The organism is Nostoc sp. CALU 546 (assembly GCF_048836525.1).
The window spans coordinates 1-87,471 of sequence record NZ_JAWJTF010000028.1 but is presented as its reverse complement, the minus strand read 5'-3'; the positions used below and the strand labels follow the sequence as shown (position 1 = coordinate 87,471).

General features: G+C 41.9%; 73 protein-coding genes, 2 rRNA genes, 2 pseudogenes, 1 CRISPR repeat array and 1 riboswitch. Of the genes and pseudogenes, 42 read left to right on the top strand and 35 right to left on the bottom strand.

Annotation, left to right across the window (positions count from 1 at the left end; translation table 11 throughout):
* Positions 1–301 precede the first annotated feature (301 nt).
* The gene (locus RRG12_RS16320; protein ID WP_420760011.1) at positions 302–1,438 is read left to right on the top strand and encodes an AIR synthase related protein; all 1,137 of its coding nucleotides are present in this window, start codon (positions 302–304) and stop codon (positions 1,436–1,438) included.
* Positions 1,439–2,101: 663 nt separating this feature from the next.
* Positions 2,102–2,788 (top strand): PHP domain-containing protein, encoded by a 687-nt coding sequence (locus RRG12_RS16315; RefSeq protein WP_069070574.1) that lies wholly within the window; start codon positions 2,102–2,104, stop codon positions 2,786–2,788.
* Positions 2,789–2,998: 210 nt separating this feature from the next.
* On the opposite strand, the gene RRG12_RS16310 is transcribed toward RRG12_RS16315, so the two are convergent.
* The 4 genes from RRG12_RS16310 to RRG12_RS16295 all read right to left on the bottom strand — a co-directional run bounded on the left by RRG12_RS16310 (position 2,999) and on the right by RRG12_RS16295 (position 8,045).
* Positions 2,999–3,703 carry a precorrin-2 C(20)-methyltransferase gene (locus tag RRG12_RS16310; RefSeq protein ID WP_420760014.1) on the bottom strand — a complete coding sequence of 235 codons (705 nt, stop codon included), beginning with the start codon at positions 3,701–3,703 and terminating at the stop codon, positions 2,999–3,001.
* A 2-nt stretch (positions 3,704–3,705) separates the two neighbouring features.
* Entirely contained in the window at positions 3,706–4,332 is a 627-nt protein-coding gene (locus RRG12_RS16305) for a precorrin-8X methylmutase (protein ID WP_420760010.1), read from the bottom strand.
* A gap of 55 nt (positions 4,333–4,387) precedes the next feature.
* Positions 4,388–6,181 (bottom strand): precorrin-3B synthase, encoded by a 1,794-nt coding sequence (cobG, locus tag RRG12_RS16300; protein WP_420760009.1) that lies wholly within the window; start codon positions 6,179–6,181, stop codon positions 4,388–4,390.
* A riboswitch (cobalamin riboswitch) is annotated at positions 6,155–6,271 on the bottom strand. It overlaps the preceding gene by 27 nt.
* A gap of 215 nt (positions 6,272–6,486) precedes the next feature.
* A CRISPR array of direct repeats spans positions 6,487–7,241; the repeat unit is 36 nt; unit sequence GTTTCCATCCCCTTTCGGGGCGATGTGATCGTAAAG.
* A gap of 318 nt (positions 7,242–7,559) precedes the next feature.
* The gene (locus tag RRG12_RS16295; RefSeq protein WP_069069579.1) at positions 7,560–8,045 is read right to left on the bottom strand and encodes a molybdenum cofactor biosynthesis protein MoaE; all 486 of its coding nucleotides are present in this window, start codon (positions 8,043–8,045) and stop codon (positions 7,560–7,562) included.
* 961 nt (positions 8,046–9,006) lie between these two features.
* Here RRG12_RS16295 and RRG12_RS16290 point away from each other — a divergent pair.
* Positions 9,007–11,046: an ATP-binding protein gene (locus RRG12_RS16290; protein WP_420760008.1), complete on the top strand. Its 2,040-nt coding sequence runs from the start codon at positions 9,007–9,009 to the stop codon at positions 11,044–11,046.
* Here the strand turns inward: RRG12_RS16290 and RRG12_RS16285 are convergent.
* On the bottom strand, positions 11,043–11,459 hold the full coding sequence (locus RRG12_RS16285; RefSeq protein ID WP_069069581.1) for a KTSC domain-containing protein: 417 nt from the start codon (positions 11,457–11,459) through the stop codon (positions 11,043–11,045). The two genes, RRG12_RS16290 and RRG12_RS16285, sit on opposite strands and share 4 nt — an antisense overlap.
* 468 nt (positions 11,460–11,927) lie before the next feature.
* Between RRG12_RS16285 and RRG12_RS16280 the strand changes: the two genes are divergently transcribed.
* Complete coding sequence (locus tag RRG12_RS16280) at positions 11,928–12,320, top strand: hypothetical protein (protein WP_420760007.1); 393 nt, start codon at positions 11,928–11,930, stop codon at positions 12,318–12,320.
* A gap of 306 nt (positions 12,321–12,626) precedes the next feature.
* On the opposite strand, the gene RRG12_RS16275 is transcribed toward RRG12_RS16280, so the two are convergent.
* On the bottom strand, positions 12,627–18,293 hold the full coding sequence (locus tag RRG12_RS16275; protein WP_420760006.1) for an alpha-2-macroglobulin family protein: 5,667 nt from the start codon (positions 18,291–18,293) through the stop codon (positions 12,627–12,629).
* Between the two features lie 494 nt (positions 18,294–18,787).
* Between RRG12_RS16275 and pbpC the strand changes: the two genes are divergently transcribed.
* Complete coding sequence (gene pbpC / locus RRG12_RS16270) at positions 18,788–21,127, top strand: penicillin-binding protein 1C (protein ID WP_420760005.1); 2,340 nt, start codon at positions 18,788–18,790, stop codon at positions 21,125–21,127.
* 194 nt (positions 21,128–21,321) lie between these two features.
* Here pbpC and RRG12_RS16265 read toward each other — a convergent pair whose 3' ends face one another.
* Positions 21,322–22,926, bottom strand: coding sequence for a sensor histidine kinase (locus RRG12_RS16265; protein ID WP_420760004.1), 1,605 nt, complete (start codon positions 22,924–22,926; stop codon positions 21,322–21,324).
* A gap of 390 nt (positions 22,927–23,316) precedes the next feature.
* Between RRG12_RS16265 and RRG12_RS16260 the strand changes: the two genes are divergently transcribed.
* The 13 genes and pseudogenes from RRG12_RS16260 (at position 23,317) to RRG12_RS16200 (ending at position 34,035) form a co-directional block, all read left to right on the top strand.
* Positions 23,317–24,090, top strand: coding sequence for a red chlorophyll catabolite reductase (locus RRG12_RS16260; RefSeq protein WP_420760003.1), 774 nt, complete (start codon positions 23,317–23,319; stop codon positions 24,088–24,090).
* A 52-nt stretch (positions 24,091–24,142) separates the two neighbouring features.
* Positions 24,143–25,177 carry a nitrilase-related carbon-nitrogen hydrolase gene (locus RRG12_RS16255; RefSeq protein WP_420760002.1) on the top strand — a complete coding sequence of 345 codons (1,035 nt, stop codon included), beginning with the start codon at positions 24,143–24,145 and terminating at the stop codon, positions 25,175–25,177.
* A gap of 171 nt (positions 25,178–25,348) precedes the next feature.
* Positions 25,349–26,767, top strand: coding sequence for an aldehyde dehydrogenase family protein (locus RRG12_RS16250; protein ID WP_420760001.1), 1,419 nt, complete (start codon positions 25,349–25,351; stop codon positions 26,765–26,767).
* On the top strand, positions 26,757–27,230 hold the full coding sequence (locus RRG12_RS16245; protein WP_420760000.1) for a hypothetical protein: 474 nt from the start codon (positions 26,757–26,759) through the stop codon (positions 27,228–27,230). Before RRG12_RS16250 ends, RRG12_RS16245 begins: the two co-directional genes overlap by 11 nt.
* Before the next feature lie 98 nt (positions 27,231–27,328).
* Positions 27,329–27,601 carry a hypothetical protein gene (locus RRG12_RS16240; protein WP_420759999.1) on the top strand — a complete coding sequence of 91 codons (273 nt, stop codon included), beginning with the start codon at positions 27,329–27,331 and terminating at the stop codon, positions 27,599–27,601.
* A gap of 41 nt (positions 27,602–27,642) precedes the next feature.
* Entirely contained in the window at positions 27,643–29,181 is a 1,539-nt protein-coding gene (locus tag RRG12_RS16235) for a clan AA aspartic protease (protein WP_420759998.1), read from the top strand.
* Positions 29,182–29,238: 57 nt separating this feature from the next.
* Positions 29,239–29,406, top strand: a complete 168-nt coding sequence (locus RRG12_RS16230) for a hypothetical protein (RefSeq protein WP_420759997.1) — start codon at positions 29,239–29,241, stop codon at positions 29,404–29,406.
* Between the two features lie 177 nt (positions 29,407–29,583).
* Entirely contained in the window at positions 29,584–29,820 is a 237-nt protein-coding gene (locus RRG12_RS16225; protein ID WP_069069592.1) for a hypothetical protein, read from the top strand.
* A pseudogene (locus tag RRG12_RS16220) lies at positions 29,817–30,092 on the top strand (hypothetical protein). Before RRG12_RS16225 ends, RRG12_RS16220 begins: the two are co-directional and overlap by 4 nt.
* A gap of 424 nt (positions 30,093–30,516) precedes the next feature.
* On the top strand, positions 30,517–30,963 hold the full coding sequence (locus tag RRG12_RS16215) for a DUF3598 family protein (RefSeq protein ID WP_069069595.1): 447 nt from the start codon (positions 30,517–30,519) through the stop codon (positions 30,961–30,963).
* Positions 30,964–31,111: 148 nt separating this feature from the next.
* The gene (gene hisS / locus RRG12_RS16210) at positions 31,112–32,500 is read left to right on the top strand and encodes a histidine--tRNA ligase (RefSeq protein ID WP_420759996.1); all 1,389 of its coding nucleotides are present in this window, start codon (positions 31,112–31,114) and stop codon (positions 32,498–32,500) included.
* A 296-nt stretch (positions 32,501–32,796) separates the two neighbouring features.
* Complete coding sequence (locus RRG12_RS16205) at positions 32,797–33,435, top strand: Uma2 family endonuclease (RefSeq protein ID WP_420759995.1); 639 nt, start codon at positions 32,797–32,799, stop codon at positions 33,433–33,435.
* A gap of 24 nt (positions 33,436–33,459) precedes the next feature.
* A complete protein-coding gene (locus tag RRG12_RS16200; RefSeq protein WP_069069598.1) occupies positions 33,460–34,035 on the top strand; it encodes a TMEM175 family protein in 576 nt (191 codons plus the stop codon).
* Between the two features lie 213 nt (positions 34,036–34,248).
* On the opposite strand, the gene RRG12_RS16195 is transcribed toward RRG12_RS16200, so the two are convergent.
* From RRG12_RS16195 to RRG12_RS16150, 10 genes are all read right to left on the bottom strand, one after another.
* On the bottom strand, positions 34,249–34,962 hold the full coding sequence (locus RRG12_RS16195) for a rubrerythrin family protein (protein ID WP_420759994.1): 714 nt from the start codon (positions 34,960–34,962) through the stop codon (positions 34,249–34,251).
* Positions 34,963–35,215: 253 nt separating this feature from the next.
* A complete protein-coding gene (locus RRG12_RS16190) occupies positions 35,216–36,295 on the bottom strand; it encodes an alkene reductase (protein ID WP_420759993.1) in 1,080 nt (359 codons plus the stop codon).
* Positions 36,296–36,370: 75 nt separating this feature from the next.
* A complete protein-coding gene (locus RRG12_RS16185) occupies positions 36,371–37,111 on the bottom strand; it encodes an SDR family oxidoreductase (protein ID WP_420759992.1) in 741 nt (246 codons plus the stop codon).
* Positions 37,112–37,274: 163 nt separating this feature from the next.
* Positions 37,275–38,585, bottom strand: coding sequence for an efflux RND transporter periplasmic adaptor subunit (locus RRG12_RS16180; RefSeq protein WP_420759991.1), 1,311 nt, complete (start codon positions 38,583–38,585; stop codon positions 37,275–37,277).
* Between the two features lie 337 nt (positions 38,586–38,922).
* Entirely contained in the window at positions 38,923–40,002 is a 1,080-nt protein-coding gene (dcm, locus tag RRG12_RS16175; protein WP_256090904.1) for a DNA (cytosine-5-)-methyltransferase, read from the bottom strand.
* Positions 40,003–40,015: 13 nt separating this feature from the next.
* A complete protein-coding gene (locus tag RRG12_RS16170; RefSeq protein ID WP_420759990.1) occupies positions 40,016–41,290 on the bottom strand; it encodes a hypothetical protein in 1,275 nt (424 codons plus the stop codon).
* Positions 41,291–41,475: 185 nt separating this feature from the next.
* Entirely contained in the window at positions 41,476–43,572 is a 2,097-nt protein-coding gene (locus RRG12_RS16165; RefSeq protein ID WP_420759989.1) for a glycoside hydrolase family 10 protein, read from the bottom strand.
* Between the two features lie 149 nt (positions 43,573–43,721).
* Positions 43,722–44,294 carry an HdeD family acid-resistance protein gene (locus tag RRG12_RS16160; RefSeq protein ID WP_069069606.1) on the bottom strand — a complete coding sequence of 191 codons (573 nt, stop codon included), beginning with the start codon at positions 44,292–44,294 and terminating at the stop codon, positions 43,722–43,724.
* Between the two features lie 203 nt (positions 44,295–44,497).
* Entirely contained in the window at positions 44,498–45,049 is a 552-nt protein-coding gene (locus RRG12_RS16155) for an alpha/beta hydrolase (protein ID WP_069069607.1), read from the bottom strand.
* A 183-nt stretch (positions 45,050–45,232) separates the two neighbouring features.
* Positions 45,233–45,424, bottom strand: coding sequence for a bromodomain-containing protein (locus tag RRG12_RS16150; RefSeq protein ID WP_069069608.1), 192 nt, complete (start codon positions 45,422–45,424; stop codon positions 45,233–45,235).
* A gap of 442 nt (positions 45,425–45,866) precedes the next feature.
* Here RRG12_RS16150 and RRG12_RS16145 point away from each other — a divergent pair, with 442 nt between their 5' ends.
* Together RRG12_RS16145 and RRG12_RS16140 are read left to right on the top strand one after the other, a co-directional pair.
* Positions 45,867–46,310 (top strand): pyridoxamine 5'-phosphate oxidase family protein, encoded by a 444-nt coding sequence (locus tag RRG12_RS16145; protein ID WP_069069609.1) that lies wholly within the window; start codon positions 45,867–45,869, stop codon positions 46,308–46,310.
* 279 nt (positions 46,311–46,589) lie between these two features.
* Complete coding sequence (locus tag RRG12_RS16140; RefSeq protein ID WP_420759988.1) at positions 46,590–47,165, top strand: DUF411 domain-containing protein; 576 nt, start codon at positions 46,590–46,592, stop codon at positions 47,163–47,165.
* Between the two features lie 59 nt (positions 47,166–47,224).
* Here the strand turns inward: RRG12_RS16140 and RRG12_RS16135 are convergent, their stop codons facing one another.
* The 3 genes from RRG12_RS16135 to cbiE form a co-directional block, all read right to left on the bottom strand.
* The gene (locus RRG12_RS16135; protein WP_420759987.1) at positions 47,225–48,193 is read right to left on the bottom strand and encodes a tetratricopeptide repeat protein; all 969 of its coding nucleotides are present in this window, start codon (positions 48,191–48,193) and stop codon (positions 47,225–47,227) included.
* Between the two features lie 339 nt (positions 48,194–48,532).
* Positions 48,533–48,667, bottom strand: coding sequence for a hypothetical protein (locus tag RRG12_RS16130; RefSeq protein WP_256090905.1), 135 nt, complete (start codon positions 48,665–48,667; stop codon positions 48,533–48,535).
* A 174-nt stretch (positions 48,668–48,841) separates the two neighbouring features.
* Complete coding sequence (cbiE, locus tag RRG12_RS16125) at positions 48,842–50,059, bottom strand: precorrin-6y C5,15-methyltransferase (decarboxylating) subunit CbiE (protein ID WP_420759986.1); 1,218 nt, start codon at positions 50,057–50,059, stop codon at positions 48,842–48,844.
* Between the two features lie 105 nt (positions 50,060–50,164).
* Between cbiE and RRG12_RS16120 the strand changes: the two genes are divergently transcribed.
* Both RRG12_RS16120 and RRG12_RS16115 read left to right on the top strand, forming a co-directional pair.
* Positions 50,165–50,386 (top strand): hypothetical protein, encoded by a 222-nt coding sequence (locus tag RRG12_RS16120; protein WP_420759985.1) that lies wholly within the window; start codon positions 50,165–50,167, stop codon positions 50,384–50,386.
* Positions 50,364–50,621, top strand: a complete 258-nt coding sequence (locus tag RRG12_RS16115; protein ID WP_420759984.1) for a hypothetical protein — start codon at positions 50,364–50,366, stop codon at positions 50,619–50,621. Before RRG12_RS16120 ends, RRG12_RS16115 begins: the two co-directional genes overlap by 23 nt.
* Before the next feature lie 154 nt (positions 50,622–50,775).
* Here RRG12_RS16115 and RRG12_RS16110 read toward each other — a convergent pair whose 3' ends face one another.
* Entirely contained in the window at positions 50,776–51,984 is a 1,209-nt protein-coding gene (locus tag RRG12_RS16110) for a 4-hydroxy-3-methylbut-2-enyl diphosphate reductase (RefSeq protein WP_069069614.1), read from the bottom strand.
* Positions 51,985–52,100: 116 nt separating this feature from the next.
* Positions 52,101–52,967, bottom strand: a complete 867-nt coding sequence (locus RRG12_RS16105) for an SGNH/GDSL hydrolase family protein (RefSeq protein ID WP_420759983.1) — start codon at positions 52,965–52,967, stop codon at positions 52,101–52,103.
* A gap of 23 nt (positions 52,968–52,990) precedes the next feature.
* Here RRG12_RS16105 and RRG12_RS16100 point away from each other — a divergent pair, with 23 nt between their 5' ends.
* A complete protein-coding gene (locus RRG12_RS16100) occupies positions 52,991–53,158 on the top strand; it encodes a hypothetical protein (protein WP_420759982.1) in 168 nt (55 codons plus the stop codon).
* Here the strand turns inward: RRG12_RS16100 and RRG12_RS16095 are convergent.
* Entirely contained in the window at positions 53,155–54,507 is a 1,353-nt protein-coding gene (locus tag RRG12_RS16095) for an ammonium transporter (protein ID WP_420760013.1), read from the bottom strand. The genes RRG12_RS16100 and RRG12_RS16095 overlap by 4 nt on opposite strands.
* 1,168 nt (positions 54,508–55,675) lie before the next feature.
* Between RRG12_RS16095 and RRG12_RS16090 the strand changes: the two genes are divergently transcribed.
* Complete coding sequence (locus RRG12_RS16090) at positions 55,676–60,319, top strand: GAF domain-containing protein (RefSeq protein WP_420759981.1); 4,644 nt, start codon at positions 55,676–55,678, stop codon at positions 60,317–60,319.
* Between the two features lie 126 nt (positions 60,320–60,445).
* On the opposite strand, the gene RRG12_RS16085 is transcribed toward RRG12_RS16090, so the two are convergent.
* Positions 60,446–61,978, bottom strand: coding sequence for an acyl--CoA ligase (locus tag RRG12_RS16085; protein ID WP_420759980.1), 1,533 nt, complete (start codon positions 61,976–61,978; stop codon positions 60,446–60,448).
* Between the two features lie 264 nt (positions 61,979–62,242).
* Between RRG12_RS16085 and RRG12_RS16080 the strand changes: the two genes are divergently transcribed.
* The 3 genes from RRG12_RS16080 (at position 62,243) to RRG12_RS16070 (ending at position 63,147) form a co-directional block, all read left to right on the top strand.
* Positions 62,243–62,476: a hypothetical protein gene (locus tag RRG12_RS16080; RefSeq protein ID WP_420759979.1), complete on the top strand. Its 234-nt coding sequence runs from the start codon at positions 62,243–62,245 to the stop codon at positions 62,474–62,476.
* Between the two features lie 78 nt (positions 62,477–62,554).
* Positions 62,555–62,824: a type II toxin-antitoxin system ParD family antitoxin gene (locus RRG12_RS16075; RefSeq protein ID WP_420759978.1), complete on the top strand. Its 270-nt coding sequence runs from the start codon at positions 62,555–62,557 to the stop codon at positions 62,822–62,824.
* The gene (locus tag RRG12_RS16070) at positions 62,824–63,147 is read left to right on the top strand and encodes a type II toxin-antitoxin system RelE/ParE family toxin (RefSeq protein ID WP_420759977.1); all 324 of its coding nucleotides are present in this window, start codon (positions 62,824–62,826) and stop codon (positions 63,145–63,147) included. The genes RRG12_RS16075 and RRG12_RS16070 overlap by 1 nt, the downstream gene beginning before the upstream one ends.
* 78 nt (positions 63,148–63,225) lie before the next feature.
* On the opposite strand, the gene RRG12_RS16065 is transcribed toward RRG12_RS16070, so the two are convergent.
* Together RRG12_RS16065 and mnmA are read right to left on the bottom strand one after the other, a co-directional pair.
* Positions 63,226–65,031, bottom strand: a complete 1,806-nt coding sequence (locus tag RRG12_RS16065; RefSeq protein ID WP_420759976.1) for a hypothetical protein — start codon at positions 65,029–65,031, stop codon at positions 63,226–63,228.
* Positions 65,032–65,215: 184 nt separating this feature from the next.
* Positions 65,216–66,271 (bottom strand): tRNA 2-thiouridine(34) synthase MnmA, encoded by a 1,056-nt coding sequence (gene mnmA / locus RRG12_RS16060; RefSeq protein ID WP_420760012.1) that lies wholly within the window; start codon positions 66,269–66,271, stop codon positions 65,216–65,218.
* Positions 66,272–66,775: 504 nt separating this feature from the next.
* On the opposite strand from mnmA, the gene RRG12_RS16055 reads away from it, so the two are divergent.
* The 4 genes from RRG12_RS16055 (at position 66,776) to RRG12_RS16040 (ending at position 69,898) form a co-directional block, all read left to right on the top strand.
* Positions 66,776–67,639: a hypothetical protein gene (locus RRG12_RS16055; RefSeq protein WP_420759975.1), complete on the top strand. Its 864-nt coding sequence runs from the start codon at positions 66,776–66,778 to the stop codon at positions 67,637–67,639.
* 88 nt (positions 67,640–67,727) lie between these two features.
* A complete protein-coding gene (locus RRG12_RS16050; protein WP_420759974.1) occupies positions 67,728–69,293 on the top strand; it encodes an NAD(P)H-hydrate dehydratase in 1,566 nt (521 codons plus the stop codon).
* 71 nt (positions 69,294–69,364) lie between these two features.
* Positions 69,365–69,700, top strand: coding sequence for a transposase (locus tag RRG12_RS16045; protein WP_420759973.1), 336 nt, complete (start codon positions 69,365–69,367; stop codon positions 69,698–69,700).
* A 54-nt stretch (positions 69,701–69,754) separates the two neighbouring features.
* On the top strand, positions 69,755–69,898 hold the full coding sequence (locus RRG12_RS16040) for a hypothetical protein (RefSeq protein WP_420759972.1): 144 nt from the start codon (positions 69,755–69,757) through the stop codon (positions 69,896–69,898).
* Between the two features lie 76 nt (positions 69,899–69,974).
* Here RRG12_RS16040 and larC read toward each other — a convergent pair whose 3' ends face one another.
* Positions 69,975–71,258 (bottom strand): nickel pincer cofactor biosynthesis protein LarC, encoded by a 1,284-nt coding sequence (gene larC / locus RRG12_RS16035; RefSeq protein ID WP_420759971.1) that lies wholly within the window; start codon positions 71,256–71,258, stop codon positions 69,975–69,977.
* An 87-nt stretch (positions 71,259–71,345) separates the two neighbouring features.
* Between larC and RRG12_RS16030 the strand changes: the two genes are divergently transcribed.
* The 5 genes from RRG12_RS16030 to RRG12_RS16010 all read left to right on the top strand — a co-directional run bounded on the left by RRG12_RS16030 (position 71,346) and on the right by RRG12_RS16010 (position 74,959).
* Positions 71,346–72,005 carry an L-threonylcarbamoyladenylate synthase gene (locus RRG12_RS16030; RefSeq protein ID WP_420759970.1) on the top strand — a complete coding sequence of 220 codons (660 nt, stop codon included), beginning with the start codon at positions 71,346–71,348 and terminating at the stop codon, positions 72,003–72,005.
* A 466-nt stretch (positions 72,006–72,471) separates the two neighbouring features.
* Entirely contained in the window at positions 72,472–73,692 is a 1,221-nt protein-coding gene (locus RRG12_RS16025; RefSeq protein ID WP_069069624.1) for a HetZ-related protein, read from the top strand.
* A gap of 30 nt (positions 73,693–73,722) precedes the next feature.
* Positions 73,723–73,944 carry an addiction module protein gene (locus tag RRG12_RS16020; RefSeq protein ID WP_334979614.1) on the top strand — a complete coding sequence of 74 codons (222 nt, stop codon included), beginning with the start codon at positions 73,723–73,725 and terminating at the stop codon, positions 73,942–73,944.
* The gene (locus RRG12_RS16015) at positions 73,937–74,236 is read left to right on the top strand and encodes a type II toxin-antitoxin system RelE/ParE family toxin (RefSeq protein WP_420759969.1); all 300 of its coding nucleotides are present in this window, start codon (positions 73,937–73,939) and stop codon (positions 74,234–74,236) included. Before RRG12_RS16020 ends, RRG12_RS16015 begins: the two co-directional genes overlap by 8 nt.
* 246 nt (positions 74,237–74,482) lie before the next feature.
* Positions 74,483–74,959, top strand: a complete 477-nt coding sequence (locus RRG12_RS16010; protein WP_420759968.1) for a PD-(D/E)XK nuclease superfamily protein — start codon at positions 74,483–74,485, stop codon at positions 74,957–74,959.
* On the opposite strand, the gene RRG12_RS16005 is transcribed toward RRG12_RS16010, so the two are convergent.
* On the bottom strand, positions 74,931–75,788 hold the full coding sequence (locus RRG12_RS16005) for a DNA adenine methylase (RefSeq protein WP_420759967.1): 858 nt from the start codon (positions 75,786–75,788) through the stop codon (positions 74,931–74,933). The genes RRG12_RS16010 and RRG12_RS16005 overlap by 29 nt on opposite strands.
* 165 nt (positions 75,789–75,953) lie before the next feature.
* On the opposite strand from RRG12_RS16005, the gene RRG12_RS16000 reads away from it, so the two are divergent.
* From RRG12_RS16000 to RRG12_RS15985, 4 genes and pseudogenes are all read left to right on the top strand, one after another.
* Positions 75,954–76,160, top strand: coding sequence for a DUF751 family protein (locus RRG12_RS16000; RefSeq protein WP_084227060.1), 207 nt, complete (start codon positions 75,954–75,956; stop codon positions 76,158–76,160).
* A gap of 123 nt (positions 76,161–76,283) precedes the next feature.
* Positions 76,284–76,703, top strand: a complete 420-nt coding sequence (gene rbfA, locus RRG12_RS15995) for a 30S ribosome-binding factor RbfA (RefSeq protein ID WP_420759966.1) — start codon at positions 76,284–76,286, stop codon at positions 76,701–76,703.
* Positions 76,704–77,092: 389 nt separating this feature from the next.
* Positions 77,093–77,242, top strand: a pseudogene (locus RRG12_RS15990) (hypothetical protein); the annotation flags it as partial.
* Positions 77,243–77,657: 415 nt separating this feature from the next.
* The gene (locus RRG12_RS15985; protein WP_069073690.1) at positions 77,658–77,894 is read left to right on the top strand and encodes a DUF4327 family protein; all 237 of its coding nucleotides are present in this window, start codon (positions 77,658–77,660) and stop codon (positions 77,892–77,894) included.
* A gap of 513 nt (positions 77,895–78,407) precedes the next feature.
* On the opposite strand, the gene RRG12_RS15980 is transcribed toward RRG12_RS15985, so the two are convergent.
* Together RRG12_RS15980 and RRG12_RS15975 are read right to left on the bottom strand one after the other, a co-directional pair.
* A complete protein-coding gene (locus RRG12_RS15980) occupies positions 78,408–78,761 on the bottom strand; it encodes a hypothetical protein (RefSeq protein WP_069073691.1) in 354 nt (117 codons plus the stop codon).
* 460 nt (positions 78,762–79,221) lie between these two features.
* Positions 79,222–79,968, bottom strand: a complete 747-nt coding sequence (locus RRG12_RS15975; RefSeq protein ID WP_420759965.1) for a 3-oxoacyl-ACP reductase family protein — start codon at positions 79,966–79,968, stop codon at positions 79,222–79,224.
* Between the two features lie 90 nt (positions 79,969–80,058).
* Between RRG12_RS15975 and RRG12_RS15970 the strand changes: the two genes are divergently transcribed.
* Together RRG12_RS15970 and RRG12_RS15965 are read left to right on the top strand one after the other, a co-directional pair.
* Positions 80,059–80,667 carry a TetR/AcrR family transcriptional regulator gene (locus RRG12_RS15970; protein WP_420759964.1) on the top strand — a complete coding sequence of 203 codons (609 nt, stop codon included), beginning with the start codon at positions 80,059–80,061 and terminating at the stop codon, positions 80,665–80,667.
* A 445-nt stretch (positions 80,668–81,112) separates the two neighbouring features.
* Complete coding sequence (locus RRG12_RS15965) at positions 81,113–82,018, top strand: cation diffusion facilitator family transporter (RefSeq protein ID WP_420759963.1); 906 nt, start codon at positions 81,113–81,115, stop codon at positions 82,016–82,018.
* A 311-nt stretch (positions 82,019–82,329) separates the two neighbouring features.
* Here the strand turns inward: RRG12_RS15965 and RRG12_RS15960 are convergent, their stop codons facing one another.
* From RRG12_RS15960 to RRG12_RS15940, 5 genes are all read right to left on the bottom strand, one after another.
* Positions 82,330–82,731, bottom strand: a complete 402-nt coding sequence (locus tag RRG12_RS15960) for a response regulator (protein ID WP_069073696.1) — start codon at positions 82,729–82,731, stop codon at positions 82,330–82,332.
* A 741-nt stretch (positions 82,732–83,472) separates the two neighbouring features.
* Positions 83,473–85,095 carry a glutamine-hydrolyzing GMP synthase gene (gene guaA, locus RRG12_RS15955; protein WP_069073694.1) on the bottom strand — a complete coding sequence of 541 codons (1,623 nt, stop codon included), beginning with the start codon at positions 85,093–85,095 and terminating at the stop codon, positions 83,473–83,475.
* A gap of 224 nt (positions 85,096–85,319) precedes the next feature.
* Positions 85,320–86,435, bottom strand: coding sequence for a cobalt-precorrin-5B (C(1))-methyltransferase CbiD (gene cbiD / locus RRG12_RS15950; RefSeq protein WP_420759962.1), 1,116 nt, complete (start codon positions 86,433–86,435; stop codon positions 85,320–85,322).
* A gap of 376 nt (positions 86,436–86,811) precedes the next feature.
* Positions 86,812–86,929: ribosomal RNA gene (gene rrf, locus RRG12_RS15945) — 5S ribosomal RNA — on the bottom strand.
* Positions 86,930–87,048: 119 nt separating this feature from the next.
* Positions 87,049–87,471: ribosomal RNA gene (locus RRG12_RS15940) — 23S ribosomal RNA — on the bottom strand; the annotation flags it as partial.

The following is an 87,471-nucleotide window of genomic DNA, read 5'->3' as shown; positions in this document are numbered from 1 at the left end:
TACAACAACAGTGGTAATATCGAACTTTGTGGAGGCAACATCTAGTTGACGAATTACTGAGTTGTTAGTTTTCACAACTGATTTTCCGTAATCTTCCTCACTTTTAACTCCTAATACCAATTTTGTATGAAGCTGCATAGAATTAGATCCCCCCTAGCCCCCCTTAAAAAGGGGGGAACTGGAAAAACATCTATCAAAGTCCCCCTTTTTAAGGGGGATTTAGGGGGATCGAGATATGTGCAACTTTACATTAAATTGGTATAACTTATAACTCCTAACTCCTAACTTAAAACGCAACCTGATGGCTCAAGCTCTCGATCAAGTCGATTACGATACTCTCGATGCCGCAAAACGACGCTTCATCGATGCTGCAAAACGCACACTTGGCTTTGCAAGCAATTACGGCATTGTCCCCGCGTCGGGTCTGGGAGCAAGCGCTAATGCTTTCAGCTTCAACCTCGCTCCGTTTCTGGAGGCGGGGGCTAGAGAACTTTCTATGACACTTGTCCCCGAAGGTCTGGGCACCGCAGACGATACCCGCCCTGATGACCTCTCCGAAGAAGAACTTCGACGATTCTGGTGGAATATTGGGATCAAGATTATCTCGTGTTTGACGAACGACGCTGCAACTTCTGGTATGCAGACTATACTTCTCGGTCTTTATCTGCCGTCGAGTACTCCTGAAACGATCTTTACCCCCGCTTTCCTTGATGGGTTTCTGGATGGAGTGGTTGAGGGGTGCAAACGAGTGGGGTGTGTTTATCTCTCTGGGGAAACTCCTCAACTAAAAACTAAGATGATTCCAGGGCGGCTCGACATCGCCGGCTCGGTTTTTGGGGTTATGCCGGCTGGTGTCGCTCCCATTGATAGCTCACGTCTGGATGCCGGAAATACCATTGTTCTCGTCGAGAGTTCGGGCCCCCATGAGAACGGCTTTACCCCACTGCGAAAGCTCGCCGAATCGCTCCCTGATGGCTATAGAACAAAACTTCCAAGTGGGAAGGAGTTCTGGGAAGCGATGAATGCTGCGTCGTATCTCTACACGCCCCTTGTACAAGCAGTACTTGGTGAGGGAATTCGTCCCACGGCGATGGAAAATATTACTGGTCATGGCTGGCAAAAACTGATGCGGTCGGTGAAGCCGCTTCGGTACGTCATTGAAACAATGCTCCCAGTGCCAGAGATATTTACGTTTGTCGAGGGTCATCTTGAAGGCGGGGCTGAGACGATGCTTTCTGTGTTCAATTACGGTGCAGGATTTGCATTCTATACAGAGTCGGAGCAGGATGCCGAAAGGATCGTTTTGCTTGCAAAAGAACATCAACTCTCGGCTGTGATTGCCGGAAGGGTTGAAGCATCTCTTGCCCGCGAGGTGGTAATAGAACCTCTTGGAATCACCTTGAAGGGAGATTCTTTTGGGATTGCGCGAGGGGTATAATCAACCGCAAGCGTAGGCATAGCCCGTCGTAGACATCGCTAGTTTTTCCAAGCTTTGTAGACTTACAAAGAAAGGCAGGGGGCAGTAGGCAAGAGGAACCCATGTTTATAAAACATGGGATTGTAGCAAGGACGCTTTGTATATCGGGCTACGCGTCTCGATCCAATTCTTTTTTTTGACTGGGCAATGACCCAGAACTAAATAAAGTTTTCTTCTTTCTACCTTCTACCTTCTGCCTCCTGCCTCCTACGGCGGGCTACGCCTACGCTAAAGTCATTACTGGTTAAATAAAAGCAGTGTAATCACTGTTATCAATAACATTTTTACACACAACATAGGATTGCATTTTAGGCTTGTTAGAGATCAAAACTCTACCAAGACTCTAGTATCTAAGACATTTACCACAGATGCTAGAGAGATGCTATAGGCATACTTATGAAATTTTGGATGCATTATTTATTACTACTTAAAGTTAAAGTAGTCCAAAACACCCATGACCACTGAGGTTAAGATTTGCTAACGTAGTCTTAACATATTGAAAAATTTGCTGAAAAAGCTGAGAAAGTAGCAGCCGACACTAAATTTTTAGTGCTGGATATTTCTCATCTGTAGATGTGGCGTTTTAGTGTGTTGAGAATTTATATATTTTATTCAGAGGGGGTTATGGCTGTAAATTTGGCCCGGACTACTGCTTCCACAGAACTTTTGAAGCAAATATTCCATAACATTGATGCACACAGTTGTCCAAGGTTATTCAACTTTCACATGCACACTGTCTACTCGGATGGGAGGTTGCAGCCGAGTGGATTGATGGAACAAGCGATCGCTATTGGTCTAAAAGGGTTAGCCATCACCGATCATCATGGTATTATCGGCTATCAAGCTGCACTTGCTTGGTTAGAAGACTGGAAGTGGAATAATCCTGGTGAAAGCACTCCTCATCTGTGGAGTGGCGTGGAAATCAATGCCAACCTTTTGGATATAGAAGTTCATATTTTGGCTTACGCTTTCGGGACAGAACACCCTAGTATGAAACCCTATCTGCAAAGAAGGGCGACTACAGGCCAAGAATATCAGGCAAGTAACGTGATTGCCGCTATTCATGAAGCCGGGGGGTTGGCAGTTCTGGCTCATCCAGCCCGTTACAAGCGATCGCATTTTGACTTAATTCCAGCTGCGGCCGATAAGGGGATCGATGGCGTGGAAAGTTTCTACGCCTACAATAACCCTAGTCCCTGGCAACCCAGCATAGTGGAATCAGAACAAGTGCAAAAGTTAGCTGATGAATACTTTCTTTTCAATACCTGTGGTACTGATACCCACGGCTTGAGCCTGCTACAACGTTTGTAAAGATGAATCCATTTTTTTTCAACTCTCCTGGTTCAATCTGCCAGGAGGTTATTCTATTTTGGATTTTGGATTTTGGATTTTGGATTATTCAACAAGGGACTATAGCAATAGGCTTGGGTTAAGGGCGGTTGGCAAAAATTTTGGGTTTTCGAGACGCGGTAAATCGCCGTCTCTACAAGTGTTTTGGTCTTATCTGAACTGTATTGAGGACTATAGTCGATTCTTGGTAGGAATCACAATCATTGAGAAATAGGGTACTTCATCTGGATTAACTTCATCCAGGGGTATGATTCGTTGCTGTGATGTTGATGCCCGCTCAATATATCTTGCTCGTGATGCTAGCCCTAATTTATGCAGGATATCTCGTACTTTGGTAAAGTGGCGACCTAGCTTCATAATTGCCGCTGCGTCGGTCATTAGCAGATGTGTAGTCAGTTCTTCTGCTGGCAATGGGGCGGGTAAGACGGTGAGAATATCGCTGTAGTAAGTGAAAGGTACACCCAAGGCTACCGGACAAGCCATCAGCGAGGAAACTCCGGGGACAACTTCTGTTTCGTACTGGTCACATAACCGCGTGAACAGGTACATGAAGGAACCATAGAAAAATGGATCGCCCTCACATAGCACTACGACATCTCGACCTGCCGCTAAATGGTCGGCGATTGGTTCAATTTCTTTGTCATAAATAGACTTTGCTTTTTCTGGTTCCAAAGCGCGGGGGAGATGAAATAGCACCTCGATTTGATTGCCAGGAAGATATTGCGCCACGATCGCTCTGGCAATACTTTCTTTATCTGTGGCTGATTGATAAGCTACCACAGGAGCCGCACGTAATAACCGCAGTGCCTTCAAAGTTAATAGTTCTGGATCGCCTGGGCCGACACCAATTCCATAGAGACGACCTTTGGGTTGTATATTCATTCTTCCTCCGTTGCCAGGGCGTTAACTGCTGCTGCCGCGATCGCACTTCCACCGCGCCGACCGTGTAAGGTTAAAAATGGTACATTTCTGCTATCTGCTGCCAGTGCGGCTTTTGATTCTGCTGCACCGACAAACCCCACTGGAAAGCCTAAGATAATCGCAGGTTTTGCCGCTCCTGCATCAAGCATTTCTAATAGTCGGAAAAGTGCTGTGGGCGCATTACCAATTGCGATTACTGATCCTTCCAGGTGCGATCGCCATAATTCTAGAGCTGCTGCCGACCTTGTAGTACCCATACGCTGGGCAAGTTCTGGCACTTCTGGCTCGTTGAGGGTACAGATAACTTGATTGTTTGCAGACAACCGCCGCCTGGTAACGCCATCGGCAACCATCCGGCAATCGCACAGAATTGGCGCTCCATTTGCTAGTGCTGCCCTTGCGGATTGTACTGCTGTTGGTGAATATCCCAAGTCAGTGACAATATCCGTCATTCCACAGGCATGGATGAGACGTACAGCAACTTTTGCTACATCTGGTGGCAACACATCTAGGTTCGCTTCTGACCGGATGATTGCAAAGGAATTACGGTAAATTTCGTTGGCATCTCGAATATAGTCGGGCATTAAATTTTGGATTTTAAATTTTGGATTTTGGATTGACGTATAAAAAGCGAAAGGCTTAGATTGCCAACTTCTCTAAATTGAAGAAGAATTCTGTTTTGTTAAATAATTGCTGTAATTGTGTCAGTGCATATCGATTAGCAAATTCTCCAAAAGACTCATCAGAATTTAAGCGTTGAATTTTATATACATATAGCATCCGCTCTATCAATGCAGGTAGTTCGGCAAAAGTTACATATTGATATAGTTCACGTCCGAATTTATGTTTGCTGTCACCAACATAAACGTGATAGCCCTCTACGGTTTCATTGTCAACTTCAATGCTGACGCCGAGGAGAGTAATATCACTCTTGCTATGCTGGGCACAGGATTTTTCGCAGCCAGTGAAGTGGATATTAACTGGACAATCGAGAGGAACGCGAGTTTTAAGATACTCCGCTAATGCCAACGCATGACTTTTGGTATCCGTAGCCGAAGAGGCGCAACCTTTTTTACCAGAACAAGCAACTAATGCACTCTGGATGTTGGTTACAGAGGAATCTAATCCTAAGAAAGCAATTTCGCTTTGGACATCAGCCACCCATTGCTGAGGAATATCTGTAAGAAGCAAATTTTGCCAAGGGGTTAGCCTGAGAGTTCCACTGCCATATTTTGCTGCTAAATCCGCTAAACCCCCCATCTGTCTACTCTCCAATCGCCCAAGGGGCAAGACAACACCAATGTAAAATAAGCCTTGCTGACGTTGGGGATGGATACCAATATGCTGATATTTCGCATTTGACCTCTTCCCCAACCCCTCTCCTACAAGGCTACCGTGTACACACGAATCGGAGTTACTTTGAGATCCGGGTTTTACCCCCCTTAATCCCCCCTTGGAAAGGGGGGAAACAAGAAAATCTAGTTCCCTCCCCTTTCCAAGGGGAGGGTTAGGGTGGGGTAATTTGAGAACTTGTAGTGATTCGATAACTTGTGTGTACACCGTAGCTCCTACAAGGAGAGGGGAGAATTTCTCCCCCGGTTGGGGGGTTAGGTCTTTTCTTATTTCACTACAGAAAAGCGGGAAAGGTAAACACTGTTCAACTTCCTGGAGATAATTTTCACAACCCAAAGTATTGAGTAACTCTCTCAGACGTAGACGCCGCTTACTTGTAGTATTACTATGAGCTAGATACACATCCGCCAAAGCTGCCAAGACTGGCAAACATTCCTCTGGTGGTAACAAAATTCCCGTATCGCTGGGCGGTTGACCCTTCTCGCCGACACTGAGATAGAGACGAAAGTAAACATTATCGTCAACTAAGACAGCAACAAAGGCGATATCATTCAAGCGATCGCACACCCGAATTATCCCACCACCATCAAAGCAAACGCTAAACTTTGCCGACAGTCCCGAAAGCGCCGGATGTGCAGCAATATAATCATCCCAACTTTGGACAAAAGGGCGAGTGTCGATTAATTCTTGGGGATCGATACCAGCAGTTGGACTGGTCATAATATTGCGGATTTGGTCTACAACAGTATTGCCAGAACCCAATCCCATATCTTGTAGGTACTTCAGAACCTCAGCATTTATCCCGGTGCGGATTTCACGGACTTGCAGATTAGCTCGATTAGTCACATCTATATAGCCGCCACCGTGTTGTTCTGCTATATCTGCGATCGCACGGCACTGCTGACTACTAATAATTCCACCCGGTATTCTTATGCGAGATAATATACCATCTGCGGCGGGAGTAGGATAAAACAGGCCAGGACAAGTGGCAAATCCAGAAAGCAAATTTAGAACTCCTTCCCCGTGCAACGCAGGGAGTAGACGGTGAGTGTGTCTTGAGGACATCCTGAGAGTTGGCATTCTGACTTGGGTGATCCCATCACAGCTGCGGCACAGTCCCGGAATTTCACCGGAGTTTCCCAAATCTCAGCTTTAGTAATTTAGATTTTGTTTTGGTTATGGATATTAACCAGACATCATCCAGATAATTATTTTACATTACCATAGCCATAAATTTTACCTTAGCTTATCTACTGCCGTTTTAAGTGGTTGATGGCTACGTTGGTGCGATCGCATGGTGAGTTTTTGTTTTTATCCCCTTGCGGGGTAGTGCGATCGGAAAGTTGCATAGAAAAAAACAAAGACCTACCGCACGTCAGAGAATGGTTTCCATCCCCTTTCGGGGCGATGCGATCGTAAAGTAATCATTTAAATTCAAAGAACTACAATACTTTGAATCCGTTTCCATCCCCTTTCGGGGCGATGCGATCGTAAAGCCAAAAGTGCGAGCAGTAATGCTGTAGCCATCGCGTTTTCATCCCCTTTCGGGGCGATGCGATCGTAAAGTTGGAGACGATGTTTTTTCTGCTGGAGCCACCTATACGTTTCCATCCCCTTTCGGGGCTATGCGATCGTAAAGGCAACCTACAGCTGTTACGAATGTCGTTGCACCTACTAACAGTTTCCATCCCCTTTCGGGGCGATGCGATCGTAAAGTTTTTTATGTAGTTTCGTTTGGAGCTTTTTCTCGTTTCCATCCCCTTTCGGGGCGATGTGATCGTAAAGCAAACTCAGGCATTAATGCCTATTACATGATTGGTTTCCATCCCCTTTCGGGGCGATGTGATCGTAAAGACCACAGGAAAATTTGACAAAAGAACAAGATAACGTGTTTCCATCCCCTTTCGGGGCGATGTGATCGTAAAGCTTACATTCAGCGGTTTTTTGGTTTTGTGATTCTGAGGTTTCCATCCCCTTTCGGGGCGATGTGATCGTAAAGCAGTGGTTTAAAACCTTGGAGGCGTTTGCTCCCAAGTTTCCATCCCCTTTCGGGGCGATGTGATCGTAAAGTCTGTGAAAAGCGAAATGCCTACACTACTGTACAGTTTCCATCCCCTTTCGGGGCGATGTGATCGTAAAGAGTTCACTTCTGGAAGCCTTACAGGGAGAGGGTTTGAGATACCCAAATCGACACCACTTTTTTGAATGTCAATAACTCCCAATAAATTCTCAATAACTCTTCACCTTCACAGGCTGGAAAGCTTGCTGTGTAAATAATCGACACCACTCAACGAAATTATGCGGTTTTCAAGGTTCTGGCGAGTGGTGTCGATGAGTTCAACACATTTGGAAAAAGGGTATAGCATTTTACCTGTGGTTGTCAAGATTTTGTCAATCTGACTCCTGTTAGCGATAGCGGGGCGTTTAGCCCATTCTGAATTCTGAATTCTTCTTCAAATCAACAATTTTCTCCTGATGTTTCACAAGCGCCAATACTCACCCAACGGCTAGAACCATCTTCCCAATGTTCTTTCTTCCATATTGGTGCATTGTGTTTGAGCGTATCAATAGCATATTGGCAAGCTTCAAACGCCTCACTCCGATGAGGACAACCCACTGCTACTAAAACGCTGATTTCCCCAACTCGCAAACGTCCAACGCGATGATAAATCGCTACTCGATTCACATCAGAGGTAGATAAACGAATATCAGCAGCAATTTGATAAAATATCCGCATTGCCATCGGTTCGTAAGCTTGATACTCTAAAGCAACCACAGGTTTTCCATCGGTTTGATTGCGAACCATACCACTCATCACAACCACAGCACCGTTGGCTGGATCATCAGACTTGGTGTAGATTTCTTCGAGAGATAATGGTGCAAAGGTAATGGCAAAACTATCTTCGGATCTTGGTTTAACAGCAGAGGCTAGTGTAGTTGTCATAACTGCATTGATACTATGTGGGCTTTTTCTATTCTCTCTGAACTGAGCATTACTGGTCTATGTTTTATAAGAAGAATTCAGAACTCAGGAGTCAGAAAACAGGTATGAATTTTGAACTTCATAGTGGATGAATCCAGAGGTTTAAGACCCCCACTAAATCTGCATATTTAGTGGTGCAACAATTCAGTAGCGGGTCGTAATCCCGCACTGATTCATTCTGACTCCTGAATTCTGACTCCTGAATTCTGACTTCTGAATTCTGACTCCTGAATTCTGACTCCTGAATTCTTCATCAAGGCTTAAAAATTCTCTTCTCAGAGTAAAAATGTTTTTTTATGTTAGCGGAAAATAATAATGCCGCAAATCTTCTAAAATTTACTTAAAATAACCAAATTACACTGTTATCCTCTTCAATGCATATTATTATAATTAAAGCGGTCAAGTTATCTGCTTGTTCGCGTCTTGAAATAATTGGATAGTCATGGACACTTAAGAGGTTGTTTGAAAAGTGTTTCGCTGTGATTTTAGGCACTTTATATCCCCCCTAAACCCCCTTAAAAAGCTACGGTTGTCAAATTACCCCCCTTAATCCCCCCTTGTAAAGGGGGGAAACCGGAAAATCTTATCTTGTTCCCTCCCCTTTGCAAGGGGGGAAACCGGAAAATCTTATCTTGTTCCCTCCCCTTTGCAAGGGGAGGGCTAGGGTGGGGTAAAACCTTGGTTAATCAGCTATTTCAGACTTGTGTGTACACCGTAGCCTAAAAAAGGGGAACCAAAATCAAAGTCCCCCAATTTATCGGGGGATTTAGGGGGATCTAAAATTTTTGATCCCGAAAAGAGGACTTTTCAAACATTCTCTAAGATATTGATGGCAATCCCCACCTACAAAAAGGTCGATAAATACGCGTTTCTTAGTAACACGAGGACAAGTTGTCACTCAGCAATAGTTAGGAACAATTTCATGAAATCTTTCGTGTGTAACAATGAATCAGCGAGACTTGAGGCTTTGCGTCGATACCACATTCTCGACACTCCACCAGAAGAAGCATTCGACGATTTAGCATTCTTAGCCGCACAGATTTGTAACACACCGATCGCCTTGATTAATCTAATTGACGCTAACCGTCAGTGGTTCAAAGCCAAGGTGGGGTTGAATTTACCGGAAATGCCACGAAATAACGGGTTCGACTCGATTTGTATGGAAAGTGGCGAAGTTTTGATTATTCCCGACACCTTAGCCGATAAACGATTTGCGACAAATCTCCTAGTTACTTCTGCTGAGTTTGCTGTGAGATTTTATGCTGGTGTACCTTTGTTAGCACCGGGAGGAGAAGCGATCGGGACTCTGTGTATAGTTGATCGCGTACCACACCAAATCAGTCTCCAACAGGTGGAAGCGCTGCAAACTCTGAGCCGTGTGGTAGTTAGACAACTAGAAATCCGACGGAACTCAGTTGAACTAGCAAGCGTGCAACAGGAGTATAATCAGGCACGGGAAGCATTGCTGGATATTGTCAGTGATGCGATCGCTGTGCAAGATTTGTCTAACAAAATTTTATTATGGAATAAAAGTGCTGAAAAACTTTATGGCTGGAAGCCAGAAGAAGCTATAGGTAAGCAGTCCGATGAACTTTTATCTATTGAATCTTTGACGCAACACCTAGAAATTTGTCAGACTGTTGTAAGAAATGGTTTTTGGCAAGGTGAGTTACACAAAACCAGCAAATCTGGCAAAAAACTGATTGTTGAAAGTCGCTGGACGCTGATCAAGGATGAGCATTTTCAAGCTAAATCAATTCTTGTCGTTGATACTGATATTACCCAGATAAAACAACTGGAAAAGCAATTTTTTCATGTTCAACGCATGGAAAGTATCGGTACTCTTGCTAGTGGTATTTCTCACGATTTAAATAATTTGTTGTCACCAATTTTGATGTCAGTGCATCTGATCAAAGCTAAAAGCCGCGATCAACAAATTAATCAGATGCTATCAATAATAGAAAGCAATGCCAAACGTGGTGCTGATTTGGTTAAGCAAGTGCTGTCATTTGCTAGGGGAATTGAAGGCGATGTCCAAGGACAAACGGCTACCCGTCAACATAGCGTGCTTCAAGTCAAGCACCTGATTTTAGAAATGCGGCAAATTATCTCACAAACATTTCCTAAATCAATTGCAGTGTACACCGAAATTCAGGAGGAATTGTTACCCATTTGTGCCGATAGTACCCAACTGCATCAGGTACTCATTAATTTGTGTCTCAATGCGCGGGATGCCATGCTTACAGGTGGAACTTTAACAATATCTGCCGAGAATATTTGGATTGATGAAACTTATGCGAGTATGCATATAGAAGCTACAGTTGGTGCTTACATTATCGTGAAAGTTGCTGATACAGGATTTGGAATTAGCAAAGAAATATTAGATAGAATATTTGAACCATTTTTTACAACAAAAGAGTTGGGAAAAGGTACGGGACTTGGACTATCAACAGTCATGGCAATTATTAAAGAACATGGTGGTTTTATCACTGTATCAAGTTATGTCGGCAAGGGAACAGAATTTAAGGTGTACTTGCCAGCAGTTAATCAAGCTCCAATGCAGTCGTTAGAAGACATAGAAATACCGATTGGTTCTGGAGAATGCATTTTAGTTGTAGATGATGAAGCTGCCATTCAGGAGATTACTAAAACATCCTTAGAAAACTATAATTACACTGCAATTACTGCTAGTGATGGGATGGAAGCATTAGCAATTTATGTCCAATATAAAGAGAAAATTAGTGCTGCAATTATTGATATGATGATGTCCAAAATGGATGGAGCAACTACCATTCGCACATTGCAAAGTATCAATCCGCTATTGCCGATTATTGCTGTTAGTGGACTGGTAACAAGTGAGCAAGTACCAATCGAGAAAACAGCCGAATATACCGCCTTTTTACCTAAACCTTATACAACGCAAGAATTATTGAAAACCCTAAATGCAGTTATTAGTCATTAATCTGCACCATCTAGCCGATCGCAGTCATATCTACCTTTAATCTCTTGATTAAAAAAGCTGCCAATTGAGTTAGAGGAATGTAAATCTTCCCAAGTATCCTCGTCTATGCCTAAGTATTGATAAACAGCCCCGCTTTGAAACTCAACTTGCAAAATCTGTTCGTTGCGATCGTAGCCTACAGCCATAGCCATTGATGAGACAACTGGTAGCATGACAATTGGTTCTTCCTCAAATGGCAATGCAGGCGTTTCAGCAATTGCTTCGTTAAGTTCTTGCAATCCTTCATAAGCTTCTATTGGCGCCGGAATTTCCAAAAACTCTAGTTCATTGCCTCGGTCGAGCAACAACTGCAAATATCCGTCAGAGTGAGCGATCGCAACTAAACTGCTCAAGTCTACCTTAGATAGCTTCATTTATATGCTCTCCTGTTGGCATAGTCGGGAGTGTTAAAGTTTTATGCAACACTTACGTGCTCTTGTAGTACAAATATACTATAAAAGCATTTAGCTGTCAAGCTTGCTAAAACACTGAGTAAAGAATATGTCAGAACAGACCTTCATTCAAACTGACTTTGAGCGATCGCAGGACATTAACTCATCTCACAGCTTTTCGAATCATTAGTCATTAGCACCAATGACAAATGACAACGCTCACTAGTACAACACGGCGGAAATAAACCAATCATTCCAAATCAACGAAACCCTTATGCTGTATTCATTTTTAATTTTTAATTTTTAATTCCGCCTTGCGGTACTAGTTCACCCTTTTGGGTGAGTCATATATCAACCGATCAGGTGACCTGACTGAAGGAAGCTGAGATTAATAATAAAGAGGAATCTATTACTAAGGAACACCGATCGCATTTTACCTAAGAATAACTTATGAAACTTGCTACCTTAATAAATTCTGCACTTATTTTCGCTTCTATTACTCTTGTACCTGGAATCGCAAGCGCTCAAACAGCTACTACAAACACCAGTGAAACAATAGTTATTAACTCTAACAATTTATCCAGTAACTCTACTGCTGTTAGTTACCTCCAGCCTTTCAACCTAGTTACTTTTGCTTATCAAGGAGGTCTGCAACAGCACGGCATTCCTAGCGGCGGAGAGCTAGTATTTAAAACTTTGAACAGAAATATTATTGCGAAAGATGTGGTTAAGGCTGCTGTTAATGCAGATAAATTACCATCACAAGTTTTAAACGACCAAAGTTATCTCAGTGCTGTTAATTTAGAACTCAACGCATTGCCTGATTATGCTGCTGCTGACTGATTTTGTTTTTCTTATAGAACTGATTTGGCATCTAACATTTTCTAGCCTTTTTCCACAATAAAAACTAAAGGTCTGCTAAATTTAACGCCCAAATCCTTCTGATGCATATATAGGAATACGCTTTGATTTCTGAAATTATTTGCGTAGGTAGGCAAGAGGCAAGAGGCAATAGGCAATAGGAAACAAGCCTCTTCAAGTTGTACTGAATTTTTTCAAAAATCAAATAGGAGTCCTATAGCAGGCGAATTTCCGCACCAGTCCAAGAAAATATACTTGGATTTGTTGTAGCCAAAGATGGCACAAATATTACTTCCCATCCTCCAATATTAATGTAGACTCAGCAGTACGCCCAAATTCTTCTGGTGCATATTGCAGGTGAACTTGAGCACCAGGCCAAGAGAATGTCCCAGGTGTTACAGAACGGACTAAGTAGTGCAAGCTATAAACTCCTGGTTCGAGGTGGTCGGCGTAGGCGATAATGCGATCGCGGTAGATATTTCTAAAACCAAGTTCCCAGCTATCGGCTTTTGCTTGTAATGCAGCTGTAGTAGTTTGAAAACTCGCATCCACCGCCTCAAAGCCTGATGGTAACGGATCTTTAATTACTATATGATCCACAGGATGATCGGCGATAATTTCTAAACCAATATCAAACACTTGTCCAGAGGCTAAATTTAAAGGTTTATCAAAAGCGTAAAGACCTGTTTTTTGTAGAACTTTCTCTTCATTTAATTTGCTAATTTCTCGTGTTACGCGTAAACCATTAAATCTGCCTGGTTGATTTCCCTGCAAGCGATAATTATAAGCAACTAGATAGTGCAAAGTGCCATTACCTGATTTTTGCAGCGTTAAATCTTGACGCCCGCGAGGTAATAGATTCATCGGCACAATTAGTTGTAAGCTAGGATTTTTGTAGCCATTAAACTTATTTTCTCCTAACTTATTACCAGCTAATTGCACTGTGGCAACAAAATTAGGTGGTGTGGGTTGCAGTTGACTATATTCTACCAAAGCTGTTAATACTTGGGCATTATTATAGTTAGTTTGCCATGTGCCATTCCGTCGTAATGCAAGAAGACTTTGGAATAACTTATTGATAACTTCGGGTTTACTCTGCTTGACAATAAATAATCGTAAAGCTTGTGCTTGCGCCGTGGTAGATGAACTCATCCATCCCCAACTGCTGGGTAAACTCACAACTGCTGTGCGACCAGTTTCATAGATATTCTGTTGCAGCTTGTTCACTAATTGTTGAGATTCGTCTTGCCATTCTGGGAATTGAGATAAGTATCGCGCTAGTTTAATTTGAGTTACTACATCAAAGTTATTGCGCTGTTCATAAATATCTGCAAGAAAAGTATTGCGTTTTTCACCCACTTCTGCTAGGGCAATTAAAGCATTAAGTTGCAGTTGTCTTTTACAGAGTAGTTGTTTGCAAAACTCATATTCTCCAGGATTCGCCAGAACTTTTTGCAGATAAACTTTCAGGCGAGACAGCATTGCAGAATCGACTAAATTAGGGAACACCTGACTGGCTTTAGCCAAAGATTCAGCCGTGTATGAAGAAACCCAAGGGTCTGATTTTTCTTGTCCGGGGAAAGCAGCAAAACCACCATCGGCTATTTGGAGTTTTTGTAATTTTTCAATTGCCTGATTTGCCTTTTGGCTAGGATTAAATTCTGCAAATGTTTGACCATATTTTTGGGCAATAGTTTGCAGATTAGCCGCAATTATTAACTGACTTGCAGCCGGTTCTGTGAAAGGCAAATCATCATCTTCTAAAACTTGTTTTGCTGGTGCTTGAATCTCCGGTATCAAAGTACTCGCCAACTGAATATCTAAACCTCCTGCATCGGGGAATGTATTTTTATCAATATTCAGGGGAATCTTCACCTGTTTTTCAGTGACACCAGTTTCAACGACTTGTTCTGTAATTTCAATTGGCTTAATTTCCAAAGGTACTTCAAAAGCATCTGCGGCTGTACCATTTAGCTGAGTGGTGAAGCGAACTTTAGCAACTCCCACACTATCCGCCAGCATGGGAAAGCGATAAGCCTGAGTTGCAGATTCAGCTTTGGTTTGCAAAGCAGTAGTTGTGGGGTTTTTATCAGCAAACTTCACAGTACCGCTAAGTTCGCCATTTATTGAGAGATTTCCTGTATTCCCGGTGTTGTTAGTTACGGATAAACCAGCGAGAATGCGATCGCCTGGACGGGCAAATTGTGGCAAGATGGCATTAGTTAGCAGTGGCTTGGTGCTGATAAACGTCGCTTCCCCATTCCCGAAACGCAGATTTCCATCAGTGGCCACAGCCATCACTCGCCATGTAGTTAAGTCATCCGGGAGTTTAAAGGTTATCTGTGCATTACCATTTGCATCGGTGAGGACAGAACCGTTGTAGTAAGCTAAGGCTTTAAAATCGGTGCGAGTGCGAGTATTTGCTGCACCAGTTGAGAAACCACCGCCATAACCCCAACCTTTGGGTTTAGCTACATCTTGCGCTTGTAATATGACATCGGGTCGATTATCGCTAAAGCGGGTAGATATTGGCTGTTCTGCATAAACTGTATCTACCAAATCTGGCGGACGATAACCAGAAAGTTGTAACACCGCCTCATTTACCACCATGACTGTGAACTGTCCTTTGGTGGGGTTTCCTTGATTGTCCTTCAGTTCTAGTTGTACTGTTTCTTCTGCACCAGGTTCTAATGATGCTTGCACTGGCTTAACTTGCAGTTTTAAATACTTATCTTCTAAGTTAACTTTAAAAGGTGTAAAACCAATCTTCACCAAGTTATCTAAACTTCCCGCTTCCACTTGATTGATAGGTTTACCTTGTCTTACTAACACAGCTTCAATAGCTGCATTAGGCAGCATTTCTGGCGTAACTTGAAACTGAATTTGTGGTGCGCCTCCCTGAACTTTGATAATCTGCTGATAAAGGGGTTTATCTTTTATCACAGCAAAGTACAATTCTGCATCTGGATAGGGAGATTGAATTAGTGCAGTAGCGGTTTCACCAGGTTTAAACTCTTTTTTATCTAATTTAACTTCTAAGACATCTTCTTCTCTAGAACCCCAAAATACTGAATTTTCTCCAGTTGCCCAAATTTGTAAATCTGTGGCACTTAATTCGCCTTTGGCATCGCTAAAATTAACTCTAATCCGATACGAACCAGATTCCGGTGCTGTTAAGTTTACCGATTGCGGATTACTAGCAGACGTAATTTCTGCTTGTCCCACTGTTTTATATTCAATTTGATTTTTTGCTGTCCGGCTACCTTCTACCAACTGCGTGACGCTGCTGTATTTTATCTGTTGTAATTCTAGCCGCACCCGTTGACCTGTTATCGGTTTTCCTGTCGGGTCAGTAACTATCACTTCAGTGGAAAAAGCCTTACCAGCATCCGCGATAAAATTGCTTTTTAACCCGATAAGGCGATTACTCGGTAAAGCGGTAAAAGTTTTGGAATTCGCTACAGATAAATTAGAAACATCTGCAACTTCCACATCTACCCGGTAAGTCATCGGATATGGTAAATCATTAGCCACATTTACAGTTTGACTACTTTTACCATTAGCATCTAGCTGGGCATTATTTTGCAATACATCACTAGATATAGTAGGGGTTTCTTCTGGCCATAACCATTGCCTACCAAAAGTAAATTCTTCCCAACCTTTAGGAATAAAATTAGTCTGTTGGCGAGTGATAAAATATTTTGCTTCACCACCTTCTACAGGTGGGCCAAACAAATAATTGCTTGTAGCATTAATATCAACTTTCTCGTCAATAAAAGCAAATTCTTTATCTAAGTTGAGTTCGACTTTAAAGTTAGGTGGCTTAAACTCAGCTACCCGAAATTCTCCAGAAATTTCTTGTCCATTCTTCCCCTTCGCCTGGATGGTATGGTAGCCTAAGCGCTCAGTAGTCTTGATTGGCAGTTCCAGAGAAAATGTGCCAAATTCATTTGTAGTTTGCATACCTAGATTGGTCTTTTGTCCATCAGGATTTACCAAGGTTAATTGGTAAACAGCATTTTTATCTTGCTGAATCGCCCCATTTTGTAAGTAGTCAGTAAAACCAGTTAACCAAGCTTTTTCGCCTGGTTGATATAACTGTCTATCTGAGAAAATTACCCCGCGTGATTCGGGCTTACTATTTTGCCAACCCGCATCAATACCATATCCATAAACGCCACTGTATTCTTCTGTTCTAGCAAATGCCCAATCTTGATTTTCACGAGCAATTACTAATAATTGTGGTGATTTACTAGAGCTTTCATTCCCAGAATAACATTGCTGTAATCCTTCACCAACAACTCTAAAAATTCCATTTTCATCAGTTTTACCCGTTGCACAAGGTGCTGGTTCTGGGCGAGATTTTGCTTGTAATTTTGATTGATAAATTTCAATAGCGCTATTTTTAACTGGTGAACCATCTGTAAGATGATTGACGCGAATTAACCCAGACTCAGGAAACCACTGAGTAAATACGCCCAAATTCGTCAATTCAACCATTCCATAAGTCGTAGGTTCTCGCCACAGTTCCTTGCCATTCTCCTGGTATTTATTAGTGCGGGCTTGCACTCCATAAGCTAACATTCCCGTAGCCGCACTTATTTTTTCCCGGAGAGGAACAGCAATATCAACTAATTGATTTTTCTTACCTGATACGTTAAAGCTTTGCCATTCAGAAGGTTGTGGTAAGAAATCGTTACTATAATTAAAATAAACTAAATCTGTCGGTTGAACTACTCGATAAGCTGCTTTGTATTTTGACTCTGGTAGATTTCCCGTACTAATATTTAACTGTAAATCTTTACCTGTGGGGAAAATATTCAAATCTGATGGTACCCAGATATCCCCAGCTAAATCTCCAGTATCATATTTCAGTGTTAGAGGTTTACCTAAAGTTTGTCCAAACTTATCTTTGAGATTTCCGCCAATAGTAATTGTATAAGTCTTGGCAGGTTCTAGCGCATAAGGATTGATGCCAACAATTTTATCCTCATCATTAACTTGCAGAATTCTCGAAATATCTTTTGGTGCTGGATTAATAGTAATATTTTCTTTAGCTGAATCTGCCAACAAGATATTATTAAATTCTAGCTGTGGACTGCCTTTAATAAATCGTCCAAATGTTCCTCCCGAATCTGGCTGTCCGTAAAAGTTAATTTTCTGAAATGCTAAAGGCGAATAAGTTGCTAACTTACTGACAAATTCTTTCTCTGTCGATAAATTACCATAAGCAGGACGTATTCCAGGAGAAAATACCAGGCGATAACTGGTTGCTTTTTCCAGATTTTGTTGTGGGACGAGGTTATAAATCCAATTGCGTGCTGAAGGGTCAAATTTTTCTAAAGGTTCTTGATTTTCTAATGGTTTTTCTTCTTTGTTTAATTCGACTTTGAAGCCTACACCCTTGTCTTTTCCTTCAGGAATTAACTTTAAATGTTCTTGTACAGAACCTAAATCCAATTCGACATTGGAAGTAAACTGTAACTTTTGTTTTAAATCAATTGGTTCAATATCAGCCTTTTCAATGGGATTAACGCCTGGTAAATTAGTCAGGTTGATAGATTCGGTATTGAAAGTCCAAGGCAAATCTTTGTCTAGGCGATGATTTTTTAAATCGGCTAAACCTGCTTTGAGAGTGACTTGAAATCTTGTCGCAATTGGCAATGCTTTATCAGCTTGAAAACCCACCATGCGCGGTGTTAAAAAGCGAAATTGACCGGGTAAAGGCGGCCAAAGGGCAAATTTTTCTAATATTTTCTGCTGTTCGGGGCTATCAAGACTTTCAACTGGGATTAAAGCTTCTTTAAAACGGATACGGATTTGGTTGAGAGGTTTGGCATCCCCAATGGGACTTATTTGTTCAATCCAATCTGGTAATTTTGGTGGTGTAAGCGAGGAAACTGCTGGTAGTTGTTCTTTACTGGAGTTGATACCAAAAAAATTACACCCTGCCATCCCTAATATAAATGTAAAGATGAGAAGAAACTGGATTGTTTTTTTCCGGCTTGAAGAACGTCCAACTTTTTTTAACGAGCTGCTAATAAGACTGAGAACGCGATAGGTTATTTTATGGTAGAAACGCAGCAAAACTCTGATAATCATCTTTTTAGTAATTCAAAATAAAAAAATCACAAACGATAGCAAATAAAAATTTGCATTGCTTCATGACTGGGCAATGCCAAGACTAATAAAGGACGCAAGATAACTAGTTATTTATACCCCACCTTGAATGTAATATATGTTTATTTACATAGATAACTAATCTACTGTAATTGTTCCAAAAATGACTACAATTCTTAACCATAAAGAAATATTTAATTTTCGCAAACATTGATTTAATTCTGCTAATTTATGACAAATAAATTATTAAGTATTTGACATATTACCTGATGTAGATGTAATAGTTGCGTCAAGATTAAGGTAGGTTTTTTTGGGCACTGGATTTCCTGATGAGACTAATTTCACGATCGCTACTCAAAATTAAGCACAGTAGTAAAATTATCCTGGCTGTGCTGCTAATCTGTCTGGTTGTCCGCCTCCTCCCCTATTTTGCGCCCATTCGTGCCGCAGATATTGCCCAAAATCAGTTGGCAATGCAATTTAGCGATCGCAATGGTTTACCATTAGGAACACTACTCACCCGTGACCAAGAGCATACATCAGTAGTACCACTAAATCAGGTTTCGCCCCAGTTTATCCATGCCATTTTAGCCGCCGAAGATAGCAGCTTTTACCATCACGGGGCGTTGGATATGAAAGCTGTTATCCGCGCCAGCAAAGAAGCCATCCACGCGAAACGAATTGTTTCCGGCGCTTCCACTATTACTATGCAGTTAGCGCGGATGTTAAATCCTGTGCCGCGTACTCTGTCAGGTAAAATGCAAGAGATTTGGCTATCTTGGCGGTTAGTAGCAGGGATGAGTAAAGATGAAATTCTCTCTGCATATATCAATCGGCTGCCAATGGGAGGGAATATATATGGTGTGGAAGCAGCCGCGCAGACTTATTTTTCCATCCCAGCTAGTGAATTGAATCTTGCTCAAGCTAGTTTGTTGGCTGCTATTCCCAATAATCCCACATACTTTAACCCTTATGAACATTGGGAACGGTTAAAGCAGCGGCAAAAATACGTCCTTAATCGGATGGTACTAGAAAAACATATTAGTGGTGCGATCGCAGATCGAACATCCACCGAAAAGGTTGTATTTCAGTCTAGCCAACGAGGAATTATCGCCGCACCACACTTTTTATTTTGGTTAGCAAATCAAATCCCCCCAACCCCCCTTGAAAATAAAGGCTTAACTCCCCCCTTTTTAAGGGGGGTTAGGGGGGAGCAATCCGTGATTCGCACGACTATAAATCGCCCTTTACAGCAGTTTGTCGAAGCACAGGTGCAGCAGGTAATTTCTTCCCTAGCCGCTAACAATGTCCATGATGCAGCCGCGTTGGTGATTGACAACCGCACTGGTGAAGTTTTGGCTTATGTCGGTTCACCTGATTACTTTAATGAAGCCAAACTGGGACGCAATGATGGAGTGCAAGCCCTACGTCAACCAGGTTCTACCCTCAAACCTTTTGTCTATGAATTAGCTTTAGAAAAAGGTTTAATTCGCCCAAATACCATTTTGGCAGATGTACCCGCCCATTATGCAATTCCCGGCGCGAAACTTTATAGCCCAACCGATTACACCGAAAGTTTTCTTGGCCCTGTGCGGGTGAGAATCGCTTTAGCAAATTCTCTGAATGTTCCCGCAGTGCGCGTGTTAGAAAAAGTAGGCGTAGAAACTTTCTTAGAACGATTGCATCAACTGGGCTTTGAACACCTTAATCAAACCCCAGAACATTACGGTTTAGGGTTAACTCTCGGTAGTGGCGAAGTCAGTTTATGGGAATTAGCTAGAGCTTACGTTACTATGGCACGACTTGGAGAAGCTACACCGCTAGTAAGCACATTTTCCAATTCCCCAATCCAAAATCCAAAATCTAAAATCCAAAATTCGCCGACAATATGGCAATTAATCACGAATATGCTCAGTGACAGCTATGCTCGTGCAACAGCTTTTGGTGTAGACTCTGTGTTAAATTTACCTTTCCCTGCTGCTGTTAAAACTGGCACTTCTTCCAATTTTCGCGATACTTGGACTGTTGGTTTCACTACAGATTACACCGTCGCTACTTGGGTAGGCAATTTCAACGGTGAACCAATGCGACAAGTTTCAGGTGTGACAGGTGCAGCACCCCTGTGGAATCGGATTATGTTACATCTGCACGAAAATCAAGAACCAGCAGGTTTTCCGCCTCCAAAAGGTTTAGTGCAATTACCTGTTTGTGCAATTTCAGGATTACGACCAACACCAGATTGTACATCAGTGGTGCAGGAATATTTCTATCCTGAAGATAAAAGTAATTACGAACGTGAAAATCAATTCAATTTACCATCAGAGTATAACGAATGGTTGGCAAAACAACAGCAATCGAATTTTACTTCTACTAATTTGAGAATTTTATCTCCACATCATGGCGATTTATTTCTACTGTATCCAGGTGAAGAGGCGAAGCAAAAACTAGAATTCAAACTAGCAGGAAATAAATCTGCACCTGTGGAGTGGTGGTTAAATGGTGAAAACTTAGATACAAATGCAACTAATTCTTTATTTTGGAATTTGCGTCCTGGTAAATGGACTTTGGAAGCTAGAAGTGGAGAAATGAGCGACAAAGTAAGTTTTAAAGTGGAGTTAGCAAATATTAAACCTACACGTCGAGGTTTTTCTATTATTAACAAAATGTAGGGGTTTAAATCCCCGCCTTCTATCAAGCCGCAAGTGTTGATATCTGATCTAAATCCCCGTTACAACACGTAATTGCTCTCTTCTCTACGAGACGTTAAAAGCGTAGCTTGCAACTCTTACAGAGTACGCGGACTTGCTACCGCTACGTTAGCGCAGCGTCTCGTAGAGAGCGTCATTGCGAATTGCGAATTGGTTTAATCTGTCTGCTTGATAGGAATCTCAATCACAAACTCTGTACCTTTTCCTGGTGCAGAAATACACTTAATTCTTCCTTTATGTTTATCTACTATAATCTGATAACTAATAGATAATCCTAAGCCAGTACCTTTCCCTATAGGTTTAGTAGTAAAGAAAGGGTCAAATAATCTAGTTTGAACTTCCTCAGTTATTCCTGAGCCATTATCTTTAATGCTAATCATTATCCAATTTTCATTTTTAACTTGAGTATGGATAATAATAGAACTAAGCTGTTTTTCAATCTCTCCTTCTAAACAGTCTGTTTCTGGTTGATGTAAAGCATCAATAGCATTACTCAAGATATTCATAAAGACCTGATTCAATCCCCCTGGATAACATTCCACAAGAGGTAAGTTACCATAGTTTTTGATAATTGTAATTTCCTGCTTTTTATGATTTTCTTTTAACCGATACTGTAAAATCAATAGGGTGCTATTAATTCCTTCATGAATATCAACCAGTTTCATTTCGGCTTCATCAAGACGCGAGAAGTTCCGCAAAGTTAATACAATTTCGCGAATACGTTCAGCACCAACTTCCATTGATGATAATATTTTCGGCATGTCATCAATAATAAACTCTAAATCTATCTCATCAATTAGAAGATTTATTTCTGGATTTTCACTACAATATTGTTGCTGATACAGATTAATTAAACTTAGTAATTGCTGGCTATATTCTCTAACATGAAGTAGGTTGCCATAAATGAAATTAACTGGATTATTGATTTCATGAGCAACACCAGCAACTAACTGACCTAATGAAGACATTTTTTCAGTTTGAACAAGTTGTACTTGAGTGTGTTGCAATTCTTGGAGTGTCTGTTGTAGTTGAAAATTTTTGTATTTTAACTTTGTTGTTCTCTCTGCAACTTGTATTTCCAACCTACAATTAGTTTCTTCTAAAGCAGCTTGAGCAATTTTTTTATCTTTTAAGTATTGCTGCAATAAATGCAATACTAAAAGCCATGCTGGAATTAACATTGCTAAACTTATAATAGATTCTGAAATTGCCCATAATATTCTTTGATAATATTCATCAACTTTCTGCTTTAGCTGAAGCGAAATATTCTGCTGCCTTTTAGCAACGCCATTAGCATAAATCTGTTTATTGGTTTCATATTCGCTGCTAGAAAGTAGTAGCATTGCTTGATCTTTTTTGTTTTTATTAACTAAATCAAAAGATTGATATTCTATTGCAACCAAACGTTGATTAGCAGCATCAATTTTTTTGGCATCCTCATTTTTATATGCTTTGGGAGCCAGTTTAATAGATTCTTTAATAGCATTATCAAGTTTAGGTTCAAATTGGCGATACCGTTGTTCCCAAAACACGTTACCTGTAGCAGCATTCATGCGGGCTGACATCGTTAATACTTCATCGAGATAGGTAATTTCATTACTCAGTGTTTGCAGCTTAAATTCATATTTAGTAATACTATTAAAACTATGATATGCTTGCCAGTTAAGCCAAATTTGAGGGGTAAATAAGAGCAACGTCAACAGCACTGTTACAGTTACAAGTTGAGAGGAAACAAATCTAAGTTTATAAGATAGGTGCATTTTGATAATATTTTTAGATAGATTATAGTTGAGGATTAACCAAATTTAATCCTCTCCTAAAACTTTATTCCAACAGTATTAATACTTAATAAAAAGGTTAAAATTTTTGTAGTTGATTTTGATAAAATTTAAAAATAATCTCATTTCTTTAATTCACTTAAATTCTTTTGCCAGAGACAAAACATAAATTATCAAGTTTTTTCAACCTCGAAACTCGAAAGTTGCACTCCAGAATCCGAAACTTGCATTAAAGATGTTGCTGCAATAGCTTTATCATGGTTTAGTTGATAGGCTGTTTCCCACAGTACTGAATTCAATCTAAGCAAAGAATTAGATGCCAGAAAGTGTCAAACTAAATATTAAGTCTATAGAAAAGCCGCAACTCAAACCATGACTCAGCAACCAACGAATCTAGACAATAAAACTGTATTTGAGCAGTTGTGGGGAATTACAAAGGAACTCCACCAAAAACTAGAGGTTCGTTTTCAGTTACATCCAGACCCTTCTGTAGAAGATTTACAGCAATACAGCAGTCTCGATGGCAATATGAAGGGTTCACTCACTGCTTTTTCTGGGAAAGAAATTGATTGGCTAGTGCATTCGTGGTTGGGAAACCCGGAAAAATCAAACTTTACCACCATGCGTCTCACCACTTGGTTAGCGCCGCATATCCAGGTTCCGCATTTGGCGTTTGAGTTTGGCACACTTCCAAATGCAGATATTTTCTTTTATATAGATTACATTCCCCGGACTGAGCTTTTAACCGATTTAGCATATCTCGATCGCTATTATGAGCCAGTTAATCAAACATTCTTAAAGTTGCAGTCAGACTCGCGGCTCAAATTATTTACTAGTAAAAGTGCGTATATTCGACTATTTCAATCACCTGCCAGCTTATGTTACACCAGCGCACCTACTTTTGAAACCCTTGAACTAATTCGCACACTTGCACACGAAACCCTCGATCGCTGGTTAACTTGGGTAGATGCAGCTGAACCTGTGCCAGAAGATGCACAGGAAGCTTTGGCTGCTCGTGATTTGGCGCTACGCCGAATCAGTGCTGAACGCGATCCAGGTAATAAATTTGCCGCACAACTATTTGGATCGGAATTGACAGATAAACTTGTGCGATCGCTCTGGGGTGGTGATCGAATTAGTCATTAGTCATTGGTCATTGGTCATTGGTCATTAGTCATTAGCAAAAGACAACTGCTTCATGCCCACTAATCCAGACTTCTACCGGGCTTTGGCACTGCAAGTTACCTGTCATGCAGTCAACCAAGCAAGCGATCGCCAACTAGCGCGATCGCTCATGCAAAATTCCATCAACCGCCTAGCCCAACAAATTGCTGCCAGTATCGCTTTCATCGGCTTCGATTGTCGTTTAATTGTACTGCCAGAATATTTCCTCACCGGTTTTCCGATGGGAGATTCTTTAGCCGGATGGGCAGAAAAAGCTTGTATAGAAATGGCTGGTGCTGAGTATGAAGCCCTTGGTAAAATTGCCCAAAAGCATCAAATCTTTTTGGCTGGTAACGCCTACGAAATTGACCCCAACTTTCCCGGCTTATACTTCCAAACCTGCTTTATACTTGACCCCTCTGGCTCAATCGTCTTGCGGTATCGGCGGCTAAATTCCTTATTTGCTCCCACACCCCATGATGTTTGGGATAAATATCTTGACTGCTATGGTTTAGAAGGAGTTTTCCCCGTAGCCAAAACTGCGATCGGTAATTTAGCTGCTTTAGCCTCAGAAGAAATTTTGTATCCAGAAGTGGCGCGGTGTCTGGCGATGCGAGGAGCGGAGATTTTTGTCCATTCCACCTCGGAAGTATACAACAAAAACCTCACCCCCAAAGACGCAGCAAAAATCACTCGCGCCGTCGAAAATATGGCATACATAGTTTCAGCTAATACCGCAGGCATCGCTAATATTGCCATCCCCATCGCTTCGGCTGATGGTGGTTCTAAAATCATTGACCATCGCGGAATCGTATTATCAGAGACAGGTGCAGGTGAGAGCATGGCAGCATTCGCAGAGATTGATTTAGGAGCATTACGCCGCGATCGCCGCCGACCGGGGTTAAATAATTTACTTAGCCGCCAGCGGTTTGAACTATACGCCGAAAGTTATCAGCAGTCACACTTTTACCCCGCTAATACTATGCTGGAGGGAGAAGTAGACCGCAAACACTTCTTGCAAACACAGCAAGCCACCATTGAGCGGTTAGCCAAACTGGGGATAATTTGAATTTGAATTTGAATTTGGGAATGGGGCATTGGGCATTGGGCATTGGGCATAGGAATACAAATAAAATAACTCCTACCCTACCTACCCCCTGCCTCCTGCCCCCTGCCTCCTGCCACCCCCTGCCTCCTGCCCCCTACCCCCTGCCTCCTGCCTCCTGCCTCCTGCCTCCTAATGACAGAACCAATAGAAGTCCGTAATCCCCGAACTGGCAAATTTGACTACGTAATTATCCCGCCGCCTCCAAGGTTGGTGGTGCAGCAATGTAAGCGCACGCGCAGGGCACAAATTCGCTGGCAGCAGTTGGGTTTAGAGGGGAGAATTGAAGCTTTACAGCAGTGGAAAGAAGCGATATTATCAGGACGCGATCGCCTCACGGAAGCTTTGGTAAATGATACCGGAAGATTATCAACCTCAGTATTAGAAATAGACTCCTTCCTCTCTAGCATTGATCGCTGGTGTAGATTAGCACCGGAATTGTTGCAAGAATCTGCAAAAAATACAGCAATTCCCTTTATTGCCTTGCAACAAACATCCGTTCCTTATCCCCTAGTTGGGGTAATTAGCCCGTGGAATTTTCCGCTGTTACTATCTACCATTGATACCATTCCGGCATTATTGGCGGGTTGTGCTGTCATTGTCAAACCCAGTGAAATTGCTCCCCGCTTCGTAGCACCATTGACAACAGCACTCAACGCCGTCCCCAAATTGCGCGATGTTTTAACTTTTGTTGAAGGAGCAGGTGCAACCGGATCAATTTTGATTGACAATGTAGATTTAGTGTGCTTTACGGGCAGTGTAGCCACAGGGAGAAAAGTGGCAGAAGCAGCTGCTAAACGGTTTATTCCAGCTTTTTTGGAATTAGGGGGAAAAGATCCTGCGATCGTTTTAGAATCAGCCAACTTAGAATTAGCAACTTCAGCAATATTGTGGGGTTCCGTCGTCAACACCGGACAGTCATGCCTCTCAATTGAGCGAATTTACGTTGCAGACTCCATATTTGAAAAGTTTTATCATCAACTAGTAACTAAAGCACATCGCCTCGAACTAGCCTACCCTACAGTCGAAAGTGGAGAAATCGGCCCCATCATCGCCGAAAAACAAGCAGCTATTATTAGCGATCATCTCCTAGATGCAGTGGAAAAAGGAGCAGTAATTCACTGCGGTGGTGTAATTGAAGACTTAGGTGGGGGTTGGTGGTGCCGTCCCACAGTTCTCACCCAGGTTAATCATTCCATGAAAGTGATGACCGAAGAGACTTTCGGCCCGATTATGCCAGTAATGCCTTTTGGCACAGTAGAGGAAGCAGTATCTTTAGCCAATGACTCAATTTATGGATTGAGTGCTGCTGTATTTGCCTCAGAAGCCGAAGCCTTAGAAATTGCCCAGCAGATAGATGCAGGTGCTATCAGTATCAACGATGCTGCACTCACCGCAATTATGCACGAGGGAGAAAAAAACGCTTTCAAATTCTCCGGTTTGGGAGGGTCACGCATGGGTGCAGCGGCGCTGAAACGGTTCATGCGAAAAAAAGCTATTTTAATTAAAACTAACGCTACTAATGACCCTTGGTGGTTTGATAATGGGGAGTAACCAATGGCGTAGCTTGCTGCCGTACTCCTTTAGAAAAGCAAGCTACGTAAAGCGTCTCCAAGAATTGGCATCGCATTCTCGTTCTGTTCAAAATATTTGTTTTACCAGAAGCGATCGCTTCTGCCACAGTTTTGTCTACGATAACCAAAGCACCTGGAAGAATTTTGATAGTTTTGGTTCAGAACGCGAGTCCATTCGTTCAGAACGCGAGTCCATTCGTTCAGAACATGAGTCCATTCGTTCAGAACATGAGTCCATTCGTTTAGAACATGAGTCCATTCATTCAGAACACGAGTCCATTCGTTTAGAACACGAGTCCATTCGTTCAGAACACGAGTCCATTCGTTCAGAACACGAGTCCATTCATTCAGAACACGAGTCCATTCATTCAGAACACGAGTCCATTTGTTCACTTGGTCAGTGGTGCAGTGTTGAAGTATGGCAAAGACAGCCGGGAATATGAGATGACAGGCATCGCTGTTCGTTTCCTTGTCGTTTAACAATTAGTTGCACACTATAATAAATAGGGCGATCAAATGCTTTACTTGAAAGCTTGCCTGTATGTCTTATCCGAAACTAAATGACGAAGAAATTATCCAACGTGGTAAAGAATTCTACGAAAAACATATCCGTTCCCAAGTTGAGACAGTAGAGAATATTGGCAAATTAATTTCCATCAATGTTGAAACAGGTGAATATGAAATTGGTGATGATTTGTTGGTAACAAGCCGTCGTTTGCAAGCCAAACAGCCTGATGCAGCAATTTGGGCAGAAAGGATTGGTTATGATGCCGTGTATGCTGTTGGTGGTTCATTAGTCAGGACGATACAGTGATACATGGGACGGTGGTTGGGCTTCAAGCACGAATAAGTGTTTTGGTTCGTTTGGAAGACAAGTCAGATGTAGAAATTGAGTTTGTTATTGATACGGGGTTTGAAGGTTTTCTTACCTTGCCACCTGATCTGGTTGCAAAACTTAGCTTGCCATATATTGCTAAAATTCAAGCAAATATTGCCGACAACTCCAAAACTACAACAAATGCTCATGCAATAAAGATTCTTTGGAACGGTACGGAGCGAGAAGTCATCGTGTTGGCGATGGGTCGTCGTCCTCTCCTGGGAACTGCACTACTTGCAGATTATCATCTCAGCATTGATTTTTATGAAGGTGGTATACAGGCAACTGATATTACAACACCATTTATCGAAACAGGTAATCTATTCTATGTAGATGAAGCAGACTGGATTAGATATCCTCAAGGCAGGATTAAAAAAGGTGAATTATTAATTGAGGTAAAGGGAAAAGCTGAAAAAATTTCAATAGTGCCTGATGATTTTCCAGAAAAAGTTTTAGTTACTGGAAGTCTTTATAAGTTGACTGTGAATAATGATATCAATAGATATTATCTACTCATTTATTTGATTACAAAATACGGAATTGCATTCCGCAACAGATATAAATCAAATCTTCTAATATCTTTTATTAGCAAGCAAGAACTCTACAGTATTCCGATACCATCTTTCTCTACAAGATTTCAGGTAGTTATAGAAAGTATATTTATAGAACTTTCTAGACTCAGAAATTTATCAAATGAAATTTATCAACAAGCTGAGAATTTGCTGTTGTCGGAGCTTGGTTTGAAGGACTGGCAACCTACGGAAGAAACGGTTGCCGTTAAGAGTTTTGCTGAGTCGTTCCTGTCCTGCGATCGCCTCGACGCTGAGTATTACCAGCCAAAGTATGATCAAGTAGAAGAAGTTATTAAAGGTTGTGGTTTCCCATCTCAAAATTTAGGCTCATTAATAAATCCGATTCAAAATGGGTTTGACTATCGAGAATATACCGAAGAGGGAACACCTTACATTCGTGTTGGTGATGTTAAAAACGGACAAATTAATTTTGAAAGTGCTGTCAAAATACCGATTACAATGGCTGATGTTAACAAGCCTGTAGGTTTGCAGGTAGGAGATATTCTTTTCACTCGTAAAGGTAGTTTTGGCAACTCCGCAGTTGTTACAGAACTAGAAGTTAACGGGATTATTAGCAGTGAAATCATGCTTGTACGTTTGACTTCAGCTTTTAAAAAAGAAATTCTACCGGAATATGTCAGTCTATTTTTGAATTCAAAATTTGGTTATTTACAGGTTGAGCGCAGGGTTCATGGCGTGGCTTACTACAGTATTTCTCAGCCGGATCTAGCCAATTTACTAATTCCAATCTTGCCGAAACCCCAACAGCAAAAAATTGTTGAGAAGATAAAGTCATCATTTTTATTAAAACTAAAATCCAAGCAACTGTTAGAAATTGCTAAAACAGGAGTAGAACGAGCGATCGAAACCGATGAAGCGACAGCAACGGCTTGGATAAATCAGCAGCTTGAAGCGTTAGGAATCAATCTATCAAACTCAAACTAACCTAATGGAGGCAGAATGTCTGAGATTACTATAAACCCAGATCAACTTAAGTAAATCTTGAAAAGTGCGATCATTGAATTAATTCGTGACAATCGAAAAGAAGTTTCTGAATTTCTGGCAGAAATTATTGAAGACGTGGCAATGGAGCAAGCGATCGCTGAAGGTGAAACAACTAAACTGGTTAGCCGTGAGTCCATCTTTCAACTTTTGGAGCCGAAAGCGTGAAAGTCGAGTTTAGGAAAAGCTTTGAGAAGGATCTTGAAATGATGAAGCGACAGCAACGGCTTGGATCAATCAGCAACTTGAAGCCTTGGAGGTAAAGCTACTATGACTGAAGTTAGTAAAGAAGGCAGTTTAGTAAGCCATAATGAGTAGTATCTCTTTGAAGGAAGTACTTTGGTGATGACCGGATTACTTGAACAGGCGATCGCCCAATTGAAAACTTTACCTGCTGACGAGCAGGATGCGATCGCATCTCGTCTTCTTGCTGAAATGGAGGATGAGCGGACATGGAAAGCTCAGTTTGAAGCTACGACAAACGATCAGTGGGATCGGATGGCTGAGATGGTACGACAGGAAATTGCTGCTGGTGATATCACACCTCTAGCTGAAGTTTTCCCCTTTCAGCCTGAGTTATGAAATCAAGCGTTACAAAAGCATTTCGCAAAAAGCTTGACGGGCTTCCTGCATCAGTTCAAGAGCAACTTTCCCCCCATGATGCCGAAGTTATTTTAGGATGCTTACCTGAAAGAATTCGCGCCACTCTAATTGCTCGCGCTACTGAAATTGAATATCCAATCGAAGCAGTTATTGAGATGGCGTTCACGTAGTGTCTCTGAAAGAGAATCGCAAGTTTTCTCGACACAGAGGCATTAGGTTTTGCAGATTGCAAGCCAGGGCGTGGACAATAAAAGCGTCAACTGGCGATCGCAAGCGGCGGGACTGGCGAAAGATATTGCTGTGGATACAGAAGAACATTAGAAGCCAACGATAAACGCGTAGGCGTAGCCCGCCGCATTTATCACTTGGAAGAAAAACGGAATTCGTTATACTTCGCGTCAAATTATGCCAGCGATGATTAAAACCATCTTTGACAACCTTCCCCACTGCCCACTCATAATATGCGAACATAATTAAGTTGTAGCTGGCTACCTGCACAGAAGTTAAAAGTGCATATCATTGCAATCCCTGTTCTGAATCGCCCAGTAGATACCACGGTCACTGGCTTAAAGGTTCCAGGCATTGTAATAAAACATCCTGGTTGTACAGCGAAAACTTTTCCCGATTACTTTACTCGATTTTTCCAAATGTTAGAACAATAAAAGGTGAATTGCAATGTCTAATATTCGAGAAGGTATGCCCGTACTCGCCCGTCATGAAGGAGATTGGGTAGGAACTTATACATTAATTGATACAACAGGAAAAATCCTCGACAAGTATGAATCTCACTTAACTTGTCAATTTCCAGAAAATGGCCCTCATCCCTATTACCAAATAAATCGCTACACATGGTCTGATGGGAAACGAGAAGAATATGAATTTCCAGGAATTTATAAAGATAATAAGCTTTGGTTTGACACCGATCGCATTGAAGGAAAAGCCTGGGAAGCCGATGATTCCATTGTTATTTTGTGGTTTACTTATAAAACAAACCCAGATATGAGCTTATATGAAATGATCTACATTAGTCCTGACAATAACAATCGCGCCCGCACTTGGCATTGGTTTAAAAACAATCAAATCTTTCAACGCACTCTAATTCAAGAAGAACGGCTAAGATAGTAATTTCTCCTTTCAGAGATAATCCGTCATTATTCTCCAGTCCGCGCAGGTGGTCACTGAGCCTGTCGAAGTGCGGACTTTGTTTGTGTAGCCACGACTTCCAGTCGTTAGGCTTTGATCTCAAATTTAAACTTAGTAAGGTACACACATGGCCAAAGGTGACAAAATAAACTTTTCTACTCCTAGCGGTTTCCCAGAATTTCTGCCTAGTGAAAAGCGTCTAGAATTATATTTGTTAGATATCATCCGTAGAGTTTTTGAAAGCTATGGATTTACGCCTATCGAGACACCTGCTGTAGAACGTTTAGAAGTGCTGCAAGCTAAAGGGAATCAAGGCGACAATATCATTTATGGAATTGATCCTATATTGCCACCAAATCGACAAGCCGAGAGAGATAGATCGGGCGAAACAGGTTCGGAAGCAAGAGCTTTAAAGTTCGATCAAACAGTTCCTTTAGCGGCATATATTGCTCGTCACCTAAATGAATTAACCTTTCCCTTTGCTCGATACCAAACCGATGTGGTTTTTCGGGGAGAACGGGCGAAAGATGGGCGTTTTCGTCAGTTTCGTCAGTGCGATATTGATGTAGTTGCTCGTCGTGAACTCAGCTTGCTTTATGATGCTCAAATGCCTGCAATTATCACTGAGATATTTGAAGCAATTAATATTGGCGATTTTCTGATTCGCATCAACAACCGAAAAGTTCTGACTGGTTTCTTTAAATCACTGGGAATTGCCGAAAATCAAATTAAATCGTGTATTGGTATTGTTGACACACTAGAAAAAATTGGTGAAAGTAAAGTAAAACAAGATTTAGAAAAAGAAGGAATATCAGCAGAACAGGCGCAAAAAATTATTGAGTTTATTAAAATAGACGGTTCGATTGATGACGTATTAGATAAGCTCAAGCATCTCGCCCAAAATCTGCTAGAAACTGAGCAATTAAGCTTAGGAATTACCGAATTAGAAACGGTAATTGCAGGGGTGCGTAATCTCGGAGTTGCCGAAAACCGTTTCTGTATAGATTTATCTATTGCCCGTGGCCTTGATTACTATACTGGCACAGTTTACGAAACAACCCTATTAGGACATGAAGCTTTAGGTAGTATTTGTTCTGGTGGTAGGTATGAAGAATTAGTCGGGGTATTTTTGGGCGAAAAAATGCCTGGTGTAGGCATTTCTATTGGCTTAACTCGCTTAATTAGTCGCTTGTTAAAAGCTGGTATTCTAAATACCTTAGCTGCTACACCAGCCCAAGTGATGGTAGTGAATATGCAAGAAGATTTAATGCCCACTTATTTAAAAGTTTCTCAATATCTGCGTCAGGCGGGAATTAATGTAATAACTAACTTTGATAAGCGTCCTTTGGGGAAACAATTTCAATTAGCAGACAAGCAAGGAATTCAATTTTGCGTAATTATTGGTTCTGAAGAAGCAGCAGCGCAAAAATCCTCACTCAAAGATTTGAAAACAGGTGAGCAAGTAGAAGTGCTACTAGAAAACTTGGCTGAGGAAGTTAAAAAAAGGCTTACTTAAAAGTTGATTTATAAAGTAGCGACTGTCTATTGCAATCTGCTTCATATACCCTACTTATTTAGAAGTCATTTATGAGTTTGTCTGATCTCCCTAATCTCTGGGTTCCTTTAGCACTTTTAGGTTTAATTGTGATAGCTGCTGTATTTTTCAGCCGCAGCAATTGAGATTTAAAGCATTACAGAAATTAAGTAAGGTAAAGTAGGACAGCCTTGTGCTGCCTGACAGTGCTTTGGTAATAATCAAAGTCTAGCTACAGTTTATCTAAAGCATTACAGTTGAGGTGGAGGTTCAGTTGTATGTTTGCTGTTGTCACACCCGATACAATCCATTTGCCCCCAGGTGCGGTAGTACGCCTACCTGGAAGTTGGCAAGATTATCAAGCACTGAATGAACAACTAGGCGATCGCTCCTCTCCTCGCATTAAATATCGAGATGGAGAAATTCTCTTGATGGCACCACTACCAGAACATGGGCGTAAAGTAAGTGTAATTGCAGATGTAGTCAAAGTTTTGCTCGATCATCTGGGACGAGAATACGAGGCATTTACCCCAATCACAATGGAACTACCACAAGAAAGTGGTATAGAACCAGACTACTGTTTTTATATTGAAAACTGGGAGACAATCGCAGGTAAAGATCGCATTAATTGGGGCGTCGATCCATCACCTGATTTAGTGGTGGAGATAGACATCACCAGTTACACCGATGTAAATGACTACCTACCTTATCGAGTACCAGAAGTTTGGTTGTTTAGGAAGAACCAGCTGGTAATTTACAGATTGCAGGGCGATCGCTACACTGTTGAAACCAGTAGCCGTTATTTCCCTAACATCAATGTGTCAGAAGTAATTACAGAGTGTTTTAAAATTGCCTACGAGCGCAATACTAGCGCTGCTATTCGAGAATTACGGCGGAAATTGGCAAGTGAGAATTAAAGATTATAAAAAAGGAATACGTACATGGGAAAAGGGAGATTAGAAGCATTCAGCGATGGAGTGATTGCCATCATCATCACCATCATGGTGCTAGAAATCAAAGTGCCGCATGGATTAGATTTAGCTGCGCTACATCCGCTAATCCCGGTATTTCTGAGCTACGTGCTGAGTTTTATTTATATCGGCATCTACTGGAATAATCACCATCACCTACTACAAGCAGTCCGACAGGTAAATGGGCGTATACTTTGGGCTAATCTGCATCTGCTGTTTTGGTTGTCGCTAATCCCCTTCGTCACTGGTTGGATGGGCGAGAATCACTTTGCCGCCATGCCAGTTGCCCTTTATGGTACGGTGTTGTTGTTGAATGCAATCGCTTACTTCATCCTTACCCGTGTCCTCATTTCTCACCACGGTAGGGACTCAACTTTAGCGATCGCAGTTGGTGAAGACTTAAAAGGAAAAATATCGGTGGTATTCTATGCTGTGGCAATTCCACTTGCCTTTGTGAACTCATGGTTTGCCTGTGCATTGTACGTTTTAGTCGCAATCATCTGGCTGATTCCAGATCGTCGCATTGAGAAGACTCTCACTTCCTGAACGAATTACGAATTACCTAAGTTGTTACGCATTTAATTTGTACATTTACCTGATGACAGTTAACGACTCATTTCACCAAAACAAAAGGCATAGCCGTTATCTTCTGGTGAACACATGATCAAAACCTCTGTATAAAAAATCAAGAACGCGAAGTATCTTTTAAGACGCTTCGCGTTTATATGCTAAAAAAAGATTGCCTAATTGATTGTTGTCTTAAGCTGCAACTTTTTCCTCAAATGGTTTAAAGGTTTTTTTGCTAGCGCCACAAATCGGACATTCCCAGTCTTCAGGAATTTCTTCAAAAGGTGTACCAGGTGCAATCCCCGAATCAGGATCGCCAGCAACGGGATCGTAAATCATACTGCATTGTCTACAAATCCATTTCCGAGTTTTAGGATCTTCACCAGCAACTCTGGTTGCTGTTTGTCCACCATTTAATACTTCTAAGGCTTCAGTATAGCGATCGGCGTGGTAATTTTCGATGAATTTTAACAAGCCAAAACGGTGTGCAGCTTCCCGAAATGTGTTGGCATGATCGGTAGATTCTTGAACTTGTTTGAGAAATTCTTCAGCTGCGGGATTGTCGCGATCGCGTTGGGCATCTGCGGCAAACTCAGGATACATTGTGGTATATTCATAAGTCTCGCCTTCAATTGCCAAAGATAAACAGCGAGATACAATTTCCCGCTTTTGTTCATCAGTTAAAGCCGCTGCATCTTCTACCACAAGTTCTGGATGTAGTAATTTAAAATGTGCAAAAGCGTGTTCAGTTTCTTGATCTGCTGTTTCTTTAAAAAGTTTCGCCAAGTCTGTAAACCCAAGTTGACGCGCTACATCTGCAAAAAACAGATACTTACGATTTGCCATCGATTCACCACCGAAGGCAGCTTCTAAGTTTTGGAGTGTAGTAAAGTTGGACAAATCCATAATTTTTTAATGCCTGATAAGTGATATTTAGTGCAAAAGCACAGACTCTACAACCGGATAATCAGCCGTTATTTGTATAAGTTATAAATGCTTTATACAAACTTTGTCATCCCATCTTTAGCAATCCGTTTTAATCGAAAGCCAGCACGGCTGTGTTCTCCTACTTGGACAATTATAAAACCGAAAAATTGTGCAACTGACAAATTATATTTTTGATTTAGAGATGGCTGTGATTGCTTTAATTTGTCTGAAGTTATAAAAAGGGATAGTCGGTGTATCCTGTAGCATCAGGTGCATAAAATGTTTTTGGATCTGGAGCGTTCAAATGTGCATTAAATTCTAAACGTTTTGGTAAGTCAGGATTAGCAAGATATAACTTGCCAAAAGAAACTAAATCTGCATTGCCACTAGTAAGAATGCTATCTCCTGTTTGGCGATCGTAGCCACCATTGGTAATCAAAGTACCTTGGAATATTTGTCGAAAGTAGGGTGTAACTGGGTTCATGACTTCGCGGGTTGCTAAATCAACTTCGTTCGGTTCCATCAGGTGAAGATAGGCAAGTCCAAAGGGGTTAAGAGCATTGATTGCATAACCAAAAGTTTCTTGAGGGTTAGAGTCATGCATTCCATAAAAAGTGTTACTTGGCGAAAGTTTTATACCAACCCGGTTCCCACCCCAAACGCTAGCGACTGCTTCCACAACTTCTAAAAGGAATCGGCTACGCTTTTCTATTGAACCGCCATACTCATCTGTGCGCTGGTTAGAGCCATCTTGGAGAAATTGGTCGATTAAATAACCAAATGCACCGTGAAGTTCAATCCCATCAAAACCAGCCGCCAAGGCATTTTTGGCACCTCTGCGGAATTGCTCGACAATCTCGGAAATTTCTGGGGTTTCTAAAGCGCGGGGAGTTTCCAACGATACTTTACCTATGGGTGTATGGAGTGAGCCAATCCCTGCGATCGCACTGGGAGCAACTGGCAATTCTCCATCAAGTAAAGCCGAGTGAGAAACTCTCCCAGAATGCCAAAGTTGCAAAAAAATTCTGCCCCCTTGTTCGTGTACTGCATTAGTTACCAACCGCCATCCTGCCACTTGTTCTTCTGAGTAAATTCCCGGACAGTTAATGTATCCTAAACTCAGAGGTGAAACCATCGTACATTCGGTAACGATCAGCCCAGCACTAGCGCGTTGGGTGTAGTAAGTTGCCATTAGCGAGTTGGGGATGCTTGCAATTGCCCGCAAACGCGTCATCGGTGCCATTACAATCCGGTTTGGTAAGGTGTAAGGGCCAAGCTGAACTGGTGTGAAAAGATTGATATTGGAATTCATAGCTTAAATTTCTATTACGGCATTGCACATTACTGGCTGAGGTTTTGAAACGGGGATCGTTAGGAGAGCTTTTCCTCACGCGATTCCACCGTTGACACGAATATTTTGCCCAGTGATCCACCTAGCTTCGTCGCTAGCAAGAAACGCTACTACATCGGCGATTTCTTGCACATCTCCCAGTTTACCAAAAGCCGCCATTTGGGCTAAACGATCTATCTGTTCTTGGGTTTTGCCTTCTCGGAATAGTTCTGTATCCGTGGGGCCAGGAGAAATAACATTAACTGCGATCGCTTTTGCACCTAATTCTTTAGCTACTACCCGCGTGATTTGTTCAACAGCACCCTTGGTTCCTACATAAGCGCTGTAAGTTGGCAGCATCATCGCCGTAGTAGATGAGGAAAAGTTGATAATCCGTCCCCCCTCTGCCATGTGTTGCGCGGCTTTTTGACAAGCAAAAAAAGTACCTTTGACGTTAATAGCAAAAATCTTGTCGAAATCTTCTTCACTCACCTGAGTAATTGGTTTATAGAAGGCAATTCCGGCATTGTTGACCAAAATATTGACTTTACCAAAGCGTTCGAGTGTTTGCTCAAATAACCGTTTGATGTCGGGTACTTTGCTAATATCAGCTTGGATAGCGATCGCACCTACCCCCAACTTTTCAATTTCTGCAACAACTTCCTGTGCTTTGACTGCATTACCTGCATAGTTAACGACAATAGATGCACCATTACCAGCTAACTTGAGAGCGATCGCTCGTCCAATTCCCCGCGATGAACCAGTGATAATTGCAACCTTCCCTGTCAAAGACGCCATAGATTAATCGAGTTTTATTTTGGTTAATCAAAATAATTATCTGCTGTTAACGTACTGTATCAAGGTTAAATTTAGGGAATTGGGCATGGGGCATGGTGGGGCATTGGTTATTCTCCTTCATCTCCCCCTACCTCCCCTACTCCCCACTCCCCACTCCTCTTAATTAAGATTCTGGAACGATCGCAACACCATCCCTAAGATTGAGCAAACCTGAGATAATAACTTTATCTTCTGGCTGTAATCCTTCAATAACTTGGTAATTATTATCTTTGATCTCGCCTAGCTTTACTCGCTTTTGCCGAGCTACTTGTTGAGATACGCCTTGGGGAGATGTTTCTGTTTCAACTACATAAACAAAAGTGTCCCCACCTACACGAGTCATTGCTGTTGTGGGAATTAAAACTCCGGGGCGTTGATTCCAGAACACTCTAGCCCTCACCAATTGATCTGCACGTAGTTGACCTGTAGGGTTATCAAAAAGTGCTTTGATCAGTATTGTTTGTGTTTCAGTACTAGGATTAGGTGCAATGTAAAATACCCTACTTCTACCCAGCTTTTGACCTTGTGTGTTCATGACCTCCACTGGCATTCCCTTACGCAATTGAGGCCCTTGCTGTAGTGGCACAGAGATATTCACTTCTAAAGGTCGATTTTGGGTGATATTAACTAATGGTGTAGAAGTATTAACTAAATTACCAACTTTCACAGCGAGGTTGCCAACAGTGCCACTAAAGGGAGCGGTAATTTTGTCAGACTGGGGCTGTTGTGTTTGAGTATTTACATTAGCTTGCTGCAAGGTTTTTTCAGCCTGCAATATATTGGCTCGTTGTGCTTGAATCCTGGAATCAATTGCATTAAGACTAGTTTTAGCATTAGCGAGCCTATTAGCAAACTGATTGCTAGTTTGTCGAGATACGGCTCCTTGTTCAGCTAGAGCAAGAAACTTTTCGTAATTTTGCTCATACAATTGCACATTTGCAATATATGATGGTCGTTCTGCTTCCAGAGATTGGAGTGTAGCGCGGGCATTTGCCAGTTGCATTAAAAATGCTGGAGGTACAGAATTTTTCAGAGCGATCGCTGCTTGTGGTGTACGATCTACTTGGAGAATCGCCGTTCCTTCGGCTACTGAATCTCCCGATTTTACAAGTACCTGGGTAACTTGGCCCTGAATCCTCGGCTGGAGCGTAACTGAGCGCTGGGATTTTAGGCTAGCAATAAAATCTGAACTTTCCTCAACGATGCCGCTTTGTACGGTGGATATTTTGACTCTTACACCTTGAGGTTGAGGGTTAGCAGTTGAAGGTGCTGAATTTGGCGGAGTAAGTAAACGCCAAACTATAGGTACTCCGCCCCCTAACAATAGTAGTGCTGCTAAAAATAACCAAAGCCACCGCCGTTTTCCAGAAGGTGGCTCAAATGAGCTTTGTGGAGCTTTTTCTCCAAAATCAGTTTGAGGCTCAGGGGATGTCATGGCTTTTGAGGAACTTAAGGAACAAATTGACTAGAATTCAATCAAAATTTCATCTGTTTATCTTGAAATTACTGATTTAGCATGAGGTTTTGTGGCAAATTATGTGTTACCCCATTCAAATATACAGTTTTGATGATTCTGTCTAAATCTACCGAAAGGTTAATCCCTAATTTCCCATCCAGTTATCATGGACAAGGGTTGATGATACTGGCATACTCATAATTCCACCGCAGAAAGTCGATGATCTGCCTGAGCCAATATGTAAGTTAATCATACGCCTAGTTGACCGTAGCTCAATCCCTTTAAAGTCTTTCTGGTCAATCTTCCGATTAGAAAATTAACGGCTGAACTCTGCTTCTGCCAAGTCAACAAAAGCCTTACCAACAGTTACGTAGGGTAGTAGCCCAAATAATTCAAGTTCAGGACTATGAGTAGATAAAGGTAAGCGTATACTACCAATGTCCTTTCGGCAACCAAGAAAAAATAATCGCCGCCTTAACTGGGGAGTACCAAAATCAGCAGCTAAAAGTACACCGACTGAGATGTTGTAACCTAAATTCGCCATCTTATCCCAAGTTTGCTGGTATACTGTGCCACCTGCAATACCTTTGAGATTAGATACATTCTCCATAACAAAAAAAGGTGGGTACAAGTGCTCGACAAAACGTAAAAATTCATAAATCATACCACCTCGATCATCCTGAAAGCCTTTTTGTTTACCTGCCTGACTAAAAGATTGGCAGGGTGGGCCTCCAAAGACAATATCTGGTTTCTCAACTTCACCAGAAAACTTTTGCCATAGACTTAACGGGTTTTCTACAGTGGAAATATCATTTTCCAAAACGCAAATATGGCCACCAAAAAAACCACGCAGTGTTGAACAAGCATCTGACCAATTATCGAGAGCTACCTTAGTTTCTATACTGCCCGTAAGATAAGCACCAATATCCATACCTCCTGCGCCACTAAATAAGCTGAAAGCTTTGAGGGAACGATTTTCAAATCCTAACAACTTTGCTTGCTGAACTAAAGATTTAAACACAGCTTCTGCAAGCGGTACAGGTACAGCATTACCTACCTGAAGCTGAGTACTTGTTAGGGTTCCCTCAAACTTTATATCGTCAGGAAACCCTTGTAAACGAGCTGCTTCTCGCACAGTAATAAATCGATTTTTATAGGGATGGACGAACTTATTGAAAATGTACCCCGTCACTGTTAGAGAGGGTTTATCTGGATCAAGACGAATTATTCTTAAATTTGGTCCACCCTGACGATTTGGATCGTGCTTGAGATAAAATTTAAAGCTATCGTGCCAAAGTTCTTCAGGCAAATCCTGCATTTTTTGCCCAATTTTTAAGGCATCGATACGCTTTTGTACATCTGAACCAACCCGTCTAGCAATGTGATTTGCAACCAATTTGCACGGACTATTAAAATTGGAAGTTTTCTGAAATCCAGTCATCTCTCACATGGCTTTGGGTGAAGGTGATTATACCATCAAAAAGATTGTAAATCTCTTTTTCCGGTGGCAAATCTGCAATTTTTTTCGCTTTTCCTGTTTCATCTAGCGTCCATATAACATCCTGAAGTTCGAGCAGGTAATCATTATAGTGACGCACAGCATGAATATTAGACAGCAAAGCAGTTTTTACTGCTATTTGACTATGTTTTGGCTTTCCTGTAGCAGCAATTTTTAAGACTTGATAAATTCCTTTTTTAATATCATCAGTTCTGTCCATTCCTACGCTAGATTTACCATCAGAGACGGATTCGTACCCATCACCACTCTTTCTAACTGGCCAAGTCAAAGGTCTAGGAGTAGGTTGTCCACAAGCATTTGTTAACCAATAAACAGCTTCAGGTATAGTTCCCCTACCGCGTGCTGCTTTATTATACGCAGAATAGGCAATATTCCAAAACTGAAAATATCGATAAAACAGTTGATTATCCCGGACAAAACTTCTGCCAATTTGTTCGTATGCCCATGTTGGAGAACTATGGCTTCCTTTTACTCCTAGATCCACAAGTTCATAGTTCCAGCAATCTCCTTCTAACTTGGGCAAAATTATGTGCAAGTTAGATGATGCCAGAAATGAATTATCTGTAGGAGAATGCGAACAAGGTATTGGTTCTCCATGTTCTCCCATCTCGGTTTGTACCTCAACCTTCGCTGCTAAAGGAAGTGTTGTCAATGGTGCGGCTTTTACTTCTGCAAGCAAGACTACACTCTCTTTCTCATCATGAATTATGACGTCAACGGGTTCAGCACCATGATAAATTTTTAAATTCCTCGAATTAATTTTAAATAAATGTTTTAGAAATACACAGAGCAAACGACTTGTGGTTTTGCCAATAGTTCCAGATGGTAATTTATTTGCCTGATGATAGTAAAAATTACCTTGTAAAACACATCTTGGACAAGTGTTAGTATATGGGTAAATTAACAGAGGAATATTATTTACTGGACAATAAAGCCATCCTTTATTAGTTAGTTTTGTATAGTACTCAGCAGCTACAATCAGGTCAAAAGCTGCTGCCAGTGATATACCAGGATTGGTAGCAGTACGTATGGCATTTTCCAAAGCTTGCTCAACCAAAATGGAGGTTAATGCTTCTTCATGGGGATTTACTTCCAGAGCTTTAACTCTTCCTAAAAGGCTAACTATCCAATCGGATTTAACTGGTTCAGGTTGATTACTTTGCACTAGTATTTTAAAGATGCGATGTCTTATCTGCGAGACGCTACGCGTAGCTTGCTTCCCTGTAGTGGTAAGACGTACTATTCGGAGTCGCACTCATATTACACAACAGCATAACAGCAATCACTTTGCCCGTCGCAAGCGATGTCTACGACGGGCTTTGCCTACGCACTTATCGGCAGCACTTTTCTTCAACTCACTGTAATAACTGTTCCTGCACTCTCATTTGCCAATCTATCCACTGCACATACGGCATAGCTTCCTGCTTGTTGGACGGTAGCGAAGGTTGTACCAGCAGACAAAATTCGCTGAATTGTCCAAGTATCGCCACTCAGCCGATAAAGTGTCCAAGAACGAACTGGCTGATTATCACCAGGCTGCCAACTCAGTTTGCGGTTATTGACTTGTAGTCCAGTCGGTGGTGGGGGTGGTGTTGTATCTTGCCAAGGCAAAGTTGGCGGTAGCGCAGGTTTGTTATAAAGCAGACTTTGGAATTTATCAGCAATGCCCTGACTATTTTCCGTCAAAACACCAAGATTAAAGAAGATATTCCCTAATGACAACTGTGCAGCTTGGCTGCGACTAATTATCACCTGCTTTTCAATCTCACCACTCTCTCGACTCTTGTTGCTTGGTTCTGTCAAATTGTTCCCAGCGTAAACGTGTCTTTGCTTTGTGTTTATCTGTGTCCACCACTTTAGCAACGCCGAATAACTTTGTTGTGGTTGGTCTGTGCGCCAATATAATTGAGGAGCAATATAATCAATCCAGCCTTCTTCTAACCATTTCTTAGAGTCGGCATACAGCACGTTGTAAGCATCCAACCCAGTAATACCAGCGGGTTGTCCGGGGCGATAAATTCCAAAGGGACTAATACCAAATTTTACGTCGGGTTTGGTTGCTTTAATTCCCTGCCAGAGGCGCTGTACCATTTTGTTAACATTGTCCCGTCGCCAGTCGCCAAGGCTGAGTGTACCACCGGCTGCTTTATATGCAGCGTAGGTTTTGTCGTCGGGAAAAGACTGTCCTTCGATGGGATATGGATAGAAATAATCATCTAAGTGAATGCCATCAACATCGTAGCGCTTCACTACATCGAGAATTACGTTGTACGCCCTATCCTGAACTATTTTCAGTCCTGGGTCCATCCAGCGTTGAGTTTTCCACAAATAAACGCTTTCTGGATTGGTAGCTGCTAGGTGGGGACGGACTGTTTTAGCTGGGTCGGTGGAAGTGCTAGCGCGGTAAGGGTTGAACCAAGCATGAACTTCAATATTGCGCTTGTGACATTCTGCGATCGCAAACGCTAAAGGATCATAAAATGGTTCTGGTGCTTTCCCCTGAGTTCCGGTAAGCCAAGCACTCCAAGGCTCTAATTGAGATTCATATAAAGCGTCTCCTTCCGGTCGCACCTGGAAAATCAGGGCATTGAAGTTCAGCGCTTGTAATTTAATCGCAATTTCGGTGAGTTCAGCTTTTTGTTGGGCAACAGAGAGTCCGGCTTTGGAAGGCCAATCACCATTCCACACAGATACTAACCATGCCCCCCGGAACTCCCGGCTATGATTTACTCTAACGCTACCGATAGGTGTGGGGGTTGGCGTTGGTGTTGGGGTTGGTGTTGGTGTTGGCGTTGGTGTTGGCGTTGGAGTCGGTATTGGTGTAGGTGTGATTATTGGCGGCTGCACTAAGTAACTAGAGGCAATTTTTTCAGCCTGACCTAAATACACCAAAGCTTGATAAATAATTACTGCCACATCTGCACGGGTGGCTGCAATATTAGGACTGAGTAATTTTAGATTAGGGAAACTAACCACCAATCCGGCACTAGTGGCAATAGCTACGTGATTTCGGCCATACTCAGGAATCTGAACAGAATCTTGATAAATTTGTGGAAGTGCTGAGAGGAGGTCAGGTTTTACTTTGGTGGCAATTTCTAGACCAGCTACCAAGGAAACTAATACTTCTACTTTAGTAATTCGGTTAGCGGGACGGTAACTTTTATCAGGAAACCCACTAATAAATGCTTTTTCGTAAGCTGTTTGAATGGCGGCTGCTGCCCAATAACTAGTGGGTACATCAACAAAGGGGACATACTGCCGCTTCTTGGCAACGGTGGGAAATGCCTTGGCGATGATGGCGGCAAATTCAGCGCGGGTGAGTGAGTTATCGGGGCGATAAGTGCCATTAGGCGACCCACTGACAATACCACGTTGGGCTAAGGCTGTAATAAATAAGCGTGCCCAATGGTTTTGAATATCCGAGAAGGGAGTAGCAATAGATACCATTGTTGAAAAGCAGCTAGCTGGCCTGGATTTTGATTTCCTTAGTTAATTTAGCAATATGAAGGCGATCGCTGCTGCAATCTCGTTGTAAACTTTGACTATTGAAGTTTGGGATAAGGCATTGGTAATTAGTTTTCCCCATTCCCCATCTACTAAGTAGCATTTGTGGCTTCGTTAGTAGGATTCGAGGTAGAACGCGCATTCAATGCCAACATCACGCGTGAAATGCCAGTAAAAAGAATACTGACACCAACTAGTGTGCCAAGAAGCCAAGGCGCATTGAAGGGCCACTGGAACCAAATCATTCCACCTAATACCAGTGTGATGATGCCATCAGCTAGTATCCACGTCCAGTTATCTTGCGGACGTAACTGGAATGCCAGAATTAACTCGAATGTGCCTTCAGTCAGCAAAAAGCTGCCAAGCAACAGAGTGAGTGTAAGCACGCCTGTATAAGGATAAACAAATAGCATTATGCCCGTTGCAATATAGAGTGCGCTCAACAAAATTTTCCAAATGAAACCTCCGCGATCGCGGGTTTGAGTGGCGTACACTAGTTTTGTAAATCCTGCGAAAATCAAAATCACTGCAATCCAAGTCTCGGCGAATATCGTTGAGATATTTGGCACTGCGATCGCAATAGCCCCGACAATACTCAGAAGAACACCAGTGATCAGCGCTCCATTAACATTCTTGTTAATATCTCTAGAAACGTTGGTTGTCATATAAATTTTTCCCTAACTCTACAATTACGTTAGGGAATTTCTCAGCCACAGAATAGAGCCTTAAGATAGACTCATCGGTATTAAATTTCAGCAGTAACTAGTACAGCACGGCGTAAATAAACCACCCATTCCCAATCAACAAAACCCTTACGCTGTCTTCATTTTTAATTTTTAATTTTTAATTCCGCCTTGCGGTACTAGCCTCAGAAAAGTTTTGCAAGATTGCTTAGGCGTTCATAAACGGGGATGAGACGATCTCCTTCAAGTTCAACAGAAGTACTTGGATAATTCTGAATGGCTCCAAGCAGTGTAACTTCACCATTTTGTTTAATAGATTCACTTAAAGCGTTTCGCAGCGCTTCCTGATCTAGTTCTCCTTCGGTAGGACGAATTACCTCACCAATTTGGTTAACTAAAACTGGCCCCGCCCAGCTAGACAGTAAGCTATTTAAAAAGGAAGGATCGGCTTTTATCGAAGCTTTAAGTGCCTTACGAGCTACAGCTGGATCTTGTTGCGCTGCTTGTAAATAGGCTTTTAATGTCGGGGTAGTTTTGCCGGTTTCTGTAAACTGAGTTAACTCTTGAACAGATATTTGCCCCTGAAAAGTACCATATTTTAAAATAACTTGCTCCGCAGCATTCGCATTAGTACTTGAGAGGAGAACAATAGCACCTAGACCTAAAGCTACTGTTTGAGTGAGCAACTTAGCGAATTTCCGGTTTTTTAATCGATTGAAAAATTGATTAATCTGCATTTTATCGAAGTTTCTAATAGTGCGGGGTGTACATAGGCATAAAATGCCCAAAGGTCGTATTTCTCACAAAAATTTTACTACAGATACATGATTAGGGGCGTACAAATGTAAGCCCCTATAGCCAATTTATTTGTTGCAAAAATTTTGGAAAATAGTCTTATTAAGCCTTGTCATTAGGCGAAATTAATGAGGTAGTATTGATTTATCTTCATCTAAAGTTGGTGCAGGTATGCCTAAATGCTTCCTTGCAGATTCTTCAGCTAGCTTTCGGTCTTGCTCATTATCGAACTGACTTTCATCTAACAAATGAGGGTTTTTTACCGCTTCATCTCGGCTTGGTTTATAGCCATTTTTCCACCTGTATTTCCAATCCATAATTTGAAAGGCAGATATACTGCGATTTGATTGTCTAGGTTCTTTATTATCTTAGGTGCTTAATGCAAAATGATACTCCTGCTATAGGTTGAAGAGACTCATTCATAAGGTACAAATCTAACATAAAATTTCACAGTCCCAGAATTTGTTTGCCAGAATTTGTTTGAGTTTATATTTTTATTCAAAAACCCATAGACGATCGCAGCACTAAATTTGTTCCAAATACTATCTCTATAATTGATGCATAAACAAAATAGTGGCTCTCAAGCAATATGTCTAGAGATATAACTAAAATAGCTGATTTTATGAGAACTACACCTCTAGGCTCACGCAATTGAAACAAAAAAGCTTAATACTAAAAAATAGCATTGCCAGCCTTAAATCTAGTTGTAATTAAGGAATTGCAGTCTAGAAAAAGTAAATAGAGAAAAAACTACAACCAATGACAACTTCTACAGATCGCAACCAACAAATTACAAAATTGCATGAACTAATTAAAGATATTGATTATGGTATGTTTACCACAGTCGATGATGATGGAAGCTTGCATAGTTACCCGATGTCCAGGAGTGGCGAGATTAATTCTGATGCTACACTCTGGTTTTTTACCTATGCCGCTTCTCATAAGGTAACTGAGATTGAACATCATCCACAGGTCAATGTCAGCTTTTCGTCACCCAGTCCGCAGCGTTTCGTTTCTATTTCAGGTACAGCACAGCTTGTGACAGACCGCAACAAGATGCAAGAGCTATGGAAGCCGGAACTTCAAACCTGGTTTCCAAAAGGACTGGACGAAGCCGATATTGCTTTGCTCAAGGTGAATATTAATCAGGTTAATTATTGGGATAGTGTATCGAGTTTTAAGCCACAAACAATTAGTTTTTAACACCATCACGCCTTTAAGATATGTAATTGTGGGATGAAATTGGCAAAGATTGAGTATTTTTGATTGCAAAAAGTCATAGCGATCGCCTTAAGAAAAGCGATCGCTCAATTTATTTTTATTTAAAAAGGCTACAAAATCTATCTTGTAGCCTTTTTTAGGCATTTTTTATTTGGAAGTCTCTTGCAGTTATGATCACTAATAAGGAATCGCTTTTGCTTTATGGAACATAATATAGTTTTGCGTAAAATCGCAGTGTTTTTAAACACAGAGAGACGCAGAGTGCTTTTGAATTATTGCGGGCAAAAATTCTTACCTCGCATCTTGGTACGTGCTGCTGTGCGAGTAGTAGTAATGATTTGTCTAACAGCAGGAGTGTTGGGCATTTTGGGAAGCACTGCTCCTGTGAGTTATGCTCAACTAGTAAGTACTACTACGCATATCCAGAATAAACAGACACCATTAAAATCAGCAGCGCTCAATGCCACTGTATATCACAGTCCTGATTGTAACTGTTGTGGCGGGTGGATTGATCACTTAAAGGCACAGGGTTTTAAAATCACAGACTTTTCTACACCTAACATCGAAACAGTCAAACAAAAGTACAACGTGCCGGATAACTTGTCATCTTGCCACACAGCAATTGTTAATGGATATGTGATCGAAGGACACGTCCCAGCAGACGACATCAAACGTCTGCTTCAAGAAAAGCCAAATATTGCTGGTTTATCTGTTCCTCAAATGCCTGTAGGTACTCCTGGGATGGAGATGGGGAATCGAAAAGATCCGTTTTCTGTGTTTTCCTTTGATCGCAAGGACTCAGTTGCAGTATTTAATAAGTATGGTGCTGAGTCTTGAGTGAGTTACGAGTGTTGTTAGCGGTAGCGGAGCCAACAGCACTTGTAATTCAGCACTGTTCATCGTTTGGAACCAGATTTGATCAACTGCGACAAATGATTTAACCATCTTTCAAACCAGAAGACAGATGCGAAAGTTGCAACATTTTGAGAAAGAAGTTCAATTGCATGATTGCAATCTTGCAGACTTTCATCAAGTCCCATTACATGATATATTTCACGAGCATTGCAAAAGGCATTGAGCGCTTCTGATTCTCGATTAATTTTTTCTAACACCAAACCCAAATTAAACCAGGCGTTTGCTTCCCCATTTTGGTCATTGAGATCCCTTTTAATCTCTAATGATTGTTGATAAAACTCAAACGCTCTTTGGTATTCTCCCAAAGCTTTATAAGCACTGCCCAAACCACTCAAGGCCATAGCTTGGCTATTATTATCGCTAATGAATTTTGCCAGCCCTAACCATTGCTGGTAAAACTCAATTGCCAGTTGGTAATTCCCTAATGATTCATAAGTATTGCCCAAACTTCCCAGGCTTATGCATTCTCCAGTCCAATCGCCAATTTTCTTGGTTATACCCAACCACTGCTCATAGAACTCTATCGCTTGCTCATACTTACCCAGGTATTCATAAGTATTTCCCAAACTTCCCAAGCAAATACCTTCCCCAGTGCGATCGCCTATTTTCCTGGTAATACTCAACCACTGGTGATAAAATTCAATCGCTCGCTGGTATTTTCCCAGTGATTGGTAAGCGTTACCCAACCCAGATAAAGATTTGGCTTCCCCGAATTGATCGCCTATTTCTCTCGTTATATCCAACCACTGCTGATAAAACTCAATTGCCAGATGGTACTCGCCTCGTGAGTAGTAAGCATTGCCCAAACTTGCTAAAGAAATGACTTCTTTATTGCGTTGGCTTTGCCCGCCGTAGGCATCGCCTGTTTCTCTAGCTTTTTCTAAGCACTGTTCTTCAAACTCAATAGACTCAATGTTATTTAGGCTCCCGGATCTAATTACTTCTGTCATTTTCTATAGAAAACAAAATTTTTGGTTAATTAAGCTGTCGATTATACAATTTTCTGTGACTTCAGCACAGGATCAGTGCAACTTATGGATACAACTTCTCTCAAAATCTAGAAATTGTTCTTCAAAAACTTTCTTTTATACACAGTTAGGGCTGTGTATAAAAGAATTTTATTTATCGAACAGAATAAAGGCGTCAGTCGTCAGAATGGGCTAAACCTTAGCTATCCGCTAACAGCAATATTTTCTGTATGAACTGGCGGTGCTTCACAGCGTAAAGCCTTCTCTTTCAGAGACGCTAACGCGAACGGCATGGCTTCGCTTAGAGCGACGCAGGAGCGTCTAAATAATCGGCGTTTTTGCACCACCACCAAATCGTAGATTTGGTGGTGGTGCAACAATTCCTGCGCCGGTCTGAATCCCCGACTGATAGCGAACGCGTTGCGTCTTTATTCTGACTTCTGAATTCTTCTTCAAATTCTTTCAAATAAAAAAATACTCAATTACTTTTTGTGGAGTTGGCGTTCCACCCGTAGCTAAAACCGGGCTTTCCGACCCACCCCACAAGATTGGATAATTTATTTGTTAGAAGTCTCTGAGTAACAAGCCTATTAAATATAGTATGCTACAAAATTTAGACTACTGTTTATTTTAGTTTTCAGACTTTACAACTACCCATTGCGTCACAGGCGCCATTGCTCGCCAGCCCAAAAATTTACCAATAGGTTCCGCCCGCTGAATGGCAATACGAGTTAAATCGCCACCGACTCGTTTATGCCATTGAAATAAAGTTTGCTCACCCTCTACCGTCACAACATTTGCCACCAAACGTCCACTCGGCCGTAGCGCTTCCCAGCAAACATCAAAAAGTCCCGTTGCTGTAACCCCACCACCAATAAAGATGGCATCTGGTGCTAATAAGTTTTTCAGGACATGGGGTGCTTTCCCTTCAATGATTTGCAGATTGGGAGTACCAAGAGTGGCGGCATTATCAGCAATATATAGTAGTCTAGAAGAATTTTGTTCGATCGCGATCGCTCGACACTGAGGATGACTCCGCATCCATTCGATAGAAATTGAACCGCAACCCGCGCCAACATCCCACAATAATCCTCCCGGTGTGGGAGCCAAAGCTGCTAGGGTAACTGCCCTAACTTCACGCTTCGTTAACTGTCCATCGTGGTGGTAGGCGTTATCTGGTAATCCTGGTAATCTTGGCAAAGGAATAACCCCAGGATCAGGAATACAATAAACTGCGATCGCATTCAAAGCCGCAACTTCAGTTTCACTCCAAGATGCCGCCGTCCCTTCTACAATTCTTTCATGAGTGCCGCCCATGCGCTCCAAGACGGTGATTTTGCTGCCACCGTAGCCGCGATTTGTCAAAATTTCAGCAACAATGGCGGGTGTGTCCTTTCCTTCGCTCAAAATCAACAGCTGCGCTTTTGGGTAAATGTAAGATTGGAGTAGGGAGGATGGACGACCATTCAAACTCAAGGTTTCCACCTCAGTTAAAGACCATCCCACCCTGGCACTAGCGAGGCTGAAGGCTGAAGGTGCGGGGATAATCGTCATTTCAGAGACAGGAATTCGCCGCATCAAGGTGACACCAATGCCGTAACACATAGGATCGCCACTGGCTAGTACGCAGATTGACTGACCCCGACGCTGAATGATTTCGTCTACAGAGGTGCTAATAGGGGATGTCCAGACTAGTTTTTCACGTTGGTCATCTTTAGGGAGCATTGCTAAATGGCGATCGCCTCCCACAATTACTTTAGCTTGAGTGATTAGGGAAAGAGCGATCGCGCTTAACCCCTGTAATCCATCTTCCCCAATACCGACGATAGAAAGCCATTTCTCTGTCATGCTAATTCATGATTAATAACTAATATTTGACGTTAATTCTAATTCTGAATTATTCCGTCAATTTTGGTAGAATATAGTTCATAGTGCTGGATTGAGGATAACAGGATGAACTCACTCCCAGAAATAGAAGCTGCTATTCTGCAACTGTCTGAAGATGAAATGCGGGATTTATCAAACTGGCTTCAAGAATATCTCAATGATGCCTGGGACAGGCAAATCGAAGCAGATGCAAAATCCGGTCGATTGGATCAGTTAATCCAGCGTGCAAAGGCAGATATTCAAGCTAATCAGGTAAAACCGTTAGATGAAATCCTTAACAACCCCTGATTTTTGGCGCTCTTATGCTGCACTTTCAAATGAAGTTAAAGAGCAAGCTAGAAAGGCATATCGTCTTTGGATTAATAATCAATTTCATTCGTCTTTACATTTCAAAAAAGTAGGAAATGATTTGTGGTCAGTCAGGATTAGTGGTGGATATCGCGCACTAGCACTTAAGAAAGGCGAGGATTATTACTGGGTCTGGATTGGGTCACATGATGAGTATGAGTTGCTGATTGGATAATAATATTGCTATTTCAACCTTTACGAACTTTAAAAATAGTGAACATTCAATAGTTACTAGTCTTATCTAGTACAATGTTTAAGCTAGTTTTGAGAGTTCATAGTAAGGACTAAAGTCCTTACTATGAACTTATATACTTGATAATTGGTCACCGTTAAACCAGCGCTGCTGTTGCTTTCAAAGCAAAAATCTTCTCAATCACATCTTCTACTACCTTATCTGGCGTAGAAGCACCAGAAGTAACTCCCACAACAATTTTTCCATCTGGCAACCAGTTTTCTGTAGTTATTAACTGCCCATTTAATTGCCGATGTTCTATGGAATCTCCTGATTTAATCCGTTCAACAGTATCAATATGATAAGAAGGAATTCCCCGTTCAAAAGCAATTTGTTGCAATTGCGTAGTATTGGATGAATTAAACCCACCAATTACTACCATTAAATCTAAATTATGTTCCACTAATTCCAACATGGCATCTTGCCGTTCTTGGGTGGCGTCACAAATGGTATTGAAGCTTTGGAAATGCTGATTTAATTCTGTAGGGCCATACTTTTGCAACATAGTCCGCTCAAAAAGTTTGCCGATTTGCTCAGTTTCACCTTTAAGCATGGTAGTTTGGTTAGCAATACCAACTCTTTCTAAATCTTGATCGGGGTCAAATCCGGCTGAACAAGCTTTAGCAAATTTTGTCAGAAATTCTTCCCGGTTGCCACCATTAATAATATAGTCAGCAACATAACCTGCTTCTTGCAAATTCAACACAATTAAATACTTGCCAGCAAAAGAACTAGTAGCAACTGTTTCTTCGTGCTTATATTTACCGTGAATTATTGATGTGTAATCGATTTTTTTGTGCTTTTCTACTGTATTCCAAACTTTAGAGACCCAAGGGCAAGTTGTGTCAACAATTTTGCAGCCTTTATCGTGAAGTATCTGCATTTCTTGAACGCTTGCCCCAAAAGCCGGTAATATGACCACATCGCCAGTTCCCACAACAGAAAAGTCTTTATTCTTGCCTTCAATGGGGATAAATTCTACTTCCATCTCCTGCATTCGCTGATTTACAGAAGGGTTGTGGATAATCTCGTTAGTAATCCAGATGTGTTCTTTGGGGAAGTGCTGACGGGTTTCATAAGCCATAGCTACAGCTCGTTCTACACCCCAGCAAAAGCCAAAGGCTTGTGCTAGTCGGATTGTGACATCACCTCGTTGCAAGATGTAATTGCGATCGCGAATTTCCTGAATCAAGTTACTCTGATACTCAGATTGCAACTGGGTAGCAACTTCTGCTTGATGACCAAAACCCTTGCGATTGTAATTTTCTGAATGTTGGAGGCTGCGCTTAAAAGCTTTTGTATCCATTAGATTTGTCTACTTAAACCACTATTTCTTATTTTCTCGCGCCCAGACGCGATTTATACAAAGTTGTATTCAAAGATATTATCAAAGAGCGGGAAAGGGAAAATGATTTAATGGCTTTACCCTTTACCCTTTAACCTTTTCCCCTCTTTTTCTTGCTGGGGTTTTAATTCGATATTGCTATAAATCTGCAATGCAGAACGCCAAACTATATAGCCTTCAGGACTTAAGTGTAAGCCATCGGTAGTAAATTCGCGGCGGAGATTTCCTTGCTTGTTGGTAAACAGCGGGTATAAATCGAGATATTTGACACCTTTTTTGGTAGATATGCTTTGCAATTGCTGATTCAACTTGCGAATGCGACTATTGGCAACAGCCAGAAGTTTTTCTCGTCCTTGCCAAGTTGCTTCCTCTGCTCCATGTGGCAAAATCGATTGGACAACAATTTGCGCTGTGGGATGAGTCTTTTGCAGGTAACTGATAATTTGCCGTTGATTATCTAAAATTACCCTGTCGCTCATCCCCCGAATTAGGTCGTTAATGCCAATCATCACAAAAATCACCTCTGGCTGGGTGCGGTCAAATATCTCCAATCTTTTCAAAAGTCCATTGCTGGTTTCTCCAGAAATTCCTTGATTGAGCCAATTTTTACCTTCGGGTAATAACTCAGGGGGAAACCACAAACTCAGAGAATCTCCCGCCAGGATAGTTAAATCGGCAGGACGTTGGTCAGCGGCGACCTTGGCTTCTTGCTTAAGGATGTCTACCCACTCTTGATAACTGAGTTGGTGACGGCGACCCAAATCAGGTGTAGCAATTTGGGGTGAGTTGTTCAGGTTGATTGGTTCTGGGGATGTTACTATCCCAAAAAAAGCGGACAATCTCTGCTGTTGCCAAATTAGCAGGATGACCGCCAACATTAGGATGCCGTTGGTTAACAGCGAGAAAAATGCCCAGATAGGAAAGGTTTTAAGAGAAGTAGACACAACTAGCGAAATTTACCAATTATTTGAATCAAATTTTAACGCTAGCGATCGCAAATGACACACTCTTAGATTGGGGATTGGGGACTGGGGATTGGGGATTGGGGAAGCAAACAGAAAGTTCTTTCCTCCTAACTCAGCACTCAGCACGGGCTAAACGCCCCGCTACCGCTAACAGCACTCACCACTCCTAAGTGGGACGATCGCCAAACTCGGAGTTGTAACCTTCTTCACCATGTTCGTTGATATCTAAACCTTGCAATTCAGCTTCCTCTTTGACTCGTAGCCCGACTGTAGCATCGATAACCTTGAGAATAATCCACGTACCAACACCGGCGATCGCGTAAGCAATGGCAATTGCTACTAGTTCAACTCCCAATTCACCAAAATTACCGCGCAACACTCCGTCTTTACCTCCTCCATTGACTTGAGTAGTGGCAAAGACTGCTGTTAAAATTGCTCCCACTGTACCACCAATACCATGCACAGGAAAGGTATCTAAAGCATCGTCAATTTGTAGCTTGTGCTTGAAACTGATTGCATAGAAGCAAACAAAGGCGGTGATGAAACCAATTAAAATCGCTGATAGTGGTGTGACAAATCCGGCGGCGGGAGTGATACCCACCAATCCAGCAACGGCTCCTGTAGCTGCTCCTACGGCGGTTGGTTTACCCCGTAAAACACTCTCCAAAATCAGCCACATTAATGCACCAGCTGCCGCAGATGTATTCGTAGAGACGAAGGCTGTTGTTGCCACATTTGTTACTAAGTTACCAGAGGTTCCACTAGCAAGAGTTAAAGCACTCCCAGCGTTGAAGCCGAACCAACCAAACCACAATAAGCCAGCACCCAGTAAAATAAACGGAACGTTGTGCGGTGGGCTAAGACGATCAGGATGGGTTTTCCGAGGCCCAAGGACGATCGCTGCTACCAGGGCTGAAACGCCTGAACTAATGTGAACTACTGTACCACCGGCAAAATCGAGGGCACCCAAGCCACCATACAAACCTAGAAATCCACCTTTAGCCCATACCATGTGGTCTAGAGGGGCGTAAATAAAAGTTGACCACAATACCACAAACAGACAATAAGCGCGGAAACTCATCCGTTCTGCGATCGCCCCAGAAATTAAGGCTGGGGTGATAATGGCAAACATGGCTTGGTAGATCATGAATGCCTGGTGAGGTATCGTTCCAGCATAAGAAAGAACCTCCGGGGGATTTGACCCTTTGAGATAATCGGTTATCTCTAAGCCGACACCATTCAATCCCAGCCATTGCAATCCACCGATAAACGGTAAACCTGGTGCAAAGGAAAGACTATAGCCCCAGAGAATCCAGCTAACTCCCACGATCGCCATCAACACAAAGCTCATCATCAATGTGTTTAGGATGTTGCGCGATCGCACAAATCCACCATAGAAAAATGCTAATCCTGGTGTCATTAGCAGCACAAGGGCTGCTGAAATCAGCATAAATGCCGTATCTCCAGTATCAGCAGCAGGTGGAGTAGCGGCTGGTGTTTGGGCAAAAGCATTGCCCATTAGCGGTACTCCCAAAAACAGTAGGGTGATAGCCCCAATCATCACAACTTTTTTCAACACTTGTTTTTTTTCCTAAGCACCAATGATTTGTATCCTTAACTACATTTGATTACTTTTAGTTACACATTTTTGTCTTGAAAGTTACTTAACGTTAATTTTCTGGAAATGTTAACAAAAATATAATCCAGGTCGTAGTTGCCAAGATTTAAAAAAGGGTATGAATATGCAATAGTTGCATGTTTATTTTTCGAAGAATAGCATTTTATTCAACCGACACAAAGTCCCAAATTTTTAGTTACCTACTGTTACAAAGCAAAATACTTTTTAATTCTGACAATTAGGGTAAATTACCAGACAATTTGACCAAATATTTCATGATTTATCTTGATATCTCCTGCAAAACGCATAAATATCTACATGACTGCTTCTCAGCACATATTTGGGTCTGAATCATAAGGCTTATAGCACGGCTTTAAAGTAATGAGTAAGGAGTAATGAGTTTCATAGTGAATGAAAAATGAGTATTTACTCATTACTTATTACTTATTACTCATTACTCCTTCTTAAGAGCGCCTTTAGGTCGGTGAGGATGTCAACGTTTGGTCGCTAAAAAACTTTTGCAATTTTGGGTGAGGTTATTATCTGTTTAAAAGGGAATACTTTGAAGAAGAATTCAGAAGTCAGAATTCAGGAGTCAGAATTCAGGAGTCAGAATTCAGGAGTCAGAATAAAGACGCGACGCTCGTTCGCGTAGCGTGTCGTAGACAAGACTCGCTTTCCGCAACGCTTACAGTTGGGGATTCAGATCGGCGCAGGAATTGTTGCACCACCAACTTGAAAATTTGGTGGGGGTGCAAAAACGCCGATTATTCAGACGCGACTCGAAAATACTCGCTTGCCGCCGATTTCAAAGAAACCAGGGCAGAAAAAATACAGTAGAGACTTGATCCTTTGAACGATTATTTCACAAAGTCGAACTCAGTGAAATTACGCTAACGCTTTTAACTAAACTATTGTCATTAATTAAAGTAAGTTTGTTGAATTGGGCATTGGGAATTGGGAATTGGGCATTGGGCATTGGGCATTGGGCATTGGTTATTATCCTGCTCCCCTGCTCCCCTGCTTCCCTGCTCCCCTACCTCTCCCAAAATGTAGATAAGGCTTAAGGATGAAAGCACCATTACCTGATAACGAAGCACAGAGAATTGAGATACTTTTGCAGTATAAGATTCTCGATACGCCACCTGAAGCTGCATTTGACGACCTCACCCGTCTAGCTTCGTATATTTGTCAGACTCCTATCGCCTTAATTAGCTTAATTGATACAAACCGTCAGTGGTTTAAGTCAAAAGTCGGAATGGAAGCCCTAGAAACACACCGAGATTTAGCATTCTGTGCCCATGCTATTCTCCAGCCTGATGTTTTGGTTGTACCAGATGCAACAGATGACGAACGGTTCGCTACAAACCCACTGGTAACATCTGACCCAAATATTCGGTTTTATGCTGGTGTCCCTTTGACTAATCCAGAAGGATATCCGCTAGGAACTCTCTGTGTAATTGACTACGTACCACGAGAACTTAATCCAGAACAACTGGAGGCATTACGAACATTAGGCCGTCAAGTAATTAAGCAACTGGAATTGCGCCGAAATTTAGCAAGTTTACTACTTGTTAGCAAGAAAGACAAACAATCACAGAGGGTACGCAAGCAATTTTTCCAAAAGATTGCAGCAGGTTTTGCTTTAGCGTCGGCAATTTTAGTTGTGATTGGCGTGGTTTCTTATCAAAATACAAGAGTATCTACTAATAATCGCAGTATCGTCAAAAATACTTATCAAAAACTCGACAGCCTAGAAGAACTACTGTCTTACATCAAGGATGCTGAGACTAGACAAAGTGGTTACATCGTGACTGGAAAACAAATTTATCTCAAACCTTATCAAGCAGCACTAGCTAACGTTGATCAAGAAATTGCCAAACTGAAGAGTTTAACGGCAGATCAACCAGAAGAACAAAAGCAGATTGCAACGCTTGAATCTCTGATAACGGCTAAACTTACTGAACTAAAACAGATTATTGACTTGCGCCAGAACGAGGGATTAGAGGCAGCGTTGCAAGTACTACTAAGAAATAATGAACAAAATCTGATGGGTGATATCCGTAAGACGATTAATGAGATAGAAAATCAGGAAAGGGGACGACTTCAACAGCAGTCACAAGCAAAAAAAATTAGGCGTCGCAACACAATTTTTGCACTTGCGATCGCGATCAGTCTAAGTTTTATCATTCTTGCTGTAGTCTACTACTTCATCTATCGTGAGGTGATTGAGCGGAAAAGGACAGAAGAAACCTTAAATCAAGAACGCAACTTTATCTCAGCAGTCCTTGATACAGCCAGCGCGTTGGTAACAGTTCTCGATTCTCAAGGGAAAATCGTTCGTTTCAATCAAGCTTGTGAGCAAATAACGGGTTACTCTTTCGATGAGGTGAGGGATAGGTATTTCTGGAACGTGTTCTTACTTCCTGAAGAAGTGGAGTCAGCCAAAGCAGTTTTTGAGCAATTGCTAACTGGTACAGGCTTTCTAGAGAACGAAAACCATTGGGTAATGAAGGATGGTAGTCGCCGACTGATTGCCTGGTCAAATACCTTCTTAAAAGACTATGAAGGATCAGTAGAATACATTGTTGGTACTGGCACTGACATTACCGATCGCAAACGTGCACAAAAGCATTTAACTGCACAATATGCTGCAACCCGCGTTTTAGCCGAATCTGCCACCATCAGCGAAGCTACTCGCCAAATCTTGCAAGGGATTTGTGAGAGTTTGGCATGGGATTTGGGTGAAATTTGGATGGTAGACCAACAAGCAAATGTACTGCGTTTGCTCGATATATGGTGTAAAGCATCCCTTGAGATGCAAGAGTTTGAAGCATTAAAGTGGCAAACTACCTTTGCGACAGGAATTGGATTACCTGGTCAGGTTTGGGCTAGTTCTGAACCTGTTTGGATCGCTGATATTGTTAAAGATATTAATTTCTCTAACTTCAAAATTGCAGGACTACACGCAGCTTTTGGTTTTCCAATCCGCAGCGGTAACAAAATCCTTGGTGTCATTACCTGCTTCAACCGTGAAATCCAGCCGCTTGACGAAGATTTGGTAAAAACCATGAATTCGATTGGTGAGCAAGTAGGGCAATTTATCCAGCGGAAACAGGCTGAAGAAGAAATACAACGGCAAAACTTGCGATCGCAATTATTTACCGAAATCACCCTCAAGATTCGCCAATCATTACAAATCGAAGAAATTCTCCAAATCACTGTCGAGGAAGTACAAAAGATTCTTCAGACAGACCGAGTTTTGATCTATCAGCTTTTGCCAGACGAGTCTGCAACCACCGTTATAGAAGCAGTAGTTTCTGGCTTACCAGCAATCAAAGAGCAAAGCATCACCCCTCCCTACTTCCAAGCGGAGTATCTACAACAATACTATCTACAACAGTACCGTCAAGGAAGGGTTTTAGGATTGGCTAACTTGGATCTGTTAGAAGTTGAACAAAGCCATCTAGAATTAATGCAACAATTTGGGGTCAAAGTCAATTTGGTTGTGCCCATTCTTGTCAAAGAAGAAGTTTGCGGTTTGCTTATAGTTCATCAGTGTGACGATTCCCACCATTGGTCTAGCTTTGAAACTCATCTCTTGCGGCAAATAGCCGACCAAGTAGGTATTGCCTTAGCGCAAGCCCAACTATTAGCAGCAGAAACTCGTCAGCGACAAGAACTTGAAATTGCCCGTCGCCAAGCCGAATTAGCTTCTCAGACGAAAAGTGCCTTTTTGGCAAATATCAGTCATGAAATTCGCACTCCAATGAACGCTGTATTGGGAATGACCAGTTTAGTTTTAGATACTCCCTTAGATGCAGAACAGCGAGATTTTATTGAAACAATTCGGAGTAGTGGAGATGCTCTTTTAAGTTTAATCAACGAGATTTTGGATCTTTCCAAACTTGAAGCTGGAGAAATGGCTCTCGAAACTCTAGATTTTGACCTATCCACTTGTATAGAAGAAGTGGTGGAATTATTGGCCCCTTCAGCCCATAACAAGGGATTAGAAATTGCCGCCATGATTGAGCATAACGTCCCCACCCACCTCCAAGGAGATGCTGGTAGACTGCGGCAAATTCTCATGAACTTAATCAGTAACGCGATCAAGTTCACCAGCACTGGCGAAGTATTAGTACAAGCCGAATTGCGTGCGCTTTCTCCCACTACAGCCACAATCCATTTTGCCATCACAGATACAGGTCTTGGCGTTAGCCCTGAAGACCAACGCAAACTCTTTATGCCCTTTACCCAAGTGGATGCTTCTACCACTCGCAAGTATGGTGGTACTGGTTTGGGATTAGCCATCTGTAAACAACTTGTAACCTTGATGGGAGGAGTGATTGGGGTAGAAAGTCAGGTAGGAAAAGGATCTAAGTTTTGGTTTGAGGTGCTTTTTACCAAGCAAATTGAGCCTGTTTTGCCAAAATGCGATGGCTGTGCCAACGGACTTTTGCACAATCGCCGCTTGTTAATAGTAGATAACAACGCTACTAATTGCAAAATTATCCGCCATCAAGCTACTTATTGGGGAATGCAGGTAGATCAAGCTGACAGTATTGCTGCGGCTCTCAAAGTTATTCAGAAAGCTTACGAGCAAGGGAAATCATATCATGTTGCCTTGATTGGTATGCAAATACCTCAAACAAATGGCATGACAATAGAAGAACAAATTCAAGCCAATTCGGCAATTGCTGAGATCCCTTTGATTATGCTTGCCTCTACTAATCAACGGAAGGAAGTGCAGCAGGCACTAAATATTGGATTTGCTGCTTATTTGGTCAAACCCATTAAGCCATCACGACTCCTCAACACCATCATCACTATTTTAGAAACTCAGCCGGAATCAGGGCTAGAGGCTACTGAAGAAATCCAGAGTACAGAGACTTCAGCTGTTCTTACTTCCTCTTCCTCTAACGCCGCTACTAAATCCAAGTTAAGAATTCTCTTAGCTGAAGATAATTTGGTGAATCAAAAAGTAGCCTTGAAACAACTCGATAGTTTGGGCTATAAAGCCGATGTTGTTGCTAATGGAAAGGAAGTTTTGCAGCAATTAGAAAAAATTCCTTACGATTTGATTTTAATGGATTGCCAAATGCCAATTCTTGATGGTTTAGAAACCACAAAAGAAATTCATCGTTGGCAAAAGGGCGACTTTGCCTTGCGTCGTCGTCCGGTAGTGATTGCGATGACGGCCAATGCGATGAAAGAAGACGAACAAATGTGTCTCAATGCAGGTATGGATGACTATTTGAGTAAGCCAGTATTTAAAGATCAATTGGCTGCGACCTTAGAGCATTGGACAGGTGTGATCAGTTCACAACAAGAGGCAGTTGTGTATGAACAGACAGTTTCCACTGACCTAGTAATTGATTGGGAACACTTGCATCAGATATCGGGAAATGATCAAGAATTTGAATTAAATCTATTGCAAATATGCGTTGAAGATATTAAACCCCGTTTAGAGATCATTAAAGTTGCGATCGCATCTCATAACTTTGGGCAAATAGTGCGAGAAGCTCATCACCTTAAAGGTGCTAGTGCCAATATTGGAGCCACAGCAATGTATATAGCCGCTGACAAACTAGAACAGCTAGCTGACTATCAAGAGCTTAGAGGCACTACTAACTTAGTCTCAGAATTAGAAGAATTTGTCAACTGCATTCAAGAATTTTTAATCAAAAACAACGTTTTCACAATTCAAAATTGAACTGGGGATTGGGGATTGGGGACTGGGGATTGGGGACTGGGGACTGGGAATCAATTCTTTCTTCTCTTTCTTCTCTTACTTTGCGTTCATCTCCCCCTGCTCCCCTGCCTCCCCACTCCCCACTCCCTACTCCCCGATATTCAGCAATTTTGCCATAGCCAACCGTTGCAGTTTCCCAGTAGCACCACGAGGTAGTTGATCCAAAATGTGAACTTGCTTAGGAACTTTGAAGTCTGCCAGCATAGTTGAACAGTGAGCTAAAAGTTCTTTTTCGCCAACCTCTGCTTTCAAAACTACAGCGGCGTGGATATCTTCTCCTAAAGATTTGTGGGGGACAGCAAAGGCCAAAGCTTCGGCGACGGCGGGATGGCGCAGCAAGACATCATCCACTTCTAAGGGAGAAATTTTTTCCCCACCCCGGTTAATCAATTCTTTAATGCGTCCAGTCAAGCGGAGGTAGCCTTCTGCATCCAGAGTAGCCTGATCACCTGTGCGGAACCAACCATTTACAAAAGCTGTGGCGTTAGCTTCCGGGTTGTTTTCGTAGCCATCTATAACATTGGGCGCTTTTACCACCACCTCGCCCAAGCTTCCCTGAGATAATAGGTTGCCTTCGGAGTCCATAATACCCACTTCTACACCAAAGCCATAACCTACAGTTCCTAGTTTCCGCACTTTTGGTGGTAGGGGATTGGTAGTCATTAAGTGAGATGCTTCAGTCATGCTGTAAGCTTCCACCACCGGAGCATTAAGAGTTGCCTCTAGCTGTTCAATGATAATCGGGGGCAAGGAAGCGCTACTAGAGCGAATAAAACGAAAGCGGTTAGCTTTGACAATTTCTGTGTTGCGGCTAGCGCGGGCCAAAATGGTCTGGTGCATAGTTGGCGCTGCGGAATACCAGGTAGGTTTATAGGTATCTACCAGTTTCCAAAACTCCAGGGCATTAAAACCATTGGGACAAATTAGTGTGCCGCCTGATGCCAGAGTTGCTAGTAAACAGCCCACCAATCCGTGAACATGGAACAGGGGCATTAGACAAAGTGTAGTGTCATCTGCTGTGAGTGAGTAAGCACCAATGAGGTTGTGGGCTGAAGCGATTAAGTTGCGATGACGAATTGGCACACGCTTGGGACGACTGGTGGTACCGCTAGTGTGGAGAATCATTGCTATATCATTGTCCCCAACCAAATTTTCCCAGTCCCCATTGCCCCTAATCCCCAGAGGGGGCCCCGAGTTCCCCAATCCCCAATCCCCAGTCCCCAGTTCAAAGCTTAATGTGCCATCAGTGTTTACCTTGGCATTAATCAGCATCATGTCGGGTGTGACAGCGGCAATGGCTGCTTCTGGATCTTCAGACAATGTAATCAGTGCTTTTGCCTGAGTATCTTCGTAGTAAAAGGCAAATTCATCTTGCTTGTATTTGGGATTTAGGGGTGCAGCAGTGCCACACAGAGAGGCAGCCAAAAAGGTAATAGCCATTGGTGAACCATTAGTCATAGCAATGGCTATGCGTTCACCCCGTTTCAATCCAAAGCTGTTGAGTTGGGATACTAGTCCAACAACATTCTCGCGCAATTGCTTATAAGTTAGCGATCGCCCCCCAGGCGTAACAAGAGCTAGATGATCGTCTTCCCCTGCTAAAAGCTCAAATAAGTTCATTAGTTTTTCCGGCCTGTCAACAGATGACTGATTGACCTGGATTTCTCACAAGTGAGAAATCCAGGTCGTGGGGAGGGTGGGAAGAATGAGGAGGAATTCAGAATGGGCGCTTATCCTGAGCGCAAAGTGCAACGCAGCGCCTCCCACACTCCCCACCCTTTTTACACCCCCCACCCTATGAGTGAGAAATTCGGGATTGACATCCTTACTATACTATGGCTAAAGCTACAGTAAGGATGTTAATCAAACAAGTTTAATGCTTAAATGACCCCGTTGCGATCGCTAAGGATTTATTTACTCAGCAACGGACATTACATCGAATCTGATCACAGTCCTAACTTTCCAAATATCCCTTTAACTCAAATTATTGCCGCTACAGTTAAACGAGCTTGGCAACTAGAAATTGTACAGGCTTTGGAAGAGTTTGAAGGGGCAATAAAAGTAGTTTTTGATAGAGAGTACGTAAGCGTAGATCGCCGCAGGTATAGCTTTTGCTAATTGATCCTTGCATGGCAATAAATGGCATAAACTGCCATAAAATAATATTATGAAGGAAAAATTAGGGAAGTAGTACCAGTGAAAAGTATAAATATATCTCTCCCTGACGCGATGCGGACTTATATAGAAGAGAAAGTGGCAACTGGTGGTTACAGCAGTGTCAGTGAATATTTTCGTGAGTTGGTGCGCCAAGACCAAAAGCGTCAAGCGGCTGAACGTCTGGAAACGATGCTTTTAGAAGGTCTAAATTCTGGCAATGCAACTGAGATGACTCCTGACGATTGGGAAGACATCCGCCAAGCTGTGCGGCAAAGAATCGCCAAGCATAAAGGGTCAAACCAAGGTTAATGAGCGACGTAAGCAAACGACCGCAAGTCATCTGCGATTTGATAGAATTAGCGACTTATATTGCAGAAGATAACTTGGAAGCTTCAGATAGGTTTCTTGCAGCAGCAGAAACAACTTTCAAACAACTGGGTAAAATGCCAGGAATGGGAAAATCTTGTGAATTCTCTCATCCCAATTTAGCTGGTGTTCGACAGCAAGCAATAAAAGGATTTAAAAATTATCTTGTTTTTTATCTTCCTTCGGATTATGGTGTAGAGATTCTGAGAGTCATTTATGGCGGACGAGATATTGAAACAATCTTGGATGAAGATTTAGCAGAGTAATGACTTGGAATAATAATTACGAGTATTTAATGCCCCACTTTTAGGATAAGCGATCGCTGTTCTAGAACTATGATTTACTTAAAACTCGGTTATTTGATAAGAGTCAATGAAATTTTTAAGTCTGTCAATGTCAACGTCTTTAAACTTAAATTTTTTATTAAGCTCTTCTCGGAAAGATAACCAATAGTACGGTATAGTCCCACTGATGTCTACAGACTTTTTTAATAGTAAACAAAATCTACCAGGGCAATGGCGAGAGCCATATATTTGATTATTTTTACAAAAAGCTTCTAAAACTTGTTCCCACTCTATTATACTAAGATGTTCGGCAATTTTAATTATGAGGTCAGTGTTAGAAATTGCATTTACATAAGAATAAGAATTTATAAATTTAGAAACTATAATCGGTATATTTTCTTTTAAAAGACTATGAAATGAATCATCAGAAAATTCATCCCAATATTCCGATTGCTCAATTATTTCATCAAAAGATAATTTACTAATAAGCTTGCTCACGCGATCATCAAATAATTTAGTCAATTCCTCATTTGGTACATTTAATACTTGGTATTTTCTTCTAGCTTCAAGTAATTCATCCAAAGGAGCATCATTGATTTCATTTTTTAACCAAGGCTCAATCAAGTGATTTAATAATTCATCTTCATACCTTGACATTATTAAAACTAGTTTTTCGAGAGAAGCTTCTTTTATCTGCTCTCGTAGATAAGGCTCGATTAGGTCATTTAGTGTTTCATCTGCTTCTAATCTTATTAAAATAAGTTCATTTAAATTTGCTTGTGGAACTGCTCCTCTAAAAAGATCATTCATTACTACTTTTGTAAAATTTTGATCTTCACAAAGCTCTCTTATAGTTAATAAATCTTTGAAAGGAAGGGTTTGAAGTTTATTAATTACAGATTCTTTTAGAAAAGACATATAGGATGCTTTTACTAAAATATTTATCATTTTAGGCAAAAAACGTTTATTGAATGTTGAAACTTCATGAAATACTTCAATTTTTTCAATAAAGTATTTTGCTTTTATCTGACATGGTTCGCTCAATACATCCCAACCTTTAATACTTCCAAGATATATTATTACCTTATCCCAATTTGCATCATTGACCTTATTAATAATAATGTTTGATAGGGCATTATCTAAAATATCTACTATTTCTTTGGGATATATTTTATATATAGCATTTAATGCAGAAAACTGACGTAATCTTTCATCTTCGGGAAGATTTTCTGTCAATAAACTTACAGTTAAGCCTAGTACTATATCTTTAATCAAGATAAAACGTGCACGAGCAAGTGGACTTTTTTGAAAGTATTGTGCTGCTAATTCCGGGTCTGTTGGAAAATAATCAGATTTAATATCTTGAAAAATTCTTTCACGAGCAGAGCGACCTTGAACAGGCGGGCGTTGCAATAGATGCATTACGGCACTTCTCAAGTGGTAGCGTGCTAGTTCTGCTGTTCCCTCAAATGGTTCTTCTAAAGATGTCATTGATGGATGAGCACATCGACTTCTATCCTCAAATAATCTTTCTATATCTGACTTTTCTACAGATGAAATAAGCTCAAATTTTGTAAGAGCTAAATCTGGAATACTTGACTCAAATTGCCACAAATCTCTCACTTTTGATGCTGAACTTATATTTTCAAATTGCTTTAATAGGCTAGATGCTTCACCATTTCCTAGAAGATCAAGTTCTCTTAGTTTGTGAAGAAAATCAAATACGACTGCATTCCATGTAGCAACTATGCAAGAGCGAAATGCCCCAGCCCTATAACAAGCAACAGCCTCTTGAATAAATTTTTTAGCTTGTTTATCTCTACAGCGTACTATCAGTTCATCAAGGTCAATAAAAGTTTCATACATAGATTTTTAATCTGTGGAAAACTTAAAATGTGAAAATATTAATAGTAAAGTCTATGAGTACCAAATATTAGGTTGAGTTGACTTCAATAAATCCAAAAATTAGCATTTCTATTAGAAATAAAATATCCCTCCTCGCTTACACGGAGAGGGGAGGTTTTGGTTACTAACGAAACCGGGGTTGGGTTCAACTAAACTGTTCAATTATTCCACCACCTAATACTTTATCGCCGTCGTACCATACCGCCGCTTGTCCGGGGGTGATGCTGATTTGGGGTTCATCAAACACCAAACGCACACGAGAGTTTTCCAACGGAATCACTGTCACTGGTGTAGCTGTTGAACGATAGCGAATTTGCACTTGGGCATGAATTGGGGTGGATGGTTCAGCAATAGAAACCCAATTTACCCGATTTACAGTGCATTCTGGTTGAGTTACCTTGGTGCGATCGCCTACTACTACTTTATTATTTTCCGCATCTAATTCAATCACATACAACGGTTCGGCAGCAGCAATACCCAAGCCTTTGCGCTGGCCAATGGTGTAGTGATGGACACCATCATGCTGTCCCAAAATTTTGCCTGTGGTATCTACAATATCGCCTGTTTTGGGAGCTAAATATTTATCCAAAAATGCCCGCATGGAACCGTTACTTTCCACTAAGCACAAGTCTTGACTTTCTGGCTTATCAGCAGTTTTCAGTCCGTATTCAGTTGCAATGCGGCGCGTCTCAGTTTTTTCTAGTTCACCCAGAGGAAATATAGTTGCTGCAAGTAAATCTTGAGACAAATCATAAAGAAAGTATGACTGGTCTTTGTTACGGTCAACAGCCCTTAATAACTGGTAACGTCCAGTTGCTTCGTCATAGCTAATTCGGGCATAATGACCAGTGGCAATGCGATCGCATCCCAATTCTTCACGAGCATACTGCACCATTGGCCCAAACTTCACTGTTTTATTGCACTGGGAGCAAGGCAAAGGTGTGATCCCAGCACTGTAACCAGTCACCAAATAATCGACAATATGCGTCTGAAAGAGATCCCGAATATCCACAACCTGATGAGGAACGCCCAATTGTTCACAGAGATCAGCCGCGTCGATCATACCTTCAGAGCAACATTGACCTTTGCCTTTCATTAGCCAAAGAGTCAAACCAATCACTTCATAGCCCTGATGGTGCAGGATAGCTGCGGCGGTGGAACTGTCAACGCCACCAGAAAGACCAACGACGACTTTTTTCATACAAAGCACGACACGATAGCTGCGTGGTTGTCCAATTGTAGCACACACTCTTCAAAGCCTTGCTACCAAAGCACTTCGGTTTTTAAGCCGTGGGTTTCCCCTGTTCCCTGTTCCCTATTCCCTCTGAAAGATGTATTCTTTGCCACGCAGATGAGCTAATTTTACGTTAACGCTATATAGTTGCTACAACGGTGAACTGATTAGTTCCTGATGGAAATTGCCTAAAAATACTTTGACTACTTTCTAACTACTATGTCGAGAGAAATACCAAGTCAATTTATCCCATTTCAGATGCTACGCCGAAGTTCTGAGGGTTGGAAGCCCACGATCAGACTTCTTTCCTTATTAGTTCTACGGTGTACACATAAGTCTGAAACAGTTCACTCATCTGAGTTTAAGCGTAAGTTTTACCCCTCCCTAACCCTCCCCTTGGAAAGGGGAGGGAACTGTATTTTTAGTTTCCCCCCTTTCCAAGGGGGGATTAAGGGGGGTAGTTCGACTTGGGTGTACACCGTAGCCTTATTAGTGGGAGGATGGTTAGTGCTGATTCCCGATTTGACCCCAGCACAAGCACAAATCCACAACAGCAACGTCTTACTGGCTCAAGAATTTGGTGAAACTTTACCGCCACCGCCAGTAATTCCCTTTGGTGAACAGCCATCACCGCAGTTACAACCAGTGCAGGAGTATCAATTTGAGCAGGATTTCCAGCCCTCTCAACCAGTACAAAACAATCAGTTGGAGCAGAATTTCCAGCCCTCCCAACCATTACAAAACAATCAATTTGACCCGAACTTTCAGCCCTCTCAACCTGAACAGTTTAGTCAATATAACGAAAACTTTGAGCGCTACTTAGTTTACGTAGATGGTAGTGATTTCCAGACGCTACAAGAAATACGTCGGATTGAACCCACTGCTTATATTCGCCAGTATCAGGGAAGGAATGTAATTCAGGCAGGTGTTTTTAACAGAGTATCTAACGCCCAACAACGAGTGGGTGAGCTACAGTCACGAGGGATATATAGCGCCCGGATTATTAGCTTTGCTAACGGACAGGAAATAAATGCAGGTAATAGAGGTTTTGTAGGCGATCGCAATCCTATAAGTTCTAATAGGCCAGTCTCTAGATATTATGTCGCTATTCCTGCCACTCCAGAACAGTTACCTGCGATCGCAGCACAAATTAGGCAGAATCTAGCCCGATTTAGCCAGGATTTAGGCCGATCTGGCGGAGTCCTCGAAAGGACGCAACCACGAGGCCCACACGTAGCAATAGGGCCTTTCTCTGATCGATTCCAAGCTGAGGAATGGAATAAATTTCTGCGAAATACAGGATATCGGAATGCTAGGGTTTACTACGGAAAGTGAATAAGTGCTGAGTGTTGAGTGCTGAGTTAAGAGTTAAAAGTTAAGAGTGAGAAATTAATACGAACTTGATAACTTAAGCTCAGAAGTCATGACTCAGCACTCAGCACTGATAGAAGATAGGCAAGAACAAATTTCACAAGTAATAGTGACTGCTGGGCAGATGCGCGATATTGAAAAGCGGATCTTTGCAGCAGGAATGCCTGTAGTCGCTTTGATGGAAAAGGTGGCGGGATTAATTGCCCGTCGGATTCCAGAGGTTATTTCAAATTTAAGGGGATCTCGTGTCGGAATTCTTGTCGGCCCCGGTCATAATGGTGGCGATGCTTTAGTAGTAGCCCGTGAATTATACTTTCGCGGGCATGAGATTTGGATTTATTCTCCTTTCTCTAAGCTCAAAGAATTAACTTCGCAGCACTTGCAATATGCCCAGAGTTTGGGCATTCCAATTTATCAAACAATTGAGCAATTACCACATTCTGATTTGTTGATTGATGGCTTGTTTGGGTTTGGTTTAGAAAGAAACCTGACTGATCCCATCGCTTCTGCAATTAATCAGCTAAATGAATTGTCTGTGCCGATTTATAGCATCGATTTACCTTCGGGTTTACACACCGACACGGGCGAAGTATTGGGAACTGCCATTCGCGCCACTCACACATTTTGCTTGGGTTTATGGAAACTAGCTTTCTTCCAAGATCAGGCATTGGAATATATCGGGAAAGCTGAGTTAATCGATTTTGATATTCCTTTAGCTGATGTAGAAGCTGTTCTGAAAAATGCACCCAAGATTAAACGTATTACACCAGCAACAGCACTTGCTACTTTACCCCTACCCCGTCCACCAGTCACGCACAAATATAAGGAAGGACATTTACTGTTGATTTGCGGTTCGCGGCGCTATGCAGGTGGGGCAATTTTAACTGGTTTGGGTGCTAGGGCTAGTGGTGTGGGAATGCTTTCCATTGCCGTACCGGAATCGCTGAAATCTCTTTTGGTATCACACTTGCCAGAAGCGCTAATTGTCGGTTGTCCAGAGACGGAAACCGGAGCTATCGCTCAATTGCAATTGCCAGAAAACACCAATCTGAGTTCCTTTAATGCGATCGCTTGTGGCCCCGGTTTAACACGAGATGCTACTCCCATTGTGCAAGAAATCATAAAAAGCGAACGCCCTTTAATTCTCGATGCCGATGGTTTAAATATCCTGGCACAAATGGGAGCGATCGCCACATTAAAAAAACGTCAAGCAGTAACCGTACTCACACCCCACACTGGCGAATTTGAACGATTGTTTCCTGATGTCACTGATGCCAAACATGACAGGGTGAAAGCAGTACAAGAAGCTGCCGCGCAAAGTGGGGCGGTGGTGTTGTTGAAAGGGGCGAGAACTGCGATCGCCAACCCTCAAGGTGACGTTTGGATTGTTCCTGAAAGCACACCCGCCTTGGCGCGTGGCGGTAGCGGTGACGTGTTAACTGGGCTACTGGGTGGATTGTTAGCGCAAGCCGCAACTAAACAGATTCCCATAGAAAATATTGTCGCAACTGCTGCTTGGTGGCATTCGCAAGCAGGTATAATAGCCGCCCAAGAGCGTACCGAATTGGGTGTAGATGCGTTTACATTGACACAATATTTGATGAAAGCCCTAACTTAGTCAAATCCCTCGTTCCCAGTCTCCGACTGGGAATGCCATCCTAGAGGCTCCGCCTCCAATTAAATAAAATAATGGGACGCAGTCGCTACCACGTATTAGGAACCCAGCCACACTTCCTCACTTGCACAGTTATAAATTGGATACCACTATTCGGCAAAGTTGAATTTACACAAATTATTTTAGATTCCCTAAATTTTCTGCAACGTCAGCAGCGTTTAACTTTGTACGGCTACGTAATTATGGAAAATCATCTCCATGTAATCGCCTCTGCCAGCAGTTTATCTAAAGAAATAGGAAATTTTAAATCATTCACGGCTCGCTCTATTATTGACTTACTTGAGAAAAATAATTCTAACTACATACTTAATCAGCTTGAGCTTTATAAATTAAAACACAAGACAAAATAAGAATATCAGCTTTGGCAAGAAGGTTTTCATCCGCAGGTGATTCTAGATGAGGAAATGTTTAGACAAAAGTTAGATTATATTCACAACAATCCAGTCAGGCGTGGTTATGTGGATGATCCCGCGCATTGGCGGTATTCTAGTTACCGGAATTACATTGGGGAACTAGGTTTATTACAGGTAGAGTTGATTGATGTGTGAGGGAAGGCGGAGCCTTTAGGATTGCATTCCCAGTCGGAGACTGGGAACGAGGGAACGAGGGAACGAGGGATTTGTATCAGTTATTGACTAAATACCAACGCTGTAGCGCCAGCCGTTGAATTTCGCGCCAGGGAATATTATGTTTTCGGGCTAAGTCTGCACAATCTTCATATTCTGGCTGCACATTTGCAATAACTTTTTCTGGTGATTGTCCTTTCCATGCTATCTTGACGCGCACTTTGCCATATTCCGTTTCAACTTGTTGAATTTCCCGTTGTAAAATGGCGCGTTGCTGAGTTGTTCTCCGAATGCCCAAAGTCGTGGTTTCGCGAAATAAAACCGCTTCACAACTGAGTAAATTTTCTGGATGACAAATCACAGTCAGCAAAATCCCCGGACGCGACTTTTTCATACCGATCGCTTGGGTAAAAACATCCAGCGCACCAGCCACAAACAACGCCTCAAACGTATAGCCGATCGCTTGCGGATTTAAATCATCTATTTGGGTTTCTAGTACCGAGATGGTTTCTAAATTTGAGCTAGTATCTTCAGAATCGCTGAAATTTGATTGCAAACTTGCGCTTTCACCCAACCAGAGGCGTAAAATATTTGGAATGGCTAAATTTATGGTTCCTGCTCCCAGTCCTATTTGCTTGATAGCGATCGCGGGTGGTGACCCAAAATCTCTTGCCAAAGTAGTAGCGATCGCGGCTCCTGTTGGTGTCACCAGTTCTCTGTCAATGCCATTGCTATAAACTGGACAACTCCGCATTTCCCACAGCTTTAATACTGCTGGTACTGGTACCGCCATCTGACCATGTGCAGCCCAAACAGTTCCGCCACCAGTCGGAAACGCCGAGCAGTAAAGTAATGGCAATCCTTCCTCATTGCTCTCAATCCCCAACCAATCCAACCCCAGGCAAGTACCCACAATATCTACGATCGCATCTATAGCACCCACCTCATGAAAATGAACTTTTTCAGGCGAAATACCATGCACCGCTCCTTCTGCGACTGCTAGCTGTCGGAATACCGCCAAACTCCAAGCTTCTGCCCGTGGTGGCAACCCCGCTTTGAGAATCATCTGCTCTATTTCTGGCAAGTGGCGTGTGTGATGGTGACTGTGTTCGTGATCATGGTGATGGTGATGATGATCATGTACTAAATCCACATGGACTTTAGTCGCCTGCTGACCATTCCGTTGGACAAACTCTGCCCTTAACTGATATTCCTTTTCAATACCCAACCCATTGAGTTTTTCAATTAAATACTCCACAGGAACACCCAAGCTGACCAAAGCACCCAGGCACATATCACCAGAAATTCCTGTCGGACATTGAAGATAAGCGATTTTATTCATAATAAATTAGTCATTAGTTATTAGTCATTTGTCATTTGTTCAGAGTTAGTAACTCTCACCTAGTCCCCAATCCCCAATCCCCGTCCTATGGCAAAAATTTTCTCAGTTCATCCGGATAATCCTCAAATTCGCCGAATAGAGGAAATAAAGTCGGCGCTCTCTAGTGGCGCAGTTATGCTTTACCCTACTGATACAGTCTATGCGATCGGTTGTGATTTGAATGCCAAGTCGGCGGTAGAACGAGTGCGGCAAATTAAAAAGCTAGCAAATGATAAACCATTGACATTTTTATGTCCCTCGCTTTCAAATGTGGCAACTTATGCCTTCGTAAGTGACACAGCCTATCGAATTATGAAACGCCTGATTCCGGGTTCATACACGTTTTTGCTCCCAGCGACTAAGTTAGTACCGCGATTGGTGCAAAGCCCCAAGCGGAAAACTACTGGAATTAGAGTACCAAACCATACTGTGTGTTTGGAGTTGCTGGCAGCCTTGGGCAATCCGATTATTTCAACTTCAGCACATCTGCCACCAGATGAAGCAGATAATGGCATGATTCGGATAGATACAGAAATTGTTCAGTCGCGGGTAGAGCTATTTGACCGTTTGGACAAGTTGGTAGACATAATTGTAGACACTGGCGAGGAACCTACTTATGAAGTATCTACCATCTTGGATATGACGGGAGACGAAGCAGTGATTATACGGAGGGGTTTAGGTTGGGAAACAGCAGCAGCATGGGTATAAGAATTCCGGGACTGGGGATTGGGTATTGGGTACTGGGGAAAAAATTCTTTATCCCCAGTCCCTAGTCCCCAGCCCCTATTTCACAGGCGCACCTCTCCGTTTCGGAAATTGTGATAAAAACGACTCCAGTTTTAAAATTGTCATATTTAAAGGCGATATCTTCGGTGTCGCAGTGGATATAACAGGATGGTGACAACAGTTTGTACAGCAAGGTATTTGACAACTTGGAGAAAATGGCGGGTATTCGTGTGTCAGTGTCAATTATGATGGCTTGTGAACAAACCGACACATTGTCATAACTGTAACTCTTTCGTATTTCCTATAGTTTGATATATGAGCTTTAGATGTGAGCATTATATGCGGCAAGTCTTGATGGATGAATGCCCAAAGATTCTCCAGTCAAGGATGGTCTTGATTGCTGTGTCTGCGTTGTAATTACGGTGCAATACTACTACCTGGAAAAATCATGAAAGCTAACGTCGTCAATCTACCAAACTCTACACCCATTTTTGATAACCACGTTTCGACTGAAGAATTTTCAGATAGCAGCAGTGATACTTTAATTGAGTTGCTGTGTGAGGAAATGCAAACGCAAGTGAAAGCAACACCCAAGTGTGTAGAAGCTTTAGCCAAGCGCATAGCCGTAGAAGTAGAACGCATTTGCGATAAAAGCTCCCGTATCCAAACATCTGGGGAAATCAAGTCCTGGCAGATTACGTTGGGAAGGCATCGGATGCAAAAATGCTTACGTTACTACCAACTAGGTTCCAAACAAGGGCGGGTGGAATTACATAGCAATTTGGGTGCTATGGTTTATCGTCATGTAACTATATCTGGTTCTGAGTTGGGTTTTGAGGCTCGTTACAGCCTGATTGAAGATTTTTTACAAGCATTTTATATCGAAGCTATCAAAGCTTTCCGCAGAGAAAACGAACTACCTGACGATCACACGCCGCGGACTCAGCTGCAATTAGCTGAATACATGGCGTTTACAGAACAGTATGCTAAACGCCGGATCAATTTACCTGGTGGTGCAAATCAGCAATTAATTATCTTGCGGGCCCAAGGTTTTGCTCGTCGTCAGCCCCAAGAAACTACCGTGGATATTGAAATGGCGGTAGAGTCTGCTAAGGGTGAAGAAGCAGAATCTTACCAGCGTAACTCGGCGGTGCAACAGCTGCGATCGCAGATGATTGCCCAAACTAATTTCGATCCATCTGAAGAGTCAGAACGCGATCGCGTCATCACTGAATTGATGAAATATCTGGAGTCTCAAGGTCAATCTGATTGTATGAACTACCTCAGCTTGAAACTTCAAGACCTCTCAGCCCCAGAAATTGACCAAATTCTCGGTTTAACTAGCCGTCAGCGCGATTATCTCCAACAACGGTTTAAATACCACGTAGAAAAATTTGCCAAACAACACCACTGGCAATTAGTACATCAATGGTTAGGTGCGGGTTTAGAGCAAAAATTGGGTTTATCTTCCCAGCAGTGGGAAATCTTTGTGAATCAACTTACAGAACAGCAACAGCAAATATTACAGTTAAAAACTGCCCGACAAAACGACCAAGCGATCGCCAAAGCTATCAAATGCACCCCCAAACAGTTACAAAAGCGCTGGACTCAACTTTTAGAACTAGCATGGGCTATCCGCAACGGTCATACTGAAGCCCAGACAGGCTAAAATAAAAGTGAATAAAATATAGAGAAGACCATGAACCCAGTATTTCCCGAACTCTCTAGTCTTTCGAGAGCGGAAAAACTTCAACTGGTAGAAGATTTATGGGATGAGATTGCCGCTACACCAGCAGCGCTCCCAGTTTTAGATTGGCAGAAACAAGAGCTAGCTCGTCGCAAAGCCGAATATCTGCAAAATTCAGCCATTGGCAGTAGTTGGGAAGATGTAAAAGCCAGAATCTCTCAACGACATGGCTAGAAAATTAACTATCCTTACAGGCGCAGAACTGGACATTAATGAAGCTTATGACTGGTACGAGGGACGCGAATTAGGGTTAGGCGCTGAGTTCCTACGCTGTATTGATGCCTGCCTGAATTTAATTCAGCGTCACCCCAGCACATACCAGATTGTTCATGAAACCTATCGCCGCGCTACAATTAGGCGTTTTCCCTACGTCGTTTTTTACGAGTTTAATGAACAGGAGATTATTATCTACGCTGTTTTCCACTGTTCCCAAGACCCAGAAAAATGGCGGAGTCGCTTGCAATAGTTGCTCTTTGAGACTAAAGATAAATCCATTATTTTAACTATTATCTGAATTAGTAACTCGTTCCTAATCCAAATTATTGATACATTTGTATTTCTTTAGTACATAAATACTATGAAATTCGGATTTTTTACCCATTAATGCAACCTTGTTTAGTCAAAATAAAAAATTCATATTAAGCAACTGAACCTTTTTTACTGCTTCTGTGAAATCCTATAATAAGCAGGACTTTTGGCAGAGGGATTCAGGATGGCTCTGACTCAAGGCGGACGGGCAAATAAGTCTGGGAATATTTTAGAAGGAAATGTAGAAGCAATCTTAAATGGACATAATTATTTCCAAGTAGGAAACTATGTCCCAAAAGAATTTATATTAAATGCTGCTTTATTGCCAAAACGTTATGGCAAAGAAGTTTATATTGGGACTGGAATTTATCATACCGATCTGAAGGTTGATTTTTTTGTTGTTGGTTCACCTGCAATGCCATCTGGTTTAATTTTTGAGTGCAAATGGCAAGAAAGTCCCGGTTCTGTTGATGAAAAGTTTCCTTACTTGAACATGAACATCCAGAATTATTATCCTGCACCAACTATTGTAATTTTAGGTGGTGAAGGTATGCGAGAAGGGGCAAGCAAATGGCTAAAAGCAAGAGTGAATGATAACCATAATTTATTAGCAGTTTATAGCTTAGACAGATTTATTGCTTGGGCAAATAAAAATCTTTAAAAGATGTAATCAATAGTTCGTGAATCATGCCTCTATTTTTTATATTTGAGTTAATTGAGCGAGATGCGTTTATTTTGTAGGTTTCAAAATTAATATCAGTATAAATTTTCCTAATAAATTCGCTATCAGAATTACATACCATAACTTTGACGCCACGACTTGCTAACTCTGCACAAGTATCTCTTAAAAGTTCTTGGTCTTTTTTACTAAAACAATTTTGACTATAAGCAGTGAAATAACTAGTCTCACTGATAGGATGGTAGGGTGGATCAAAAAATACAAAGTCATCATTGTTAGTTGCATGATTTAGCACTTCTGTAAAATCTGCTTGTTTAATTTCTGCATGAGAAAGTGCTACGGAGGCTACTTTCAGTAAATTTTCAGAACAAATATTGGGATTTTCATATCTGCCTAGAGGCACATTGAATTTCCCCTGTGAATTAACTCGATAAAGACCATTAAAACAAGTCTTATTAAGATAAATTAGACGAGCAGCCTTTTCTATATCAGTACCAACAGAGTTGTTTCTAATACTATAGTAATAATCTTTGTTATGTCGGATTTTATGCTCTTTCAATAGAGAAATTAAATCCTCAACATGATCTCTAACACAACAATAAGTGTTAATTAACTCGGCATTAATATCAGTTAAAATAGCTGCACTTGGTTGGAGATAGAAAAAAACTGCACCACCACCTAAAAATGGCTCATAGTAATTTTTATAACTTTTGGGAAAATAAGGAATATATTGCTGTATCAACCTACTTTTACCCCCAGCCCACTTCAAAAATGGACGCGGGCTAGTTTCTTTGGGGATTTGAATTACCATTTACTTACGATTTAACTGAAAATAATCACGACTAAATAAAGCCAATATAACCGACGAGCCGTATTTTATATTAACTGGCTAATTTTCCAGCCACATATATTACAATTGAGTAGATAAAGCATATCAAAACAAACGTAAGTATATAACAAGGCAGTTTACATTCAGATGTTTGACGGATTTTGGGATAACGTCTTTCGCTACCCCCGGTACTTAATTACTATTGTCTTAGGACTGTTTCTGAACACCTTTGCACCATTAGTGCCACTGTTGAAGCGTCCGGTCACATTGATCGCCCTCTTGGGTTTATTTGTGAGCAGCCTAGTCTTCCTTACTTTCACTCTACGGGCAATGCTGGGCTTAAGTCCAATCTAGACTAGCGCTATATCGGGGCTATGCCCCACAGACGGTTGCTCTTAGCGTTGCTCCCGCTAAGTACTGTCTAACCAACTTGCATCTATTTTTGTCGTACAACCTCTGTGATGAGGCGAAATTTTTATGGCTACAAATCGTCGGGTTTCCCGCGTTGCTGAACTGATCAAACGGGAAGTTAGCCAAATGCTGCTCAACGGCATTAAGGATGACCGTGTGGGTACTGGAATGGTTAGTGTTACTGATGTTGATGTTTCTGGCGATCTCCAACACGCCAAAATCTACGTCAGCATCTATGGTACAGATGAAGCTAAAGAAGAAACAATGGCAGGCTTAAAGTCCGCTACGGGTTATGTCCGCAGCGAACTTGGGGCGCGGGTACGCCTACGTCGTACACCAGAGGTGATATTTCTCGAAGATCGCTCCATCGAACGCGGTAATAAAGTATTGGCACTACTAAACCAACTTAATCATGACCGTCCTCCAGAAAATCTGGTACTTGTAGAAGACAGCACAGATCAAAATGATGAATCATCTAGTGAATAAGTAACTTAAATAACAATGTAACTTCAGAACAATTAATCTCAGCAAATCCGCCAAACAGTTTACAGACGTGACTAGATCGCGTCTGTTTTAATGTGACCATAACCTACTTCAGCGATCGGTAGTTGCATGTATGGGCTTCCTGTTTGTCTTGGCTTTTGTTTTTACTCTACTGCGTGAATTCGACGGTTCATATCGTGTCCGTCTAATGAGCCGAATCAAAAGGTTTTATTACGCAAAACTCCTAGTTGGAGAGGGACAGGCTGGAACTAAAGTTCAAAACAGGGAGAAAATCGTCAACGCAAAAAGGTAGTAGAAGCACCAACTTTTTTATGCAGATGCATAAATGATACTTGTCTCAAGCTACGAATTAGTATTACTCCACCCTTTTACAGATGTTTTTCAAAAGAAACCTATGTAATATTAGTGCTGTAAATAACCAAGCAATTACTGCCTTACTTAAGAAATTGTTAACAGATGCTAAGGTAAAAGGCTTAGTAGTGTACTTTAGCCGTTATGTTTTGCAACAGTTTATACCCTAGTATCTGACAAATATTCTTGTGTTGTTTACCCTTAGATGAATAGCTTTAAGGTGATTATTTGATATGTGAGCGATGCCTGCGGCGGGCTACGCCTACGCGATATCAACCCACCAAATCTTGCCTAAATACAGTAATGGCAAGACTTTCAGACTTGTGGCATCAAAGCCATACAGCTACAGATGCAGGTTAAGTTAACTACTTGGAATTTTTTTTGTAAAGCGGATTTTCGAGAAATGTCAGGAATCGTTGACTTTCTTAACATTTCTTGAGATTATTTTAGGATGTGTAGCGTCAAAATAAAAATAGTTCCGTATAGCAAACTACAAAATCCTAGCCACAAGTCTAATTTCTGTAATGTTTGTTCCTAATTATTAACGGGAACACTATCGTAAGTGTTAATTTGTGAGTAAAAACCATGAGTGTGAATACGGTGCCTTCTATCAATTACTACTCTCTAGATGTGATTCAAGACGAAGCACGCCGACTGGTGCAAAAGGGAATGATTAGCCGACAACAGCCAATATATACCCTTTGCCAATACATCCCAGCGAGAGAGTGGGTTTGCGTTGAATGTGAATTAGAGAAATGTGACTTTTTGTTGCGCGATCGCATTGGCGATCTAATTGGTCGTGAACAGTGGGACAACGACTAAATCAATGTTTGATTTCGGATTTGGGATTGGGAGCTTATTTTCGATGTGTGGATGTCACCATCAACGATTAGACGCCCAATCTGGGGGATAATCTCTGTTTTTTCATGAGCATTGCCCCATACAGAATCTTGCGTTTTTCATTAACACAGAAGTATTAGAGTCTGAATTTATACAACTTTTCAAGTTAAAGAAGGCATCAGAACCATTTGTTCTGTCCATCTGGTGTCACAGCTTGAGTCTAGTATGTAAATTCTGTGAAGTTCCTACATTGAGCCGATAGAAGTGTAGGAACTTCACTTTTGACTCATAATTCATTTCATCGCTTAGTTGAGGGAAGCGTCAATCTACTTGCTCTTCAAAGCCAAAATCCGTCTTAAAAAGTTTGCTGACTAGGGCTAACGGACACCAACGTGAACCTCCGCAAGCAACTGGCTCAACTCTGAAAAAATCCAAAATTTGTATAGTATTTTTTAAGACAAAATCTTGAAAAGCATAGCAAAACCATTTCAACAATTATTCTACTTGCTCTAAATACTGATTAATGTCTTCAATGATGCGAGTAAGTTCAGCTTCCGTAGTCAAGCGGATGTTGACGTTGCGGACAGTCAGCAAAACTTTGGCTGCGAATGGCGTTGGCCAGATATTAGGATTACAAAAAACTTCTAAAAATACTTCACCCGTATAACGATATTCCAAGGGAGGCTGGGGAGTGACTCTACCGCCGCCAGGAGTGGGTTTAGTGGCGATCGCTTTCAGGCGCTCCATCAGTTGATCCGTCGCTGTCTTTAATTCTCGTGCTGCTTGGGGTGAAAAACTGAAGGAGACTGAACCTTCAATTAAATTCAATGTTAGAGGAATTGAAGACATATCTTTTTTATTAAAACTTCTTGATAAGTACTGATATTACCGGAAGAAGGGGCCTGAATCCCACTCTGATGTTTCCCTGTGTCTGATTCAATAAACCACTAGTACAGCTTGGCGTAATTCGTAATGACGCTCCTACGTTGCGAATGCTGCGCTAACGTAATTACATTTTTGCAGGGATTTCAGACATTTCAAATGGGTAGTTTATTTTTGTCGTGCTGTACTAGTACAACACGGCGGAAATAAACCAATCATTCCAAATCAACAAAACCCTTATGCTGTATTCATTTTTAATTTTTAATTTTTAATTTTTAATTCCGCCTTGCGGTACTAGTAGTCCGTAAAGCCAACAATGCTTGGTAAATAAGTTTGTAGTAAGGACTTTAGTCCTTGTCTTAAGCACTGAAGTGCTTACTACATAACAGGCTTTCATTAGCTTGCAATAAGAGCATTACCCGCCGAATCAGGCTGCAAAGCCACCATCAATTTTCAGGCTCGCACCCGTGACGAAACCAGCTTCGGCACTGGCGAGATAGGAAACCATGTCGGCAACTTCTTCACTCCGACCGTAGCGCTGGAGGGCGATCATGCTTCTCATATTGTCGGCAAAGGGTCCCTCGACCGGGTTCATGTCGGTGTCCACGGGGCCAGGTTGAATGTTGTTCACCGTGATGCCACGAGGACCGAGATCACGGGCAAGACCGCGCGTAAAACTGGCGATCGCACCCTTGGTCAAAGCGTAGACGGAGCCACCAGCAAATGGCATGATGTCACTGTTGATGCTGCCGATCATGATAATCCGTCCCCCCTCACCCATGTGGCGGACAGCCTCCTGAGTTGCCACAAATACGCCCTTGACGTTAATCGCGATGAGTCGGTCAAAATCATCCAGTGAGAACTGGTCGATCGGAGCCAAAGCGGCGACCCCCGCATTGTTCACAAGGATGTCCAGGCGACTAAAGACTTTTACAGTCTCGGCGACAGAGTTTTTCACTGCTTCAACATTGGCACTATCGGCGCGTATAGCCAAGGCTTGTCCACCTGCCGCTTCGATGGCAAGCACCACCTCGTCGGCTTTTTGCGGCGAGCTAGTGTACGTGAGAGCGACAGCTGCGCCATCCTGTGCGAGACGTTTAGCGATCGCTGCTCCTAGACCGCGTGAGCCACCTGTTACCAATGCCACCTTACCTGTAAGTTTTTTGGTGCTCATAGTCTTCTTTTGTTGTTATAGTTTTGTATCGTATGGTATAGATATAAAGCATGGGGGTAAGCCTGTCAAGAAACTATTATACTGATGAGTATGAAACAGGAAAAAACCACTGCGGCGATGGGCCGACCCCGCGAGTTCGATACCGATGACGCACTCAATCGTGCAATGCACGTGTTCTGGCGCAAGGGCTATCTGGGCACATCCCTCTCGGATCTGACCGAGGCTATGGGCATCAATCGTCCGAGCCTTTACGCTGCCTTTGGAAACAAGGAATCTTTATTCCGGAAAGTGCTTGATCGCTATGCCGACGGGCCGTCAGCCTATCTTCGTGAGGCTCTCAAAGAGCCGACCGCCCGCCAGGTCGTCGAGCGGATGATGTATGGAGTCGTTGACCTGGGAACCGATCCGCGCAATCCACCGGGATGTCTCTGGGTTCATGGCACGCTTTCATGCGGAGATCCAGCCGATCCGATCCGGCAGGAATTGTCCGCACGCAGAGCGTCAAGCGAAGCTGCCCTGCGTAATCGTTTCGAGCGGGCGATTTCGGAGGGAGATTTGCCGGCCGATTCCGATCCAGATGCTCTCGCCCGCTTTGTCATAACGGTCAATTGTGGAATCTCAGTCTTGGCGGCGACCGGAACCACCCAGGTGGAACTACTACGGGTAGTGAAGACAGCGTTGCAAGCGTGGCCGAAGTAGGACGACATCTATTTAGTGTCCCATTGACATCCTCAAATGTTGACCCTTTTCTGAATAAATTGCGGGCTTTCTTATCCTTATGAAGTAGTAAATAAAACTCATTAAGCTCGTCAGTTATTCGGAGTAAATACAGACAACTATAGTGGTCATAATATCTTTGAATACAATTCGATATGACCTAAGTGGATATATGAATAACAAAATTAATTAAAATATTCCTAGAATTAATGCTAAAAATATGCTGTTATTTATAAAGCCATTACCAATGTCTATCCAGCTTGTAGCTATTATTAGTTAAAAAGAATCTCAACAACTTGGTATAAAATATAGATACTATAGAGATACTTAATTCTTACTGCGTAAGACTTTGATACACTTTATTTGTGTTTATTTGTATTTTGAGGTCTACATTAGAAGTCATAGAACTTAATGTGATAAATTATCTATGACTTACGATAACCGCGCCGAAGTACAAAAGGTTTTAATTATTACCCTATTGCTCAATCTGTTTGTACTGGGATTAAAAGCACTTGTGGGCTACTGGACAGGTTCTTTGAGTTTGCTAGCTGATGCCTTACATAGTGTGACAGATAGCGCTAATAACGTTTTAGGATTAATTGCGAGTAAATTTTCTTCTCCACAACCCGATCGCGAGCATCCCTACGGACACAGTAAGTTTGAAGCAGTAGGAGCTTTAGGAATTGCCTCATTTTTAGGAATTGCCTGTTTTGAAATTCTGCAAGGAGCAATCGAACGAATTCTCAAAGGTGGTGGTGAACCAGTGAGAATCTCGCCACCTGAGTTGTGGTTATTACTAATTGTGCTGGGCGTGAATATTTTTGTGGCGTTTTACGAACGTGCTGTGGGTAGGCGGGTAGGTAGCTCAATTCTCATAGCTGATGCGACACATACCATGAGCGATATTTGGGTGACCATCTCTGTAATTGGCGGATTGATAGGAGTTTGGCTAGGTTATCAATGGATGGATTTGGTGTTAGCTTTTCCTGTCGCCTTGTTGGTATTTTGGAGTGGTTGGTCAGTTTTAAAAGAGAATTTACCTTGGCTTGTAGATCAAATGGCGATCGCACCAGAAGCAATACATGCGATCGCTACTTCTGTTCCAGGTGTAATTAACTGTCATGCGATCGCTTCTCGCGGCGTTCTTGGTCGTCAAGTATTCATCGAAATGCATTTAATAGTAGATGCACCAGATGTAGAAACCGCTCACCACATAACCGAAGAAGTAGAAAGCCGATTAGAAGAACAGTTTCGTCCAGTGAGGATTTTAATTCACGTCGAGCCACCAACATATAAGTCTGAGCAAATTAGCTTTGAAACTGGAGCAAAATAGTCTGTAGTAGTTTTCAAGCATTCGAGTTTATTTAAAAGATTAAATAACACAGAATTTAATGGAGATATTTCTACTTTTTCCAAAGCAAGTTATCACCACAGTCAAAAACCATTTCAAGAAAATTATCATAAATTGAATGAGTTCGTGCAGAAGAGTACTCACAAGAAATTACATGATCAATACACTATTTTATAAATATTTCAAGCTTTTTGATGACAGAATTGGTGGTTCAACCTTCCTCAAGACTGCAATCACACCTTTTTAACTACTCCTGACGGAAATAACAAATAATAAGTCTATGCATCTTTGTATTAACTCTTATAAGAAGCAACCAAATTTGCGACGATCGCAACTAATTCTCCTGGATCAACTGGTTTAGCCACATGAGTCTGAAAGCCTGCTTCGAGAGCACGGCTACGATACTCGCTATCACCATAGGCAGTTAAGGCGATAGCGGGGAGTTTTCCATAAATATCATTCAGCGCCCGGATCTTGCGGATGAGGGTGTATCCATCTTCACCAGGCATAGCAATATCACAAATCAAGACATCTGGTTGCAACTCAGGTAGTACATTCAATGCTACCGCTGCCGATGCAACTGCCATGATGGTTGCTCCATCAGCTTCCAATACGGTAGTAATGTAAAAGCGGCTATCGTCATCATCATCAACTACGAGGATGTTTAAGCCAGCAAGGGGGAGAGGAGGTTCCATGACATCTCTATTAACGTTGATCAAATGAAAGTTATTTCTAATGAGCTGCTTGTTTTTTCTCAGTAACCACACCATTGGTAATTTTACTGCGATCGCGTCTACTTTTCTAGACAATAATTCAATTTGTCTAGTTACCATCTAATTGATGGTTCATTGTTTGCTGGCATTTATAATTATTGACTGGATAAAATTATGTTGGTGTTTAAATTCCTTTACATTTAAAAATTAACTTTAACAAATAGTTGGAGTTCAAGAATAATCTTGGTAATTACTCACTGCTTTATTACTAACAAGTTTGGATTTTGATGAAAGCTTTTTAAAATTAAAAGTAGTAAAGTTACTTAAAATTTAGCAAATACGGGATTTTGCGACATTCTTGTTCTTAGTAAACCGAAATTCAAAAAAATAGACAATGCCGAGGCTTAAAACGAGTCATGGCGGCATTGCCATTTTGAAATACAGCAGGAGTCAGAAGTATACTAGTACACCGTGATGGAACCTTGCCTACTTTTAATCAGTTGCTCAAGTAGGAGCAATTCATGAATTGACCCTACTTGTCTGTTTAATTGAGATGGTAGCTGGATTTATGCCGTGCTGTAATAGGCTTTATACCTGGCTCTTGAGTTGAAAAGGTTTAACTGATTAACTTGCAGACTACTGTATATGAATCTAATCTACTGCAAGGGATCTGAACTATAGCCAAGAGTGATGAACTTTTAGTTAAGTCAACTCAAAACTTGATTACTCCCATTCAATAGTTCCAGGCGGCTTAGAGGTGATGTCATAAACCACCCGATTTACTCCTTTCACCTCATTCACAATCCGAGTGGAAATCACTTCCAAGACATCGTAAGGGACTCTTGCCCAATCAGCAGTCATGCCATCTTCACTGGTCACAATCCGCAAAACAATGGGGTAAGCGTAAGTGCGTTGATCCCCCATAACGCCAACACTACGAATTGGCAGCAATACAGCAAATGCTTGCCAGAAATCATGATACATACCGCGTTGGTTAATTTCTTGCCGGACAATCAAATCGGCATCACGCAAAATATTTAACCGCTCAGATGTGACTTCCCCCAAGATGCGAATTGCCAAACCAGGCCCAGGAAAAGGTTGCCGTTGGACAATTTCTTCTGGTAAACCAATGGAACGCCCAACTTTGCGGACTTCATCTTTAAATAGTTTCCGCAGTGGTTCTACCAATTTAAATCTTAGGTCTTTGGGTAAACCGCCAACATTGTGATGGCTCTTAATTTTCACCGCTACCCGCTCACCAGTTTGGGGATCAACGTTGGTGTCAGCAGATTCGATAACATCTGGATAAAGAGTCCCTTGAGCCAAATAGTCAAAGTGACCAAGGCGTTTGGATGTTTCCTCAAATACAGCAATAAATTCGTGTCCGATGCGGCGGCGTTTTTCTTCGGGATCTGTAATGTCAGCAACTCTAGCTAAAAAGCGATCGCGGGCATTAACATACTCTACAGGAATGTGAAACTGCTCTTGGAACAGCTTTACCAATCGCTCTGGCTCATACTTTCGCATAAAGCCTTGATCGATAAACACGCAAGTCAGTTGTTCACCAATGGCTTTATACAGCAAGAACGCCAGGGTAGAAGAATCCACTCCACCAGACAGCGCCAACAGCACTCGCTTCTCGCCAACTCTGGCGCGAATTTCTTGAATTGCTTCTTCCACAAAAGCCGCTGTTGTCCAAGTGGGTTCGCAATCGCAGATATGGTAGACAAAATTACGGATTAATGCTATTCCGCCAAGAGAATGCACCACCTCTGGATGGAACTGAACACCGTAAAGTTTCCTTTCGTGGTCAGCAATGGCAGCACAGGGAGTATTTTCTGTATGTGCCAGCAATTCAAACCCCGATGGCATTTGGATAACTGAGTCTCCGTGACTCATCCACATAGTGGTGCCATCTTCGACGTTGGTGAGCAAATCTGTGGGATCATCAATATATAATGATGCTTTGCCGTACTCACCTCGATCGGCCTTTGCCACTTCGCCACCGAGTTGGTTCACCATCAGCTGCATCCCATAGCAAACACCCAAAATGGGTATTCCCAAATTCCAGATTTCTGGGTCACAATGGGGAGCGTTATCACCATAAACCGAACTCGGCCCACCGGAGAGGATGATTCCCTTGGGATTGAGTTGGCGCAATTGTTCAGAAGTAGTGCGATAGGATAAAACTTCAGAGTATACTTGAGTCTCGCGGATGCGACGGGCAATCAACTCAGAATATTGAGAGCCGAAATCCAGAATTACAATCAATTGGCGATCAAGCCGCCCAAAATTTTCCAATGTTTGGGGCGCTTGTTCTGTTGGTAGAGTCACCGCTGTATTCATGACGGGAGTGTTATGTCTGTTAAGGATAGATGCTTTGTGGTCTATAGTGATGCTATTATTCAGCCTGGTTAGGCTGATAATGGTATAAAAGCCCTAGACAAACGCGAGGTTATGTGCGCTTGTCTAGTCCCGGAGTCGGAGATGGTATTAAAACGATAAACTTACCCTAGAGTGGTTACTTAAAAGATTATTTATTTGGATTGTTTACGATTATTCATAATAAATTAACATAATTTTCCCATCAACAGACGAGCAGTTTTACTCTTCACAATAATTTTGCGATCGCGATCAAAGAGGATAGAGCCACAGACTGTAGTTCCTGTCCCCTTTTGGCTATGGCTTTGGATGTATTCTTGGGAACGAACATCGATGGTTTCAGCGATCGCACTGTAAACTTGATTTACCCAATCACTGCCAGTTGCAGCATCTAGCGATTTTAGATATGTTAGTGCTGCTTCGGCGGTAGCACTATTAAACACAGCTTGGATATCTGGTAATTTTAAACCTGCGATCGCACAGTGCGCTGCTAAAATTTCCCGTCGTCCATCAGCCAAGTAGTGATGAGTGTGAAAAATCCCTCCTGCCAGTTTCATCAGTTTACCGTGATAGCCAAATAATAAGATTTCTTTCACACCCAGCACATCAGCTTCTACTAACATTGGGCCGAGCCAGTTAGCCGTTTTGACTAATTGTTCAGGATTAATCCCTAGTTTACGCGCTAAATCTAAGCCATTTTCGCCGATACAGAATATTAAACTCTCAAAACGACTGGCTTTATTTTGTAATTCCGCCCGAAAAACTGCAAGCTGATCTGGTGTACTTAAGGGTTGAGAAATGCCTGTTGTGCCTAAAAGCGAAAGTCCTTCAACCACACCAAAGGCAGAATTTGAAGTCCGAACAGCAAGCGATCGCCCTTCGGGTAGAATAATCGTCACCGTGATTTTTTCCCCAGGTGCTAACATCCGTTGCAAATTCTCTTGCAACAGCCTTTGAGCATAAGCATAAATGGCTGGCTTGTCATCAGCATTTAATTGCCTACCAATCCCTTCCCCACCTTTAATAATTACTGCATCATCACCCTGTTCTCGCCATTCCACCAATGCCCAAATCGGTGTATCTTTAGTCAAATCGAGATTATCACCGGGATCGCTGCGAGCGATCGCTAAAGCTGTACTATCAGATAGTCCTGCGACCTGTTCAATGGGGATTTCTGCGATTTGAGCGGGTTCAATTAAATCTACAGATGCTAAAGTTAGGGATTGGCGATTGTGTAACCAGTGTAAAGCTGCAACAGCAGCAGCGCAAGCAAAGACGGGAAGTGTGTATCCAGAACGGGACATTTTTTAAATTCAAAAGTCAAAATAATTCTTCAAACATAAAAACAGTTTCACATAGCAATTTAGACCCATCTCTAGCTTGCTTCCTTCAGGGTAAGGTAAACTTGAGCCGACACAGATTGCCCTCATATTCTTACCAAATAACCTCTCCACGTTCGGCTACAACGCCATATTAACCATCTCCTCATCTTGCCAGTAAACATATTTTTTGGTTGTCATAGGGTGAACGAACGACTTATGAACTTCTCCAAGTATGCCAACCATCTTATCAAACAGGGACAAACAGCATTTGATCTTAATTACATTGCCAATACTAAAAATTCAGGGTAAACAAAAGCCCCAAGCAATTATGATTGCTTGGGGCTTGTTGTAAGAATAAACCTGGCATCGAGCTATTTTTGCGTAGGGCTACCCCTAAACTATCGTTGCCGCAGCAGCGTTTCACCTCTGAGTTCGGGAAGGGTTCAGTGTGGTTCCACCGCGCAATAGACACCAGGAAAACCTGATGGGAATTAAAAATTAAAAATGTAAAATTAAAAATGACTTTTGAAATTTTACATTTCTAATACTTCAGAAACCCTGAAGACTGCAAGTAACGCGAAACCAAATGAGTTGTGAGGTCAAGCCCTCGGTCTGTTAGCACGGCTCGGCTACATACATTGCTGCACTTCCACCTACCGCCTAAGAACGGGTGTTCTGCCCGTGACCTTACCCACTTATTGTGGTGAGAGCACTCATCTTGAGGTGGGCTTCCCACTTAGATGCTTTCAGCGGTTATCCGCTCCGCACTTGGCTACCCAGCGTTTACCGTTGGCACGATAACTGGTACACCAGCGGTGCGTTCCTCCCGGTCCTCTCGTACTAAGGAGGACTCCTCTCAATGCTCTTACGCCTGCACCGGATATGGACCGAACTGTCTCACGACGTTCTGAACCCAGCTCACGTACCGCTTTAATGGGCGAACAGCCCAACCCTTGGGACGTACTTCCGCCCCAGGTTGCGATGAGCCGACATCGAGGTGCCAAACCTCCCCGTCGAT

Coding starts and splice junctions, on each gene's coding strand:
- RRG12_RS16180 (WP_420759991.1), bottom strand. CDS start 38,585: ATGACATCCCCTGAGCCTCAAACTGATTTTGGAGAAAAAGCTCCACAA.
- RRG12_RS16135 (WP_420759987.1), bottom strand. CDS start 48,193: ATGACAGAAGTAATTAGATCCGGGAGCCTAAATAACATTGAGTCTATT.
- cbiE (WP_420759986.1), bottom strand. CDS start 50,059: ATGACAGAGAAATGGCTTTCTATCGTCGGTATTGGGGAAGATGGATTA.
- RRG12_RS16115 (WP_420759984.1), top strand. CDS start 50,364: ATGAAATCCTTAACAACCCCTGATTTTTGGCGCTCTTATGCTGCACTT.
- RRG12_RS16195 (WP_420759994.1), bottom strand. CDS start 34,962: ATGGATTTGTCCAACTTTACTACACTCCAAAACTTAGAAGCTGCCTTC.
- RRG12_RS16010 (WP_420759968.1), top strand. CDS start 74,483: ATGGCTCTGACTCAAGGCGGACGGGCAAATAAGTCTGGGAATATTTTA.
- RRG12_RS16205 (WP_420759995.1), top strand. CDS start 32,797: ATGTTTGCTGTTGTCACACCCGATACAATCCATTTGCCCCCAGGTGCG.
- RRG12_RS16090 (WP_420759981.1), top strand. CDS start 55,676: ATGAAAGCACCATTACCTGATAACGAAGCACAGAGAATTGAGATACTT.
- RRG12_RS16240 (WP_420759999.1), top strand. CDS start 27,329: ATGTCTTATCCGAAACTAAATGACGAAGAAATTATCCAACGTGGTAAA.
- rbfA (WP_420759966.1), top strand. CDS start 76,284: ATGGCTACAAATCGTCGGGTTTCCCGCGTTGCTGAACTGATCAAACGG.
- guaA (WP_069073694.1), bottom strand. CDS start 85,095: ATGAATACAGCGGTGACTCTACCAACAGAACAAGCGCCCCAAACATTG.
- RRG12_RS16030 (WP_420759970.1), top strand. CDS start 71,346: ATGGCAAAAATTTTCTCAGTTCATCCGGATAATCCTCAAATTCGCCGA.
- RRG12_RS16155 (WP_069069607.1), bottom strand. CDS start 45,049: ATGCAGATTAATCAATTTTTCAATCGATTAAAAAACCGGAAATTCGCT.
- cobG (WP_420760009.1), bottom strand. CDS start 6,181: ATGCCAACTCTCAGGATGTCCTCAAGACACACTCACCGTCTACTCCCT.
- RRG12_RS16290 (WP_420760008.1), top strand. CDS start 9,007: ATGAAATCTTTCGTGTGTAACAATGAATCAGCGAGACTTGAGGCTTTG.
- RRG12_RS15985 (WP_069073690.1), top strand. CDS start 77,658: ATGAGTGTGAATACGGTGCCTTCTATCAATTACTACTCTCTAGATGTG.
- RRG12_RS16095 (WP_420760013.1), bottom strand. CDS start 54,507: ATGGGCAATGCTTTTGCCCAAACACCAGCCGCTACTCCACCTGCTGCT.
- RRG12_RS15970 (WP_420759964.1), top strand. CDS start 80,059: ATGAAACAGGAAAAAACCACTGCGGCGATGGGCCGACCCCGCGAGTTC.
- RRG12_RS16200 (WP_069069598.1), top strand. CDS start 33,460: ATGGGAAAAGGGAGATTAGAAGCATTCAGCGATGGAGTGATTGCCATC.
- RRG12_RS16000 (WP_084227060.1), top strand. CDS start 75,954: ATGTTTGACGGATTTTGGGATAACGTCTTTCGCTACCCCCGGTACTTA.
- RRG12_RS16080 (WP_420759979.1), top strand. CDS start 62,243: ATGACCCCGTTGCGATCGCTAAGGATTTATTTACTCAGCAACGGACAT.
- cbiD (WP_420759962.1), bottom strand. CDS start 86,435: ATGTCCCGTTCTGGATACACACTTCCCGTCTTTGCTTGCGCTGCTGCT.
- RRG12_RS16185 (WP_420759992.1), bottom strand. CDS start 37,111: ATGGCGTCTTTGACAGGGAAGGTTGCAATTATCACTGGTTCATCGCGG.
- RRG12_RS16250 (WP_420760001.1), top strand. CDS start 25,349: ATGACAGAACCAATAGAAGTCCGTAATCCCCGAACTGGCAAATTTGAC.
- RRG12_RS16110 (WP_069069614.1), bottom strand. CDS start 51,984: ATGGATACAAAAGCTTTTAAGCGCAGCCTCCAACATTCAGAAAATTAC.
- RRG12_RS15980 (WP_069073691.1), bottom strand. CDS start 78,761: ATGTCTTCAATTCCTCTAACATTGAATTTAATTGAAGGTTCAGTCTCC.
- RRG12_RS16320 (WP_420760011.1), top strand. CDS start 302: ATGGCTCAAGCTCTCGATCAAGTCGATTACGATACTCTCGATGCCGCA.
- RRG12_RS16165 (WP_420759989.1), bottom strand. CDS start 43,572: ATGGTATCTATTGCTACTCCCTTCTCGGATATTCAAAACCATTGGGCA.
- RRG12_RS16190 (WP_420759993.1), bottom strand. CDS start 36,295: ATGAATTCCAATATCAATCTTTTCACACCAGTTCAGCTTGGCCCTTAC.
- RRG12_RS16260 (WP_420760003.1), top strand. CDS start 23,317: ATGACTCAGCAACCAACGAATCTAGACAATAAAACTGTATTTGAGCAG.
- RRG12_RS16245 (WP_420760000.1), top strand. CDS start 26,757: ATGGGGAGTAACCAATGGCGTAGCTTGCTGCCGTACTCCTTTAGAAAA.
- RRG12_RS16295 (WP_069069579.1), bottom strand. CDS start 8,045: ATGACAACTACACTAGCCTCTGCTGTTAAACCAAGATCCGAAGATAGT.
- RRG12_RS15960 (WP_069073696.1), bottom strand. CDS start 82,731: ATGGAACCTCCTCTCCCCCTTGCTGGCTTAAACATCCTCGTAGTTGAT.
- RRG12_RS16315 (WP_069070574.1), top strand. CDS start 2,102: ATGGCTGTAAATTTGGCCCGGACTACTGCTTCCACAGAACTTTTGAAG.
- RRG12_RS16275 (WP_420760006.1), bottom strand. CDS start 18,293: ATGGCAGGGTGTAATTTTTTTGGTATCAACTCCAGTAAAGAACAACTA.
- RRG12_RS16265 (WP_420760004.1), bottom strand. CDS start 22,926: ATGCACCTATCTTATAAACTTAGATTTGTTTCCTCTCAACTTGTAACT.
- RRG12_RS16225 (WP_069069592.1), top strand. CDS start 29,584: ATGACCGGATTACTTGAACAGGCGATCGCCCAATTGAAAACTTTACCT.
- RRG12_RS16045 (WP_420759973.1), top strand. CDS start 69,365: ATGGGACGCAGTCGCTACCACGTATTAGGAACCCAGCCACACTTCCTC.
- RRG12_RS16020 (WP_334979614.1), top strand. CDS start 73,723: ATGAACCCAGTATTTCCCGAACTCTCTAGTCTTTCGAGAGCGGAAAAA.
- RRG12_RS16285 (WP_069069581.1), bottom strand. CDS start 11,459: ATGAAGCTATCTAAGGTAGACTTGAGCAGTTTAGTTGCGATCGCTCAC.
- RRG12_RS16145 (WP_069069609.1), top strand. CDS start 45,867: ATGACAACTTCTACAGATCGCAACCAACAAATTACAAAATTGCATGAA.
- RRG12_RS16065 (WP_420759976.1), bottom strand. CDS start 65,031: ATGTATGAAACTTTTATTGACCTTGATGAACTGATAGTACGCTGTAGA.
- RRG12_RS16215 (WP_069069595.1), top strand. CDS start 30,517: ATGTCTAATATTCGAGAAGGTATGCCCGTACTCGCCCGTCATGAAGGA.
- RRG12_RS16070 (WP_420759977.1), top strand. CDS start 62,824: ATGAGCGACGTAAGCAAACGACCGCAAGTCATCTGCGATTTGATAGAA.
- RRG12_RS16160 (WP_069069606.1), bottom strand. CDS start 44,294: ATGACAACCAACGTTTCTAGAGATATTAACAAGAATGTTAATGGAGCG.
- RRG12_RS16025 (WP_069069624.1), top strand. CDS start 72,472: ATGAAAGCTAACGTCGTCAATCTACCAAACTCTACACCCATTTTTGAT.
- RRG12_RS16005 (WP_420759967.1), bottom strand. CDS start 75,788: ATGGTAATTCAAATCCCCAAAGAAACTAGCCCGCGTCCATTTTTGAAG.
- larC (WP_420759971.1), bottom strand. CDS start 71,258: ATGAATAAAATCGCTTATCTTCAATGTCCGACAGGAATTTCTGGTGAT.
- mnmA (WP_420760012.1), bottom strand. CDS start 66,271: ATGAAAAAAGTCGTCGTTGGTCTTTCTGGTGGCGTTGACAGTTCCACC.
- RRG12_RS16280 (WP_420760007.1), top strand. CDS start 11,928: ATGAAACTTGCTACCTTAATAAATTCTGCACTTATTTTCGCTTCTATT.
- RRG12_RS16085 (WP_420759980.1), bottom strand. CDS start 61,978: ATGAACTTATTTGAGCTTTTAGCAGGGGAAGACGATCATCTAGCTCTT.
- RRG12_RS16305 (WP_420760010.1), bottom strand. CDS start 4,332: ATGCCCGACTATATTCGAGATGCCAACGAAATTTACCGTAATTCCTTT.
- RRG12_RS16040 (WP_420759972.1), top strand. CDS start 69,755: ATGTTTAGACAAAAGTTAGATTATATTCACAACAATCCAGTCAGGCGT.
- RRG12_RS15965 (WP_420759963.1), top strand. CDS start 81,113: ATGACTTACGATAACCGCGCCGAAGTACAAAAGGTTTTAATTATTACC.
- RRG12_RS15975 (WP_420759965.1), bottom strand. CDS start 79,968: ATGAGCACCAAAAAACTTACAGGTAAGGTGGCATTGGTAACAGGTGGC.
- RRG12_RS16050 (WP_420759974.1), top strand. CDS start 67,728: ATGACTCAGCACTCAGCACTGATAGAAGATAGGCAAGAACAAATTTCA.
- pbpC (WP_420760005.1), top strand. CDS start 18,788: ATGAGACTAATTTCACGATCGCTACTCAAAATTAAGCACAGTAGTAAA.
- hisS (WP_420759996.1), top strand. CDS start 31,112: ATGGCCAAAGGTGACAAAATAAACTTTTCTACTCCTAGCGGTTTCCCA.
- RRG12_RS16015 (WP_420759969.1), top strand. CDS start 73,937: ATGGCTAGAAAATTAACTATCCTTACAGGCGCAGAACTGGACATTAAT.
- RRG12_RS16255 (WP_420760002.1), top strand. CDS start 24,143: ATGCCCACTAATCCAGACTTCTACCGGGCTTTGGCACTGCAAGTTACC.
- RRG12_RS16150 (WP_069069608.1), bottom strand. CDS start 45,424: ATGGATTGGAAATACAGGTGGAAAAATGGCTATAAACCAAGCCGAGAT.
- RRG12_RS16120 (WP_420759985.1), top strand. CDS start 50,165: ATGAACTCACTCCCAGAAATAGAAGCTGCTATTCTGCAACTGTCTGAA.